Consider the following 114,365-nt stretch of genomic DNA (forward strand, 5'->3'; position numbering starts at 1 on the left):
TACGGCGTGGAGCGCGTCGTCCGCGACGCCTTCGCCCGCGCCCAGGCCCGCCCGCGCAAGAAGCTCACGCTGGTCCACAAGAACAACGTGCTGACCTTCGCCGGGCACCTGTGGACGAACGTCTTCAACCGGGTGGCCGAGGAGTTCCCCGAGGTCACCACCGACTACATCCACGTCGACGCGGCGACGATCTACCTCGTCACCGACCCCGGCCGCTTCGACGTCATCGTCACCGACAACCTCTTCGGCGACATCATCACCGACCTCGCCGCGGCCGTCTCCGGCGGCATCGGCGTGGCCGCCTCCGGCAACATCAACCCCAGCCGCGAGTTCCCGTCCATGTTCGAGCCGGTCCACGGCTCGGCCCCGGACATCGCCGGCCAGGGCAAGGCCGACCCCACCGCCACCGTCCTGTCCGTCGCCCTGCTGCTGCGCCACCTGGGCTACGACACGGAGGCCGACCGCATCGACGCCGCGGTCACCGCCGACCTCACCGAGCGCACCGGCACGCCGGCCCGCTCCACCGCCGAGATCGGCGACGCGCTCGCCGTACGCGTAGCCGGCTGACCCGCCGCGCTTCGCCCAAGCCGCCGGGTCGCGACACCGCGCCCGGCGGCTTTCGTCATGTCCCCGCCGGGTGCCACCATCAAGCCCGGGCCGCTCCACCCCGGTACCGTCCCCCGCCGCTCTCCGCGCGATAATCGAACGCGGAGCCGCGATATGAGGGAATGCTCGGACGTCCAAGCACCGACGACGAGCGGTACAGGCGTGAGCGCGGCCCGTCACTACAACCGGTGAAGGACAACCACTGATGACGACGCCCACGATCGAGCTCAAGCCGTCCGCCAGTCCGCTCGCCGCCGCGGAGCGCGAGGCGATCCTGGCCAACCCCGGCTTCGGCCGCCACTTCACCGACCACATGGTGACGATCAAGTGGACCGAGGGCCGCGGCTGGCACGAGGCCCAGCTCGTCCCGTACGGCCCGATCTCCCTGGACCCCTCCACTCACGTCCTGCACTACGGCCAGGAGATCTTCGAGGGCCTGAAGGCCTACCGGCAGCCCGACGGCTCGGTGGCGCTGTTCCGCCCCGAGGCCAACGCCCGCCGCTTCCGCGGCTCCGCCCGCCGGATGGCCATGGCCGAGCTGCCCGAGGAGCTGTTCATCGCGGCGCTGGACGCGCTGCTCACCCAGGACGCCGACTGGGTCCCGCCGCACGGCGGCGAGGCGTCCCTGTACCTGCGGCCGTTCATGTTCGCCACGGAGGCCGCGCTCGGCGTCCACCCGGCGAACGAGTACCTGTTCATGCTGATCGCCTCGCCGTCCGGCGCCTACTTCGCCGGCGGCGTCAAGCCCGTCACGATCTGGGTCTCCGAGGACCACGTCCGCGCCGTCCCGGGCGGCACCGGCGACGCCAAGACCGGCGGCAACTACGCCGCGTCGCTGCTGCCGCAGGCCGAGGCCGCCGCGCACGGCTGCGACCAGGTCGTCTACCTCGACGCGGTGACCCGCACCAAGGTCGAGGAGAGCGGCAGCATGAACGTCGCGTTCGTCTACGGCGACCGGATCGTCACCCCGTCGCTCACCGGCTCCATCCTGGAGGGCATCACCCGCGACTCGCTCCTCCAGGTCGCCCGCGACCTCGGCTACACCGCCGAGGAGGGCGTGGTCACCCTGGAGCAGTGGCGCGCGGACGCCGCGTCGGGCGCCCTCACCGAGGTCTTCGCGTGCGGCACCGCCGCGGTGGTCACCCCGATCGGCCACGTCAAGACCAAGACGGACGCCTGGTCCCACGGCGACGGCACGCCGGGCCCGGTGACGCGGCGGCTGCGCGAGGCGCTGCTCGGCATCCAGCGCGGCATGACCGAGGACAAGCACGGCTGGATGCACCGGGTCGGTTAAGCGCCCGGCCGCCTGCCCGGCCGAAAGTGCCCCGCAGGGGCGCGCGGTTCCCCGCGCGTTCCTGCGGGGCACTTCGCTTTAGAGCGACGTTCGATGTGGCATGGGGCGCGTGCGATGTGGTCTGGGCCGCGTTACCCGGTCAATCCTTCGGTTTCCCGGATTCTGCGTTTAGAGTGTTGCTCTAACCTGTGGAGGACAAGGAGGTGCCGCGCCGTGCGACTGACTCCCACGGAACGCGACCGGCTGCTGCTCTTCGGCGCCGCCGAGCTGGCCCGGGCCCGCCGGGCGCGCGGTCTGAGGCTGAACGTGCCGGAGGCCACCGCGCTGATCGCGGACACCGTCTGCGAGGCGGCCCGGGACGGCCGGCGGCTCGCCGAGGCCATCGAGGCCGCCCGGTCGGTGCTCGGCCCCGGCGACGTGCTGCCGGGCGTCGCCGACGTCGTCACCGAGGTGATGGTCGAGGCCGTCTTCGACGACGGCTCCCGGCTCGCGGTCGTCTCCGACCCGATCGGCGGCGGCCTGGGCGAGGACGCACCCGGCGCGCTGCTCCCGGGCCCCCCGCACGCCGACCCCGCGCCCGCCGTCCGGCTCCGCGTCACCAACACCGCGACCGTGCCCGTCTCCGTCACCTCGCACTTCCACTTCTTCGAGGCCAACCCGCGGCTCGACTTCGACCGCGGCGCGGCCTACGGCATGCGGCTCGCCGTGCCCGCCGGCTCCTCGGTCCGCTTCGGTCCGGGCGAGAGCGAGGAGGTCGGTCTGGTGCCGATCGGCGGCGAGCGGGTCGCGATCGGCTTCGCCGGCCTGGTGGACGGGCCGCTGGACGCACCCGGCGCCCGGCAAGAGGCCCTGCGCCGTGCCGCCGCCTGCGGCTACCTGGGAGTGACACCGGAAAAGCCGGCAGGCCCGGAAGGCCCGGCGGGCCCGGGAGGCCCGGCGGGCCCGGGAGGCCCGGCGGGCCCGGGAGGCCCGGCGGGCCCGGGAGGCCCGGCAGGCCCGGGAGACCCGGGAGACCCGGCGGGCCCGGGAGACCCGGCGGGCCCGGGAGGCCCGGCGGGCCCGGGAGGCCCGGCGGGCCCGGCAGGCCCGGGAGGCCCGGGAGGCCCGGCAGGACCGGCAGGCCCGGAAGAGCCGGCAGGCCCGACCGGACCGGCAGGCCCGGCAGGCCCGGGAGACCCGGCGGGCCCGGCAGGCCCGGCAGCACCGGCAGGCCCGGAAGAACCGGAAGAACCGGAAGAACCGGAAGAACCGGCAGGCCCGGAAGGAGACGAGGAACGATGAGCCGCTCCAAGGGGCGCGAGGTGAGCCGGTCGGTCCACGTCGACCCGCACGCCTACGCGGCCACCCACGGCCCGCGCGCCGGCGACCGCGTCCGTCTCGGCGACTCGGGGCTGACGGTCCGGGTCGAGTCCGACGCCCAGAAGTACGGCGACGAGTTCCTGGCCGGCTTCGGCAAGACCGCCCGCGACGGACTGCACCTGAAGGCCGCCGCCGTCCGGGACACCTGTGACGTCGTGATCAGCAACGTCGTCGTGATCGACGCCGTCCAGGGCATCCGCAAGGTGTCCATCGGCATCCGCGAGGGACGCATCGCTGCCATCGGACGGGCCGGCAACCCGGACACCCTGGACGGCGTGGACGTCGTCGTCGGCACCGGCACCTCCATCGTCTCCGGCGAGGGTCTGATCGCCACCGCAGGCGCCGTCGACACCCATGTCCACCTGCTGTCGCCGCGCATCATGGAGGCGTCCCTCGCCTCCGGGGTGACCACGATCATCGGCCAGGAGTTCGGCCCGGTCTGGGGCGTCGGCGTCAACTCGCCCTGGGCGCTGCGCCACGCCTTCAACGCCTTCGACGCCTGGCCGGTCAACATCGGCTTCCTGGGCCGGGGTTCGTCCTCGGACCCGGCGCCGCTGATCGAGGCGCTGGCCGAGGGCGGGGCGAGCGGCTTCAAGGTGCACGAGGACATGGGCGCCCACACCCGCGCCCTGGACACCGCGCTCCGGGTCGCCGAGGAGCACGACGTCCAGGTCGCCCTGCACAGCGACGGGCTGAACGAGTGCCTGTCGGTCGAGGACACCCTGCGCGTGCTGGAGGGCCGGACTATCCACGCCTTCCACATCGAGGGCTGCGGCGGCGGACACGTGCCGAACGTGCTGAAGATGGCCGGCGTCCCGAACGTCATCGGCTCCTCCACCAACCCCACCCTGCCCTTCGGCCGGGACGCGGTCGCCGAGCACTACGGCATGATCGTCTCCGTCCACGACCTCAAGCCCGACCTGCCCGGCGACGCGGCGATGGCCCGCGACCGCATCCGGGCCGGCACCATGGGCGCCGAGGACGTGCTGCACGACCTGGGCGCGATCGGCATCACCTCCTCCGACGCCCAGGGCATGGGCCGGGCCGGCGAGACGGTCCGCCGGACGTTCGCCATGGCCGGCAAGATGAAGGCCGAACTGGGCCCGCTGGAGGGCGACGGCGAGGGCGACGACAACGCCCGGGTGCTGCGCTACATCGCCAAGCTGACCATCAACCCGGCCATCGCGCACGGCCTCGCCCACGAGGTCGGCTCGATCGAGCCCGGCAAGCTGGCCGACATCGTGCTGTGGCGCCCGGAGTACTTCGGCGCCAAGCCGCAGCTCGTGCTGAAGGCGGGCTTCCCGGCGTACGGCGTGGTCGGCGACCCGAACGCGGCCACCGACACCTGCGAACCCCTCGTCCTCGGACCGCAGTTCGGGGCGTACGGCGCCACGGCCGCCGACCTCTCGGTCGCGTTCGTCGCGCGGGCCGCCGCCGAGCAGGGCGGCGACGCGCTGCCCACCCGCCGGCGCCGGGTCGCGGTGCGCGGCACCCGGGGCATCGGCCCCGCCGACCTGCGGCTGAACGCCCGTACCGGAGCGGTCGACGTGGACCAGCGCACCGGCCTGGTCACCCTCGACGGCGACCCGGTCAGCTCCGCGCCCGCCGACTCCGTCTCCCTCAACCGCCTCTACTTCCTCTAAGGACCCGCCGCATGACCACCCCCGCCGCCGACGGCTTCCGCATGCCCGCCGAGTGGACCCCGCACGAGCGCACCTGGATGGCGTGGCCGGGCCCCAACCCCACCTTCGAGGACCCTCAGGACCTGGCCGCCGCCCGTGCCGCCTGGGCGTCCGTGGCCCGCGCGGTCCGCCGCTTCGAACCGGTCACCGTGGTGTGCGGTCCCGGTCAGTCCGCCGGGGCGCGGGCCCTGCTCGGCCCCGGCGTGGAGACCGTGGAGCACGAGCTCGACGACGCCTGGATGCGGGACATCGGCCCGACCTTCCTGACCGACGGCCGGGGCCGGCTGGCCGCCGTCGACTGGACGTTCAACGGCTGGGGCGCCCAGCACTGGGCCCGCTGGGAGCACGACGCGAAGATCGGCGCGTTCGTCGCCGGACGCGCGGACGCGCGGACGTACGCCTCGGAGCTGGTCAACGAGGGCGGCGCGCTCCACGTCGACGGCGAGGGCACCGTCCTGCTCACCGAGACCGTGCAGCTCGGCCCCGAGCGCAACCCGCACTGGTCGAAGGCGGAGGTCGAGGCGGAGATCCACGCCCACCTCGGCACGAGCAAGGCGATCTGGCTGCCGCGCGGCCTGACCGGCGACTACCCGCCCCACGGCTTCGGCACCCTCGGCCACGTCGACATCGTGGCCGCCTTCGCCCGCCCCGGTGTCGTCGTCGCCCACCACCAGCCGGACCCGGCGCACCCCGACCACGAGGTCACCCGGGAGGTCATCGGCCTGCTCAGGTCGGCGACCGACGCCCGGGGCCGCGCGCTGGAGGTCGTCGAGGTGCCCGCCCCGACCGCCCTGGAGGCCGACGGCCACTGGGCCGACTACTCCTACATCAACCACTACCTCTGCAACGGCGGCGTGGTGCTGTGCGGCTTCGACGACCCGCGTGACGAGATCGCCGCCGGGATCTTCCGCCGCCTCTTCCCGGAGCGGACGGTGACCCTGGTGGACGCCCGTACGATCTTCTCCGGTGGCGGTGGCATCCACTGCATCACCCAGCAGCAGCCGAGGGTCTGACACACACGGGAGCAGCAGATGGCCGGTGCGGGCCGGGCGCGCAGGAACGCGCCGCCGCGCGAGGAGGTCCTCGCGACCGCCATGAGCATGATCGCCGAACGCGGTCTGGAGAAGCTCACCATGGCGGGGCTGGGCCGCGAGGTCGGCATGAGCAGCGGCCATCTGCTGTACTACTTCGGCTCCAAGGACGAGCTGCTGCTGCGCACCCTGGAGTGGAGCGAGGGCCGGCTCGGCGCCGAGCGGGCCCGGCTGCTCACCGGCCCGGGAACGGCCCGGGAACGCCTGGCGGCCTACGTCGACCTGTACGTCCCGGACGGCCACCGCGATCCGCACTGGACGCTCTGGCTGGAGGTCTGGAACCGCTCGCAGAACGCCGACGCGGCCGCGCGCGAGCGGCAGGCCGCGATCGAGGGGGCCTGGCACCGCGATCTGGTCGCGCTGATCGCCGAGGGCGTCTCGCGCGGCGAGTTCCGCCCGGTCGACGCGGACCGCTTCGCCACGCGGCTGCGCGCGCTGCTGGACGGGTTCTCCATCCACGTGGCCATCGGGCTGCGCGGCACCGACCGGGACCACGTGCTCGGACATGTGCGGGAGTTCGTCGAGGAGGCGTTGCCGGCGGTGCCGCCGGGCAGGTAAGGGCCCATGGGACGTCACCACTGGAAGAAGATCTGGGTCGGTTCGGCGGGGAACATGGTCGAGTGGTTCGACTGGTTCGTCTACGCCAGCTTCGCCACCTATTTCGCCGGCGCGTTCTTCCCGAGCGGCAACCCCACCGCGCAGCTCATGAACACCGCCGGCATCTTCGCCGTCGGTTTCTTCATGCGCCCGGTGGGCGGCTGGCTGCTGGGCCGGGTCGGCGACCGCAAGGGCCGCAAGGCGGCCCTCACCCTGACCGTCACGCTCATGTCGGCCTCGGCTCTCCTCATCGCCGTCGCCCCCACCTACGGCGTCGCCGGCTACGGCGGCGCGCTCGTCCTGCTCGTCGCCCGGCTGCTCCAGGGTCTGTCCGTGGGCGGCGAGTACGCGGCCAGCGCCACCTATCTCACCGAGGCGTCGGACCCCGCCCGGCGCGGCTTCGCCTCCAGCTTCCAGTACGTGTCCATGACGGCCGGCCAGATCGCGGGCCTGGGCCTGCAGATCATCCTCCAGCGGACCATGTCCGACGAGGCCCTGCACAGCTACGGCTGGCGCATCCCGTTCATCGTGGGCGCGCTCGGCGCGGCGGTCGTCTTCTACCTGCGCCGCACCATGCTGGAGACCGAGGTGTACGCGGAGGACACCTCGGGCGCGGCCGAGCGCGGCACGCTGCGCGCCCTGTGGCGGCACCGGCGGGAGGCGTTCCTGGTGATCGCCCTGACCATGGGCGGCACGGTGGCGTACTACACGTACACCACCTATCTCACCAAGTACCTGTCCAACTCGGCGGGCCTGTCCAAGCAGACGGCGACCCTGGTCTCCTTCACCGCGCTGATCGTCTTCGCCTGCCTCCAGCCGCTCGCGGGCGCCCTGTCCGACCGCGTCGGCCGCCGTCCGCTGCTGATCACCTTCGCGGTCGGCTCCACCTTCCTGACGGTGCCGGTCATGACGCTGCTGCGGCACGCGGACGGCTACTGGTCCGCCCTCGGCCTCGCCCTGCTCGCGCTGGTCGTGGTCACCGGCTACACCTCGATCAACGCCTGTGTGAAGGCGGAGCTGTTCCCGACCGGCATCCGCGCGCTGGGCGTGGCCCTGCCGTACGCCCTCGCCAACGCCCTGTTCGGCGGCACCGCCGAGTACGTCGCGCTGTGGTTCAAGAAGGCCGGCATGGAGTCCGGCTTCTACTGGTATGTGGCCGCCTGCGCCGCCGTCTCCCTGGTCGTGTACGTCACGATGCGCGAGACCAAGGACCTGGACCTGGCCCGGGTCAGCGCCGCCGAGGACTCCGGGGAGTCCAGCCTGACGCCCGCATCCTGAGACGGGCGGTGAGCCGGGGGCGGGGCTGTGCCAGACTGCCCCCGTGTTCTCGCTCGCCATGATTATCGGCAGCAGGCGCGCCGGTCCGCAGTGACCACCTCGTACAACCACGTGCGGGTGGCCACCGTCGTCCTCGACCCGCGCGCAGACCTCTCGCACCCGCGAGGGGTTTTTTCGTTTTACGGCCCCACCTTCGGCCGGGAGCGGAGCGCGCGGGAGTATTGGGGGGACGGTGGAACCGGTCATTCCGGTAAGACCGAAGATTCACAACAGGAGTCCTGAGACATGACCGAGACGGCCACCAGCGAGCGCGACGACTCGTTCCACGTCTTCGACACGACGCTGCGCGACGGCGCGCAGCGCGAGGGCATCAACCTCACCGTCGCGGACAAGCTCGCCATCGCCCGGCACCTGGACGACTTCGGCGTCGGCTTCATCGAGGGCGGCTGGCCCGGCGCGAACCCGCGGGACACCGAGTTCTTCGCCCGCGCCCGCGAGGAGATCGACTTCCGGCACGCCGAGCTGGTCGCCTTCGGCGCCACCCGCCGCGCCGGCGCGAAGGCCGCCGAGGACCCGCAGGTCAGGGCGCTGCTGGAGTCCGGTGCCCCGGTCATCACCCTGGTCGCCAAGTCGCACGACCGGCATGTGGAGCTGGCGCTGCGCACCACGCTGGACGAGAACCTGGAGATGGTCCGCGACACCGTGTCGTACCTGAAGGACCAGGGCCGCCGGGTCTTCGTGGACTGCGAGCACTTCTTCGACGGCCACCGCGCCAACCCGCGCTACGCCGAGGCCGTCGTCCGCACCGCCGCCGAGGCCGGCGCCGACGTCGTGGTGCTGTGCGACACCAACGGCGGCATGCTGCCCGCCGAGGTCCACGCGACCGTCGCCGCCGTCCTGGCCGCCACCGGCGCCCGGCTCGGCATCCACGCCCAGGACGACACCGGCTGCGCGGTCGCCAACACCCTGGCCGCCGTGGACGCGGGCGCCACCCACGTGCAGTGCACGGCCAACGGCTACGGCGAGCGCGTCGGCAACGCCAACCTGTTCCCGGTGGTCGCGGCGCTGGAGCTGAAGTACGGCAGGAAGGTGCTGCCGGACGGCAAGCTGCGCGAGACCACCCGCATCTCGCACGCCGTCGCCGAGGTCGTCAACCTCACCCCGTCCACGCACCAGCCGTACGTGGGCGTCTCCGCCTTCGCGCACAAGGCCGGGCTGCACGCCTCCGCCATCAAGGTCGACCCGGACCTGTACCAGCACATCGACCCCGAACTCGTCGGCAACACCATGCGCATGCTGGTCTCCGACATGGCGGGCCGCGCCTCGGTGGAGCTGAAGGGCAAGGAGCTGGGCATCGACCTGGGCGGCGACCGGGAGCTGGTCGGCCGGGTGGTCGAGCGGGTCAAGGAGCGGGAGCTCAAGGGCTACACCTACGAGGCCGCCGACGCCTCCTTCGAGCTGCTGCTGCGCGCCGAGGTCCAGGGCCGTCCGCTCAGGTACTTCGACGTCGAGTCCTGGCGGGCCATCGTGGAGGACCGTCCCGACGGCACCCACGCCAACGAGGCCACGGTCAAGCTGTGGGCCAAGAGCGAGCGGATCGTCGCCACCGCCGAGGGCAACGGCCCGGTCAACGCGCTCGACCGCGCGCTGCGCGTGGCGCTGGAGAAGATCTACCCGCAGCTCGCCCGGCTGGAGCTGGTCGACTACAAGGTCCGCATCCTGGAGGGCAAGCACGGCACGTCCTCCACCACCCGGGTGCTGATCTCCACCTCGGACGGCTCGGGCGAGTGGGCGACGGTCGGTGTGGCGGAGAACGTCATCGCCGCCTCCTGGCAGGCCCTGGAGGACGCCTACACCTACGGCCTGCTCCGGGCGGGCGTGGAGCCGCCCGAGTAGCCGTCCGGCGGCTCAGACGGGCGTGGAGGCCGCCCGAGTAGCCGTCCGGCCGCTCAAGTGGGCGCCCTGAGCCGCTGTACAGCCGTGCGGCGGGCCGCTCAGGCGGGCGGGGCGGCCCGCCCACGGCCGGCCGGCCGCTCAGGGCGCCCGCCAGATGTTGTCGAAGGCGACGTTCTCGATGCGGCGCCGCTCGCGCACGGCCCCCAGTTCGGTGACCGCGTCGCCGACCGCGAGCAGCACGGTGACGACGGCCTCGTCCTCGGGGGCCGTCCCGGGCGGCCGGCCGGCGCCGATGCCCAGGGTGTCCGCGAGCCCGGTGAGGACCGGGTCGCGGGACTCCCAGCGGTCGGTCGCGTGGCGCCGGGCGGAGGTGTCGGCGTGCACGGCGTCGCCGCCCCGCACCGGCCACCAGTGCCGGCGCCTGCCGGTGATCTGCCCGGCGCCCTCCAGGACGTCGTGGTAGGCCACGGCCAGTCCTTCGCCGCGCCGCCACAGCCAGTCCTCGACGCTCTCGTACGGCTCCTCGCGGACCAGCCTCGCGCCGGCCTCGTCCAGCATCCGGTCACCCGTGGTCAGCACCGGTCCCGGCACGATGCGCTCGCCCTCCAGGGTGAGCGCGCGCACCCCGAGCAGGTCGATCAGCTCCGCGCCGGCCAGCGCCAGCGACAGATCGCCCTGCTCGACGGGGTGCTCGCCGGGCACGTCCAGGCTCACGAGGAAGAGATCCTGCGGTGTCGTCATGGTCACCACCATGGTCCGCGGGTGCCCGTTCGGCGACACGGCACACCGGGCATCGCCGCCGCGGCCCCCGTGTGTCGCATGACCGCCCTACCGTCTCACCGCAGGGTCCACTTCTGGTTGGCGGCTCCGGTGCAGGTCCAGATCTGGGCGCGGGCGCCGTTCGCCGGGGAGTTGTCGGTGACGTCGAGGCACTTGCCGGCCGCCGTGTTCACCACGTCACCGGTGGCCGCGTCGTACGACCACTGCTGCGCACCGGTCCCGTTGCAGTCGTACAACTGCGTCTTCGCCCCGTCCGCCGTCGAACCGCCCGTCACGTCCAGGCACTTGCCGAGCACCCGGACGGTGCCGTCGGTGCCCACGGTCCACTGCTGGGCCGCGCTGCCGTTGCAGTCGTAGAGCTGCGCCGCCGTGCCGTTGGCGGCGGAACCGCCCGCCGCGTCCAGGCACTTGCCGGCCAGTCCGGTGAACGCGCCGGTGCGGGCGCCGCCGCCGGACTGGGTGCCGGACCAGGTGAAGGTCGCCGAGGTCCTCGCGGGCAGCGTGTACGTGGCGTGCTGGGAGCCCCAGTCGAGGGTGACCGTCCGGGCGGCGGAGGAGCCGTTGTAGGCGATGAGCGCCTTGCCGCCGTCCGGGTTGCGCCAGGCCACGTTGGGCACCGTGGCGGAGGCGGTGGAGGCGATCCGCTGGGCGCCGGGCCGGACGAACTTGGTCAGGTGGCCCATGTCGTAGTACTCGACGGTGTAGTCCACGGTCCCGCTCGCGCCGTCGCCGTTGTGCACGGTGACCAGGCCGGTGCAGGTGCCGCAGCCGCCGTAGTGCGGGCCCATGTTCTGGTCGACGGCCAGCGACCACTTGGTCACCGACTTCGCCCAGTTGCGGGTGTAGTCGATGATGTTCGCCATGTCCTCGTGCTGCTGGTCGGCGATCCAGGTGCCGCCGGAGTGCTCGGTGCCGAAGGCGTCCAGCCCCGGGTACTGGTTGTGCACGGACGTCTGCTTGGCGATGTCGCCGCCGTAGCCGTGCCAGGCGATGCCGCCGAAGTTGGGGTGGTTGCGGACGGCCGGGTCGTCCACGGTCTGGGCGGCGTAGGAGTCGTAGACGTCCCAGTTCCAGTCGTGGGCGAGCACCTTGGTGCTCAGGCCGGCCGCCTGGAGCTTGGGCAGCAGCTCGTTCTTGGTGAAGTAGGCGAGGCCGCTGGCGTTCCAGCTCATCGACGGGTAGCCGGAGCAGCAGGTCGGCTCGTTCTGCGGGGTGACGTACCGGACGTCGATGCCCTGGTCCTTGTAGGCCTGGAGGTACTTGACGAAGTAGGAGGCGTACGCCCCGTAGTCCTCCGCCTTCAGCCAGCCGCCGTTGAGCGAGCCGCTGTCCTTCATCCAGGCCGGTGCCGTCCACGGCGAGGCCATCACGGTCAGGGACGGGTTGAGCTGGAGCGCCTGCCGGGTCAGCGGGACCACGTCGGCCAGGTCGTGCGCCAGGGAGAACCTCGCCAGCGACGGGTCGCTCTGGCCGGCCGGCACGTCGTCGTAGGTGTAGCCGTAGCGGGCCAGGTCGGAGGCGCCCATCGGGTTGCGCAGGAACGACAGGCCGATGCCGTCGGTGGGGGAGAACAGCTTGCGCAGGGTGGCGTCCCGGGTCGCCGGGGACAGCGCCCCGCTGCTGTTCAGCAGCCAGGCCGCGGTGTCCGTGAAGGACGCGCCGCCGCCGGTGAAGGTCTGGTAGCGGGTGTTCTCGTCCACGCTGATGTGCTCGCCGCCGCCGCCCGTCCCGGACTGGAAGGCGAACGGCGTCTGCGGCTGCAGGCCGCGCACGACGTGCCGGCCGGCGGAGTCGTCGGTGGTGGTGAGCCAGGCGGTGACCTGCTCACCGGTGGCGTGCGCGGGAGGTACGGCCAGGGTGAGGCCGGCGGCGGAGAGCAGTCCGGCGAGGAGCAGCCGGACCGCGCGGGGGGTTCTCCTCATGGTGCGTCGCCCTTCCTGTCGGCTCAGGCGAGCTGACGGGTCGTCTTGACGGGAATGTGCACCCCTAGTTAACTCACGGCGTGAGCTAAGCCATGAGTGAAACATGAGAGCCGAGGGAAGGTCCATGCGCAGAACCGCCCTGCTCGCCTCCGCCGCGCTCCTCGCCGGTCTGCTGCCCTGGGCGGCGACCGCGCGAGCCGCCGACACACCGGCGCCCGTCGCCGTCGACCGCTTCGAAGGCGAGGTCCCCTTCGCCGCCCAGCCCGCCGAGGGCATCTTCACCTGGGGCGGGGACACCGACGACCGGCCCGCGCTCCGCCTCGCCGACCGCGCCGACGCGCCCGAGGGCGCCAAGGTGCTCGCCGGGAGCTACGACATCAGCGGCTACGGCGGCTTCACCCACGACTACGCCGCCGCCGCGCCCGCCCACGACTGGTCCGGCCGCCGGGGCATCCGCTTCTGGTGGGACGGCCGGAACAACGGCCGGAAGATCACCTTCGAGATCAAGGACGGCGGCGCCCACGGCGAGGCGTCCGAGCTGTGGAACGCCTCCTTCACCGACGACTTCACCGGCTGGAAGCAGATAGAACTGCCCTTCACGGACTTCGCGTACCGCACCGACTACCAGCCCGTCGGCGGCATCGACCACGTCCTCGGCCTCACCGCCATGTGGGGCTACTCCGTCACCCTCCCGCCCGGCGCCAAGGGCGACTTCGCCATGGACGGCGTGGAGCTGTACGGCACGGCCGACCCGGCGCTGCGCGCCTCCGTCACCACGGACGCGGCCGTCTACCCGGTGCGGGAGGGCGGCACGGCCAAGGTGAAGGTCACCGTCGCCACCACCGGCGACCAGCCGCTCGCCGATCCGGTGACCGTCGCCTACGCCACGGCGGACGGCACCGCCACCGCCGGCGCCGACTACACGCCCGTGACCGGCACCCTCACCTTCCCGGCCGGCACCGCCTCCGGCACCGCGCGGACCGTCGAGGTGCCCACCCGCCGGGACAAGGCCGCCGAACCCGCCGAGACCGTCCCGCTGAAGCTGACGGTCACCGGCGCCAAGGCGCCCGCCGAGACCCCGCAGGTCGTCATCGACGCCCACGGACTGCCGTACCTGGACGCCCGGCTGCCGGTCCGCAAGCGGGTCGCCGACCTGCTGGGCCGGATGTCCCTGGCGGAGAAGGCCGGCCAGATGACCCAGGCCGAGCGCGGCGCCGTGGGCCAGGGCGCCGACGTCACCGGCTACGCCCTCGGCTCCCTGCTGTCCGGCGGCGGCTCGACCCCCACGCCCAACACCCCCGAGGCGTGGGCGCGGATGATCGACGGCTTCCAGCTCCGCGCGCAGGCCACCCGCTTCCAGATACCGCTGGTCTACGGCGTCGACGCGGTGCACGGCCACAACAACCTCGTCGGTGCCACGATCCTGCCGCACAACATCGGCATCGGCGCCGCCCGCGATCCGCACCTCGCCTACGAGACCGGCGCGGTGACGGCCGCCGAGGTCCGCGCCACCGGCGTCCCCTGGGACTTCGCGCCCTGTCTGTGCGTGAGCCGCGACGAACGCTGGGGCCGCTCGTACGAGTCCTACGGCGAGGACCCGGCGCTCGTGCAGGCCATGGAGCCGGTGATCCAGGGTCTCCAGGGCCGCGCCGACGGCTCCGACCTGGACCGCGCCGACAAGGTGCTCGCCACCGCCAAGCACTTCGTGGCCGACGGCGGCACCGCGTACGGCTCCTCCACCACGGGCGGCTACACCATCGACCAGGGCGTCACCAAGGTCACCCGCGAGCAGTTGGAGGACATCCACCTCGCGCCGTACCGGCAGGCCGTCGAGCGGGGCATCGGCACGGTCATGCCGTCGTACTCCTCGCTGGACATCACCGGTGACGGCCAGGGTGCCGTGAAGATGCACGCGCGCGGCGACATGATCGACGGCGTGCTCAAGGGCCGCCTGGGCTTCGACGGCTTCGTGATCAGCGACTACAACGCCCTCGACCAGCTCCCCGGCGACTACGCCGCACACGTCCGCACGGTCGTCAACGCGGGCGTGGACATGGCGATGGTGCCCAGTTCGTACAAGGAGTTCGCCACCGATCTCGTCGCCGAGGTGCGGGCGGGCCGGATCAGCGAGCAGCGGATCGACGACGCCGTCGCCCGCATCCTGACCCAGAAGTTCCGCCTGGGCCTCTTCGAGCACCCGTACGCCGACACCCGCGGCGCCGCCGCCATCGGCTCGCCGGCCCACCGCGCGGTCGCCCGCCGGGCCGCCGCCGAGTCGCAGGTGCTGCTGAAGAACGCGGGCGGGGTGCTGCCGCTGAAGAAGAGCGAGAAGGTGTACGTCGCCGGGTCCAACGCCGACGACATCGGCAACCAGACCGGCGGCTGGACCGTCACCTGGCAGGGCTCCTCCGGGAACATCGTGCCCGGCACCACCATCCTCCAGGGCATGCGCCGGGCGGGCGGGAACGTCACCTACTCGAAGGACGCCTCCGCCCCGACCGACGGCTACGACGTGGGGGTGGTCGTCGTCGGCGAGACCCCGTACGCCGAGGGCGCCGGCGATGTCGGCAACGGCCACGACCTGGCCCTGTCCGCCGCCGACCAGGCCGCCGTGGACAAGGTCTGCGCGGCGATGAGGTGCGCGGTGCTGATCGTCTCCGGCCGCCCGCAGCTCATCGGCGACCGGCTGGACCGGATCGACGCGCTGGTCGCCTCCTGGCTGCCCGGCACCGAGGGCGACGGCGTCGCCGACGTCCTCTACGGCAGGCGCGCCTTCACCGGCCGGCTCCCGGTCACCTGGCCGAAGTCCGAGGCGCAGCTCCCGGTCAACGTGGGCGACACGGCGTACGACCCGCAGTTCCCGTACGGCTGGGGCCTGACCACCCTCGCCCCGGCGCCTAAGGGCGACGCGGCCACCCTGCGCGGCCTCGCCGTCCGGGCGGCGGCGGCCGAGCGGCACGGGGACGGACGGACCGGACGCGCGCTGGTGGCCCGGGCCCGGCTGCTGGTCCAGCAGAAGGCGGCCGGCCACCTCACCGAGGCGGTCTCCCGGCCCTTCGCCGACGCCGACCACCTGCTGCTGACCGGACGGTACGGAAAGGCGGTGGAGAAGCTGGCGGCGGCCTACCGGGCGGCCTGACCCGGACGCCGCACGACCGACCGCTTCCGGGAGGCTTCGGGTAGGTTCGAGACATGAAGGCCGTGTCGCGGAACCGAAGCCTCCCCGCACTGCTGCTGGCCGTGCTGGTCCTGGTGCTGACGACCACGTTCGCACCCGGGGCCGGTGCGGCCACCGGCGTCTCCGAGATCGCCCGTGCCCTGCGGGCGAACCCGGTCTACGTCGACCCGGCCGCCCGGGACCAGCTCTCGGCGGCCGACGCCGACACCCTCGGCCGGCGGATCAAGGACGCCGGGAAACCCGTGTTCATCGCGGTCCTCCCGGCGGGCTACCGCACCGCGAACCTCTTCTCCGACCTGCGCGCCGCGACCGGCGTCACCGGTCTGTACGGCATCCGCCTCGGCGACCGCTTCGACGCCCGCGCCGACTCCTCCGTCCTGTCGCCCACGGCCCGGCGCAATCTGGTCGCGAGCGTCCAGGGCGAGGACGCCAAGGCCCAGCTCGCCGACTTCACCGACCGCGCCCTGGCCAACATGGGCGGCCGTGCCCCGAAGAGCTGGGGCGGCTCGGCCGGGAACGACGGCGTGTCCGGCACGGCCCTGATCACGACGGCCGCGGTCCTGGTGGCCGCGGGCGCGGGCGCGTACGCGCTGGTGCGGCGCGGCCGGCGGCGGCGCGAGCAGGAGCAGCGGGCCGCCCTGGACCGGCTGCGGGTGGTCGTGGACGAGGACATCACCGCGTTCGGCGAGGAGCTGGACCGCCTGGACTTCCAGCCCGCGGAACCGGGCGCGGACGACGCCCAGCGCGCCGACTACGAGCACGCGCTCGACGCCTACGACACCGCCAAGCAGCGCATGGCCGCCGCACAGCGCCCGGAGGACGTGCGCCCGGTCACCGAGGCGCTGGAGGACGGCCGCTTCTCCCTCGCCCGGCTCGCCGCCCGCCGGGAGGGGCGCCCGCTGCCGGAGCGCCGCCCGCCGTGCTTCTTCGACCCCCGCCACGGCCCGTCCGTCACCGACGCCACCTGGACCCCGCCGGGCGGGGCCGACCGCCGGGTCCCGGTCTGCGCCGCCGACGCCGCCCGGCTGGCCGACGGGCGCGATCCCGTGGTCCGCGAGGTCGACACCGACTACGGCCGCCGCCCGTACTGGGACGCGGGCCCGGCCTACGGCCCCTGGGCGGGCGGCTACTTCGGCGGCGGCCTGCTGCCCGGCCTCCTCGTCGGCACCATGCTCGGCGGCCTGATGGCGGGCCCCGCCTACGCCGCGGACTACGGCACCGGGTACGGCGACTTCGGCGACTACGGCGCGGGCGGCTACCAGGGCGGAGACGTCTCCGGCACCGACTTCGACCCCGGAGACTTCGGGGGCGGCTTCGGTGACGGAGGCGGCTTCGACGGCGGCGGCGGAGGGGACTTCGGCGGGGGCGGCGGCGACTTCGGCGGAGGCTACTGAGCCCTAGACGCCCTTGAGGAACTCGCTCCAGGTGCCGGGAGAGAGGGTGAGGACGGGGCCGGCCGGGATCTTGGAGTCGCGGATGTGGACGGCGGCGGGGTGCGCGGCTACCTCGACGCAGTTGCCACCTTCGTCGCTGCTGTAGCTGGACTTGCGCCAATCGCAAGCGACTTCAAGGCAGTCGCCGCCCTGGCTGCCGCTGTAGCTGGACTTGAACCATGCCAGTGCTGCGGTGTTCATGACTCTCCTAGCAGTCCCTTCAGGAGGCGCACGCTCTCGTCGGGTGAGAGGGCCTGGGACCGCAGCATTCCATACTGGAGGTGATAGTCGCTGACCTCATCGGGATCATCGACGAGAAAACTGGCGCGCTGCACCTCCAGGTAGATCAGGCGCTCGTACTCGGGCGTCTCCAGCAGCACCATCGGACCGTCGAGACAAGCGTGGGGTGTCCGGCTCTCGGGCATGATCTGGAAACTCATGTGGACGGGCTCGGTGTACTCCAGGATCTGCCGGATCTGCGCCCGCATCACCTCCGGCCCGCCGACATCCCGCCGCAGGATGCTCTCCTCCAGCACGAAGTGCCCCACCGGCGGTCGTTCCCGCTGCCAGATCAACTGCCGTTCCATACGAGCGTTGACCCACTGCTCGGCTGTCTCGCTGCCGATCGCTGGATAGCGGTAGTCGAAGACCGCACGGCAGTACTCGGGTGTCTGAAGGAGTCCTGGAACCACCAGGCTCTGGTACGAGAGGACGCTTACCGCTTCCTGCTCGTGATCCACCAGCCCCTGCGCGAACTGCACGATCCGGTCCCGGACCGGCAGCTTCGCCACCACCACCGTTAACGCCCCGCCTGTACCCAGCAGTTCATCGAACTGCTCGGCGCGGTCCGGCTGGAGGGCCAGCCTCCCCTGCTCGATCGACCTGACCGTGTCGACGGAGATGCTGGCCAGCTCCGCCAACTGTTCCTGCGTGAGACGCGCCTTCTTCCTGTAGTGCGCCACGAGCGCACCCACCGCGTACCACGAACCGACTTTCTTGGGCCTCGATGCCGCGTGCATGGCCGTTCCTTTCCCCCGAACGCACGCCGATCCGTCGTAGTGGACTCGTAGCAATGAGAACTACGACCTCACTCACTGACCCACTGTAGTGACACACAGTGACACTCGCCTCGTGAACGCACAGACTCAGCACTCCCACGCCCGCCAGGTCTTCTGCCGCCGTGACCGCAGGTCGGTACGGTTCGCACGGGAGTTCGCCCGGCGGACGCTGGCCGAGTGGGCCGCCACCGAGCGCGGCGACGACGTATTGCTCTGCGTGAGCGAGCTGACGACCAACGCCGTGCTGCACGGCGTCCCCGCCGGCCGGGGTTTCCTGCTCCGCCTGGCCCGGCACGCCGACGGCGTCCTGCGGGTGGAGGTGCACGACAGCGGTCCCGGCGAGGTCCGCGTCCCGGAGCCGTCCACGGTGGCGGAGCACGGCCGGGGGCTGCTCCTCGTCGCCGCGCTGGCGGACAAGTGGGGCGTGGGGGAACGCGATCCGGGCAAGATCGTGTGGTGCGAGTTCGGCTAGGCCCGGTCGTGTCCGCCCTCTGGCGCGGCCCCCGGCCCCTCGGGCACCATCTGCCTGCACCACCTGCACAGCCGCCCCCCGCGAAACCACGGCCCACCGCAGGAAGGTCCCCATGAAGCCGTTCACGCTGCGCTCGCTCGTCACCGCGCTCGCCCTCGTGGCCGCGCCCGGTATCGCCGTCCTCGGCACGGCGACCGACGCGTTCGCCGTCACGAAGATCAGCCACGCGACCGCCACGTCGATGTTCCGCCAGGCCGGCATCACCTGGTCGTCGTCCGGCAACTGCTCGGACCGCAACAACTCCACCTGTACGTCGTTCGAGCAGCTCAACCTGGCCACCGCCCAGGGCGCCCAGACCCTCAAGAGCGCCAGCGGCTGCGCCCTCAACATCACCGGCGGCACCGAGACCGGCCACGCCTCCGGCACCTACTCGCACTGGAACGGCTACAAACTGGACTACGGCAAGAACACGTGCGTGACGTCGTACGTCAAGAACACCTTCACCTACATCGGTCTGCGCGGCGACGGCGCCCCGCAGTACCAGTCCGGGTCCGGCAACATCTACGCCGACGAGGGCAGCCACTGGGACGTCCTCTACTACAACTGCGGCGGCTGCTGAGCCGGGGGCGGGGCGGTGACCGGGGCCCTGGGTCCGACCCGACGCGCGCTGCTGCTGGCCGCCGCCCTCGCCGCCGCCCCCGCGCACGGCGCGCGGGCGGCCGGCGAGGACCCGTACGAGACGCTGCGCCGGCGCTGGCTCGGCATCGCGCTCGGCACCGGCTACGACCCGGCCGCCGAGCCGTACGCCTCCCGGCTCGCCGGACTCGGGCAGCGGTCCCGGGAGTTCCAGGCGGCCATGGCCCCGGCCCCGGCCTCCCTCTGGCCCGGCCACCCCTTCGACCCGCCGTCCGGCATCACCTTCAGCTACGGCCGCCTGTGGACCATGACCCAGGCGTACGCGCAGCCCGGCACCGGCGTCACCGGCGACCCCGCGCTGCTCACCGCCGTACTGCGCGGCCTTGACCACCTCTCCGCCACCGTCTACCACCCCGCCACCACCCGCTACGGCAACTGGTGGGAGTGGCAGATCGGCAGCCCGCGCCTCCTGCTGGACATCACGGCCGCGCTGTACGAGCAGGCGGGCCCGGACCGGATCGCGGCGGCCTGCGCGGCCGTCGACCACTTCATTCCGGACACCCTGCTCACCGACTACTCCGGCACCTCCACCGGCGCCAACCGCGTCGACCTGTGCCGCTCGGTCGCCCTGCGCGGCATCCTCGGCCGCAGCCCGGAGAAGACCGCCCTCGCCCGCGACGCCCTCTCGCCCGTCTTCCCGTACGTCACCGAGGGCGACGGGCTCTACGCCGACGGCTCCTTCGTCCAGCACACCTGGGTCGCCTACTCGGGCACCTACGGCCAGGTCCTGCTCGACGGCCTCGGCCGGCTGTTCGCGCTGCTCGCCGGATCGCCGTGGGAGATCACCGACCCCGCCCGGCAGCACGTCCTCGACAGCGTGGAGCGCGCCTACGCGCCGCTGATCCACGACGGACTGGTCATGGACTGCGTCAACGGCCGCGCCATCAGCCGGGGTTACCTGCGCTCCGACGACCAGCAGGTGCTGCGCAGCGACCACTACCACGGGCAGGCCCTGATCGCCGCCCTCGCCCTGCTCGCGGCCGGCGCGAGCGAGGGCGAACGGCGGCGCTGGCACGGCATGATCAAGGGCTGGATCGAACGGGACACCGTGGTACCGATGCTGACGTCCCGTCAGTTCGGCGTCGCCGACCTGGCGCGGCTGCACGCCGTCGCCGCCTCGCCGGTCCCCGCCGCGCCCGAGCCCCCCGGCCACCGCCTCTTCCCGGCCATGGACCGCGCCGTCCACCGCACGCCCCGCTTCACCGCGGCCCTGGCCATGGCCGGTGACCGCATCGCCCACTACGAGTGCGGCAACGGCGAGAATCCGCGCGGCTGGCACACCGGCTCCGGAATGCTGTACTGGTGGCCGTCCGGGAGCAGCGACCAGTACACCGACTGGTACTGGCCCACCGTCGACTGGTACCGGCTGCCCGGCACCACCGTGTCGACTCTCCCGCTCGCCGACCGGGCCGGCGGCGAGTGGGGCGCCCCCCGGCCGGACGTCCGCTGGGTCGGCGGCACCACCGACGGCACCTACGCGGCCGTCGGCCAGCACCTCAAGGGCCTCGGCTCCACCCTCCAGGCCCGCAAGTCCTGGTTCTTCCTCGACGACGCCGTGGTCTGCCTCGGCGCCGGGATCACCTCCACCGACGGCTTCCCGGCCGTGACGGTCGTGGACAACCGCAACCTCGGCGAGAACGGCACGCAGACCTTCGCGCGCGGCCCGGGATGGGCGCACCTGGAGGGACACGGCGGCTGGCTCCTGCCGCACGGCGGCGACCTGCGCACCCTGCGCGAGGACCGCACCGGCGCCTGGTCCGACATCAACACCACCAGCAGCACCGAGCGGCGCACCCGGCGCTGGCAGACCCTCTGGCTCGACCACGGCACCGACCCGCGGGACGCCCGCTACACCTACGTCCTGCTGCCCGGCGCCGGCCGCGCCGAGACCGCCGCCCGCGCCGCCGGCCCGCACTGGCTGACCGTCCTCGCCAACGACACCACCGCCCAGGCCGTCGCCGTCCCCCGGCTGGGCCTGAGGGCGTACACCTTCTGGGGGACCGGTACGGTAGGAGACCTCACCGTCTCGGCCGGCGCGAGCGTGCTCGTCGTCCGCCGGGGCCGTACGGCGAGTCTGCGCGTGAGCGAGCCACCCCGCACCGGCGTCCCGCTGGAGCTGGTCTGGGACCATCCGGTGCGCGCGGTCACCCGGGCCGGCGACGGCGTCCAGGTGCTCTCGGCGGGCCGCCGTCTGAGGCTCCGTGTCACTCCGGGGATGGCATGCGCCACCCACGAATGTGAGGTGGTCCTCGGCTGACCGCCTTGTGGCTTCCCTACAAAAGGATGCCCGTCTGAGCAGTCGGAACGCCTGCATCGCCTGATGGTTCTGTTCACTGGCACCAGGAAAACGGGCCGGAGACTGTACAGAGTCGACGGCTCGCTTTTCTTCGTGTCCTTCGTAAGGTCGCTACATGACCGTTTTGGAAGAGACGACGGGTGAGCCGACGGGCGAGCCGACGGACGCGCGCGGACGGGTCGCCGAACTGCACGAGATCCGCGCCCGGGCCGTGGCCGGCCCGAGCGAGAAGGCGACCGAGGCGCAGCACGCCAAGGGCAAGCTGACGGCGCGCGAGCGGATCGAGCTGCTCCTCGACCCCGGGTCCTTCCAGGAGGTCGAGCAGCTCCGCCGGCACCGGGCGACCGGGTTCGGCCTGGAGGCCAAGAAGCCGTACACCGACGGTGTCATCACCGGCTGGGGCACGGTGGAGGGCCGCACGGTCTTCGTCTACGCCCATGACTTCCGGATCTTCGGCGGCGCGCTGGGCGAGGCCCACGCCACCAAGATCCACAAGATCATGGACATGGCCATCGCGGCCGGCGCGCCGCTGGTCTCCCTGAACGACGGCGCCGGCGCCCGTATCCAGGAGGGCGTCTCCGCCCTCGCCGGCTACGGCGGCATCTTCCAGCGCAACACCAAGGCCAGCGGTGTCATCCCGCAGATCTCGGTGATGCTCGGCCCGTGCGCGGGCGGCGCGGCCTACAGCCCCGCCCTCACCGACTTCGTCTTCATGGTCCGCGAGACCTCGCAGATGTTCATCACCGGCCCCGACGTGGTCAAGGCCGTGACCGGCGAGGAGATCACGCAGAACGGCCTCGGCGGCGCCGACGTGCACGCCGAGACCTCCGGCGTCTGCCACTTCGCCTACGACGACGAGGAGACGTGCATCGCCGAGGTGCGCTACCTCCTGTCGCTGCTGCCGCAGAACAACCGCGAGAACCCGCCGCGGGCGGACTCCTCCGACCCGGTGGAGCGCCGCTCGGACGTCCTCCTCGATCTGGTCCCGGCCGACGGCAACCGGCCCTACGACATGGCCAAGGTCATCGAGGAGATCGTCGACGACGGCGAGTACCTGGAGGTCCACGAGCGCTGGGCGCGCAACATCATCTGCGCCCTCGCCCGGCTCGACGGCCAGGTCGTCGGCATCATCGCCAACCAGCCGCAGGTCCTGGCGGGCGTCCTGGACATCGAGGCGTCCGAAAAAGCTGCACGCTTTGTCCAGATGTGCGACGCTTTCAACATCCCGATCGTCACCTTCCTGGACGTCCCCGGGTTCCTCCCGGGCGTCGACCAGGAGCACGGCGGAATCATCCGCCACGGCGCGAAGCTCCTGTACGCCTACTGCAACGCGACCGTGCCGAGGATCTCCCTCATCCTGCGCAAGGCGTACGGAGGTGCCTACATCGTCATGGACTCCCAGTCGATCGGCGCCGACCTCACCTACGCCTGGCCGACGAACGAGATCGCCGTGATGGGCGCGGAGGGCGCGGCCAACGTCATCTTCCGCCGGCAGATCGCCGCCGCCCAGGACCCCGAGGCCATGCGGCAGAAGATGGTCAAGGAGTACAAGGCCGAGCTGATGCACCCGTACTACGCGGCCGAGCGGGGCCTCGTCGACGACGTCATCGACCCCGCCGAGACCCGCGAGGTGCTGGTGAAGTCCCTGGCGATGCTGCACTCCAAGCACGCCGACCTGCCCTCGCGCAAGCACGGCAACCCCCCGCAGTAACCCAGCGGACACCTCTCTCCCGGAGACTGACACCCATGAGCACTCCTGACATCCGCGTCGAGAAGGGCCACGCCGAGCCCGAGGAGGTCGCCGCCATCACCGCGATCCTCATGGCCCGCGTCGCCGCCCAGCCGTCCACGACCCCGGTCCACCGCGGCCGCCCCCGGGCCGGCTGGCGCCGCCTGGAGCGCGAGGGCGGCTTCCGCGCCCCGCACAGCTGGCACTGACGTCCCGAGCGCGTCCCACGGCCCCGCCACTCCTCCGGGAGTTGCGGGGCCGCGGCATGCCCGCGCCCTCTTCCGGCGCGACTCTGCGGACCTTGGGTCAGCCGTCCCGGCGTCCCCCGTCCCGCTTCCGCGCCCACGCGGCCAGGGGCACGGACACGGTGGCCAGGCAGAGGGCCGGCCACAGGGACGTCAGGCGCAGGCCGGGGGTCCACAGGGACAGCAGGACGGCCGTCAGGAAGACCGTCAGCCAGCCCAGGACCAGCCTGCCGCGCAGCCGGGCCCGCAGCGGGAACAGCAGGGCCGAGGAGACCAGCGCGCTCGGCGCCAGCAGCACCGCCGCCCAGACCAGCGCCGGCCAGCCGTCGATCTCGATCACGTTCAGCACGTTCATCCCCGTAGACATGACGAAAGGGCTCCTGTCACTCAAAAAAGAGTCACAGGAGCCCTCACGGGTTGCCTGACCGGCGGTGTTACCGCAGCCGTGCCATCAGGGCGTGTTCGACGAGGGTGATGAGGGCGCTCTTGGCGTCGGCGCGGTGGCGGGCGTCGGTGGTGATGATGGGGGTGTCGGGGCCGATCTGGAGTGCTTCGCGGACTTCGTCGGGGCTGTAGGGCTGTTGTCCGTCGAAGCCGTTGAGGGCGATGACGAAGGGCAGGCCGGAGTTCTCGAAGTAGTCGACGGCGGGGAAGCAGTCGGCGAGGCGGCGGGTGTCGACGAGGACGATGGCGCCGATGGCGCCGCGGACGAGGTCGTCCCACATGAACCAGAAGCGGTCCTGTCCGGGGGTGCCGAACAGGTAGAGGATGAGGTCCTGGTCCAGGGTGATGCGGCCGAAGTCCATGGCCACCGTGGTGGTGGTCTTGTCCCCGGTGTGGGTGAGGTCGTCGATGCCGGCGGACGCGGACGTCATGACGGCCTCTGTGCGCAGCGGGTTGATCTCCGAGACGGCGCCGACGAACGTGGTCTTGCCCACGCCGAAGCCGCCCGCCACCACGATCTTCGCGGAGGTGGTGGAGCGGGAAGGACCGCCGCTAGAGCTTGCGAAGTCCACTGAGCACCCTTTCGAGCAGTGTCACGTCTGGCTGGCCACCGGCGTTCTCGTCGCCGCCGGGCTGATGGATGGCGACCAGGCCCGCCTCCGCCAAGTCGGCGACGAGGATCCTGGCCACGCCGAGGGGGATCGTCAGCAGGGCCGAGATCTCGGCCACCGACTTGATCTCCCGGCACAGATTGCAGATCCGCTGATGCTCGGGCAGCTGGCCCTGCATCTGGTGCGGAGCAGCGGTGGTGTGCACCAGCGCCTCGATGGCGAGCTGGTAGCGCGGGCGGGTCCGGCCGCCGGTCATGGCGTACGGACGCACCAGGGGGTTGTTCGCCGCCGCCGGGGCCGGCTCGGGACGGCGCTGCGGCTGCACCGGCTGGATGCGCGGGGCCGGCGGCTGGTCGTACGGGGACGGGCCGGGGCCCTGCGGCTGGTCGTACGGCGACGGGCCGGGGCCCTGCGGGACGTAGGGCTGACGGTGGCCGGGGGTGGAGGGGTAGCCGTACCGGTTCGCCGAACCGTCACCCTGGCCCTGTCCGGGGCCGTACGACCAGTTGCCCGTAGACGATCCGCCTGGGGGTGTTGCCACTTTCTCCTCCTCCGACTGCGCCGGGCCCCCATCCCTGGGGTGCCGCGTCCCGAAACCTTACGGTGCCGGGACACGCATACGCATCGTCCGATTACTAGTTGAGAAGGCTGCCCTGGAGCTCCGCGCGGAGATCCGGGGTGAGAACCGTGCCCGCGCGGTCCACCAGCAGGGCCATCTCGTACCCGATGAGGCCGATGTCCGCCTCCGGGTGGGCCAGGACGGCGAGCGACGAACCGTCGGAGATGGACATGATGAAGAGAAATCCTCGCTCCATCTCCACAACCGTCTGGTTCACGCTGCCGCCCTCGAAGATGCGCGAGGCACCCGCGGTCAGCGAGGTCAGACCGGAGGCGACGGCCGCGAGCTGGTCGGCACGGTCGCGGGGAAAGCCTTCGGACATCGCCAGAAGGAGTCCGTCGGCGGAGACCACCACCGTGTGGGACACCCCCGGGGTGTTGTCCACGAAGTTGGTGATCAACCAGTTCAGGTTCTGTGCCGCCTGGCTCATCGGGCTCACACTAACGCTCCTGGTTGTAGGTGCTGTCAGGACCGAAGCCCTGGCCGTTCGTTTCACTGCCTGCGCTGCGTCCGCGCTGGACGCCCCGGCGCAGGTTGCTCAGCCTGCCCCGGACGTCCTCCGGGGCGCGGGAGACCTGGGGGCCGCCCTGGGGGGTGGATTCGGCGGAACCCTCGACCAGGTTGGCCTTGGGCACCCGCTTCGGCAGGCCGGAGGCGGTGACCCCGCCCGCCTTGGGCTTGCGGAGCTGCGCGGCCTGCTGCCACCGTTCGTCGTTCGCCGTGCGCCAGCCGCTGTCGCCGCCGGCGTCCGGTGCGTCGCCCGGTGCCGGGGCCGGCCCGTCCTGCCGCGCGCGCGGCGTGCCGTTCGGGCTTCCGGCGTCGGGGGAGCCGCTCGCGGGGGCACCGCGGCGGGGCAGCCCGGCGTCGGTCAGCTCGTGGGCGGCGGGAGATGCCGTTCCCGGACGGTCGAAGCCTACGCGGTCCGGCTCGCTCACGTCACCGGCCTGCGGCGATCCCGTCTCCGGAGCGTACGGGGCCGGATAGCCGTTGCGGTAGCCGTCCTGCTGCGGCCAGTCGTCCTGGTAGGAGGGCGTCCGGGCGGGCTCCGCGTACGGGGCCCCGGACTCGCCGTAGCCGCCGGCCGGGGAGAAGCCCTCGTGCTGCGACGCCTCACCGTCCGGCGCGTAGTACCGCTCGTCGTACGACTGCTCGTAGGACGGCTCGTACGCCGTGGAGTGCTGCTGCTCCTCGTACGCCGGCGCCCCGTACGCCTGCTGCGGCTGCTCGCCGTACGCCTGCTGCTGCTCCTGGTACGGCTGCTGCGGCTGCTCGCCGTAAGGTTCCTGCTCGCCGTAGGGCTGCTGCTCCGGGAAGGCGTGCTGCCCGGTGAAGGGGTCCTGGTAGCCGGCCGGGGCCTCGGCGGACTCCTGCCGGGGCGCCTCGGACTGCTGTCCGTGGCCCTGGGCCTCCAGCGCGGCACGGCGCTCCTCGCGCAGCCGCGTCCGGCCGACCGGGTCGAGATCCCGGGCGTCGTCGGGGACCTCGTTGTACCGGCTGTCGTCGAAGCCCAGTTCGGCGGCGGTGCGCTGCTGCGGCTGCTGCTGCCGGCCGAAGTCCTCACCCTGGAACTGCTGCTCCGGGATGATCTGCGAGACCGTGAACTCCTCGCGGTCCAGCGGCATCTCGCCGCCGCCGCCGTGCGTGATCGCGTCGGGGAGCATGACCAGCGAGGTCGTGCCGGCCTGCTCGCCCGAGGGGCGGAGCTGGACCCGGATGCCGTGCCGGTCGGACAGCCGGCCGACCACGAACAGGCCCATGCGCTGGGAGATGGCGGCGTCCACGGTCGGCGGGTTGGCCAGCTTGTGGTTGATGTCCGCGAAGTCCTCGGCGGTCAGACCGATGCCCTTGTCGTGGATCTCGACCATGACGCGGCCGTCGGGCAGCCGGGTCGCCGTCACCTTGACCTTGGTCTGCGGCGAGGAGAACGTGGTGGCGTTCTCCAGCAGCTCGGCCAGCAGGTGCACGAGGTCGGTGACCGCGCGGCCGTGGATCTCGGCCTCCGGTACGCCGGACAGCTCGATGCGCTCGTACTGCTCCACCTCGGAGGAGGCGGCGCGCAGCACGTCGACCAGCGGCACCGGCTGGTCCCAGCGGCGGCCGGGCTCCTCGCCGGCGAGGACCAGCAGGTTCTCGCCGTTGCGGCGCATACGGGTGGCCAGGTGGTCCAGCCGGAAGAGGTTCTCGAGCTGGTCCGGGTCGGCCTCGTTGTTCTCCAGGTCGGTGATCAGGGTGAGCTGGCCCTCGATCAGCGACTGGTTGCGGCGCGAGAGGTTGGTGAAGATCGCGTTGATGTTGCCCCGCAGCAGGGCCTGCTCGGAGGCGAGCCGGACGGCCTCGCGGTGGACCTGGTCGAAGGCGCGGGCGACCTCGCCGATCTCGTCCTTGGTGGTGATCGGGATCGGCGTGACCCGGGTGTCGACCCGGCCGGGATCGGTGCGCGAGAGCTGGTCGACCAGCATCGGCAGGCGCTGCTCGGCGACGTTGAAGGCGGCGTTGCGCAGCCGGCGCATCGAGCGGCTCATCTGCCGGGCCACCAGCCCGGCCAGCAGGAACGCGGCGAGCAGGGCGATGACGACCACGGCACCGGTGATGAAGGCGGAGGTCTTGGCGTTGTCGGCGATGTCCGACGCCTCGTTCACCGCCTTGTCGGCCATGTCCGCCTCGATCTGGCGGTAGGCCTTGTACTTCAGGGTGTTGACCGCCCACCAGTTCTCGGCGGTGACGCCCTTGCCGGCCAGCGCGGCCCGGCTGGCGGCGCTGGTGTCCGGCATGGTGGCCAGCGCCGTGACCATGCCGGTGTCCCCGGCCGGCGGGGCGACGTACTGCGGGTTCTCCGCCTTAGCCTTGCGGGCCAGCGCGGCCGCGTCCGCCTCGATCTTTGTCTTGGCGTCCTTCAGCTTCTGCGCGTCCGCCTCGGTGCCGCCGCCCTTGTACTCCTCCAGCGCGATGCGCTCCAGATAGGCGTACGAGGACAGGGAGATCTGCTGGGTGGTGAGGTTCGGTGCGTCCGGACCGGGCTTGACCAGCAGGTGCGTGCCGATCGACCGCTCCAGCGACAGCGCCGCCTTGGTCAGCGAGATCGCGTAGACGGTACGGCCGTAGGAGGTGATGTTTCCGGTGCCGAGACCCAGTTCGTTGGCGAACTCCATCAGCGGGTGGGCGACGGTGACGTAGCCCTCCTCCGTCTGCACGCCCGTCATCCGGGAGGTGTACGCCGACTGCCGCAGCTGGGCCAGCGAGGGCTCGTCCTCGTGGAACAGCTTCAGCCGGCGGTTGAGGCCGGGCTCGTCCGGCATGCTCGCGGCCGCCTGGTCGAAGGCGTCGGCGGCCTGGTCCGTGGCCTTGCGGGCGGCGTCGACGGTCTGTTTGCCCGCCGCGTCCTTCTTGTTCAGCAGCAGCGGTGCCGCGGTGACGTCCCGCTCGTTCTCCAGGGCGTCGGCGTAGGCGAGGGCGGCGCGCACCAGTCGCGCGGTGTTCTCCGCGTCCCGGGCCTGCTGCCAGGTGTCGATCGAGCTCTTCACCTGGAAGCCGCCCATGACGAGGCCGACCGCCACGGGTATGAGGAGGATGGCGTTCAGCCGGGTGGGCACCCGCCAGTTGCGCGGCGAGAAGCGGCCGCCGGCCGAGGAAGTGGCCGTCGGCTCCGCACCGGGAACGGGGGTGGGCGCCGCAGCGCGCGGCGGCGGGGTGAAGTTGCCCCGTGCCGACGGCTCGGGACCGTTCTTGCTTCGCCTCACTCGACCAACAACCTCTCGGCGGTCGGCACCTACGTCGTGCCGCAGTCTCTCAGAGCCCGGTTCGCCATAGACCACTACGGAGTACGTCTTCGACCCATGGGCAGTTCAGGCATTCCAGCACGTGGACCAGCGCACTTCCAAACAGTGGAGGCCCGGTGACGGAGCGCTTGTAAACGCGAGATAAAACGGTCATATAGAGCGAGCCTTGCCAAAAGGCGGGACGAACGTGCGCGCAGCGGCACCGGACGACCGCGTCGCGTGGCGATCACCGGCGATTCCTCTGCCGAACTGTTATGAACACCGGAGCCGACCGTGTCAAAGGCCACAGCCGGCTCCGGAACCGGTACGGCAACTGCCCTGCCGTCTGTCGTACTTGAGTGCTACTTCAAGCGTGCCATCAGGGCGTGTTCGACGAGGGTGATGAGGGCGCTCTTGGCGTCGGCGCGGTGGCGGGCGTCGGTGGTGATGATGGGGGTGTCGGGGCCGATCTGGAGTGCTTCGCGGACTTCGTCGGGGGAGTAGGGCTGTTGTCCGTCGAAGCCGTTGAGGGCGATGACGAAGGGCAGGCCGGAGTTCTCGAAGTAGTCGACGGCGGGGAAGCAGTCGGCGAGGCGGCGGGTGTCGACGAGGACGATGGCGCCGATGGCGCCGCGGACGAGGTCGTCCCACATGAACCAGAAGCGGTCCTGTCCGGGGGTGCCGAACAGGTAGAGGATGAGGTCCTGGTCCAGGGTGATGCGGCCGAAGTCCATGGCCACCGTGGTGGTGGTCTTGTCCCCGGTGTGGGTGAGGTCGTCGATGCCGGCGGACGCGGACGTCATGACGGCCTCTGTGCGCAGCGGGTTGATCTCCGAGACGGCGCCGACGAACGTGGTCTTGCCCACGCCGAAGCCGCCCGCCACCACGATCTTCGCGGAGGTGGTGGCCCGGCCCGCGTCAGAGCTTGCGAAGTCCACTGAGCACCCTTTCGAGCAGCGTCACGTCCGGAGCGCCGCCGTTGTTCTCGTCGCCACCAGGCTGGTGGATGGCGACCAGGCCGGCCTCGGCGAGGTCGGCCACCAGGATCCGGGCCACACCGAGCGGCATGGCCAGCAGCGCGGAGACCTCCGCGACCGACTTGACCTCGCGGCACAGGTGGCAGATCCGCTGATGCTCCGGGAGCAGTCCCATGAGCGCTGCCGGGTCGGCCGTGGTGCTGATCAGCGCCTCGATGGCGAGCTGGTAGCGGGGCCGGGTCCGGCCGCCGGTCATGGCGTACGGACGCACCAGCGGCTGGTCGCCCTCGTCCCCGTACGGTTCCGCGTACGGATCATGATGGGAGATGGGCGGGGTCATGGATCCTCCGGGCGGGACAGCAAGTCGGTCAGTCAAGCCGTCTGACGGGGCCGGTGGGGGGATTGTGGCGGCCGGACGGTGTTTTTGTGAGGTGGGTGGTGCCGGGGCCGGTCAGTGAAGCAGACTGCCTTGGAGTTCGGCGCGCAGGTCCGGGGTGAGTACCGCACCCGCGCGGTCGACGAGCAGTGCCATCTCGTAGCCGACGAGACCGATGTCGCACTCGGGGTGGGCCAGGACCGCGAGGGACGACCCGTCCGAGACGGACATCAGGAACAGGAACCCGCGTTCCATCTCGACGACCGTCTGCGCCACGGTGCCGCCCTCGAAGATCCGGGACGCCCCGGCCGTCAGCGAGGTCAGGCCGGACGCGACCGCCGCCAACTGGTCGGCGCGGTCCCGCGGGAAGCCTTCGGACATCGCCAGCAGAAGGCCGTCGGCGGAGACCACCACTGTGTGGGACACCCCGGGGGTGTTGTCCACGAAGTTGGTGATCAACCAGTTCAGGTTCTGTGCCGCCTGGCTCATCGGACTCAACTAACGCTCCTGCTGGTGAGTGGGGCTCGGGAAGCTGCCGGTCTGGCCGCTGCCGGCCTGACGGCCCTGAGCGATGCCCCGACGGAGATTGGTCAGCCGGCCGCGTACGTCGTCAGGCGCACGCGAGACCTGCGGACCGCTTTGGTGCTGTTGCTGCTGGGCCGTGCCCGGTACGAGGTTCGCCCGGGGCACCCGGCGCGGCAGGCCGGAGGTGGTGATCCCGCCCGCCGCGGGCTGCCGGACCCGCTCGGCCTGCCGGACGAGTTCGTCGTTCGGCGAGGTGCGCCAGGAACCGGTGCCCGGCGCGGACCGCTGCGGAGCGGACGCGGACTGCTGCGGTGACGCGGACGCGCCCTCCTGCTGCCCGTTCTCCCGCTCCTGCTGCTGGTGGAACCAGTTGGTCTCCAGCGTGTCGTACAGCGGGGTACGGCCGTCGCCCGGACCGCTGGCCGGCGGCAGGGCCCATGCGTCACCCTGCGCCCGGCCCTCGTCGGGCCGCTGCGCGGCACCGCGGTGGTCGGGCTCCGGGTGGACCGGACGCTGCTGCGGGGCCGGGGGGCGCGGGGCGCCGAACTCGTCCCGGCCGGCCGGCTGCGGACGCTCGAACTGCCCGGTGTGGCCGGGGTTGTTCCGGGCGGGCAGGGCGTGCTGGCCGGTGGAGCCGCCGTCGTAACCGCCGTCGTACGCCTGCGGGGCCTGCGGGGCCGGGAACTGGCCGGTGTGCTGCGCGCCGCCGTCCGGCCGGCCGTTGGCCGGTGCGCTGCCGAACACATCGGAACGGACGAACGGGTCGGAGCCGCCCTGCCGGGCGTCGGGCCCGTCGAACCGGCCCTGCTGCGGGTCGGCGTCGGGGCGCGGGTACTGGCCGGTCTGCTGCGGGCTGTCGGGCCGCGCGAACGGGTCCGTCTGCCGGGCGTTGTCCGGACGGGCGTACTGACCGGTCTGCTGGGCGTCGTCCGGGCGGCCGTACTGGCCCTGCTCCGGGTCGGCGTCGGGGCGCGGGTACTGGCCGGTCTGCTGCGGGCTGTCGGGCCGTGCGAACGGGTCCGTCTGCCGGGCGTCGTCCGGACGGGCGTACTGGCCGGTCTGCTGGGCGTCGTCCAGGTGCGGGAACTGGCCCGTCCGCGGGGCGGAGCCGTCCGCGCCGGGCAGCTCCGCGCGCGGGAACGCGCCCGTCGCCGGTCCCTGGGCGTCGATCCGGGGCATCTCCGCGGTCGCGCCCGGACCCTGCCGGTCGTCGACGCGCGGCAGGTGCGCGGTCTGCGCCGGGTCCTGCTCGTCATGGCCGCGCGGCGTGTCCAGCGAGGCGCGGGACACCGGGGCCGGGCCGCCGGCCCAGTCCGGGGTGCGCGACTGCGGGGCACCGCCGGGCAGTTCGGCCCGCGGGCCGCCGCGCGGCGGAAGCTGGGGCCGGCGGCCCTGCTCCGCGGGCGCACCGGGCCGCTTCCGGCCGCCGCCGCCGAAGAGGTCCTGCTGCGGGCCGCCGGGGCGCGCGGCCTGCAAGCCCTGCGGGGCGCCGGGCGCCTGGCCGCCGAAGCCGCCCGCGCCGGACCCGGCCGTCGTCCGGCCGCCCTGCTGCGGGGCACCGCCGGGACCGCCCTGGGGACCGCGCGCTCCGCCCGGCGCACCGGGACGGCCGCCCTGGCCCGTGCCGGGCAGCGCCCGGGAGCCCGGGGCGGAACCGACCTGGCCGCGCGGGCCAGGCCCGCCGCCGAGCAGACCGCCGCCGGCCGGGGCACCGCCCTGGCCGCCGTTCTGCCGCCGGGCCGCGGCCGCGCCCGCGGCGGCCTGCGCGGCGGCCGGACCACCGGACACGGACCCGCCGGGCTTGCCCGGAACGGGCTTCTTGCCGCCCTGGGCCACGTCCACGGGCAGCATGACCAGCGCGGTCGTGCCACCGGAGTCGGACGGGCGGAGCTGGATGCGGATGCCGTGGCGCTGCGACAGCCGGCCGACCACGAACAGACCCATGCGGCGCGAGACCGACACGTCCACGGTGGGCGGCGAGGCGAGCCGCTCGTTGATCGCCGCGAGGTCCTCGGGGGAGAGGCCGATACCGGTGTCGTGGATCTCGATGAGCACCCGGCCGTCGGGCAGCGCGTGACCGGTGACCTTGACCTTGGTCTGCGGCGAGGAGAACGACGTCGCGTTCTCCAGCAGCTCGGCGAGCAGGTGCACGAGGTCGTTGACGACCCGGCCGGCGACCTCGGTGGTGGGCACCGAGGCCAGCTCGATGCGCTCGTACTGCTCCACCTCGGAGGCGGCGGCACGCAGCACGTCGACCAGCGGGACCGGCCGCGTCCACCGGCGGCCGGGCTCCTCACCGGCGAGGACGAGCAGGTTCTCGCCGTTACGGCGCATACGGGTGGCGAGGTGGTCCAGCTTGAACAGGGAGGAGAGCTGGTCCGGGTCGGCCTCGCGGGACTCCAGCTCGGAGATCAGCGAGAGCTGGCGCTGGATCAGACCCTGGGAGCGGCGCGAGAGGTTGGTGAACATCGCGTTGACGTTGCCCCGCAGCAGGGCCTGCTCGGCGGCCAGGCGGACCGCCTCGCGGTGCACGTCGTCGAAGGCCGCGGCCACCTGGCCGATCTCGTCCCGGGAGTGCACACCGACCGACTCCACGGAGGTGTCGACGTCCTGCGGGTCGGACTCGGAGAGCTGCTTGACCAGCTCGGGCAGCCGGTCCTGGGCGACCTTGGTCGCGGTCTCCTGGAGCCGGCGCAGCGAGCGGATCATGGAGCGGGCCACGACGAACGCGCCGACCAGCGAGACACCGAGCACGAGCAGGATCAGCGCACCGGAGATGATGGCGTCACGCTGGGTGGCGCTCTTCAGCTCGCGGGCCTTCTGCTCCATCTCCTCCAGGAGCGTGTGCTCGATCTTCTTCATCTGCTCGATCTTGGTCGAGCTGTCGTCCACCCAGTCCTTGTAGGACCGCGCCGGAAGCTGCTGGAGACCGTCCGGGGACTCGAAGGACCGCTTGGCGTAGGTGTCGGCGGACTCGATCGTCGGGTTGCCCTCGTCGATCGGCCGCAGCAGTTCCTCGGCGTCGTGGTCCGCGTAGATCTTGCGGAAGATCGCCAGCTCGGAGTTCTCGCTCTCGTACGCCGACTGGCCGTAGAGACGGTCGTTCTCCGTCAGGTCGCCCTTGGTGGCGGGCGTCGGGGGCAGCGCCGCGGCGATCATGGCGCGCTGCACGGACGCGTACTCCTTGGCGGTGGAGAACGCCGCCAGGGCACGGGTACGGGAGATCATCTCCGGGTTGCTGGACGCCTCGGCCATGTCCTGGGACAGACCGATGAGCTGGGTGATGAGCCGGTGGTACGACTCGACCGTCTGCGAGGCGTTCTGCTTCGAGCCGTACGCCTTCTGGCGGATCTTGGCGAGGTCGTCGAGCTGGTTGGCGAGGCCGACGAGCGCGTCCCGCACGCCCTGGAGGTTGCCGTTCTTGCTCGCCGCGTCGATCTCCTCGGAAGCGTCGAGGAAGTTGTCGCGGGCCCGGTCGCTCTTCTGCTGGTACGCCTTGATCTGGTAGTCGTTCGTCTTCAGGCCGCCGTGGGCCAGCGGGCCGGCGGACTGGTCACGCTCGTCCTGGAGCGCCATGGCCAGCTCGGTGGCCTGCTTGGTCATCTCCGTCAGCAGCTTCATGTTGTCGAGCTGCTGGATGTCGTTCATGTTCTCGTTGATGCGCAGCGCGCCCAGCGAGGTGGCCGCGACCACGGGCAGCGCGAGCAGCGAGACCAGGCGGGTGGAGATGCGCCAGTTGCGCAGGTGCAGCCGGGAGCCGGGGCCGGTGGGTCCCTGCACGGGCTTGACCGTGGGCGTGGGGGTGCCCGCGGGGGTCGCCGTGCCGGACGCCGAGGAGGCCGCCGCGCCCGGACGTCCGCCCCGGTCGCCGCCGTCGCCGGCCGGGGCCTGGCCCGGCTTCTGGGCGTGCTGGGGCGAGGAGCCGACGGCCTTGGGGCCAGTCCCGCCCTGCGGCTCCGGCTCCGCCGAAGCGCTGCCATCCCTCTTGAAACGTCCCTGCACTAGCGTCGCAACCTCTGGACCAGGCACCCCTCCGCGTGAACGGAGGGACACGGTGTCGGCGTTGTGGAGAGCGCCCTGAATGCGCCCCCCGGTGGTCTTGAGTGACCGGCGCTGGTTCCCCCTATCTCGCCGCCGCTCGGCGCGGTGTCGCGCTCGCTGTGCGCCGGCTCGATCCTGCGGCGGTCCGTGAGATTCCAGCACAGTGCCGGATCTCCAACAAGGGCAGTGGGCCGAGCTGTGACCTACGTGACGGGGTGTGAGGGGCGGACTACCAGCCGTGGAACCGGTTTCGGCCAATAACGGGCATACCTTGGCGAGTCGTCGGCCGGTGCCTGGTGTCCCAGTCGCCATGATCAGGAGCGGAATGATGGCTTCAGTAGGTCAATGTCCGTTTCGTTAAGGCCGGTTGGCGGCCGGAATTGACCGGTTTGCCGGTGAGTTCGTGAGCAAACTCACAGGGATCGCGGGGGCAGTTGGCGGCTTCGTCGGGGAATCGGATGTTTAGCCTGACGCTTTACACGAGGGACGACTCTGCCAACCCCACTCGACCAGAGGCCACAGGACGACAACGGTGAAGACGACGATGATGTTCCACAAGATAGCCAACCCGCGACGCACGACCCTGGCGCACCTCAAGGACGCCGGCGAGCTGCACACGCCCCCGGTTCCGGAGCACACCGCCGACCTCCCGGCCCAGACGGCCAACCCCCGGCGCACCATCCTGATGGAGATCCCGGCCGGCGCGGGCGCCCCGGCCGGCGAGTGACCGACGGCTCCACCGGGCGCGGCGGACGGGACGGCACGAGCGTCCCCCCGGCCGCGCCCTCGTCGTATCCGGCCGCGCCGGTCTCCCTCCCCGGTTCCCTTCATTCCCTTCATTCCCCTCATTCCCTTCATTCCCTCCCGGCCCGCCCCTGACCCGCCTCTGACCTGCGGCGACACCCCGGCAGCGGAGAAGCGCGTATAGCTCCGATAACCTGGGGCGTCAATACGCCGGTTCTCAGTGAGGGGCGCAGGAATCCCGTGCGCATCGCCAGGTTCTCCATCGACGGGAACGTAGCCTTCGGCGCGGTCGAGGGCGACAAGCAGGACGAACTCGTCCTCGACATCATCAAGGGCATCCCGTTCGCGGACCACGAGCTGTCCGGCACCAAGGTGCCGCTGAGCAAGGTCAGGCTGCTGCCGCCGGTCCTCCCCAACAAGGTCGTCGCGTTCGGCCGCAACTACGCCGAGCACGCGCGCGAGCTGGGCAACGAGGTGCCCGAGGCGCCGTTCGCCTTCTTCAAGCCGTCCACCTCGGTGATCGGCCCCGGCGACGCCATCCAGTACCCCGCGTTCACCCGGGAACTGCACCACGAGGCCGAGCTGGCCGTCGTCATCGGCCGGATGTGCCGCGAGGTCCCGCGCGACCGCGTCAAGGACGTCATCCTCGGCTACACCTGCGCCAACGACGTCACCGCCCGCGACGTGCAGCGGCGCGAGAAGCAGTGGGCCCGCGCCAAGGGCTTCGACAGCTCATGTCCGCTCGGCCCCTGGGTGGAGACGGACCTCGACCTGGAGCGCGCGAACGACCTGACCATCCAGCTCACCGTCAACGGCGAACAGCGCCAGCTCGGCCGGACGAGCGAGATGATTCACCCCATCGAGGACCTGATCGTCAACATCTCGGAGGCCATGACCCTGCTCCCCGGCGACGTCATCCTCACCGGCACCCCCGCGGGGGTCGGCCCCCTCGGCGTCGGCGACGAGGTCGCCGTCACCATCGAAGGCATCGGCACTCTCACCAACAAGGTTGTCAAGCGTGGCTAGCGCACCCTCCCCCCAGCTCTCGACCCCGCTCGGGCAGGGGGTACCCCCCCGCGTCCGTTTCTGTCCCTCGCCCACCGGCAACCCGCACGTGGGCCTGGTGCGCACCGCCCTGTTCAACTGGGCGTTCGCCCGGCACCACCGGGGCACCCTGGTCTTCCGCATCGAGGACACCGACGCCGCCCGCGACTCGGAGGAGTCCTACCAGCAGCTCCTCGACGCGATGCGCTGGCTCGGCTTCGACTGGGACGAGGGCCCCGAGGTCGGCGGCCCGCACGCGCCGTACCGCCAGTCGCAGCGCATGGACCTCTACGCCGACGTGGCGCGCAAGCTGCTGGACGGCGGCTACGCCTACCACTGCTACTGCTCCCAGGAGGAGCTGGACAGCCGCCGCGAGGCCGCCCGCGCCGCCGGCCGGCCCTCCGGCTACGACGGCCACTGCCGCGAGCTGACCGCCGCGCAGGTCGAGGAGTACCGCGCCCAGGGCCGCCAGCCGATCGTCCGCTTCCGCATGCCGGACGAGACGATCACCTTCACCGACCTGGTCCGCGGCGAGCTGACCTTCACCCCGGAGAACGTGCCCGACTACGGCATCGTCCGGGCCAACGGCGCCCCGCTGTACACGCTGGTCAACCCGGTGGACGACGCCCTGATGGAGATCACCCACGTGCTGCGCGGCGAGGACCTGCTGTCCTCCACCCCGCGGCAGATCGCCCTCTACAAGGCGCTGACCGAGCTGGGCATCGCCAAGGGGACCCCCGCCTTCGGCCACCTGCCGTACGTGATGGGCGAGGGCAACAAGAAGCTCTCCAAGCGCGACCCGCAGGCCTCCCTCAACCTCTACCGCGAGCAGGGCTTCCTGCCCGAGGGCCTGCTCAACTACCTGTCGCTGCTCGGCTGGTCGCTCTCCGCCGACCAGGACATCTTCACGGTGGAGGAGATGGTCGCGGCCTTCGAGATCTCCGACGTGAACCCCAACCCGGCCCGTTTCGACCTCAAGAAGTGCGAGGCGATCAACGGCGACCACATCCGTATGCTGACGGTGGAGGACTTCACCGAGCGCTGCCGTCCGTGGCTGCGGGCGCCGTTCGCCCCGTGGGCGCCGGAGGACTTCGACGAGGCCCGGTGGCAGGCCGTCGCCCCGCACGCCCAGACCCGGCTGAAGGTGCTCTCCGAGATCACCGCCAACGTCGACTTCCTGTTCCTCCCGGAGCCGGTCTTCGACGAGGCCTCGTGGACCAAGGCGATGAAGGAGGGCTCCGACGCCCTGCTGCGCACGGCCCGCGAGAAGCTCCAGGCCGCGGACTGGACCTCGGCCGAGTCGCTGAAGGAAGCCGTCCTGGCCGCCGGCGAGGCGCACGGTCTGAAGCTGGGCAAGGCCCAGGCGCCGGTCCGGGTGGCCGTCACCGGCCGCACCGTCGGCCTGCCGCTCTTCGAGTCCCTGGAGATCCTGGGCAAGGACAAGACGCTGGCCCGCATCGACGCGGCCCTGGCGAAGCTGACCGCCTGACCGCCCGACCGGCCCGTACGCGCGGGGCGGCACCCGGACCCCCGGGCGCCGCCCCGCACGCGTTCCCGCACCCCGCACGCGTTCCCGCGCCCCGCGCGCGTTCCCGCGCCCCGCGCGCGTTCCCGCGCCCCGCGCGCGTTCCCGCGCCCCGCGCGCGTTCCCGCGCCCCGCGCGCACCGGCCGCGCCGGGGCCTGCACGGGGCCGGTCCCGCGGCGGTACCGTCGGGGCATGACGATCAGAGCCGTGGTCTGGGACGTCGACGACACCCTCTTCGACTACACGACCGCCGACCGGGCGGGTATGCACGCCCATCTGCTGGCCGAGGGGCTGCTCGCCGCGCACGGCGGCGTGGAGCGGGCCCTGCCGCGCTGGCGGGAGATCACGGACGCCCAGTGGGCCCGGTTCGCCGCCGGCGAGGTGGACTTCGTCACACAGCGCCGCGACCGGATCCGCGTCTTCCTGGGCCGGGAGCTGGCCGACGAGGAGGCCGACGCCTGGTTCGCGCGCTATCTGGTCCACTACGAGGCCGCCTGGAGCCTGTTCCCGGACGTCCTGCCCGCCCTGGACGCCCTCGCGGCCGGCTACCGGCATGCCGTGCTGTCCAACTCCAGCCTCGTCGTCCAGGAGCGCAAGCTGCGCGCCCTCGGCCTGCACGACCGTTTCGAGACCGTCCTGTGCGCCGCCGAGCTGGGCGTCTCCAAGCCGGCGGCCGGCGCCTTCCTGGCGGCCTGCGAGGCGCTGGACCTGCCCCCGCACGAGGTGGCCTACGTCGGCGACCACCCGGAGATCGACGGGCGGGGCGCCGCCGAGGCCGGGCTGCTGTCCGTGTGGATCGACCGCGGGACGGTCCCGGCGCGGGCCGCCGGACAGGCCCTCGCGCACCGGATCGCGAGCCTCGCCGAACTCCCGGCGCTCGTCCGCGCGGATACCCGTTTTGGAGCCCCGTCCACCTTCGGGTAATGTTCTTTCTGCGCCGAGGGGCGCGGGCCGGAAGGCCGAAGCCCCGAGGAGCGAACTAGAACGAGAACCCCGCAGGGGGATTGAGTTCCAGTGGCCTATGGTGTAATTGGCAGCACGACTGATTCTGGTTCAGTTAGTCTTGGTTCGAGTCCAGGTAGGCCAGCTCGCAGAGCTCATCTGCAAAGCCCCCGTTGTGTAGCGGCCTAGCACGCTGCCCTCTCAAGGCAGTAGCGCCGGTTCGAATCCGGTCGGGGGTACGGATCTCGATCATGTCGGGATCGCTAGGGCCCCCGTTGTGTAGCGGCCTAGCACGCCGCCCTCTCAAGGCGGTAGCGCCGGTTCGAATCCGGTCGGGGGTACTGACTGGTCTAAACCATCATTGGTCTATGGTGTAATTGGCAGCACGACTGATTCTGGTTCAGTTAGTCTTGGTTCGAGTCCAGGTAGACCAGCTCGGATCTGCGGAAACGCAAGATCCTCGCCCCCGTTGTGTAGCGGCCTAGCACGCCGCCCTCTCAAGGCGGTAGCGCCGGTTCGAATCCGGTCGGGGGTACGTGCATACGGAAGCCTCTCAGTTATCTGGGAGGCTTCCGTCGTCTCGGATGCGCCAGCGGTCATCAGGTGGGGAGCCTCGATGACGCACGTGGCAGGGGCAGGGGGGGTGCGTGGCCGACTTTCAGGGCGTGGCCGGAGTGCGCGCGGCGGAAGCCAAGGCGCTGGCTGACTCGGGTCACTACCTCGGAGCCGTCTACTTGGCCGGCTACGTGGTCGAGTGTCGCTTGAAGACCTACTTGCAACTCAGCGGTATCCGCTTTCCACGGGGCGGCAGCGAGGGGCACAACCTGCGAGGGTTGTGGCGGTCCGCCGAGTTCCCGCCACCGCGCGGCCATGCCGGCCTGTTCATCGCCCACTGGGGTACGGAACTGCGCTACGAGACCCGTTTGCCCGCCGAGGTGGACCCGAAAGACCTGCTCAAGGGCGGAAGGGAGCTGGCAAGCTGGGTGGCGACGCGTATCCGGCAGGCGAGCTCCCGACGAGGGACCGCCGGTCGTAGGTGGAACGAATCAGGAAGGCCGATGTGATGTCCGACCATGACTCCACTGAGAAGATCACGGCAGCCGTACGAGAGGTTGTTCCGTCGGCAGTGGTTCACGTGGTCCGTGACGCCGGAGGTCTCCTGGTGCGCGCCGAGAGTGACGGCTTCGGCCCGTGGACACCCGACGAGCGGAAGGCCAGGGTGGAGGCACAGCTCGACGGTGATGTGGTGCGCGAGGTGCACACCTGGGAACTGATCACGTCGGCGGAAGCCGAGTGGTACGGCGACTTGGGCCACACTGATGCCGATGATCGCGTGCCACACTGGACGTCCGCTCTGGAGCGCGCCCAGGATGCGAACCGCGCCCTGTCCACCGTGACCTTCGCCAGCGATCTGGACGAGGACCTCGACTCCGCGCCGGTCGTCACCTTCTACAGCCTGAAGGGCGGAGTCGGGCGCAGCACGGCACTGGTGTCGGTAGCGCGCCGTCTGAGCAGCGATCACGGGCTCACCGTCGTCTGCATCGACATGGACCTGGAGGCGCCCGGTCTCGACTCTCTCTTCGGGATCGAGAGCCAGGTCGACACCGACCAAGGCGTGGTGTCGGCTCTGCTGCACTACGAGTTCGGGGAACAGGGATCGGTGCTCAAGCACCTCATCCCGGTGGACGACGCGGGACGGTTGTACTGCATGCCCGCCGGCCGGATCGACAGTTCCTACGCCGCGCAGTTGCGGTCGCTTGAACCGGAGATCTGGTACCGGGAGCGGACCAACGCTCTGCATCGCCTCATCGACGAAGTACGTGAATCCAACCTGGGGCCCGATGTCATCCTGATCGACTCGCGCACCGGTGTGAGCCCTGTCGCCGCTCCTCTGCTGTTCGACGTGTCGGACATGGCGGTGATCTGCTTTCATCCGCATGCGCAAGCCCGGGCAGGCACCGAAATGCTGACCAAGGCCCTCTTGGGTGCCACCACGCGGCGCAGCACCGCCGACCGCGTCCTGACGCCCGAGCCGCGTTTCGTCGTGTCGCCGATGCCGCCCGGCATCAGCGCGACGCGCCTGGCCGAACGCGCCAAATCCTGGGTCGAGACGTGGACGGCGACCGCAGGCTCCCAGCGGCAAGATGCGCAGGCGCTGTCGGCCGAAGAGATCACGCACATGGTCCCGTACAACGCCGAGGTGGCTTTCGCCGACACGGTGAGCCCCTCCGGCAGTCGGCTGACCCCCTACGCACGTATCGCCGACTGGATCGTCCAGATCGTGCCCGAGCCCACGCCCACGCTGGCCATCCAGAACCAGACCTCCGCCAGCAAGGCCGAGGCGCTGCGGCAGCTGTCGTTCTCCACGGGTACGGCCGAGATCCTAGATCACGACGAGTTCTTGCAGGACTACGTCGTGACACGCCAGGTCAACGAGACGGCCGCCCCGGACGTGCCTTTGATCCTGGGCCGGAAAGGCACGGGCAAGACGGCCCTGTTCCGGTGGCTGGCGGCTGGAAAACTGGTCGGCTGGGAACCGGTGCTGGTGACGACGCCGAACCAGTACAAGGATCGCCCGGCCTGGTCCTTCGGGCCGGACAACTACGCGGCTGTCGGTGGTGCACTCGAACAGCGAGGTCTGGACTGGGGTTCCTTCTGGCAGGTGCTCATGGCTCTTGCCATCTACCGGTCCTACGCCCCGGCCTTGGAACACGGGGCTCCGCACCCGGCTCTCGCTGAACTGGGGGACGGTGACTTCGCGGTGACGCAGGCGGTCTTCGACGTTCTCGACGACCCCATGGGCCCGCTTCGGTGCGGAGACTGGCTGCGTCGTGTGGACGTCAACGGCGACCAGGGCCTCCTCCTGCTCTTCGACGGCCTGGACACGGCTTTCGGTCACTCGCCGGTTCAACGCTCGCGCAGGTCGGCCGCCATCGCCGGGCTGCTCACGAAGCAGGCAGACCTCGCGTCCCGCCTGCACAGGATTCGTCTCAAGGTTTTCGTAAGGCAGGACATCTGGCAGGGGCTGCGCTTCGAGAACAAGAGCCACTTCTTCGGTCTGTCCCGCCGTCTTCAGTGGGAGGACCGGGAGGACTACTTCAAGGTCGTGCTCAAGCGTGCCGTACGCGCCTCCGCCTTCGCGGATGTACTGGCTGTGCTCGATCCCGCTCTGTCCACGACGGAGGTGGCGGCCTGGAGCCCTGAACAGGTGGTCGTCGCCTGGAGTGCCCTGGTGGGCGAGCGCATGCGAGGCGAGCGCACGGCTTTCACGGCCAACTGGGTCTGGAACCGGCTCGCGGACGGCAACGGGGACCATTCGCCGCGTGCCCTGCTACAGCTCTTCGCGGCCGCGCTGGACTGGGAGAGGGCGGAGGAGAAGCGCAGTGGTTACGACCGTTCCGTTCTCCGGCCACGCAGTCTCGCACTCAGCCTGGAGAGCGTGAGCGACAAGGCTCTGTCCGCCCTGCTCGACGAGGAGTTCCAGGAGCTCAGGGAGATGGCCGAGGCCTTGCGGGAGTACGGCCGGACGCCCGTCAGCGAGGATGCCCTGGGTGACATGGAGGAAGACCTCGTCGTGCTGGCTCAGGAGGCGGGACTGCTGGAGGCCCTCGACGGCGATGGGTCGGAGCGGTTGTTCAAGGTTCCGGATCTGTACCGGTGGGCACTTGGTGTGACCCGTCGCGGGCCGATGTAGGGGCTCGCGGCAGCGGCACGGGCGAGAAACAACGGGCCGGACACGTGCGCGGTGAGGGCGGAAGCAGCCCTCACTCGAAGCCGTACCGCCGGGCCGACTCCTCCTCCTGGGCCAGCCGGCGCAGCGCCTGGAGCATCGGCTCGGTCAGCACGGCGCCGAGCACGGCCGTCTCCGCCTTCTCCGCCTCCGTGCGGTGCGTCTCCACGAAGTCCAGGTCGAGCCGGGCCGCCTCGTGCATCAACCGGGCGTACGAGGCGAGCAGTTCGGTGTCCCAGGCGTAGCCGATCCGGCGCAGCGCGGCGATCGCCACCACCAGCGAGCGGTAGGCGGGGGAGATCGTGGTCAGCAACTTCGCGCGGGACCACTCCAGCCGGTCCAGCAGCGCGTCCGCCTCCCGGTGCGCCGCCCGGACGAACTCGTCGTCCTCGTCCGGCTCCGGGATCTGCGGCAGCGCCCACAGGGCCGCGCCGAGCCGGAGGGTGCGGCCGAGGGAGTCGTCGTCCACGTGCCCCAGCACCTCGCGGACCGTCGCCACCGGCAGCCGGCCGACCTGGATCATCGCGCGTACCAGACGGAGCCGGCGCAGGTGCTCCTCGTCGTACTCCGCGGTCGTCGCGTTGACCTGGCGGCCCGGCGGCAGCAGGCCCTCGCGCAGGTAGTACTTGATCGTCGCGGCGGACACCCCGCTGCGTCTGCTGAGTTCGGCGAGCCGCATCCCTTGCGTCCCTTCTCGGATAGCGGCACTATCCAAGCATCGGTCGTTGGATAGCGCTGCTCACCGATAAGGAGGGAACCCATGGTGTCCCGTACGACCGCCGACGCGCGGGGCGAGGTCGTCGTCCTGCTGATCGGCATGCGCGTCAACCGTTTCCGGGCCGTCCACCTGTGGCTGCCCGTGCTGATCGCGATGATCCGCATGCTGCGGGAGCTGGAGCGCGACCCCGCCCGGGGCCTGCGCGCCAAGGTTCTGCTGACGGCCTCGCCGCGGACGTACTACGCCGTGCAGTACTGGGAGTCGAAGGAGAAGCTGTACGCCTACGCGACCGCGCCGGACGCCCTGCACCACCGGGCCTGGGCCCTGGTCAACCGCAAGGAGCGGCAGGGCGGGCTGCGCGGACAGGTCGGAATCTGGCACGAGACGTACGTCGTGCCGGAGGGCTCGTACGAGGCGGTCTACGGCGACATGCCGGCGTTCGGGCTGGCGGCGGCGCACGGACAGGTGCCGCTCGCCGCGCGGGGCCGGTACGCGAAGGACCGGTTCGCCCACCGCTCGGGAACGGACACGCGCCTCTAGAGACGGCTGGCCGCGGACGGACCCGTACCGGGGGAGGGTCCGCCGCGGCATCGAGACAGGTTCCTTCCCGGCGGGGCCGTCCGCGCGGGCGGGGCCGGCCGTGCGCTCAGGGCCCGCCCTCCGTCGATGCCGGTGGTGGCGCCCGGAGGGGCCGGGCGCACGGGCGGGGGCGGGCCTCCGGCGGGGCCGGTGGGGGGCGTGCGGGGTGACGGTTCGGTCGGGCGCGCGGCCGGCCCCCGGTGGTCAGCCCGAGCGGCGTAGGGCCTCGGAGAGGCGGGTGGCCGCGTCGATGACCGCCTGGGCGTGCATCCTGCCCGGGTGGCGGGTCAGCCGCTCGATGGGACCGGAGACGGACACGGCGGCCACCACGCGGTTGGAGGGACCGCGCACGGGCGCGGAGACGGACGCGACCCCCGGTTCGCGTTCGCCGATGGACTGGGCCCAGCCCCGCCGCCGTACGCCCGACAGCGCCGTCGCCGTGAAGCGGGCGCCCTGGAGGCCCCGGTGCAGCCGCTCGGGCTCCTCCCAGGCCATCAGGATCTGCGCCGAGGAGCCCGCCTTCATCGTCAGCGTGGAGCCGACCGGCACGGTGTCCCGCAGCCCGGAGAGACGTTCCGCCGCGGCCACGCAGATCCGCATCTCGCCCTGGCGGCGGTAGAGCTGCGCGCTCTCGCCGGTGACATCACGGAGGTGGGTGAGCACGGGGCCCGCCGTCGCCAGCAGGCGGTCCTCGCCCGCCGCGGCCGCCAGCTCCGCCAGGCGCGGGCCGAGGATGAACCGGCCCTGCATGTCGCGTGCCACCATGCGGTGGTGTTCCAGGGCCACGGCCAGGCGGTGGGCCGTGGGTCGTGCCAGTCCGGTGGCTCCGACCAGACCCGCGAGGGTGGCCGGACCGGACTCCAGGGCGCTCAGGACGAGGGCCGCCTTGTCCAGAACGCCCACGCCGCTACTGTTGTCCATGCAACGATACTCACGTCTCACTCTGTGAAACGCAAGTTCAATTTTCCGTGGAACGCGCCACCCTGGAATCACACGACGGCCCGACGACCAGCGGGCCCGGCGGTGGACGCCCGGAATCACGACGTTCAGGGGCCCCAGGCAGGGCAGCCACCGCCCCTCAAGATCTCTAGTTGGGTCGGTGGACGCTTGCCGGCCGGAGGGAAAGCGATGGGTAGGACACTCGCGGAGAAGGTCTGGGACGACCATGTCGTCCGGCGCGCCGAGGGCGAGCCCGACCTCCTCTACATCGATCTGCACCTGCTGCACGAGGTGACCAGCCCCCAGGCCTTCGACGGGCTGCGCAAGAGCGGGCGGAAGGTGCGCCGTCTCGACCTGACCATCGCCACCGAGGACCACAACACCCCGACCCTCGACATCGACAAGCCCATCGCGGACCCGGTCTCCCGCGCCCAGCTCGAGACCCTGCGCAAGAACTGCGCCGAGTTCGGCGTGCGGCTGCACCCGCTGGGCGACATCGAGCAGGGCGTCGTGCACGTCGTCGGCCCCCAGCTGGGCCTGACCCAGCCCGGCACCACCGTCGTCTGCGGCGACTCTCACACCTCCACGCACGGCGCCTTCGGCGCGCTGGCGTTCGGCATCGGCACCTCCCAGGTCGAGCACGTGCTGGCCACCCAGACGCTGCCGATGGCCCGCCCCAAGACCATGGCGATCACCGTCGAGGGCGAGCTGCCCGACGGCGTCACCGCCAAGGACCTGATCCTGGCGATCATCGCGCGGATCGGCACCGGCGGCGGCCAGGGCTACGTCCTGGAGTACCGCGGCCCCGCCATCGAGAAGCTCTCGATGGAGGCCCGGATGACCATCTGCAACATGTCGATCGAGGCCGGCGCCCGCGCGGGCATGATCGCCCCGGACGAGACGACCTTCGCCTACCTCCAGGGCCGCCCGCACGCCCCCGAGGGCGCCGACTGGGACGCGGCCGTCGCGTACTGGAAGACCCTGCGCACCGACGACGACGCCGTCTTCGACGCCGAGGTCGTCATCGACGCCACGGAGCTGTCGCCGTTCGTCACCTGGGGCACCAACCCCGGCCAGGGCGCGCCGCTTTCGGCGTCCGTCCCCGACCCGGCTTCGTACGAAGACGCTTCGGAGCGCCTGTCCGCCGAAAAGGCCCTGGAGTACATGGGGTTGGCGGCCGGACAGCCGCTGCGCAGCATCAGCGTGGACACCGTCTTCGTAGGCTCGTGCACCAACGGCCGCATCGAGGACCTGCGCGCCGCCGCGGACATCCTGCGGGACCGCAAAGTCGCCGACGGCGTACGGATGCTGGTCGTGCCGGGCTCCGCGCGGGTCGGTCTCCAGGCCGTCTCCGAGGGCCTGGACGTGGTCTTCAAGGAGGCCGGCGCCGAGTGGCGGCACGCGGGCTGCTCGATGTGCCTCGGCATGAACCCCGACCAGCTCGCCCCGGGCGAGCGCTCCGCCTCCACCTCCAACCGCAACTTCGAGGGCCGGCAGGGCAAGGGCGGCCGTACGCACCTGGTGTCGCCGCAGGTCGCGGCGGCCACCGCCGTCCTGGGCCACCTGGCCTCCCCGGCCGACCTGACCGACGTCCCCGCTGGAGTCCGATAACCATGGAAGCCTTCACCACCCACACCGGCCGGGCCGTCCCGCTGCGCCGCAGCAATGTGGACACCGACCAGATCATCCCCGCCCACTGGCTCAAGAAGGTCACCCGCGACGGCTTCGAGGACGGGCTGTTCGAGGCCTGGCGCAAGGACCCGGAGTTCATCCTCAACCGGCCCGAGCGGCAGGGCGCCACGGTCCTGGTCGCCGGCCCCGACTTCGGCACCGGCTCCTCCCGTGAGCACGCCGTCTGGGCGCTGCAGAACTACGGCTTCAAGACCGTGATCTCCTCCCGCTTCGCCGACATCTTCCGCGGCAACTCGCTGAAGAACGGCCTGCTCACGGTGGTGCTGGAGCAGCGCACCGTGGACGCGCTGTGGGAGCTGACCGAGCAGGACCCCACGGTCGAGGTCACCGTGGACCTCCAGACCCGTGAGGTGCGCGCCCCGGGCATCACCGCCTCCTTCGAGCTGGACGAGAACGCCCGCTGGCGGCTGCTGAACGGCCTGGACGACATCTCCCTCACGCTCCGGAACGAGGCGGACATCGCCGCCTACGAGTCCGGGCGCCCCGCCTACAAGCCGCGGACGCTCCCGGTCTGATCCGGCCGCCGGCCGGACCCGCGAGGGTCGGGTTTCGGCCACCCCAACACTCCGTCTGTACCCCCGATCGCCACGATTGGGGGTACAGCCATGTCTGCCCCCGGACGGACCTGCGGTGATCTCCTCGCAGAGGCAACTCCCCACGTTAAAAAGGCCGTTGGCTGGGTAGGTGAGTAGTGCGTTCCGACCCTCCGCAAGTGCCTGGAAGGCCATTTGAGGCGGCAGTTACCACCCTGCGCAGGCGACAACTCGCCCCAGATGGCACAATCTGTGCATGGGACACGACGGCCAACTCCAGCTCTATACGGCGGTCGCGAACCAGCTCAAGGAAGCGCACTCCAAAGTGCGCGCACTGCAAGTCCCGGAGGGCGTACGGATGGCGCTGACCCGGAAGCTGCTGGTCATTACGGCCGCGGCCAAGCACGACCTCGCCGACGCGGCAAGGCGGCTCGACCGGTTCACGGCGGACCTCGACGCGGGTCGGATCCCCGGAGAGGACCACTGAACCGTCCGGTGCGGCCGAGTCCGTTGCGGCACAAGGGTGATAAGCCCGTTTCGTGTTTGATTTGCGGTATATATCTGCCTAACGTGCGAAAACGCTTGAACACTTTCGTTCTGGCAATGTCTCCGAAGGGGAAGACGTGAACAAGGCGCAGCTCGTGGAAGCGATTGCCGACAAGTTGGGGGGCCGCCAGCAGGCCGCCGACGCTGTCGATCATGTCCTGGACGCCATCGTCCGCGCGGTCGTCGCGGGCGAGCGGGTCTCGGTCACCGGCTTCGGGTCCTTCGAGAAGGTGGACCGCCCCGCCCGTTACGCCCGCAACCCGCAGACCGGCGAGCGGGTTCGGGTCAAGAAGACCTCCGTGCCGCGCTTCCGCGCCGGTCAGGGCTTCAAGGACCTGGTGAGCGGCTCCAAGAAGCTGCCGAAGGGCGGCGAGGTCGCCGTGAAGAAGGCGCCGAAGGGCAGCCTGTCCGGCCCGCCGCCCACCATCGCCAAGGCCGTCGGCAAGAAGGCCGCCGCCAAGAAGACGGCGGGTGCGGCGAAGAAGACCACGGCGAAGAAGGCGCCCGCCAAGAAGACCACGGCCGCCGCCGCCGCGAAGCAGACCCAGGCCCCGGCGAAGAAGGCACCCGCCAAGAAGGCCCCGGCGCAGAAGGCCACCGCCAAGACCACCGCGGCCAAGAAGACCACCGCCAAGAAGGCCCCGGCGCAGAAGGTCACCGCGAAGAAGGCCCCGGCCAAGAAGTCGACGGCCCGCAAGACCACGGCCAAGAAGACGACCGCCCGCAAGGCGACGTCGTAAGGCCGCCAGGCACTCACGCGCCGGGCCGGACTCCCGTGGGGAGCCCGGCCCGCGGCGTGTGCGGGGACGGTTACAGGGTGTGCAGGGTGACGAGGGTGACCCGGGCGGCCTCGCCCTCGCCCTCGGTCTCGATCCGCACCCGCTGCCCGGGACGCAGCAGCAGCAGACCGCCGGCGTCGAACGCGGCGGCGCCGAACGGCACCGGGGTGCCGTCGTCGAGCAGCACCTGACCGCTGCGGGTCTGCGGGTCGTACGTGTACGCGGTCGCCTGCATGACGGCCAGCGTAGTGCCTCCCGCTGCACCCCGCCGGGCCCGCTCAGGGGCGCCCGCTCCCGTCACGGCCCCGGAATCAGCAGCCCCGCCGAGACCTTCGCCGTATACGGTCCGACGCCCAGCGCCAGCGCGGCGCGCAAGTCGTCCCCGGTGTCCACGTCCTGCCGTACCGAACCGACGCCCGCCGGCGAGAGTTCCCTCGCGCCCGACGCCCGGTGCCGGATACGGGAATCGGCGCCGAACGCGGGCCGCAGGGCCTGATCGCCGGCCGCCGTCAGTAAAGTCGTGCCCACTTCCGCGGCGTCCGGGAGAAATGCGCGCGGGAATTGCGCGGCCGAGTCCAGCACCCGGAACAGTTCGGTGGCGCGCAGTGCCGGCAGATCGGCGTTCAGGGCCGCCACCGCGGCGCCGGGACGGCCCTGGCGCACGGCCGCCGCGCCATGGGCCAGGGCGGCGTTCAGACCGGCGCCCGGAACGTCCGGGACGATCCGCGCGCCGAGCGCCGCCAGCTCCCGGCCGGCGAGTTCGTCGTCCGTGACGACCACCACATCCGACACCGCCGCGCAGGCCAGCGCCGCCGCCACGGTGTCCTGCGCGAACGCCAGCGCCAGAGCCGGGCGCACCCCGTCGTCCGCGGTGTCCGCCAGCCTGCTCTTCGCCCGGGCCAGGGGCTTCAGGGGGATGACCAAGGTCCACTGCACCGGCGTACCGTCCCTCTCTTGTCGCGTTCATTGTCCCCCGGGCCATCCGGTCCGACGGGAGGCGGGGCGTACGGTGTTCTCGACAGACCGGCGGCCCGGGGCCAGACTTGTGCGGCCCCCGCCGGGGTGGCAGTCCTAGAGGAAGGTGTCCTTGTGCCCCGCCGCAGAATCGGCTTCTGGTACCGCTTCGCCGCGGTGATCTGCAAACCACTGCTGGTGGTTCTGATCAAGCGGGACTGGCGTGGAATGGAGCACATTCCGGCCGAGGGCGGATTTATCACCGTGGTGAACCACAATTCCCACGTGGACCCCTTCGCATACGCGCACTATCAGTACAACACCGGACGGGTTCCGCGATTCCTGGCGAAGAGCGGGCTTTTCAAGAAAGGATTCGTCGGCGCCGCCATGCGCGGCACCGGACAGATCCCCGTCTACCGCGAGTCCACGGACGCGCTCAGCGCCTTCCGGGCCGCCATCGACGCCGTGCAGCGCGGCGAGTGCGTCGCCTTCTACCCCGAGGGCACCCTCACCCGCGACCCGGACGGCTGGCCCATGACCGGCAAGACCGGCGCCGCCCGGGTCGCCCTGGAGACCAGGTGCCCGGTCGTCCCGGTCGCCCAGTGGGGCGCCAACGAACTGCTGCCGCCGTACGCCAGGAAGCCGGACCTCTTCCCGCGCAAGACCCACCGCGTGCTGGCCGGCCCGCCGGTGGACCTCTCCCGTTTCTACGGCCGGGAGATGACCCCGGACGTGCTGAGGGAGGCCACCGAGGTCATCATGGCGGCCATCACCCGCCTGCTGGAGGAGATCCGGGGCGAGAAGGCGCCCGACGAGCCGTACGACCCGCGCCGGGAACGGATCGAGCAGCGGCGCCGCACCCAGGCGCAGGCGCGGGCCCAGGCCCGGGCACGGGAACAGGCGCGGACCCAGGCCAGGCAAGCGGAAGGGCAGAGCAAGTGAGCGAGCCTGTGCGGGCGGCCGTCATGGGCACCGGATCGTGGGGCACCGCCTTCGGCATGGTGCTCGCCGACGCCGGCTGCGACGTGACCCTGTGGGCCCGCCGGCCGGAGCTGGCCGAGGCGGTCAACTCCACCCGGACCAACCCCGACTACCTGCCCGGCGTGGCCCTCCCGGAGAACCTGCGCGCCACCGCCGACGCGGCCACGGCGCTGCGGGACGCGGACTTCACCGTGCTCGCCGTCCCCTCCCAGACGCTGCGCGCCAACCTCGCCGGCTGGGCCCCGCTGCTCGCGCCGGACACCGTCCTCGTCTCCCTGATGAAGGGCGTCGAACTCGGCTCCACCATGCGCATGAGCGAGGTCGTCGAGGACGTCGCCAAGGTCGGCGCCGACCGCATCGCGGTGGTCACCGGACCCAACCTGGCCCGCGAGATCGCCGCCCGCATGCCCGCGGCGGCCGTGGTGGCCTGCACCGACGAACAGGTCGCCCGGCGGCTCCAGACCGCGTGCCACACGCCGTACTTCCGGCCGTACACCAACACCGACGTGGTCGGCTGCGAACTCGGCGGCGCGGTCAAGAACGTCATCGGGCTCGCCGTCGGCATCGCCGACGGCATGGGGCTCGGCGACAACGCCAAGGGCTCGCTCATCACGCGCGGCCTCGCCGAGACCACCCGGCTCGGCCTCGCGATGGGCGCCGACCCGCTGACCTTCTCCGGACTCGCGGGCCTGGGCGACCTGGTGGCCACCTGCTCCTCGCCGCTGTCGCGCAACCACACCTTCGGCACCAACCTCGGCAAGGGCATGACCCTGGCGGAGACCATCGCGGTGACCCGGCAGACCGCCGAGGGCGTCAAGTCCTGCGAGTCCGTGCTCGATCTGGCCCGCCGGCACGGCGTCGACATGCCCCTCACCGAGACGGTCGTCGGCATCGTGCACGAGGGCAAGTCGCCGGTCGCCGCGGTCAAGGAGCTGATGGCGCGCAGCGCCAAGCCCGAACGGCGCTGACCGGCCCGCCCGGGCCCGCCAGGGGGCCGTCCGCGACGCTGCGCGACCATCCGTGCGACGCTGAGCGACGGCCCCGCAGCGCGCGCTGACTTGCCGCCTGCCTCCGGGTACTCTCAACCCGATATGAGCACCGAGAACCTTCCCCAGAGCCCCGAGCAGCCGTCGCGCAAGCCGCGCGTGGCCGTCGTGTTCGGCGGACGCAGCTCCGAACACGGCATCTCCGTGGTCACCGCCGGCGCCGTCCTCAAGGCCATCGACCGGACGAAGTACGACGTCCTGCCGATCGGCATCACCACGGACGGCCGCTGGGCCCTGACGGCCGACGAGCCGGAGCGGATGGCCATCACCGACCGCCGCACGCCCAGCGTGGACCAGCTCGCGGAGTCCCACGACGGTGCCGTGGTGCTCCCCGTCGACCCCACCAGCCGCGAGGTCGTCTACAGCGAGCCCGGCTCGGTGCCCAAGGCGCTCGGCGAGGTCGACGTGGTCTTCCCGGTGCTCCACGGCCCCTACGGCGAGGACGGCACCCTCCAGGGCCTGCTGGAGCTGTCCGGCGTGCCGTACGTGGGCTCGGGCGTGCTCGCCTCGGCCGTCGGCCAGGACAAGGAGTACATGAAGCGGGTGCTCGCCTCCTTCGGGCTCAAGGTCGGCCCGTACCTGGTGATCCGGCCCCGCGAGTGGCAGCGCGACGAGTCCGCCGCCCGCAAGCGGATCGTCGACTTCGCGGGCGAGCACGGCTGGCCGCTGTTCGTGAAGCCGGCGCGCGCGGGCTCCTCCATCGGCATCACCAAGGTCGACGGCCTCGCCGGACTGGACGAGGCGATCGCCGAGGCCCAGCGCCACGACCCGAAGATCCTGGTCGAGGCCGCCCTGCGGGGCCGCGAGATCGAGTGCGGCGTCCTGGAGTTCGAGGACGGCCCGCGCGCCTCCGTGCCGGCCGAGATCCCGCCGCCGGACGCGCACGCGTACTACGACTTCGAGGCCAAGTACATCGACTCCACGCCCGGTGTCGTCCCGGCCCCGCTGACCGCGCAGGAGACCGCCGAGGTGCGCCGGCTCGCGGTCGAGGCGTTCGAGGCGGCCTCCTGCGAGGGCCTGGTCCGCGCCGACTTCTTCCTCACCGAGGACGGCGAGTTCGTGATCAACGAGATCAACACCATGCCCGGCTTCACGCCGATCTCGATGTACCCGCAGATGTGGCAGGCGGCCGGGGTCGCCTACCCCGAGCTGATCGACCGCCTGGTGCAGTCGGCGCTGAACCGGCCGACCGGGCTGCGCTGACCGCCCGCCGGTCAGTGCCGCATGGAGGCGAGCCCCTCGGGGATCGCCTTCTGCACGGCCGGCGCCAGGTCCTGCAGCACCTGCGTGCTGTCGTCCGCCCCGGACAGCTCCTTGTCCAGCGTCACCTGCACATACGCGCGGCGTCCGGACGTGGTGAACCGCCACGTCCCGTCGTCCTGCTTCTCCATCAGCCAGTCGACGTCGCCGACCCCGCCGCCGATGGCGTCCGGGTCCTCGCCCCGGGCCACCTTCGGATCGACCATCTTCGGCGGCCGGACGATGCCGCAGCGCAGTATGATCGCCGGGCTTCCCCAGCCCGCCGTGTAGGCGGACCGGGGCTCGGGGTCCCGGCGGGCCCGCCCGTCCACCTTGCGGGGCAGCACCTTCGCCAGGTCCCGGCAGAGCGGGGCGGTTCTCGCGTCGGGGGTGGGTACCGGCACGGTGTCGCCGTGGTCCGCCGCGGAGCAGCCGGCGACCGCGAGGAGCAGCGCCGGCGCGAGCAGGCCGAGAGGCCGGTGACGGAAGATGTTCACCGGCCAAGCGTAGACGGGGGCTACAGATGCACGACCGGGCAGGTCAGGGTGCGCGTGATGCCGTCCACTTGCTGGACCTTGGCGACCACCATGCGGCCGAGTTCGTCGACCGTCTCGGCCTGGGCGCGCACGATCACGTCGTACGGACCCGTCACGTCCTCGGCCTGGAGCACTCCAGGGAGCTTGCCGATCGTGTCGGCGACGGTCGACGCCTTGCCGACCTCCGTCTGGATCAGGATGTACGCCTGTACCACGGAACCTCCAGGGCGGCCACGAGGATCATGTGGGGGAAAGGAACGCCACGGTATCGCGTCGCCGCCGCCCGCGGGGAGACCCGCGGGACGCGGGCTTGCGCGCCCGGGTCCGGGCACGGCGGACATTGACGGTCACCTGGACCGTACGGACGGTCGTCACGTCCGCGCCGGCGGCCGGCGCGACCACGACGACGGACACCTCGACCGTATCGGGGACACTGAAGACGCGCGACCGGGCACGGCACGGGAGAGAAGGGGAGCCAAGGCACATGAAGGGCACTGTCGGTGAGCTAGGGGAGTTCGGGCTCATCAGGGAGCTGACCTCCCGTCTCACCACCACCGCGGCGGTCCGGGTCGGCCCCGGAGACGACGCCGCCGTGGTGGCCGCGCCCGACCGCCGGGTGGTGGCGAGCACCGACATCCTGCTGGAGGGCCGGCACTTCCGCCGCGACTGGTCCACGGCCTACGACGTCGGCCGCAAGGCCGCCGCGCAGAACCTCGCCGACATCGCCGCGATGGGCGCGGTGCCGACCGCGCTGCTGCTCGGCCTGGTCGTCCCGGCCGAACTGCCCGTCGCCTGGCCCACCGAGCTGATGGACGGCCTGCGCGACGAGTGCCAGGTCGCCGGCGCCTCGGTGGTCGGCGGCGACGTCGTACGCGGCGACACGATCATGGTGTCGATCACCGCGCTCGGCGATCTGCGCAACCACGAGCCGGTCACCCGCGCGGGCGCCCAGCCCGGCGACCTCGTCGCCGTCACCGGCTGGCTCGGCTGGTCCGCGGCCGGGTACGCGGTGCTCTCCCGCGGCTTCCGCTCGCCGCGCGCCTTCGTGGAGGCCCACCGGCGCCCGGAGCCGCCGTACCACGCCGGGCCGGCCGCCGCCGCGCTCGGCGCCACCGCGATGTGCGACGTGAGCGACGGCCTGATCGCCGACCTCGGGCACATCGCCGAGTCCAGCAAGGTCCGCATCGACATCCGGTCCGCCGCGATCGACATCCCGACCCAGATGCACGACATCGGCCAGGCCGTCGGCGTCGACGCGCTCCAGTGGGTGCTGACCGGGGGAGAGGACCACGCGATCGTGGCCACCTTCCCGCCGGACGTGAAGCTGCCGGCCCGCTGGAAGGTCATCGGCGAGGTCCTCAACCCCTCCGCGCTGCCCCAGGTGACGGTCGACGGGGCGCCCTGGACCAGCAAGGGCGGCTGGGACCACTTCGGGGACATCGAGTCGTGATCCCCCGGGTGCTCACGGTGGCGGGCTCGGACTCCGGCGGCGGCGCCGGCGTCCAGGCCGACCTGAAGACGATGCTCGCGCTCGGCGTGCACGGCATGAGCGTGCTCACCGCGGTGACCGCGCAGAACTCCCTGGGCGTCCAGGGCGCCTGGGAACTCCCGGTGGCGGCGGTCCGGGCGCAGTACCGCAGCGTCGTGGACGACATCGGCGTGCAGGCCGTGAAGACCGGCATGCTGGCCTCCGCGGAACTGGTCGAGGAGGTCGCCGACCTGATCGCCGGCACGGACGCGCCGGCCGTGGTGGACCCGGTGGGCGTCTCCAAGCACGGCGACGCGCTGCTGGCCGCCTCCGCCCTGGACGCCGTACGCACCAGGCTGCTGCCGGCGGCGACCGTCGCCACCCCGAACCTCGACGAGGTGACCCAGCTCACCGGGGTGCGCGTGCGCGGCGAGGACGACCTGCGGCGGGCCGCGGCGGCCGTGCTGGCGTACGGGCCGCGCTGGGTGCTGGTCAAGGGCGGACACCTGTCCGGGGACGCCGTGGACCTGCTCACCGACGGCAGCGCGGAGTACCTGCTGCGCGCGCCCCGCTACGACAACCGGCACACCCACGGCACCGGCTGCACCCTCGCCTCCGCGATCGCCTGCGGCCTGGCCCGGGGCCGGTCCGTGCCGGAGGCGGTCACGGCGGCCAAGGAGTACGTCACCGGGGCGATCGCCGCCGGGTTCGCCCTCGGCGCCGGCATCGGCCCGGTGGACCACGGCTGGGCGCTGCGCCGGGACCCGTCCTGACGGCACGGCAAAAAGCCGGCCCACCTCTCGGTGGACCGGCTCAGTGCAGCGAACCAGCAGGCAGTGGCCGCGCGCTCAGCTGTAGCGTCAGCGCGAGACCTTGCCGGCCTTGATGCACGAGGTGCAAGCGTTCACGCGCTTCGGCGTCCCGCCGACCACGGTACGCACACGCTGGATGTTCGGGTTCCAGCGGCGGGGCGTACGGCGGTGCGAGTGCGAGATGTTGTTGCCGAAGCCCGGCCCCTTGCCGCAGACGTCGCAGTTGGCAGCCACGGGTCACTCCAAAGACTTCAGATGCACTTACGGTTGATCCCGGCATGCCGGGATCAAGAACCCACGAATGGGATCTGAGTGGCGGTGCCAGGGGAATGGCCCGATCGGATCGGGCAACCGGAGCAGCATACAACGACTGCGTCCGTTCAACGAAACTACCATGTCGGCCCAGGTCCCCGCCCCGGCCCGCTTCCGGAAGCCACCGGTCCGGGGTCTACGCTGCGTCCACGTCCAGCCAGCTCAGGGAGGCGCAGGTGGCGCAGGTGCCGCAGACATTCCTCGACGCTCCCGCGGTGCGCACCTGGTGCGGTCTGGCGCTGAGGGAACTGGGCCGGGCCCGCGAGGAGATCGACGCGATCAACGTCTATCCGGTGGCGGACGGCGACACCGGGACGAACCTGTACCTGACCGTGGAGTCGGCGGCGACGGCCGTGGAGGCGGTGTTCGCCGGGTACGGCACCGGCGGCGCGGAGCCCTCCCTCGCGGACGCGGTGCGCGCGATGGCCCACGGGGCGCTCATCGGGGCCCGGGGCAACTCCGGGACGATCCTCGCGCAGCTGCTGCGCGGGATGGCGCAGGTGCTCGCCGCGTCCGGTGACGCCTCCCGCGCCGACGGCCCGGGGCTGCGGCTGGCCCTGCGCCGGGCCGCCGACTCCGCCCGGCAGGCCGTGGCCCACCCGGTCGAGGGCACCGTGCTCACCGTCGCCTCGGCCGCCGCCGACGCCGCCGGGACGGCCGACGGCGACTGCCGGACGGTCGCGCGGGCCGCCTACGAGGGCGCGCGGACGGCCCTGGCGGCGACACCGGACCAGCTGACCGTGCTGCGGCGGGCCGGCGTGGTCGACGCGGGCGGCCGGGGGCTGGTGGCGGTGCTCGGGGCGCTGGTGGAGGCGTGCACGGGAGAGGCGGTGGGCCCCGCTCCGTCCCGGGGCGGGAGCGCCGGGCACGCGCGCGTGCCGGAGCTGTCCGCCGCCGGGCCGGAGGACACCGGCGCCGGAGGGACCCGCGCCGAGGCGGCCCACGGCCTGGCGGAAGCCGACGTAGCCGGGTCCGACTGCGCCGGGGCGGCCGGGACCGGCGGGCCCGCCTTCGAGGTGATCTACCTGCTGGAGGCCGGCGACGCGGCCGTGGCCCGGCTGCGCGCCCGGCTCGACGCCCTGGGCGACTCGCTGGTCGTGGTCGGCGGCGACGGCCTGTGGAACGTCCATGTGCACGTCGACGACGCCGGCGCCGCCGTGGAGGCCGGGGTGGAGGCGGGACGGCCGTACCGGATCAGGATCACGCACTTCGGGCACGGCGACGCGCACACCGGCCGCGAGCGCCCGCCCCGCGAACGCGCCCAGCGCGCGGTCGTCGCCGTCGTACCCGGCGAGGGCCTGGCCGGGCTGTACGCCGAGGCCGGCGCGACCACCGTCCTCGCCCGCCCCGGCGAGCCGCCGGCCAGCGGAGAGCTGGTGCAGGCGCTACGGCGGGCCCACGCCCGCGAGGTGGTGCTGCTGCCCAACGACGCCGAACTGCGCCACACGGCCGCCGCGGCGGCCGAGCAGGCCCGCACCGAGGGCATCCGGGTGGCCCTGATCCCGACCCGCTCGGCGGTCCAGGGCATCGCCGCGCTCGCCGTGCACGAGCCGGGGCGCCGGTTCGACGAGGACGTGGTCCAGATGACCTCGGCGGCGGGCGCCACCCGGTACGGCGAGGTCGTCGTCGCCGAGCACCAGTCCTGGACGACGGCCGGCATCTGCCAGGCCGGGGACGTCCTCGGGCTGATCGACGGAGACGTGGCGGTGATCGGCGCGGACGTCACCGCCACCGCCCGCACCGTCCTGGACCGCATGCTCCAGGCCGGCGGCGAACTGGTCACGCTGGTCGTCGGCGAGGAGGCACCGGACGGCGTCGCCGGGCATCTGGAGGCCCGGGTGCGGGATTCCTACCTGGCGGTGGACACGGTGGTGTACCACGGCGGCCGCCAGGGAGCGCTGCTGCTCGTCGGCGTGGAGTGAGCGCGCGGCGCTCCCGCCCGCACGCTCACTCCCGCAGCCCGTCCCCCGCGTCCGCCGCCCCCTCTCGCGCCGCCTCCAGCATCTGGACGGCCTCCTCCCGCCGCGCCCGCACCGTCTCGTCCCCGTCGCCGGCGTCCGCGTAGGCCGCGAGCACCGCCCGCGCGCGTGCCTCCGCCCGCGCCGGACGCCCGAGGTCGGCCTCCAGCCAGCCCGCGCCCAGCTCCGCGCCGGTACGGCTGTGCAGCCCGGCCGCGCCGAGCCCGGCGAACACCGCCGCGGCCCGGGTCATCTGCTCCAGCGCCGCCTCGAACGCGGCCCGGATCGCCGCGTCCTCGGCCTCCTCGGACGCCGAGCGGGCCAGCAGCTCGGCGAACTGCCGGTGGGTGCCGCCGAGTTCCTCGGCCAGCTCCGCGCGGTCCGCCTCCGGCGCCGCCGTGAGCGCCGTCTCGCACTCGCGCACCGCCGCCGCCATCAGCGTCCGCGCGGGTGCCGCGCCGGCCTCGCCGCCCAGCGCCAGCCAGGCGCGGGCGCGCAGCGAGCGGACCAGGAACGGCGCGTTGCCGAGCGCGCGCCACAGCTCGCCCGCCCGCGCGTACGCCCGGTCCGCCTCCACGGTCAGGCCGGCCTGGCCCAGCGACTCGGCGGCGAGATGGGCGAGCGTGGCGTGGTCCTGCTTCTCGGGCCAGTGCCGGGCCAGCTCGGCGGCCTGGAGCCGCTGTTCGGCGGCGGCCCGGTGGTCGCCCAGCTCGCCCAGGCAGTCCCCGAGCCACCAGCGGGCCTGGACGACCGCGCCGTCGCCGTGCGTGCCGGCGTCCAGGTCGGCCAGCGCGGAGTCCAGCACCTCGGCGGCCTCGGCGTACCGGCCCCGGCGCAGCAGGAAACCGCCGAGCTGCTGGCGGGCCCAGGCACCCAGCGTGCCGCCCTCGCCGGCCTCGTCGGCCCAGTGGGCGGCCTCCCACGCGTGCTCGGCCGCCTCGCCGGGCTGGTCCAGGGCGCCGAGCACCTCGGCGAGCTGGAGATGCAGCTGGGCCCGCCCGACCGGCTCCACGTACGGCCCGCCGTGCGCCAGCGCCGCCCGCAGCGCCCGCTCGGCGCCGTCCAGGTCACCGGCCTGGTGGGCGAGGGCGGCCACCTGCACCCGGTACTCGACCGCGAACCACGGCAGCCCGGCGGCGACGTAGGCGTCGGCGGACCGCCGGAACAGCTCCGCCGCCCGCCTGGCGTCCCCGGTGAGCCCGGCCAGCTCGGCGAGCATCCCGTGCGCCTCGGCGGCCCGCGCCGCCAGCCGCACGTCCTCGTGCCCCCGTCCCCCGACGAGCGCCAGCACCTCCCGCACCGCGGCCTCGGCCTCCGCCACGGCCCGCCCGGCGTCCAGGCCGCCCGCGCCGGCCGTCGGCCCGCCCTCCTCGCCCGGCGTCCCGGCGGCCTGGTGCACCCGGCGCATCAGGATCCGGGCCCGGCTCATCACCACCGACGCGGTCTGCCGCACTCCGGTGCCCTCGTCGGCGTACAGCGCGAGCGCCTCGTCGTACAGGTCCGTGACCTGGGCCAGGGCCGCGTCGACGGCACCCGACAGCGCGCGGACGTACGCGCCGCGCGCACGGGCCGCGAGGGCCTCGCCGGGGTCGCCCGCCTCCGCGTACAGCCGTGCCGCCCGCTCGAACAGGGCGAGCCCCTCCGGACCGCGGGCCATCGCCTCGTGGTCGGCGATCTCCGCGCGGTCGCGCGGTTCGAGACCGGTGTCCCCGGCGGCCCGGGCGACCGCCGCCCAGGCCTCCAGCGCGTGCGGCCGCAGGCCCTCCGACTGCCGCCGCGCCTCGGCGAGCAGGGCCGGCAGACCGGGCTCCCCGGGACCGTCGTCCGCCGCCACGGGCGCGGGTGCGGGCGCGGGCACGGGGGCCGGCGCGGTCCGTGCCGCCCGTACGCCCAGCGGCAGCCGCTCCGCCAGCGGGCGCTGGTCCATCCGCGCGCGGACCCGGTCGCCGACGGCCCGGGTGCCGTTGCGGCGGTCGAACCGCTCGGCGAGGCCGGTCGCCTCCGCGCGGGCGTGCGCCGCCAGCTCCCCCGCGGTCCAGGTCCGCCCGGCCGGCCCCGGCACCCGCTGCCCGCCGAGCCCCAGCGCGGTCAGCCGGTCCATCAGCAGGGCCACCACGGCCAGGAACTCCAGCCGGCTGCGCGGATCCCCGGTGTCCGTGAAGTACGCCGGCCGCTCGGCCAGCAACTCCAGGGCGCGCGCCTCGTTGCCGGTCAGCGCGCAGAACTCCACGTGCTCGGCGTACGCGCCGCGCATGCTCTCCATCGGGCGGACCAGCCGGAAGCCGCGCAGGTGGTGCGCGCGGGCCTCGTCCAGGCGGCCCAGCCGCAGCAGCGGCGCCAGCGAGGAGGCCAGCACGGAGTGCGGCTCGTGCGCGCAGGCGAACTCGCCCTCCAGCACCGGCTGCCACAGCCGCAGCGCCTGGGCGTCCCGGCCGCACCGGACCTGCCAGACGCCCTGCCCGTGCAGCTCGCAGGCGTGGCAGTCGGCCATCTCGTCCCGGTCGGCTGCCAGCCACGCGGCGTACGCCCGCTCCGCGCGCGGCAGGTCGCCGATGTGCGCGGCCACGCTGAACTCGGCGCTGCGCACGGCCCGTTCGGAGTGCCCGGCGAGCCGGTAGCGGTGCTCCATCTCGCCGAGCCACTTCTCGATCGAGGACAGCGGGATGTGCGGCTGGTCCAGCATGCCCGCCGACATCCACTTGAAGACCCAGTGCAGCGTGTGCGTCTCGTACGCGTCGAAGACCTCCGGCCGTTCGTCCCACAGGCGCAGCAGCCGCGCGAACGGGACGAACATCCGGTCCTTCTCGGAGCTGTAGTTGTAGACCTTCAGCTGGTGTCCGAGCGCCTCGACCACGGCGAGCGGGACGTCCAGCCGCTCGGCCTCGGCGAGCAACTGCTCCGCGCGCGCGTTGCGGGCCGGGCCCTCCGGCCGCTCGGCGTTCTCCGCCAGCGCCCGGCGCAGCGCGTCGATGTCCGTGATCTCACTCATCTTCCGTCCCCCTCCCCGTGGGTCGCCCAGGCGAGCAGCCCCATGAACGCCCGGTTGAGCAGCGCCGAGTCGGCGGGCCGCAGCGGGCGCTGCGCCCGCAGCAGCGCCTGCCCGTACAGCGACTCGGTCGCGGTGCCGATCAGCTCCGGATCGCCGAGCGAACCGATCCGCCGGACCAGCGGGTTGAGCTGGTTCAGTACCAGACGCGCGCGCGGGGCGCTGCCGCGCAGCGAGCCCAGGATGCCCGCCCACAGGTCGTCGGCCCGCTCCTCGGCCGCCGCGCGGGCCTGCTCGTGCCGGGTGCCCCGGTCGTCCAGGTGCAGCGCGGGCACGGCCGGCGGGTGGAAGGCACGCAGGACGACGTCGCAGCCCAGCGGCTCCAGCCGGTCGCGCGCGACGGCCAGGAACCCGGCCAGCGCCAGCTCCTCGGCCGGGTCGACGGTGTCCAGGTGCGCGGTCACGGTGTCCGCGTCCAGCTCGGCGACCACCGTGCCCGGCCGCACCCGCGGCAGCGCCTCGACCAGCTCGCTGTCGTAGGTGTAGCCGCCGTTGACCACGCCGACGCCCTGCGCCGAGGCGATCGGCGCGACCTGCCGGTACTCCTCGACCGTCCGCGTGAAGTGCACCACCGGGTGCCGCCGCGCGAACTCCTCCAGCGAGAGCTGCCCGTCGGTCGTCTCGAACGGCAGCCAGGGCAGCATCGTGCGCAGCATCTCCGCGTCGTGCCGGGCGAGCGACTTCACGCCCAGGTGGTGCACGGCGAGGAACGCCGACAGCCGCTCCGGGTCACCGGCCGCGAGCCCCGACAGCCAGGACCGGATCCGGCCGCCGAGCGCCTCCCGGACGGCGGCCAGGGTCTCGTCCTCGTACAGCGCCTCGCGGGAGGCGGTGGGGCGCAGGCTGTCGGTGTCCAGGACGCAGCGCACGAAGAACGCCCAGTCCGGCAGGAGCTGTTCGGCCCGCTCGGTGAGCAGCATGCCCTTCAGGTGCACGCGGTGGGTCGCCCGCTGCGCCGGGCTGACCGCCGACGGCAGCACGTACGCCATCCCGCGGATCCCGGCCAGCGGCACGTCCAGGTCGATCGCGTCCAGCGGGGCGAAGCCGAACAGCTCCTGGCAGTGCCGGGCCAGCGCCGCCCGGCGGGCGCCCGGAGATGGATAGGCGCGGTCCCAGGGCGCGGGCCGCTCGGTGACCGGCTCGTCGCCGACCCGGACGTCGTACGGCAGCAGGGAGCCGAAGTCCCGGGCCAGCGCGCGCACCCGGGCGGGCGCCAGCCACTCGGCCGCGCCGGCCCGCGCCGTCAGGTACACGGTCGTGCCCGGCTCGGGCCGCGCCGAGGCGGGCAGCGTGCGCACGGTGTACGACCCGTCGTCCCGGGCCGTCCACTCCACCGGCGGGGCGCCGGGCGTACGGGCGCTGCGGCTGACCACCCGGATGCGCTCGGCGACCACGAAGCAGGCGAGCAGGCCGATGCCGAACTGGCCGAGGAAGTCCGAGCGGGCCTCGTGCAGGCCGTCGGCCCGCTTGGAGCTGCGGCCGATGGTGGCCAGCAGGCCGTGCACCTCCGGCTCGGTGAGGCCGACACCGGTGTCCTCCACCCGCAGCCCGCCGTCCACCGCGTGCAGCCGGACCCGCGCCGGGGCGTCCGGTTCGCCGGCCCGCCGGGCGGTGATGGCGTCCACGGCGTTCTGCAGCAGCTCGCGCAGATAGACCCGGGGGCTGGAGTACAGGTGATGGGAGAGCAGGTCCACCAGACCGCGCAGGTCGACCTGGAAGGTATGGGGCTGGTGGGGCGGCTGGGGCGGCTGGGATGCCTGTGAGGTCTGGGAGTCCATCGTCACTGCGCCGGCAGAGGGGGAGCGCGTGCGGCGCGGGGTCGGGCGGTCCCGGCGGGGCGGTGACCGCGAAGGATGGCCGGAGCCGGTCATCCTAGGGCCGCACCAGCCCGTCTGACCAGGAGTTTCCCTGATGTTTACAGCGTCACGGCGGGAACCGTCCGGCGGCGGGTCCACAAACCGCCAGGGCGGCGGCTACGGCATTGTCAGTGCCGTGGTGTGCAATGGATCTCGTGCCCGCACTGCAAGAACCGCTCAAGAAGGTGCTCGGCCCCGCCACCGCGAAGGTGATGGCCGAGCACCTCGGCCTGCACACCGTCGGCGACCTCCTGCACCACTACCCGCGCAGATACGAGGAGCGCGGCCAGCTCACCCACCTCGCCGACCTGCCCATGGACGAGCACGTCACGGTGGTCGCCCAGGTCGCCGACGCCCGCCTGCACACGTTCGCCTCCGCCAAGGCCCCGCGCGGCAAGGGCCAGCGCCTGGAGGTCACGATCACCGACGGCAGCGGCCGGCTCCAGCTCGTCTTCTTCGGCGCGGGCGTGCACAAACCCCACAAGGAGCTGCTGCCGGGCACCCGCGCGCTGTTCGCCGGCAAGGTCTCCGTCTTCAACCGCCGCCTCCAGCTCGCCCACCCGGCGTACGAACTGCTGCGCGGTGACGGCGAGGAGACCGTCGAGACCTGGGCCGGCGCGCTGATCCCGCTGTATCCGGCGACCGCCAAACTGGAGTCCTGGAAGATCGGCAAAGCGGTCCAGACGGTGCTGCCCAGCGCCCAGGAGGCCGTCGACCCGCTCCCGGAGTCGCTGCGCGCCGGCCGCGGCCTGGTGTCCCTGCCCGAGGCCCTGCTCAAGATCCACCGGCCGCACACCAAGGCCGACATCGCCGACGCGCGCGCCCGCCTGAAGTGGGACGAGGCGTTCGTGCTCCAGGTCGCCCTGGCCCGCCGCCGGCACGCCGACACCCAGCTCGCCGCCGTGCCCCGCGTGCCCCGCCCGGACGGCCTGCTCACGGCCTTCGACGACCGCCTCCCCTTCACCCTCACCGACGGCCAGCGCAAGGTTTCCCAGGAGATCTTCGACGACCTCGCCACCGCCCACCCGATGCACCGCCTGCTCCAGGGCGAGGTCGGCAGCGGCAAGACCCTCGTCGCCCTGCGCGCCATGCTCGCCGTGGTCGACGCGGGCGGACAGGCGGCCCTGCTGGCGCCCACCGAGGTCCTCGCCCAGCAGCACCACCGCTCCATCACGGAGATGATGGGCGACCTGGCCGAGAAGAACATGCTGGGCGGCGCCGAGCACGCCACGAAGGTGGTGCTGCTCACCGGCTCGACGGGCACGGCGGCCCGCCGCCAGGCGCTGCTCGACCTGGCCACCGGCGAGGCCGGTGTCGTCATCGGCACCCACGCCCTGATCGAGGACAAGGTGCTCTTCCACGACCTCGGCCTGGTCGTGGTCGACGAACAGCACCGCTTCGGCGTGGAACAGCGCGACGCCCTGCGCGGCAAGGGCAAGCAGCCGCCGCACCTGCTCGTCATGACGGCCACGCCCATCCCGCGCACGGTCGCCATGACGGTCTTCGGCGACCTGGAGACCTCGGTCCTGGACCAGCTCCCGGTCGGCCGCTCGCCGATCGCCAGCCATGTCGTCCCGGCCGCCGACAAGCCCCACTTCCTGGCCCGCGCCTGGGAGCGGGTCCGCGAGGAGGTCGCGGCCGGCCACCAGGCGTACGTGGTCTGCCCGCGGATCGGGGACGAGGAGGACGACCCGAAGAAGGCGGGCAGGAAGAAGCCCGCAGCGGACGAGGCGGACCGGCGCCCGCCGCTGGCCGTGCTCGACGTGGCCGCCGAACTGGGCCGCGGGCCCCTGAAGGGCCTGAAGGTGGAGGTCCTGCACGGCCGGATGCACCCGGACGACAAGGACGCCGTGATGCGCCGCTTCGCGGCCGGCGAGACGGACGTCCTGGTCGCCACCACCGTCATCGAGGTCGGCGTCAACGTCCCGAACGCCACGGCCATGGTCATCATGGACGCGGACCGCTTCGGCGTCTCCCAGCTCCACCAGCTCCGCGGCCGGGTCGGCCGCGGCTCCGCGCCGGGCCTGTGCCTGCTGGTCACCGAGGCGCCCGAGGCCGCTCCGGCCCGCCAGCGGCTGAGCGCGGTCGCCGCCACCCTGGACGGCTTCGAGCTGTCCCGCATCGACCTCGAACAGCGCCGCGAGGGCGACGTCCTCGGCCAGGCCCAGTCCGGCGCCCGCTCCAGCCTGCGGGTGCTGGCGGTCATCGAGGACGAGGAGGTCATCGCCCAGGCCCGCGAGGAGGCGGCGGCGGTGGTCGCGGGCGACCCGGAACTGACCGGCCTGCCGGGCCTGCGCACGGCCCTGGACGCCCTGCTGGACGAGGAGAGGGAGCAGTATCTGGAGAAGGGGTGAGGGAGACTCCTAGGGGCTCTGGGGCGCGGGGAACCGCGCGACCGGCCACACTGAACCCGAAGACGCTCACCAGCAAGGACCGAAGATGACCCGCGTGATCGCCGGCGCAGCCGGCGGACGTCGCCTCGCCGTCCCGCCCGGCACCGGCACCCGCCCCACCTCCGACCGCGCCCGCGAAGGTCTCTTCTCCACCTGGCAGTCCCTGCTGGGCGGCCCGCTGGCCGGCGAGCGCGTCCTCGACCTCTACGCCGGCTCGGGTGCCGTGGGCCTGGAGGCCCTGTCCCGGGGCGCGGGCCACACCCTCCTGGTCGAGGCGGACGCCAGAGCCGCGCGGACCGTCCGGGAGAACGTCAGGAACCTGGGCCTGCCCGGCGCGGAGGTCAGAGCGGGCAAAGCGGAACAAGTCATCCGGACCGCACCGCCCGCCGAGCCGTACGACCTGGTCTTCCTCGACCCGCCGTACGCCGTCTCCGACGACGATCTTCGGGAGATCCTGCTCACACTCCGCTCGGAACGCTGGCTAGCCGACGGCGCCCTCGTCACCGTGGAGCGCAGCACCAGAGGCGGCGAATTCCGCTGGCCGGACGGCTTCGAGGCGATCAGGTCCCGTCGCTACGGCGAGGGAACGTTTTGGTACGGTCGCGCCGCCTCTACGTGCGAAGACGCACGATGACCGGACCGGAGAGCGAGGGATCACAAGTGCGCCGCGCCGTCTGTCCCGGGTCGTTCGACCCGATCACCAACGGACATCTCGACATCATCGCCCGAGCCTCCCGTCTCTACGACGAGGTGTACGTCGCGGTGATGATCAACAAGTCCAAGAAGGGCCTGTTCGACATCGACGAGCGGATCGAGCTGATCCGCGAGGTCACGTCCGCGTACGCCAACGTCCGCGTCGAGGCGTTCCACGGCCTCCTCGTGGACTTCTGCAAGCAGCGCGAGATCCCCGCCATCGTCAAGGGCCTGCGCGCCGTCAGCGACTTCGACTACGAACTCCAGATGGCCCAGATGAACAACGGCCTCACCGGCGTCGAGACGCTGTTCGTGCCCACCAACCCCACCTACAGCTTCCTCTCCTCCTCGCTCGTCAAGGAGGTCGCGGCCTGGGGCGGCGACGTCTCGCACCTGGTGCCCGCCCCGGTCCTCCAGGCGCTGAACCAACGCCTCGCCAAGGGCTGATGGGGCTACAGTCGTCCCGTCCGTTGCCCATCCGGCCGTAGAGAGTGGCGAGCACAGGTGGACGTGCAGAAGAAGCTGGACGAGATCGTCTCCGCGGTCTCCGGCGCCCGGTCCATGCCCATGTCGGCGTCGTGCGTGATCAACCGCGCCGAACTGCTCGCGCTGCTCGAAGAGGTGCGTCAGGCGCTGCCCGGTTCCCTCGCCCAGGCGCGGGAGCTGATCGGCGACCGCGAGCAGATGGTCGAGCAGGCCCGGCAGGAGGCCGAGCGGATCATCGAGAGCGCGCACGCCGAGCGCGGCTCGCTGATCTCCGGCACCGAGATCGCCCGCCGTTCCCAGGCCGAGGCCGACCGGATCCTCGCCGAGGCCCGCAAGGAGGCCGAGGAGATCCGCGCCGAGGCCGACGACTACGTCGACTCCAAGCTGGCCAACTTCGAGGTCGTCCTCACCAAGACCCTGGGCTCGGTCGGCCGGGGCCGCGAGAAGCTGCTCGGCACGGGCCCCGGCCTGGACGAGGCGGGCTACGCGGACGAGGACGCCCCCGAGCGCAGTCACGACCCGGAGACCCTGCGCCGCGACGCCGACGCCTACGTGGACGCCAAGCTGGGCGCCTTCGAGGCGGTCCTCGCCAAGACCCTGGAGGCCGTCGGCCGGGGCCGGCAGAAGCTGCACGGCCGGATCGCCACCGACGACCTCGGCGCGCTCGCCGACGACACCACCACCTACCAGCACTCCAGCGACGCCGACTACCTCGCCGACCTCGCGGCCCTCGCCGACAGCGACCGCGCCGGCCGGCAGCCCGAGCGGCCCGCGCTGGACCGGCCCGCCTACGCGCCGCAGCCCGCCTACGCGCCCGCCGCCGGCTACGACCCGCCGGCCGGCGCCGTCCCGCAGCAGCCGGACCCGTACGGGGGCTATCCCCGGCAGCCGGAGTACGCCGCGCCGCAGGACCCGTACGGCTACCAGCAGGCCGACCCCTACGCCTACCAGGGCTACGACCCCCAGCAGCCCGCCTACGACCCCCGGCAGGCCGCGCACCAGCCGCAGCCCCACGGCCAGGCGCCCGCGCAGGCCCCGGCCCGGCAGGACTACGCCCTGGACGAGACCAGCCTCTTCGACACCGGCATGATCAGCGCGGAGCAGATGCGGGCGTACGAGGAGGGCCGGGGACGGTAGCCGGGAGCCCGATTGGGCGCTGAGCGAAAGGTCCAGTATCCTGGCTCTTCGGTCGCGCGTATGTCCGCGATCAGCGCTGCCCGCACCACCGAGGGGCGGCGTCCCTCCGAGTTCGCAGATCGAAAGCAGGAATGGCTCCCAACGCCCGCCTCGACCACCGCAACCCCCTCGTGATCGACACGCACGAGCTGGGCCGGCGTCCTGGCGCGCTGCAGCGCCTGACCCGCGAGATCGACGCTCCCCGGGATCTCGGCATCCAGGGAGTCATCGGAGTGCCGGAAGGCACCCCGCTGGAACTCGACCTCCGCCTGGAGTCGGTCTTGGAAGGGGTGCTTGTCACAGGCACCGCCCGTGCCACGGCCGAGGGGGAGTGCGTAAGGTGTCTGGAGCCGGTCGGGCTGGAGCTCGAAGCGGACTTCCAGGAGATGTTCTCGTACCCTGACGCCGACGACCGGGGCCGCGTGATCGCGGAACCGGGCGACGACGCCGAGGACGACGAGGGCAGGCTCTTCATCGAGGACGGTCTGATCGACCTCGAGCCTGTGCTGCGTGATGCGGTGGTGCTCGCACTGCCGATGCAGCCGGTGTGCCAGGACGACTGTCCGGGCCTGTGCTCCGAATGCGGAGTGCGGCTCGCGGACGACCCGGACCACCACCATGACGCCGTCGACATCCGTTGGGCGGCTTTGCAGGGACTCGCCGGCTCCACGAAGGACGGCGAGAAGGACGAGATGAGCGGCGCCGAAGCGGGCGTCGACGAGAAGCAGGAGAAGTAGCCGTGGCTGTTCCGAAGCGGAAGATGTCGCGCAGCAACACGCGCCACCGCCGGTCGCAGTGGAAGGCTGCGGTCCCCACCCTGGTTGCGTGCGAGCGCTGCCACGAGCCCAAGCAGCAGCACATCGCGTGCCCGTCTTGCGGCACCTACAACAAGCGCCAGGTCCTCGAAGTCTGAGTGGCTGGTGAGAGGCCCGATGACTGACGCGAAAGCAGCTAGTCCCCGCCAGCGCGGGGGTAGTCCGCAGGCCTCGTCCCACACGCTTCTGGAAGGGCGGCTCGGCTACCAGCTCGAGTCCGCCCTTCTGGTGCGTGCGCTGACCCACCGTTCCTACGCGTACGAGAACGGCGGTCTGCCGACGAACGAGCGGCTGGAGTTCCTCGGGGACTCCGTGCTCGGCCTCGTCGTCACGGACACGCTGTACCGCACCCACCCCGACCTGCCCGAAGGCCAGCTGGCCAAGTTGCGGGCCGCGGTGGTCAACTCGCGTGCGCTGGCGGAGGTCGGCCGTGGCCTGGACCTGGGCGCCTTCATCCGGCTCGGCCGGGGTGAAGAGGGCACGGGCGGCCGGGACAAGGCGTCCATCCTCGCCGACACCCTCGAAGCGGTGATCGGCGCGGTCTATCTCGACCAGGGCCTCGACGCGGCCTCCGAACTGGTGCACCGCCTGTTCGACCCGCTGATCGAGAAGTCCTCCAACCTCGGAGCCGGCCTGGACTGGAAGACCTCCCTCCAGGAGCTCACCGCGATGGAGGGACTCGGCGTGCCCGAGTACCTGGTCACGGAGACCGGCCCCGACCACGAGAAGACCTTCACTGCTGCCGCCCGCGTCGGAGGCGTCTCGTACGGCACCGGCACCGGCCGCAGCAAGAAGGAGGCGGAGCAGCAGGCCGCCGAGTCCGCCTGGCGGTCCATCCGGGCCGCGGCGGACGAGCGCGCCCACGTGGCGAAAGAGCCTGTGAAGGAGACGGCCGACGCGGCCGTCAGGGACGGCGACACGTCGTCCGCCACCGCCTGACCCGCAGTATCCGAGCGCCCGCTCCGGCCGTCCACGCCGGCGCGGGCGCTCACCTCATCCACCGGTCCGTACGGTTCTCACGGGGGTCCCGATGCCCGAGCTGCCCGAGGTCGAGGTCGTCCGGCGCGGCCTGGAGCGCTGGGTCGCGCACCGGACCGTCGCCGCGACCGAGGTGCTGCACCCGCGCGCCGTCCGCCGGCACCTCGCCGGACCCGACGACTTCGCGCACCGGCTGGAGGGCCACCACATCGGCACCCCGCGGCGGCGCGGCAAGTACCTGTGGCTGCCGCTGGAGGAGACCGGCCAGGCGGTCCTCGCCCACCTCGGCATGAGCGGCCAGCTCCTGGTCCAGCCGCACGACGCGCCGGACGAGAAGCACCTGCGCATCCGCGTCCGGTTCGCCGACGCGCTCGGCACCGAACTGCGCTTCGTCGACCAGCGCACCTTCGGCGGGCTGTCGCTGCACGACACCACCGACGACGGCCTGCCCGACGTCATCGCCCACATCGCCCGCGACCCGCTGGACCCGCTCTTCGACGACGAGGCCTTCCACCAGGCACTGCGCCGCAAGCGGACCACGATCAAGCGGGCCCTGCTGGACCAGTCGCTGATCAGCGGCGTCGGCAACATCTACGCCGACGAGGCGCTGTGGCGCTCCCGCGTCCACTACGAACGCCCGACGGCCCACTTCACCCGCCCGGCCACGACGGAACTCCTCGGCCACGTCCGGGACGTGATGAACGCGGCCCTCGCCGTCGGCGGCACCAGCTTCGACAGCCTGTACGTCAACGTCAACGGCGAGTCGGGCTACTTCGACCGCTCGCTGGACGCGTACGGCCGCGAGGGGCTGCCCTGCAAGCGCTGCGGCACACCCCTGCGCCGCCGGCCCTGGATGAACCGCTCCAGCTACTTCTGCCCGAAGTGTCAGAGGGCGCCGCGCGTCTCGTCGTAGCGCGCGCGGGCCGCGAGGACGTCGTCCATCGCGCCCTCCACACAGTGGATGAGCGACAGCAGCCGCTCGGCGACCCGGTGGCCCAGCGGCGTCAGTTCGTAGTCCACGCGCGGCGGGTTCGTCGGCTGCGCCTCGCGGTGCACCAGCCCGTCGCGCTCCAGCGCGTGCAGCGTCTGGGACAGCATCTTCTCGCTCACCCCGTCCACCCGCCGGCGCAGTTCGTTGAAGCGCAGCGAGCCCTCGTGGAGCGCGCCGAGCGTCAGTCCGCCCCAGCGGCCCGTGACGTGCTCGAGCGTGCCGCGCGACGGGCAGGCCTTGGCGAAGACGTTGTACGCGAGGTCGTCGTGGTCCTGGGTGATGGCGGTCATACCCCGAGGATACGCCTCCACAGCGCTGACCGCAGGGTTGCACTAACTTCTGGTTAGTGCTTTCCTTTGGTCATCGCCAGTGAGTGACACGCCTTCAAGGAGCCCCGTATGACCACGCCCGTGGTGTCCATCGCCTACCACTCCGGTTACGGCCACACCGCCGTCCTCGCCGAGGCCGTCCGCGCCGGTGCCGCCGACGCGGGTGCCGACGTGCGGCTGATCAAGGTGGACGAGATCACCGACGAACAGTGGGAGGCGCTGGACCGCTCCGACGCGATCGTCTTCGGCTCGCCCACCTACATGGGCACCGCCTCCGGTGCCTTCCACGTGTTCGCGGAGGCGACCTCCAAGCGCTGGTTCGGCCAGGACTGGCGGGACAAGCTGGCCGCCGGCTTCACCAACTCCGCCTCCAAGAGCGGCGACAAGCTGCACACCCTGCAGTTCTTCCAGACGCTCGCCGCCCAGCACGGCATGCACTGGGTCAACCTCGGCCTGCTCCCCGGCTGGAACAGCACCACCGCCTCCGAGAACGACCTCAACCGCCTCGGCTTCTTCGCCGGCGCCGCCGCCCAGTCCCCGAGCGACCAGGGGCCCGAGGGCGTCCACAAGGCGGACATGGCCACCGCCGAACACCTGGGCCGCCGGGTGGCGGAGACGACGCGGACCTTCCTCCTCGGCCGCACCGCCGCCTGACGGCCGCACCGCACGGGCCGCGCGCGGGCGCCCCGCGCCGGACGGCGGTCTCAGGACCCGTCGGACGGCGGTCTCTGGTCTCAGGACCCGAAGTCCACGGTCCACCACGGCCCGCCCGGACCGAAGTGGACACCGGCGCCGACCGTCTGGAAGCCGCAGTTCAGGATGTTGGCGCGATCGGCGGCACTGTTCATCCAGGCCGTCACCGCGGCCGCCGCGCCGGCCTGGCCGCGGGCCGTGTTCTCGCCGCCCAGGCCGGTGATGCCGGCCTGGGCCGCCCGGTCCCACGGCGTGCGGCCGTCCGGGTCGATGTGACCGAAGAAGTTCCGCGCGGCCATGTCGTCGCTGAACGCCTCGGCCAGCCCGGTCAGCGCGGAGTTCGCCGCGAGCGGGGTGCAGCCGGCCTTCGCCCGCTCGCCGTTGACCAGCTTCAGCATCTCGGCCTCGGCGGCGGCCTCCCGCGACACCGTCACGGGCCCGGAGCTGGGCACCGGCGCCTTGGTGGCCGTACGGGACGGGGTGGGCTTCGGGGCGGGGGCGGCCGTATGGGACGGGGTCGGCTTGGGCTTGGCGGGGGTGGCCTTCGGCTTCGTGGGAGTGGGCTTCGGCTTGGCCGGGGTGGGCTTCGGCTTCGGGGTGGGAGCGGAGGCGGAGGGCTTGGCGGGGGTGGGTCTCGGCTCGGCCGGAGTCGCCTTCGGCATGGCAGGGGTGGGCTTCGGCTTGGCCGGGGTGGGCTTCGGACCGCTCGGGCTCGTCTTCGATCCACCCGGGGCCGTCCCCGAACCGCCCGGCGTGCTCCTCGCGGGCGCGGGCGTCTGCGTGGCCGTCGCCGTCTTCGGCGGGGCGGCGGCCGGCTTCGAGGCGGAGGGAGAAGGGGAGGAGGCGGACGGAGAAGGGGACAGGGAGGCGGACGGGCTCGCGGAGTCGGTGGGGGTCGCGGTGCCGCCCTGGGCGGAGCCCGCGGTGGAGCCGCCGATACGGGGTTCCGCGCCGCCCGAGGTGCCGCCCTGCTCGCTCGCCGTGTTGCCCGGGGATGCGACGGCCGTCGTCTGCTCGCCGCCGGTGGTGTGCGTGCCGCCGCCGAGCTGATAGTGCTCCAGACCCGGCACCACGGCGGGCACCACACCGGTGACCGTCGCGACCGTGCCCAGGGTGACGGCCACGGTCAGCCCGAGCAGACCCGCGCGCACCGGCCGTGCGGCCCCGCTTCGACGCTCCCGGGCGGAGACCGGTCCGTCAGCCGGACCGGCCGCGGGTGCGGCCGGCGCCTGGCCGTCGTCCGGCGTCTCGTCTGATGCGTCGTCCGGCGTGTCGTCCGACGCGAAGAGGTACGCCTGCGCCTTCGCGGTGGCCTCGGCGTACGCCTCCGGGTCCGGGCCGGGCGCGACACCCAAGGGGACGGTGCGCGGACCGTCACTGCCGGTGCTCGTGCCGGTGCTCGTGCTCGTGCCGGTGCCCTGGCCGGTGTGCCGGCCGGCGTCGGCGGCCGTGGCGCGGCCCGTGGCGGCGCGGCCGGCGGCGGAGCGTCGGTGGCGTCCCATGTCCTTGCCCTCTTCCTCGTGCATGCGGCCGGCCGGCGTGGCCCCCCTTGATCAACCCGGCCCAACCCGACTCACTCGATCGAGTGAGTTTCCCGCTGCGGTTCACCGCTTCCGGACCGTACCCGATGAAGCGCCGGGGCGATGTGTCCCGAATGACACCGGCCGGTTAGGTTGCAGCCATGAGCGAGGACGTACGACTGGTCGCCTGGGTGCGCGGACGCGTGCAGGGCGTGGGTTTCCGCTGGTTCACGCGGGCCAAGGCGCTGGAGATCGGCGGATTGAGTGGTTTTGCTCTCAATACGGCCGACGGTCGGGTCCAGGTGGTCGCGGAGGGGTCACAGGAGGGGTGCGAGAGGCTGCTGAGCTGGCTCCAGGGTGGCGACACGCCCGGGCGCGTGGACGGTGTGACCGAGATCTGGGACACACCGCGCGGCGGCTACGACGGCTTCGCCATCCGCTGATCCGGCCCCCAGGGCCCTCCGCGGCGGCGGCCTCCACGGCGCCGAGGTCGCGTGCCGGAGTGGAAACGCCCAGGTGGTTGCCAATCCGGGCGGGTCATGGCAGGCTCCGCTGGTACTGCTGGCCGCCGCGCCCCGAGGGGCCCGGGCAGGCGCCGCACCGCCGTGTTCCCGGCCGTGCGCCCCGGTTCGCCCCCGATACAGGGCGTGATCGTGTTGACCGTCAAACTTTTTGGTGAGACGCTGAAAGCCCCGCGCACCTTAGCTGTTTGGCATGGAACAACAGCAGAGCACCACCCCGTGCCAAGCACCGCGGGTGCGAATCCCTCACGACCCAACCGCATCGGTCGGTCACTCATTGTGGAGGACCATCCATCATGGCAAAGGCGCTTCTCGGTTACGTCGGCGGCTCCGACCCTCGACTCCTCGCCGAGATGCGACGGCTGCAACAGCGCGTTCAGGACCTGGAGTCCGAGCTGGTCCGGATCCAGGCGGAGAACCAAGCGCTGACGGCTGCCGCCTCTCAGGACAGGATCATGGAGAGCATCGACGCACACCAGGCGGAGCCTGCGCTCACCTGATCACTGCCAACGCTCCACAACAGCAGACACAGCGATCGGGCTGTCCGTATCAACCGCTCAGTTGATCGGACGACTGCGATCCAGTCGTCAGAGTTGCAAGGGACGCTTCGGCGTCCCTTCGTTCTTTCCCCCCGGCATCCTTTCACCTTCTTCATCATCTGGTGTGCCCTGCGTGCCTGGTGACGAAACCGCGCGGCCACCAGGGTTCGTGGAGCGGGGCATCGGCGGCGGGTAAAGTCCGGCGGCGTGCACCTCAAGGCCCTGACCCTGCGTGGTTTCAAGTCCTTCGCCTCGGCGACCACGCTCCGCTTCGAACCGGGCATCACATGTGTCGTCGGCCCGAACGGCTCGGGCAAGTCCAATGTCGTGGACGCGCTCAGCTGGGTCATGGGCGAGCAGGGTGCCAAGTCGCTGCGCGGCGGCAAGATGGAGGACGTCATCTTCGCCGGCACCACCGGCCGCCCGCCGCTCGGCCGCGCCGAGGTGTCCCTGACCATCGACAACTCCGACGGGGCCCTGCCCATCGAGTACGCCGAGGTCACCCTCACGCGGATCATGTTCCGCAACGGCGGCAGCGAGTACCAGATCAACGGCGACACCTGCCGTCTGCTGGACATCCAGGAACTCCTCTCCGACTCCGGCATCGGCCGCGAGATGCACGTCATCGTCGGCCAGGGCCAGCTCGACTCCGTCCTGCACGCCGACCCCATGGGCCGCCGCGCCTTCATCGAGGAGGCGGCCGGAGTCCTCAAGCACCGCAGGCGCAAGGAAAAGGCGCTGCGCAAGCTGGACGCGATGCAGGCCAACCTCGCGCGCGTGCAGGACCTCACCGGCGAACTGCGCCGCCAGCTCAAACCGCTGGGCCGGCAGGCGGCGGTCGCCCGCCGGGCCGCCGTCATCCAGGCCGACCTCCGCGACGCCCGGCTGCGGCTCCTGGCCGACGACCTCGTACGGCTGCGCGAAGCCCTCCGGGCCGAGATCGCCGACGAGGCGGCCCTGAAGGAGCGCAAGGAGAGCGCCGAGCAGGCACTGAAGCAGGCCCTGCACCGCGAGGCCCGGCTGGAGGACGAGGTGCGCCGGCTCAGCCCGCGCCTGGCGCGCGCCCAGCAGACCTGGTACGAGCTGTCCCAGCTCGCCGAGCGGGTCCGCGGCACGGTCTCGCTGGCCGACGCCCGGCTCAAGAGCGCCACCTCCGCCCCGCCCGAGGAACGGCGCGGCCGGGACCCCGAGGACCTGGAGCGCGAGGCCGCCCGCGTCCGCGAGCAGGAGGCCGAGCTGGAAGCCGCGCTGGAGGCGGCCCGGCGGGCCCTGGACGACACCGTCGCCCACCGCGCGGAACTGGAGCGCGAGCTGTCCGCCGAGGACCGCCGGCTGAAGGACGCCGCCCGGGCCATCGCCGACCGCCGGGAGGGCCTGGCCCGGCTGTCCGGGCAGGCCGCCGCGGCCCGCTCGCGCGCCGCCTCCGCCCAGGCGGAGATCGACCGGCTGGCCACCGCCCGCGACGAGGCCCGGCAGCGGGCGGAGCAGGCGCAGGAGGAGTACGAGACCCTGCGGGCCGAGGTCGACGGCCTGGACGCCGGCGACGCCGACCTGGCCGGACAACACGAGGCCGCCAAGCGGCGGCTCGCCGATGCCGAGGCCGCCCTCGGCGCGGCCCGCGAGGCGGCCGGCGCCGCCGAACGCCGGCGCGCCGCCACCCAGGCCCGGCACGAGACGCTGTCGCTGGGCCTGCGCCGCAAGGACGGCACCGGGATACTGCTCGGCGCCCGGGACCGGCTCACCGGAGTCCTCGGCCCGGCGGCGGAGCTGCTGACGGTCACCCCGGGCTACGAGATCCCCGTGGCGGCGGCCTTCGGCGCGGCGGCCGACGCCCTCGCCGTGACGAGCCCCGCGGCGGCGGCCGAGGCGATCACCCTTCTGCGCAAACAGGACGGCGGCCGGGCGACCCTGCTCCTGGCGGATGCTCCCGAACCACCCCGGGAGGGCGCGGAGGAAGGCGGCGACGCGGCAGCCGCCCGCCCGCCCGGCGCCCCTCTCTTCGCCGCCGGTCTCGTCCGCGGTCCCGCCGGCCTCCTGCCCGCCGTACGCCGGCTGCTGGCGGACATCGTCGTGGTGGACACCCTGAAGGACGCCGAGGCCCTGGTCTACGCCCGTCCAGAGCTGACCGCCGTCACCGCCGAGGGCGACCTGCTCGGCGCGCACCTCGCGCACGGCGGCTCCGCCGGCGCGCCCAGCCTGCTGGAGGTCCGGGCCGCCGTGGACGAGGCCGCCGCCGAGCTGGCCGGGCTGGCGGTCCGCTGCACCGCGCTGGCCGAGGAGGAGCGGACCGCGGCGCAGCGCCGCGCCGAGGCCGCGGCGCTCGTCGAGGAGCTGGGCGAACGGCGCCGCGCCGCCGACCGCGAGAAGTCGGCCGTCGCCCAGCAGATCGGGCGGCTCGCCGGACAGGCACGGGCCGCCGCCGGCGAGGCCGAGCGGTCCGCCGCGGCGGCGGCGCGTGCCCAGGAGGCGCTGGACAGGGCCGTACAGGAGGCCGAGGAGCTGGCCGAGCGGCTGGCCGTGGCCGAGGAGGCGCCGGTGGACGAGGAGCCGGACACCTCGGTGCGGGACCGGCTCGCCGCCGACGGGGCCAACGCCCGGCAGACCGAGATGGAGGCCCGGCTCCAGGTCCGTACGCACGAGGAGCGGGTCAAGGGGCTCGCCGGCCGCGCCGACGCGCTCGACCGGGCGGCCCGCGCCGAACGCGAGGCCCGCGCCCGCGCCGAGCAGCGCCGGGCCCGGCTGCGGCACGAGGCGGCCGTGGCCGGGGCCGTCGCCTCCGGCGCCCGGCAGCTGCTCGCGCACGTGGAGGTGTCGCTCGGCCGCGCCGAACGCGAGCGCGCCGCCGCCGAGGCCGCCAAGGCGCGGGGCGAGCGGGAGCTGACCGCCGCGCGGACGGCCGGCCGTGAACTGAAGGCAGAACTCGACAAGTTGACTGATTCGGTTCACCGCGGCGAGGTACTAGGAGCAGAGAAGCGGCTGCGCATCGAGCAGCTCGAGACCAAGGCGCTGGAGGAACTGGGTGTCGAACCGGAGGGGCTGGTGGCGGAGTACGGTCCGCACCGGCTCGTGCCGCCCTCGCCCCCCGCCGAGGGCGAGCGGCTGCCGGACGACCCGGAGGACCCGCGCCACCAGCCCCGTCCCTTCGACCGCGCCGGGCAGGAGAAACGGCTCAGGGCCGCCGAGCGGGCGTACCAGCAGCTCGGCAAGGTCAATCCGCTGGCGCTGGAGGAGTTCGCCGCGCTGGAGGAGCGCCACCAGTTCCTCAGCGAGCAGCTTGAGGACCTGAAGAAGACCCGCGCCGACCTGCTCCAGGTGGTGAAGGAGGTCGACGAGCGCGTGGAGCAGGTGTTCTCCGAGGCCTACCGGGACACCGCCCGCGAGTTCGAGGGCGTCTTCGGCCGGCTGTTCCCCGGCGGCGAGGGCCGTCTCGTGCTGACCGACCCGGACGACATGCTCACCACGGGTGTGGACGTGGAGGCGCGTCCGCCGGGCAAGAAGGTCAAACGGCTCTCCCTGCTCTCGGGCGGCGAGCGCTCGCTGACGGCGGTGGCGCTGCTGGTGTCGATCTTCAAGGCCCGGCCGAGTCCGTTCTACGTCATGGACGAGGTCGAGGCCGCGCTCGACGACACCAACCTCCAGCGGCTGATCGGGATCATGCGGGAGCTCCAGGAGACCTCGCAGCTCATTGTGATCACGCACCAGAAGCGCACCATGGAGGTGGCGGACGCGCTCTACGGCGTGTCCATGCAGGGCGACGGCGTGTCCAAGGTCATCTCCCAGCGGCTGCGCTAGCGCCTTTTACGCGTCCCCTACAAGATCATCTGACTCGGTGTTCAGTTCTTGAACGCAGATCGTTAAGTCGTATCTGAAAACTCACAGTCGTTGAACTATTGACTTCGAAACTTGAAGGCATAGTCTCTGCAACGTTGCTTTTACCTTCAGGTGTAAGCGGCGCCTCCGTATGCGCCACTGGAGACCTGGAAGGGCTCGCCCCCACCCGGCAGCGTTGCCGTGGCCCGAGGAGTTACACCGTGACCAGCACAGCGCAGGCACCTCAGTCAGGAGCCAGAACGGCTCACCCCGAACATCTCGGGCACGTCATCTTCATCGCGGCGGCTGCCGCCATGGGCGGCTTCCTCTTCGGCTACGACAGCTCCGTGATCAACGGCGCCGTCGAGGCCATCCGCGGCCGTTACGACGTCGGCTCCGCGGCCCTCGCCCAGGTGATCGCGATCGCGCTGATCGGCTGTGCCATCGGCGCCGCCACCGCCGGCCGGATAGCCGACCGGATCGGCCGTATCCGCTGCATGCAGATCGCCGCGGCCCTGTTCACCATCAGCGCCGTCGGCTCCGCGCTGCCCTTCGCGCTGTGGGACCTCGCCTTCTGGCGCATCGTCGGCGGCTTCGCCATCGGCATGGCCTCCGTCATCGGCCCGGCCTACATCGCCGAGGTCGCCCCGCCCGCCTACCGCGGCCGGCTCGGCTCCTTCCAGCAGGCCGCGATCGTCGTCGGCATCGCCGTCTCCCAGCTCGTGAACTGGGGCCTGCTCAACGCCGCCGGCGGCGACCAGCGCGGCAAGCTGATGGGCCTGGAGGCCTGGCAGGTCATGCTCGGCGTGATGGTCGTCCCGGCCGTCCTCTACGGCATGCTGTCCTTCGCGATCCCCGAGTCCCCGCGCTTCCTGCTCTCCGTCGGCAAGCGTGAGCGCGCCCGCGCGATCCTCGCCGAGGTCGAGGGCAAGGAAGTCGACCTCGACGCCCGCGTCGCCGAGATCGAGCACGCGATGAAGAGCGAGCACAAGTCCAGCTTCAAGGACCTGCTCGGCGGCTCCTTCTTCTTCAAGCCGATCGTCTGGATCGGTATCGGCCTGTCGGTCTTCCAGCAGTTCGTCGGCATCAACGTCGCGTTCTACTACTCCTCGACGCTGTGGCAGTCGGTCGGCGTCGACCCGACGGACTCGTTCTTCTACTCCTTCACGACCTCGATCATCAACATCGTCGGCACCGTGATCGCGATGATCTTCGTGGACCGCGTCGGCCGCAAACCGCTGGCCCTCATCGGCTCCGTCGGCATGGTCGTCGGCCTGGCGCTGGAGGCGTGGGCCTTCAGCTACCACCTGGTCGACGGCAAGCTGCCGGCCACCCAGGGCTGGGTGGCCCTGATCGCCGCCCACATCTTCGTCCTCTTCTTCGCCCTGTCCTGGGGCGTGGTGGTCTGGGTCTTCCTCGGCGAGATGTTCCCGAACAGGATCCGCGCCGCCGCCCTCGGTGTCGCCGCCTGCGCGCAGTGGATCGCCAACTGGGCCATCACGGCCAGCTTCCCGTCGCTGGCCGACTGGAACCTGTCCGGCACGTACGTGATCTACACCGTGTTCGCCGCGCTCTCCATCCCGTTCGTCCTGAAGTACGTCAAGGAGACGAAGGGCAAGTCCCTGGAGGAGATGGGCTGACCCGCACGACGCGGCTCCCCGAACTCGGGGAGAAGGGCCAAGTCCCCGCTGCCCCTCTCCTCGTACCCTCCGCCGCCCCCGGCCCGGCCACTGCCCGGACCGGGGGCGGCGGTGTTGTACCCGGCCCAACGGGCCCGCCGCGATCTCGGCCCACGCCCACCCCCGCCCGCGGCCCCGCGGCCGCCCACCGACTACGGCACCGGGCGCGCACCGCCGTCGGCTACGCCGGGGTTGGGGGAGGGGCGGTGGTGGAGTTCCGGTGTCTGGTGCCCGGTGCCGTGCTGCGGAGGCGTCCGGCCGTTAGGGGCCTGGTCCCGGCTTGCTGCGGTGGCTGTCCGCCGTACTCGACTCGTGGCGGGTTCGGGAGCCGGGTGTCTGACACCTGATGCCGTACTCGCGGAGGCGTCCGGCCGTCGAGGGTCCGCCGTACTCGGCTCGCGGCCGGTGTGGTGGCGGGGTTCCAGGGGCCGGTGTCTGGTGCCGTGCTGTGGGGCCGCGGGGGCGGGTGCCGGTCCGGAGTTACCGGGGCGGCCTCGGTGCACGACCGGCCGGGGCGATCGGCGTGGGTTCCCGGCGCCGGTGCCGCCCTCACGGACCTGGGGACCGTCTGACCATTCCCATCTGCCGCGCGACGCCATTCACGCCCGCGGTGACCCCAGATCCGAGTAGGTCCAGTACGAGCGCCTGAGGCCGGCACGCCAGAGCACGCCGCGGCCCGGGAGGCGCCGCCCGCGGCTCTCACGAGGCGGGTGCTCGCCGCACAGGCGGCGCGGCCCCGGCGGCCGACGGGACCGGTGCCCGGCCCCCGCCTTGCCGCCCGCAGACACCGATTCGAGCGCGGTGCGGCGGCGGGTACCCGCCCGGCCCGGGTGCCGTGCCCGGTGAACCCGTCGAAGGCCGCTGCCCGCTGGTGAGCCGGTCGCGTCACCGCCGGGTGGCGTGGGGCAGGGCGTAGTGGTGGCCGAGCCCGGTCGCCCGGTGCGGTGCCGGGTGCGTCGGCGGCGTCTCGGCGGCCGGCGGCGGCGTGCAGCTCCCGGTGCCGTGCCCGGTGAACCGGTCGAAGGCCGTTGCCCATCGGTGGGCCGGTCGTGTCACTGCCGGGTGGCGTCGGGCAGGGCCTAGTGCTGGGCGAGCCCGGTCGCCCGGCCGGTCGCGGCGGGCGGTCAGCGCCGGCACCGTCCGGCCGGGCCGGGGCACCGGTCGTACCGGCGCCACGCGCCGCTGGGCAGAGTGCAGTCCTCGGGGTGGTGGGGAGTTTGGCCGCCCGGCCGGTCGCGGCGGGCGGTCAGCCCTGGCACCGTTCGGCCGGGGTCGTGGAACCGGTCGTACCGCCGCCACGCGCCGCCACGCGCCGCCACGCGCCGCCGGGCAGGGCGTGTGGGGGCCGAGGCTGGCCGATCGCGGCGGGCGGTCAGCGCCGGCGCCGTCCGGCCGGGGCTGGGGAGCATGTCGTATCGCCGCCACGCGCCGCCGGGCAGGAGTAGTCCTCGGGGCGGTGGGGAGTTGGGCCGCCCGGCCGCCCGGCCAGTCGCGGCGGGCGATCAGCGTGGGTCCCGTTCGGCCGGGGCGGGCAGCCGGCCGCGTCGCTGCCGCCACGCGCCGCCAGGTAGGGCGTGGGTCTCGGGGGCGTCGTGGACTGCCTGGGTGTGCGGCGTCCCCCTCCGGTGTGGCTCGGTGGAGGGGGACGGCAGGGGTGGTCCAGGTCAGACGCCGGCGGGCGCCGGGCGGTCCGCGGGGTCGGCGGCCGGGGCCGGTGTGACCGCCGGCTTGGGCAGCACCAGGTACAGCACGCCCGAGATCACGATGGTCGCGACCCAGCCGAGGCCATACTCGCCGATCACGTTGTTCGTCGCCAGCGGGCCGGTGAACCAGTCGGACGTGGTGAACATCAGCCCCGCCACCAGACCGGCGGCCCAGGCGGCCACGGCCGCGGGGGAGAAGCCGCCGCGGTACCAGTAGGCGCTGGTGCGCGTGGTGTCGGCCATGGCCCGGCCGTCGTACTCCGTGCGCCGCAGCATGTCCGCGCCGAACACGCCCACCCACGCCGAGAAGGCGACCGCCAGCAGCGACAGGAAGGCGATGAAGGAGCCCATGAAGCTGGTGGCCACGAGCATCAGCACGCCGCCGAAGGCCAGCGAGATCACCGCGTTGACCGAGACCGCCCAGTGCCGCGGCACCTTGAAGCCGAGCGTCTGCGCGGTGAAGCCCGCCGAGTACATCGACATCGAGTTGATCAGCAGCATGCCGATGAGCGCGATGAACAGGTACGGCACCGCGATCCACGTCGGCAGGATCTCGCCCAGGAACGACACAGGGTCGCTCGCCGAGGCCAGGTCCGGCGTGGAGACCGCCATCACCGCGCCCATCAGCACCATCGGCAGCACGACGACACCGGCGCCGCCCACCGCCGTACCCACGATCGTCTTCGAGGACGCCGTACGCGGCAGGTAGCGGGTGAAGTCCGGCGCGGTCGGGATCCAGCTGACACCGCCCGCCGCGATCATGCCGATGCCGGTGATCACCGCGGCCGTCGACCCGGCGCTGTGGTCCAGCACCTCGGACCAGTCGGTGTTCGCCACCAGATAGCCCAGCACCAGCACCGAGAAGAGCCCGAAGAGGTAGGTCGCGTACTTGTTGCACTTCTGCACGGCGTTGATGCCGAGCCCGGAGATCGCGAACGTCGCGACCACGAACACCAGCAGCGTCACCATGTCCAGCACGCTGTTCGCCTTGATGCCGAACAGGATGTCCAGGATGGTGAGCAGCGCGTACGCGCCGGTCACCGCGTTGATCGTCTCCCAGCCCCAGCGCGCGACCCAGATCAGCGAACCGGGCAGCAGATTGCCGCGCTGTCCGAAGACCGCGCGCGACAGCGCCATGCCGGGCGCGCCGCCCCGCTTGCCCGCGATGCCGATCAGACCGACGAGGCCGTACGACACGACCGGCGCGGCCACGGCGACGACCAGGGCCTGCCAGATGTCGAGGTGATACGCCACGACCAGGCTCGCGCCCATGGTCAGCAGCAGCACGCTGATGTTGGCGCCGACCCACGTGGGGAACAGCTCGCGGGCGCGCCCGGTGCGCTCGTGGTCGGGGACCTGCTCGATGCCGCGGGTCTCGAGAGCGCCTTCGGTCTCGACGGATGTGCTCATGAAAGAGGTGCCAGACATGGGGGGACAGGGGGACGTGGGGACTCTACGCGCGTGGACAGACGTGCCACCATCGTACTTTGCTCCGAGTCCTCGCCTTACGTGGCGTTTGTCTCTCAGAGGAAGCCACAAACGGGCCCCCGGCGGACCCCATGGCCGATACTGGTCGGGTTATGGAAACCGTCATCCTTGCTGTAGTCATCGCCGTGGTCGTGCTCGGCGCGCTCGGCGGGCTGATCGTGGGCAGCCGGCGCCGGAAGCCGCTGCCCCCGCCGCCCCCGAAGGCGCCCGACATCACCGCGCCCCCGGCCGAGCCGCATGTCGGCGACGAGGCCGAGACGCCGCGCGACGAACCGCGCCGGACGATCGAGGAGGTGGATCTCCCTGGCGGCCCCGCACCGGTCGTCGTAGAGGAGCCCCCCGTTGTCGAGGCTCCCGAGATCGAGATCCCGGAGCCCACCGCAGGCCGGCTGATCCGGCTGCGCGCCCGCCTGTCCCGCTCGCAGAACGCCCTGGGCAAGGGCCTGCTCACGCTGCTGTCCCGCGAGCACCTCGACGAGGACACCTGGGAGGAGGTCGAGGACACGCTGCTCACCGCCGACGTCGGCGTGCAGCCCACCCAGGAACTGGTCGAGCGCCTGCGCGAACGCGTCCGGGTGCTCGGCACCCGCACCCCGGAGGAGCTGCGGGCCCTGCTCCGCGAGGAACTCCTCCACCTGGTCGGCACCGACGTCGACCGCGCGGTGCGCACCGAGCCCGAGGGCCGCAAGCCCGGCATCGTGATGGTCGTCGGCGTCAACGGCACCGGCAAGACCACCACCACCGGCAAGCTGGCCCGGGTCCTGGTGGCCGACGGCCGCAGCGTCGTGCTGGGCGCCGCCGACACCTTCCGGGCCGCCGCCGCCGACCAGCTCCAGACCTGGGGCGAGCGCGTCGGCGCCCACACCGTGCGCGGCCCCGAGGCCGGCGATCCCGCCTCCGTGGCGTTCGACGCGGTGAAGGAGGGCAAGGAGATGGGGGTCGACGTGGTCCTCATCGACACCGCCGGGCGGCTGCACACCAAGACCGGCCTCATGGACGAGCTGGGCAAGGTCAAGCGCGTGGTCGAGAAGCACGCGCCGCTGGACGAGGTGCTGCTCGTCCTGGACGCCACCACCGGTCAGAACGGCCTGGTGCAGGCCCGTGTCTTCGCCGAGGTCGTGGACATCACCGGCATCGTGCTGACCAAGCTGGACGGTACGGCGAAGGGCGGCATCGTGATCGCGGTCCAGCGCGAGCTGGGCGTGCCGGTGAAGCTGATCGGACTCGGCGAGGGCGCGGACGACCTCGCGCCGTTCGAACCGGAGGCGTTCGTGGACGCCCTGATCGGCGACTGACCGGACCCGCTGACCGGACCCGCCGGCCGGACACCGGAAAAGCGCCCGCCCCCTCGCATCCGAGGCGGCGGGCGCTTTCGTGTCACGGCGCTTCGCGCGCGGCGGCCCGCTTCCCGCACGCACCACGCCTCTCCCCTACGGCGCCCACCCCGACCGCAGCGGCCGTCCGGCCGTCCCGCCGACGTCACCGGCCCCGCGCCGCCGTCCGGTCAACGGCCCCCGGCGCCCGCCCCCGGCCGCTCAGTCCCGGCTGCGGGACCGGTGGGCCACGTACGCCAGGGTGCCCAGCAGCAGCCGGGCCGGCGGCGGCCGGGTCGCCGAGTCCAGCGCGGGCGGGCGCAGCCAGCGCACCGGGCCCAGGCCGCCCCGGTCGGACGGTGGCGCGGTGAGGTACGCGCCGGGGCCGAGGCCGCGCAGGTCCAGCGCGGCCGGGTCGTCCCAGCCCATGCGGTAGAGCAGCCGGGGCAGCTCGGCGGCGGCGCCGGGGGCGACGAAGAAGTGGACGCGGCCGTCCGGGCCGGCGGTGACCGGACCGAGCGGCAGACCCATCCGCTCCAGCCGGACCAGGGCGCGGCGGCCGGCCGTCTCCGAGACCTCGACGGCGTCGAACGCCTGGCCGGCCGGCAGCATCACCGAGGCGCCCGGGAACTCGGACCAGACCTTGCTCACCTCGTCCAGCGTGGCCCCGGCCGGGACCGCCGGCGCGAACTCCAGCGGATGCGCGCCCGGCTCCGGGCAGCCGGCGCGCCCGCACGAGCAGACGCCCCCGGCGGCCCGCGCCCCCGGCAGCACGTCCCAGCCCCACAGCCCGGTGAACTCGGCGACGGCGGTGACCTCCGCCGCCCGCCCGCGCCGGCGCGTGCCGGAACGGATCTCGCGGATGCCGCCGATCGTGAAGCCCATGCCCCCTCCAACGGGTCGTGCGCGCCGGTGGTTACGACACGGAACGAGACGGAAGCGGAACGTAACGCTACGGCTCCGCCTGCCCGAGTGGCCCGTGATCAAGGCGGCGCCTTGAAGCGTTCGGGGTGGCACATCCGGAACCGTGCGCCCCTGTATGCCTCAGTCCGCCGACGTCCGCTCGCTCTCTGTCAAGTCAATCGCGCCTGGCTGGTCGTGAGTTCATTCGAAGGGGTGGCGAATGGTGGCGTTTCCGTGATGCAGGTGGTTGATGGGTAATCGTGGGGTTACTCTGAGTGTGCGAGTCCTGGGGGTGCGTGCACCCGTGGGTATGCCGGAGGCAAGCCGCCGGCGCGTTCGAAGGGTGAGAACCGGCGGACGGAAGGCCGTAGGCACCGGCATGCTGATAGGGCTTGGGTACCGGCGGCAGCGCACAGGCGACAAGTGGTCTCAGAAATGGGGGCGTTCCAGTGGGCGGCAACGGCGGAGGCGGGACGAACGCTGACAAGCGCCCCAACGAGCTGCTCGGCTCGTGGTTCGTGCGCAGCGGCTGGTCCAAGGGTGAGCTGGCCCGCCAAGTCAACCGCCGGGCACGCCAGTTGGGTGCCCACCACATCTCCACCGACACCTCGCGGGTGCGCCGCTGGCTGGACGGGGAGAACCCGCGCGAACCGATCCCGCGCATCCTCTCGGAGCTGTTCTCGGAGCGCTTCGGCTGCGTGGTCTCCATCGAGGACCTCGGTCTGCGCGCCGCCCGCCAGCCGCCCGCCGCCTCCGGGGTCGACCTGCCGTGGACCGGCCCGCAGACCGTCGCCCTGCTCGGCGAGTTCTCCCGCAGCGACCTGATGCTCGCCCGGCGCGGCTTCCTCGGCGCCTCGCTCGCCCTGTCCGCCGGCCCCTCGCTCATCGAGCCCATGCAGCGCTGGCTCGTGCCCGCCCAGGCCGCCGCGGCCCAGGCCGGGCCCGAGCCCGCGCCGGACCCGCGCAGGCCCGGCCGGCTGTCCGGGCCCGAGCTGGACCTGCTGGAGTCCACCACGCGGATGTTCCGCCTGTGGGACGCCCAGTGCGGCGGCGGACTGCGCCGCAAGGCGGTCGTCGGCCAGCTGCACGAGGTCACCGACCTGCTCCAGGAACCCCAGCCCGGGGCCACCACCCGCAAGCTGTTCCAGATCGCCGCCGAACTGGCCGAACTGGCCGGCTGGATGTCGTACGACGTCGGTCTCCAGCCCACCGCCCAGAAGTACTTCGTGCTCGCCCTGCACGCGGCCAAGGAAGCCGGCGACAAGCCGCTCGGGTCGTACGTCCTGTCCAGCATGAGCCGCCAGATGATCCACCTCGGCCGGCCCGAGGACGCCCTGGAGCTGATCCACCTCGCCCAGTACGGCAGCCGTGACTGCGCGAGCCCGCGCACCCAGTCCATGCTGTATGCGATGGAGGCCCGCGCGTACGCCAACATGGGCCAGCCCGCCAAGACCAAACGCGCCGTCCGCATGGCCGAGGACACCTTCGCCGAGGCCGGTGAGTGGGACGAGCCGGACCCCGACTGGATCCGCTTCTTCTCCGAGGCCGAGCTGTACGGCGAGACCTCCCATTCCTTCCGCGACCTCGCCTATGTCGCCGGCCGCAGCCCCACCTACGCCTCCCTGGCCGAGCCGCTGATGCGGCGGTCCGTGGAGCTGTTCGCCAAGGACGGCGACCACCAGCGGTCGTACGCGCTCAACCTGGTCGGCATGGCCACCGTGCACCTGCTCCAGCGCGAGCCCGAGTGCGGCACGCAGTGCGTCTCGCAGGCCATGGAGGTCGCCAAGAGGGTCCGTTCCGAGCGGGTGAACACCCGTATCCGCAAGACGGTCGACACGGCCGTGCGGGACTACGGCGACCTCGCCGTCGTAGCCGATCTCTCCGACAAGCTGGCCGTCGAACTGCCGGAGGCCGCCGAGGCGAGCTGATCCGGCACCACCCCGAACCCCGGCCGCGGCCGGGCCTCCCGAACTGCCCGACTCGGCTCCCCCATGCCAGGTCATCGAGAGGCCCGCCGCGGCCGGCCTGTTCCCCGCCGCGGGCATCGTCCGCGCGAGGTTGCGCCACGATAACGATCGCGCGACCCGGTATCCGGCGCTTCACCGACGCGTAACACGCAGGACGCCTTCGTCACCCGGGCGAAACAACGAGGGGCCTCCACCGAAACCGCGCTGCGTCAGTCTCGTGGCGCATAACCGGCCACCCCTCACCCCGACCGGACCGCTCACGCACCGCCCGCACGGGGCCGTACCAACCGACGAGGAGACGCCGATGGCACCAGCCATCATGCTTGCGGCGGACACACCCAGACTGTCGTCCGCCAACACCGGCTTCATGCTCATCTGCTCCGCCCTGGTGATGCTCATGACCCCGGGCCTGGCCTTCTTCTACGGAGGCATGGTCCGCGTCAAGAGCACCCTGAACATGCTGATGATGAGCTTCATCAGCCTCGGGATCGTCACGATCCTGTGGGTGCTCTACGGCTTCTCCCTCGCCTTCGGCAGCGGCAACAGCCTCCTCGGCTACAACGCCCACTGGATCGGCCTCAGCGACATCGGCCTCACCGAACTCTGGGACGGCTACACCATCCCGGTCTTCGTCTTCATGGTCTTCCAGCTGATGTTCGCGATCATCACCCCGGCCCTGATCAGCGGCGCCCTCGCCGACCGGGTGAAGTTCTCCGCCTGGGCGCTCTTCGTCGCCCTGTGGGTCACCGTCGTCTACGTCCCGGTCGCCCACTGGGTGTGGGGCGCCGACGGCTGGGCCTACAAGCTGGGCGTGATCGACTTCGCGGGCGGCACGGCGGTCCACATCAACGCCGGCGCCGCGGCGCTCGGCGTCATCCTCGTCATCGGCAAGCGCGTCGGCTTCAAGCGGGACCCGATGCGCCCGCACAGCCTCCCGCTCGTCATGCTCGGCGCCGGTCTGCTCTGGTTCGGCTGGTTCGGCTTCAACGCCGGCTCCTGGCTCGGCAACGACGACGGCGTGGGCGCGCTGATGTTCGTCAACACCCAGGTCGCCACCGCCGCCGCCATGCTGGCCTGGCTCGCCTACGAGAAGATCCGGCACGGCGCGTGCACCACGCTGGGCGCCGCCTCCGGAGCGGTCGCCGGCCTGGTCGCCATCACCCCGTCCGGCGGCGCGGTCTCCCCGCTCGGCGCCATCGCCGTCGGCGCCATAGCCGGCGTCGCCTGCGCCGCGGCCGTCGGCCTGAAGTTCCGCTTCGGCTACGACGACTCCCTCGACGTCGTCGGCGTCCACATGGTCGGCGGCATCCTCGGCTCCCTGCTCATCGGCTTCTTCGCCACCGGCAAGGGCCAGTCCGCGGCCACCGGCGTCTTCTACGGCGACCACTCCTTCACCCAGCTGTGGAAGCAGTGCGCGGGCGTCTTCGCCGTCCTCGCCTACTCGCTGGTCGTCTCCGCCGTCCTCGCCTTCCTCCTCGACAGGACCCTCGGCATGCGGGTCGCCGAGGACGAGGAGATCTCCGGTATCGACCAGGCCCAGCACGCCGAGACCGCATACGACTTCAGCGGCGCCGGCGGCGGCGTCGTCACGACCGCCGCGCAGGCCCCGGCCGCCGTGCAGACCAGGAAGGTGGACGCGTGAAGCTCATCACCGCCGTCGTCAAGCCCCACCGGCTCGACGAGATCAAGGAGGCCCTCCAGGCCTTCGGCGTCCACGGACTGACCGTGACCGAGGCCAGCGGCTACGGCCGCCAGCGCGGCCACACCGAGGTCTACCGTGGTGCCGAGTACACCGTCGACCTCGTCCCCAAGATCCGCGTCGAGGTGCTGGCCGAGGACGACGACGCCGAGCAGCTGATCGAGGTCATCGTGAAGGCGGCCCGGACCGGGAAGATCGGAGACGGCAAGGTGTGGTCCCTGCCGGTGGAGACCGCCGTACGGGTCCGCACCGGCGAGCGCGGTCCGGACGCGCTCTGAGCCGTAGCAACAGAACAGGAGTCGCCGGGTGACGGGTACGGATGGGCACACAGGGACGCAGGACTCGGGACCCGGCGGCTACGCGGCGGCGCGGCTGCGCCTCCTCACCGAGGAGGCGCGGTCCGGGCCGCCGCGCCGTGCCGCCCTCGCCGGGCTGACCGACGACTGGCTCGCGGGACTGTTCGGCGCGGCGGCGGGGGAGCGGACGGCGGCGCAACGCTCCGGGCGGCAGGACGGCGGAGGGCGGCGGAGCGGCCCCGCCGGCGTCTCGCTCGTCGCCGTCGGCGGCTACGGCCGCGGGGAACTCTCCCCGCGCAGCGACCTCGACCTGGTCCTGCTGCACGACGGCTCCGACCCCGCCGCGGTCGCCGCCCTCGCCGACCGGCTCTGGTACCCGGTCTGGGACCTCGGCATCTCCCTCGACCACTCCGTCCGCACCCCCGCCGAGGCCCGCAAGACGGCCGCCGAGGACCTGAAGGTCCACCTCGGCCTCCTGGACGCCCGCCACCTCGCCGGCGACCTCGGCCTCACCGCCGGGCTGCGCACCGCCGTCCTCGCCGACTGGCGCAACCAGGCCCCCAGGCGCCTGCCCGAACTCCGCGACCTGTGCGCCGAGCGCGCCGCCCGCCAGGGCGAACTGCAGTACCTGCTGGAACCCGACCTGAAGGAGGCCCGCGGCGGCCTCCGCGACGCCACCGCCCTGCGCGCCGTCGCCGCCTCCTGGCTCGCCGACGCCCCGCGCGAGGGCCTGGCCGACGCCCGCCGCCGGCTGCTCGACGTCCGCGACGCCCTGCACCTGGCCACCGGCCGCGCCACCGACCGGCTCGCCCTCCAGGAACAGGACCAGGTGGCCGCCGCCCTTGGCCTGCTCGACGCCGACATCCTGCTGCGGCAGGTCTACGAAGCGGCGCGCGTGATCGCGTACGCCAGCGACGTCACCTGGCGCGAAGTGGGGCGCGTCCTGCGCTCGCGCGCCGTCCGGCCGCGGCTGCGCGCCATGCTCGGCGGCGGCAAACCCGTGACGGAACGCTCCCCGCTGGCCGAGGGCGTCGTCGAACAGGACGGCGAGGTGGTGCTCGCCCGCGCCGCGCGCCCCGAACGCGACCCGGTGCTCCCGCTGCGCGCCGCGGCCGCCGCCGCACAGGCCGGCCTCCCGCTCTCCCTGCACGCCGTACGGCGCATGGCCGCCACCGTGCGCCCGCTGCCCACGCCCTGGCCCGCCGAGGCCCGGGAACAGCTCGTCACCCTGCTCGGCTCCGGCGCCCCCACCATCGAGGTCTGGGAAGCCCTGGAGGCCGAGGGACTGATCAGCCGCCTCCTGCCCGACTGGGAACGGGTCCGCTGCCGGCCCCAGCGCAACGCCGTCCACCTCTGGACGGTCGACCGGCACCTGATCGAGACCGCCGTGCGCGCCTCCGAACTCGCCCGCCGCGTCAGCCGCCCCGACCTGCTCCTGGTCGCAGCCCTGCTGCACGACATCGGCAAGGGCTGGCCCGGCGACCACTCGGTGGCCGGCGAGATCATCGCCCGGGACGTCGCCGCGCGCATCGGCTTCGACCGCGCCGACGTCACCGTCGTCGCCACGCTGGTCCGCCACCACCTCCTCCTCGTCGAGACGGCCACCCGCCGCGACCTGGACGACCCGGCCACCGTCCGCGCGGTCGCCGAAGCCGTCGGCGGCCAGAGCACCCTGGAACTGCTGCACGCCCTCACCGAGGCCGACGCCCTCGCCACCGGCCCCGCCGCCTGGTCCTCCTGGCGCGGCTCCCTCGTCGCCGACCTCGTCCGCCGCGTCCGCGCCGTCCTCACCGGCGACGCGCCCGGGGAACCCGAGCCCGCCGCGCCCACCGCCGAGCAGGAGCGCCTCGCCATCGAGGCCTTCCGCACCGGCGGCCCCGTCCTCGCGCTGCGCGCCCAGACCGAACCCGCGGCCGGCGCGGAACAGCCCGGCGACCCGGAACCGCTCGGCGTCGAACTCCTCATCGCCGTACCCGACCAGCCGGGCGTCCTGCCCGCCGTGGCCGGCGTCCTCGCCGTGCACCGCCTCACCGTCCGCACCGCGGAGCTGCGCGCCGTGCCGCTGCCCGAGGACGTGGACGACGACGGCGCGATCCTCCTGCTGAACTGGCGGGTCGCCGCCGAGTACGGCTCCCTGCCCCAGGCCGCCCGGCTGCGCACCGACCTCGTGCGCGCCCTGGACGGCTCCCTGGACATCGCCGGACGGCTCGCCGAACGGGACGCGGCCTACCCGCGCCGCCGCGGCTGGACCGCCCCGCCGCCCCGCGTCACGGTGGCCCCGGCCGCCTCCCGCCACGCCACGGTGATCGAGGTCCGCGCCCAGGACGCGCCGGGCCTGCTCCACCGCATCGGCACGGCCCTGGACAAGGCGGGCGTGCGGGTGCGGAGCATGCACGTGTCGACCCTGGGCTCCAACGCGGTCGACGCCTTCTACGTCACGACGGGCACGGGCGCCCCCCTGCCCACCGGGGACGCGGGCACCTTGGCGGGCGCGCTGGAGGAGACGCTGCGGGCGTGACGCCCGGGCCCCGGCCGCCGCCGGCCCGCTGTGGTCCCGGCGGTCGCCGGGGCGGGACCCGTCCGCCGAATGCGGCGGGCGGGAACCGTCGCCTTGCCGGGCCGGATACCCTGGAAGACGCTCAGACCGCCCCCGACTCCGAGGACCGAAGCCGCCGTGTTCGATACTCTCTCCGACCGCCTCAGCGCGACTTTCAAAAACCTCCGCGGGAAAGGCCGGCTGAGCGAAGCGGACATCGACGCCACGGCGCGCGAGATCCGCATCGCGCTTCTCGAGGCCGACGTCGCCCTGCCCGTGGTCCGCACGTTCATCAAGAACGTCAAGGAGCGGTGCCTCGGCGTCGAGGTCTCCAAGGCCCTCAACCCCGGCCAGCAGGTCCTCAAGATCGTCAACGACGAGCTGGTCACCATCCTCGGCGGCGAGACCCGCCGGCTCCGCTTCGCCAAGCAGCCGCCCACCGTGATCATGCTGGCCGGTCTCCAGGGCGCCGGCAAGACCACCCTCGCGGGCAAGCTGGGCAAGTGGCTCAAGGAGCAGGGCCACTCCCCGCTGCTGGTCGCCTGCGACCTCCAGCGCCCGAACGCGGTCAACCAGCTCAGCGTCGTCGCCGAGCGCGCCGGCGTCGCGGTGTACGCGCCGGAGCCGGGCAACGGCGTCGGCGACCCGGTCAAGGTCGCCAAGGACTCCATCGACTTCGCGAAGTCCAAGGTCCACGACATCGTGATCGTGGACACCGCCGGCCGCCTCGGCATCGACGCCGAGATGATGCAGCAGGCCGCGGACATCCGCGACGCGGTCTCGCCGGACGAGATCCTCTTCGTCGTCGACGCCATGATCGGCCAGGACGCCGTCAACACGGCCGAGGCGTTCCGTGACGGCGTCGGCTTCGACGGCGTGGTGCTCTCCAAGCTGGACGGCGACGCCCGCGGTGGTGCCGCCCTGTCCATCCGGCAGATCACCGGCAAGCCGATCATGTTCGCGTCGAACGGCGAGAAGCTGGACGAGTTCGACGCGTTCCACCCGGACCGGATGGCCTCCCGCATCCTCGACATGGGTGACCTGCTCACCCTGATCGAGCAGGCGGAGAAGACGTTCAGCCAGGAAGAGGCCCAGAAGATGGCCTCGAAGCTGGCGTCCAAGAAGGGCCAGGACTTCACCCTGGACGACTTCCTGTCCCAGATGGAACAGGTCAGGAAGATGGGCAGCATCAGCAAGCTGCTCGGCATGCTCCCGGGCATGGGCCAGATCAAGGACCAGATCGCCAACCTGGACGAGCGGGACGTCGACCGCACCGCCGCGATCATCAAGTCGATGACCCCGGCCGAGCGGCAGGACCCGACGATCATCAACGGCTCCCGCCGCGCCCGTATCGCGCGGGGTTCCGGTGTCGAGGTCAGCGCGGTGAAGAACCTGGTCGACCGGTTCTTCGAGGCCCGCAAGATGATGTCGCGCATGGCGCAGGGCGGCGGTATGCCGGGCATGCCGGGGATCCCGGGCATGGGCGGCGGGCCCGGCCGGCAGAAGAAGCAGCAGAAGAAGGCCAAGGGCAAGCAGCGCTCCGGCAACCCGATGAAGCGCAGGCAGCAGGAGCTGGAGGAGGCCCAGCGCCGCGAGGCCGCCGCCGCGCAGGGCGGGAACGCCTTCGGGCTGCCGCAGCAGGGCGCCCAGGACTTCGAGCTGCCGGACGAGTTCAAGAAGTTCATGGGCTGACCCGGTCCGTACACCGCGGGGGGCGCTCTTCCACCGGAAGGGCGCCCCCTGCGCATGCCGGTGCCGGAGCCGTGTCGTACCGTCCCCGTATGACCAACCCTGCTCCGCCGCGCAAGTCGCCGGACCAGCCATGGCGTACCGAGGGCGCCCCGGAGGAGCCGCCGCAGCCGCCGCCCGGCGGGGGCAGGATGCGGGGCGGCTGGTGGCGGCTGGTCCTCACCGCGCTGGTCGTGTACCTGATCGCGAACCTGGTGCTGTCGTACGTCGACCAGGCCAACGAGCCGACGATCTCGTACACCGAGTTCAGCAGGCAGGTGAACGACGGCAACGTCGCCAAGATCTACGCCAAGGGCGACTCCATCCAGGGCCAGCTCAAGAAGGAGCGGAACAGCCCCGGGGGCGGCGGCGCCTACACCAAGTTCAACACCGAGCGGCCGTCCTTCGCGCACGACGACCTGTGGGCCAGCCTGACCAGGAACAAGGTCACGGTCACCGCCGAACCGGTCGTCCAGCACCGCAGCTTCCTGTCGAACCTGCTGATCTCGCTGGCGCCGATGCTGCTGCTGATCGCCGTGTGGGTGTTCATCGCGCGCCGGATGAGAGCGGGGCTCGGCGGAGCGGGCGGCATGCTCGGCCGCAAGGCGCCGCCGAAGCCGGTGGAGCTGGTGCCGGGGCAGAAGCGCACCACGTTCGCCGATGTGGCCGGCATCGACGAGGTCGAGGGCGAACTGAACGACGTCGTGGACTTCCTGAAGAACCCCGACGCCTACCGCCGGATGGGCGCCAAGATGCCGCGCGGTGTGCTGCTCGCGGGTCCGCCCGGCACCGGCAAGACGCTGCTGGCGCGGGCCGTGGCCGGGGAGGCGGGCGTGCCGTTCTTCTCCGCCTCGGCCTCCGAGTTCATCGAGATGATCGTGGGCGTGGGCGCCTCCCGGGTGCGGGAGCTGTTCGCGGAGGCCCGCAAGGTGGCGCCGTCGATCATTTTCATCGACGAGATCGACACCATCGGGCGGGCGCGCGGCGGCGGCGCGTCGATGGGCGGGCACGACGAGCGCGAGCAGACGCTGAACCAGATCCTCACCGAGATGGACGGCTTCTCCGGTGCGGAGGGCGTCATCGTGATCGCGGCGACCAACCGCGCCGACATCCTCGATCCGGCGCTGACCCGTCCCGGCCGTTTCGACCGGGTGGTGCAGGTCTCGCCGCCGGACCGCGGCGGGCGCCAGGCCATCCTGGAGATCCACACCCGGGAGATCCCGCTCGCGGACGACGTCGACCTCGCGCAGGTGGCCCGTACGACGCCGGGCATGACGGGCGCGGAGCTGGCGAACCTCGCCAACGAGGCCGCGCTGCTCGCGGTCAAGCGGAAGCAGTCGCAGGTGACGCGGTCCGACCTGTCCGACGCGCTGGAGAAGGTCCAGCTGGGCGCGGAGCGTCCGCTCGTGATGCCGGAGGAGGAGCGCCGGCGCACCGCGTACCACGAGGGCGGGCACGCCCTGCTGGGCATGCTGCAGCCCGGCGCCGACCCGGTCCGCAAGATCACGATCGTGCCGCGCGGCCGGGCGCTGGGCGTCACGCTGTCCACTCCGGAGTCGGACAAGTACGCGTACACCGAGGAGTATCTGCGCGGCCGGATCATCGGCGCGCTGGGCGGCATGGCGGCCGAGCAGGTGGTCTACGGCGAGATCACCACGGGTTCCGAGAGCGACCTGGAGCAGGTCACCCGCCTGGCCCGGGGCATGGTGTCGCGCTGGGGCATGAGCGAGCGGGTGGGCCGGCTGTCCGCGCTGCCGAACGACGCCCAGCAGGCGTACGGCCTCGCCGCGGCCCCGGGGACCCTGGACGTGATCGACGCCGAGATGCGCCGCGTCGTGGACGAGTGCTACGCGGAGGCGTGCCGCAAGCTGCGCGACCACCGGGCCCAGCTCGACGCGCTCGCCCACGCCCTGCTGGAGAACGAGACGCTGGAGGAGGCGGACGCGTACCGGGTCGCCGGCATCACCCGCCTGTCCAAGGACGCCGAGAGCTAGGACCTCGATCCCTGCCCGATCCCGGCGAGAGAGCCTAGGGAACCCGGGCGATCAGGTAGCGGAAGACGTTCGGCATCCACACGGTGCCGTCCGGACGCAGGTGCGGGTGCAGGGCCTCGGTCAGCTCCTTGCCGACCTGCTGGGCGTCGCCCGCCTCGATCGCCGCGTCGAACAGGCCGGTCGACAGCAGTCCGCGTACGGCGCTGTCGAGGCCGGCGTAGCCGAACGGGCAGGCGACCCGGCCCGAGCCGTCCGGTCGCAGCCCGGCCCGCGCGGCGGCCTCCTCCAGGTCGTCGCGCCGGGCGGCCCGCCAGCCGGGGGCGCCGGGCGGCGTACCGGCGAGACCGGCGGCCGCGCGCAGCACCGAGGAGGTCGCGCAGCGCTCGGGCGGACCCCAGCCGGCCAGCACGACGGCGGCCCCGGGCGCCGCCAGCGGCAGCACTCCGGCGAGCAGCGCGCCGAGCCCCTCGGGGTCGTCCGCGTGGCCGCCGACCGGTTCGAAGACGGTCACCAGGGTGTACGGGTCCGCCCGGGTGGCGGTCGAGGGCGCGGGCGGTGCGCCGAGGAGTCCGGGCGTGGTCCGCGCCCGCCCGCCGCCGGCGGGTCCGCGGCCGCGGGGCGCGTCCGGCGCCAGGCGCTCGCGCGCGAGGGCCAGCCGTTCGGGCGAGGCGGAGTCGACTCCGGTGACGGCGGCGCCCCGCGCGGCCGCCATCAGCAGGGCGAGCCCGGAACCGCAGCGCAGGCCGAGCAGCCGGCTGGCGGGGCCCACGTCGAGCCGGTCGTACACGGCTTCGTAGAGCGGCACCAGCATCCGTTCCTGGATCTCGGACCAGTCACGCGCGCGTGCGCCCGGGTCCACGCCGGACGCGGAGGCCGTGGGGGACACGTGCTGCCGCACGAGCGTAGGTGTCATAGAAGCGCCCCAATCCGCCGACGGTTCGTCGCCGCGCCCGGTTGCGTGGCCCCCGTGCCGTGCGCGCGCCCTTGCACCTATGCCAGGTAACTCCCGGCTGGCGGTGCCGTCCAGGGGTTGTGGCGCCCGGCTTGGGCCGCGGACACGGGAGTGGCGAGAATTCACCTGCCGGCAATCTGCGCGGCCGTACGGTGGGCGCACACGGGGACGGGGCGGTGGCGGGGGGCCGGACGGCACCCGGTAACCTCACGCGGACCGGCGGCGCCGGCCTGGACGGGACGACGGGCCGAGAGCGGCCGAAACACCCCTTGCGCATGGGCCGGTCATCGTCACCGGGGCGCTCGCCACGGGACGCGCGGCGGGGCCTACGCACCAGCTTGGGCGGAGCTGCGCGCCTTCTGGGCAGATCAGCGCACCCGCCCTCGTCAGGGCACATCAGCGGCAACTGACGGGTACGTGCAAATTATTTGAGATGCCCCGGAATAGGAACACGGAGGTACCTCCGCTCGTTGTGATTACGTGAGCACGACACAGACACCACCTGTTCTCGCCGCAGAGCTGGCGCAGGCGTGGGCCGACATTCAGCGGTACCACCCCGAGCTGCCCGACCTTGCCGCACCAGAGTCCCTGATCGGGGAGTCGTCGTCCGCGTGCGGGCACGAGCTCTCCTTCGAGCGACTGCTCCACGAAGCAGTCCACGGCATCGCCGCCGCCCGGGGCGTCCGTGACACCTCCCGGGCCGGCCGCTACCACAACCGCCGTTTCCTCGCGATCGCCGAGGAACTGGGCCTGGACCACTCCGAGGAGCCGCACCCGAGCAGCGGTTTCTCGCTGGTCACGCTCAATCCCGAGGCGAAGCGGCGCTACCGCCCGACCATCGACCGGCTCCAGCGCGCGCTGAAGGCCCACACCGTGGCCACCTCGTCCGACACCTCGCGCACCTTCCGCGGCCCGGCCGCCCGGCACGGCTCCTCCGGGGGCGGCGTGCGGGTCAAGGCGGTGTGCGACTGCGGGCGCAACGTCCGCGTCGTGCCGTCGGTCCTGGCCCAGGCACCCATCGTCTGCGGCGGCTGCGGCAAGCCCTTCCGGATCCCGGACGTCGTGGGAGCGGCCTAGGCCTGCCCGGCGCTTCCCCTCCGCCCCGAAGGGCCGGACAAACCCCGGGCGCGGCCGGCGGCCCCGGCACCGGACGGCGCACCCGACGTGACCTCACCTCCACGCCGGGTGCCCCGCCGGCCTGCCCGGGGCGCCCGCCCGGCGCCCCCGGCCGGAAGCGGGGCGCGGGTGTGGCAGAATGGCTAGCTGTACTCGACAGCCGCACAGGACCCCTCTCTCCTCCGGCTGACGCGTCCATCGGGCACTCGGGTACCGCAACCCCACGCGGCGTCTCGCCGTGCCCAACCACGTCAAATCCAGGAGAACCCACTCCAGTGGCAGTCAAGATCAAGCTGAAGCGTCTGGGCAAGATCCGTTCGCCTCACTACCGCATCGTCGTCGCCGACTCCCGTACCCGCCGTGACGGCCGGGCCATCGAGGAGATCGGCAAGTACCACCCGACCTACCACCCGTCGGTCATCGAGGTGGACGCCGAGCGGGTGGCGTACTGGCTGGGTGTCGGCGCGCAGCCGACCGAGCCCGTGCTCGCCATCCTGAAGAAGACCGGCGACTGGCAGAAGTTCAAGGGCGAGCCGGCCCCCGCGCCGCTGCTCACCGCCGAGCCCAAGCCGGCCCGTCCGTCGTTCGAGGCTCTCGGCGGCGACGACGAGGGCAAGGGTGAGGCCATCACCCAGAAGAAGAAGGCCGAGAAGAAGGACGAGGCGGCTGCTGAGTCCTCTGAGTCGACCGAGGCCTGAGCAGCATGCTCGAAGAGGCGCTTGAGCACCTCGTGAAGGGCATCGTCGACAACCCTGACGATGTGCAGGTCGCCTCGCGTGATCTGCGCCGCGGACGCGTGCTGGAGGTCCGGGTGCACCCGGACGACCTCGGCAAGGTGATCGGCCGCAACGGCCGGACCGCGCGCGCTCTGCGTACCGTCGTGGGCGCCATCGGCGGCCGCGGTGTCCGCGTCGACCTGGTCGATGTGGACCACGTCCGCTGACGCTTCATCGCAACCGGCTCGGGCCGGGGAGGGCCACTGGGCCGTCCCCGGCCCGCAGTCGTATGACAGGAGATTTGTACAGGTGCAGCTGGTAGTCGCACGGATCGGCCGTGCCCATGGCGTCAAGGGCGAGGTCACCGTCGAGGTACGTACCGACGAGCCGGAGCTGAGGCTGGGCCCCGGCGCCGTACTCGCCACCGATCCCGCCGCCGCGGGACCGCTGACCATCGAGACCGGGCGGGTGCACAGCGGCCGTCTGCTGTTGCGCTTCGCGGGCGTCACCGACCGCACCGGCGCCGAGGCCCTGCGCAACACCCTGCTGATCGCGGAGGTGGACCCGGAGGAACTGCCGGAGGGCGAGGACGAGTACTACGACCATCAGCTCGTCGACCTCGACGTGGTCACCGCGGACGGCACGGAGGTCGGCCGGATCACCGAGATCTCCCACCTGCCCACGCAGGACCTGTTCATCGTGGAGCGCCCGGACGGCAGCGAGGTGCTGATCCCCTTCGTGGAGGAGATCGTCGCCGAGATCGACCTGGAGGAGCAGCGGGCCGTCATCACGCCCCCGCCGGGCCTGATCGACGACCGCGCCGAGATCGCGTCCACCCGGGACGCCGGGGACGAGGCGTGATGCGTCTCGACGTCGTCACCATCTTCCCCGAGTACCTGGAACCGCTGAACGTCTCCCTCGTCGGCAAGGCACGCGCGCGCGGACAGCTCGACGTCCACGTGCACGACCTGCGCGGATGGACGTACGACCGGCACAACACGGTCGACGACACCCCGTACGGCGGCGGCCCCGGCATGGTGATGAAGACCGGCCCCTGGGGCGACGCCCTGGACACCGTCCTCGCCGACGGCTACGAGACCGGCGCACGGACCCCCGCGCTGATCGTGCCCACGCCCAGCGGCCGGCCCTTCACCCAGGAACTCGCCGTCGAGCTGTCCGAACGCCCCTGGCTGATCTTCACACCGGCCCGCTACGAGGGCATCGACCGGCGCGTCGTGGACGAGTACGCCCAGCGGATGCCGGTCTACGAGGTCTCCATCGGCGACTACGTCCTCGCCGGCGGCGAGGCGGCCGTCCTGGTCGTCACAGAGGCCGTCGCCCGGCTGCTGCCCGGCGTCCTCGGCAACGCCGAGTCCCACCGCGACGACTCCTTCGCGCCCGGCGCGATGGCCGGCCTCCTCGAAGGGCCCGTCTACACCAAGCCGCCCGTCTGGCGCGGCCGGGACATCCCCGAGGTGCTGCTCAGCGGCCACCACGGGAAGATCGCCCGCTGGCGCCGCGACGAGGCCCTGCGGCGTACGACGGCCCACCGGCCCGACCTGATCGAGCGCTGCGACCCGAAGACCTTCGACAAGAAGGACCGCGAGATGCTCTCCATCCTGGGCTGGGAACCGGACCCGGACGGCGAGCCGTACGGCCGATTTTGGCGTCGGGCCGAGGGCGTGGAAGAATAGGCCGCTGCTGTGCGCCGTCCGGCGTGCGCCCCTGCCACAGGGGGACACGACGCCCGCCCCGATCCGCACGGCACTCCTCCTGGAACCCCTAGTTTCCGTTGATGACCTGTGGCATCAGCGAGGAAAGCAGACGAAATGTCCCACCTGCTCGACACCGTCGACTCCGCGTCGCTGCGCAGCGACGTCCCGGCCTTCCGCCCGGGTGACACCGTCAACGTCCACGTGCGCGTCATCGAGGGCAACCGCTCCCGTGTGCAGCAGTTCAAGGGCGTGGTGATTCGCCGCCAGGGCTCCGGCGTCCGCGAGACCTTCACGGTCCGCAAGGTCTCGTTCTCCGTCGGCGTCGAGCGCACCTTCCCGGTGCACACCCCGATCGTCGAGAAGATCGAGCTGGTCACCCGCGGTGACGTGCGCCGCGCCAAGCTGTACTACCTCCGTGATCTGCGCGGCAAGGCCGCGAAGATCAAGGAGAAGCGCGACAGCTGACGCTTGTCCCTCGGTCACAGCGGAGCCGGATAGCATCTGGCCCCGATGGACACCGAAGCACAGCAGACGGAACGCGACCGCTCCTCCCCTCCCGGTTCCCCGGGGGCGGAGAGACGGTCGCGTTTCGCGTGGGCGGCCCGGGCCGCCCACTGGCTCCCGGGCGGCCGGATCACCCTCTGTGTGCTCACCGGCCTGACGTTCCTGCTGCTCCTGAACGCCTTCGTGGCGCAGCCGTTCGAGATCCCGAGCGGATCCATGGAGCAGGGCTTGAGGATCGGCGACCGCATCCTCGTCAACAAGGTGGCGTACCGTTTCGGTGCCCCGCCGCGCCGCGGTGACGTGATCGTGTTCGACGGCACCGGGTACTTCGGGGACGCCGACTACGTCAAGCGGGTGGTCGGGGTGGGCGGAGACCATGTGACGTGCTGCGACACGAGGGGGAGGATCGAGGTGAACGGCCGGCCGGTGGACGAGACCGCGTTCCTCTACCCCGGGGACAGCGCCTCCAGCGTGCCCTTCGACGTCGTCGTGCCGCCGGGCCGCCTGTTCGTCCTCGGCGACCACCGCGACGACTCCAGCGACTCCCGCGACCACCTCGGCTCGCCCGGCGGCGGCATGATCCCCGTCGGGGACGTCATCGGCCGCGCCGACTGGATCATCTGGCCGTACCCCCACTGGACGCGGCTGACCCGGCCGTCCGCCTACGCGCGCGTGCCCGCCGCGGCGGAGGGCGCGCATGGGTAGCCGCGGCAAGCCGCGCGGGGTGCCCGCCGGACCGGCCGGCAACCTGCTGCCCACCGGGGCCCGCCGCGCCCCCGCGCCCGGCGGCGGCCGCACGCGCGCGGAGCGCCGCAGGCTCCAGCGCAAGGTCAAGCGCAAGCGCAGACGTTCCGCCGTCCGGGAGATCCCCCTGCTGGTCGGGGTCGCCGTCCTCATCGCGCTCGTCCTGAAGACGTTCCTGGTCCAGGCGTTCGTGATCCCGTCCGGGTCCATGGAGCAGACCATCCGGATCGGCGACCGGGTGCTGGTCGACAAGCTCACGCCCTGGTTCGGCTCCGAACCGCGGCGCGGGGACGTCGTCGTCTTCCACGACCCGGGCGGCTGGCTCCAGGACGAGCAGACCGCCGGGAAGTCCGCTCCCGTCGTCGTCAAGCAGCTCAAAGAAGGGCTCAGCTTCATCGGGCTGCTGCCGTCCGACAACGAGAAGGACCTGATCAAGCGGGTCATCGGAGTCGGCGGCGACCACGTCAGATGCTGTGACGCCCGGGGCCGCGTCACCGTCAACGGCGTGCCCCTCACCGAGGGCGGCTACCTCTACCCGGGCGACGTCCCCTCCGCCCAGCCCTTCGACGTCACCGTGCCCAAGGGCCGGCTGTGGGTGATGGGCGACCACCGGGGCAACTCCGCGGACTCCCGCTTCCACCAGGACACGCCTTACGGCGGCACGGTCTCCGTGGACTCGGTCGTCGGCCGGGCCATGGTCATCGGCTGGCCGGTCGGCCACTGGACGCGCCTGGAGGAACCTAAAACCTTTGCAAGCGTCACCGACTCGGCGCCGGGGACGGCCGCCGTTTCCCGGCCGTCGCATAGGGTTGCCCCCGAGAACCGGAACGGAATGACCCAGCTCCCGACCCCTGCGGAACTCCCGCTCGTTATGGGAGTGGTGGGCCTGCGCCGAGTCTGGGGCAGGCGGCGGCACGGAGTGAGGAGTTGGCGTGGGGGATGTGGCGGTTGGCGCACGGTCGGGACACGACGGCGAGGAGAACCGCGGGCACCCCGTGGCCCCGGACGGTCCCGTACCGGACGGCGGCATGACCTCCCGCAGCGACGGGACGGCGGGTGACGAGGGCGCCCCGCAGGACGAGCGGCCCGGCGCCGCGGACACGGACGAGGGGACGCGCCGGCCGAAGAAGCCGCGGTCCTTCTGGAAGGAACTGCCGATCCTGATCGGCATCGCGCTGGTCCTGGCGCTGCTGATCAAGACGTTCCTGGTGCAGGCGTTCTCGATCCCGTCCGACTCGATGCAGAACACCCTCCAGCAGGGCGACCGCGTCCTGGTCGACAAGCTCACCCCCTGGTTCGGCTCCAAGCCCGAGCGCGGCGAGGTCGTCGTCTTCCACGACCCCGACGAATGGCTGGCGGGCGAGCCGACCCCGACGCCGAACCCGGTGCAGAAGTTCCTCAGCTGGATCGGCCTGATGCCCTCGGCGGAGGAGAAGGACCTGATCAAGCGGGTGATCGGAGTCGGCGGCGACACGGTCGAGTGCAAGAACAGCGGCCCGCTGAAGGTCAACGGCAAGGCGCTGAACGAGCCGTACGTCTACCCCGGCAACACGCCGTGCAGCGTGGACGACCAGGGCGGCCAGTTCAAGGTCAAGGTGCCCAAGGGCTTCATCTGGGTGATGGGCGACCACCGCCAGAACTCCCGTGACTCCCGCTACAACCAGTCCGACGTGAACCACGGCATGGTCCCGGTCGAGAAGGTCGTCGGCCGCGCGATCGTCAAGGCGTGGCCGGTCAACCGCTGGGGCACCCTGCCGGTCCCGGACACCTTCGACCAGCCCGGCCTCGACGAGCAGACCTCCGCCGCCGCGTCCCTGCCGGTGGCCCCGCAGGGCGTGGCCGTCGCCGCGGTGCTGCCGGTGGTGGTGTGGCGGCGCCGGCGCACGGCCCGCGCGGGCGCCGGGAAGCAGTAGACCCGCCCGCCGCCGCCCCGGCCGCGGGGCGAGGGCTCCCGCGCGCGACGAGCCGCTGGCGGGGGCCGCGGAAGAGGGGCTGCCCCCGCTCGGTACCGCCGGGTAGGGTGCGGGTCCATGGGTGGCGAGAGCATGACGCGTACGGCCCCGCACGGCGGCGGCACCGGCACGGCACCGGCCGGCGGCGGCCGGCTCGGGCAGCGGATCTCCGGACTGGCCGTGGCGCTGGGCCTGGTGCTGTTCCTGGGCGGCTTCGCCTGGGGAGCGGTGGTCTACCGGCCGTACACCGTGCCCACCGCCTCCATGTCGCCCACCATCGGCGTCGGCGACCGGGTGCTGGCCCAGCGAGTCGACGGCGACGAGGTGCGCCGCGGTGACGTGGTCGTCTTCGAGGACCGGGACTGGGTCAGCGACGCCAAGGTGGTCAAGCGGGTGGTCGCCGTGGGCGGGGACACCGTCTCCTGCTGCGCCGACGGCAGGCTGACCGTCAACGGCAAGCGGATCGAGGAGCCGTACCTGCCCGCGGACAGCCTGGCCGGGAACAGGAAGTTCGCCGCGGTGACCGTCCCGGAGGGCCGGCTGTTCCTCCTCGGCGACGAACGCCAGAACTCCCTGGACTCCACCGCCCACCTCACCGACGCGGCCCAGGGCACCGTCTCCCGGGATGCCGTCTCCGCCCGCGTGGACGCCGTCGTCTGGCCCTGGAAGGGCGGGCTCCAGCGCCCCACCGGCTTCGAGACGCTCGGCGCGCTCTCCCGGCCGGGCCCGCTGCGCACCATCGAGCTGCTGATCCTGGCCGGCGCGGTCCTGGTCCTCGGCGGCGGCGCCTACGGTCCGGTCGCCGCCCGCCTCGGCCGCTCCCGCACCGCCACGACCCGCCCGGAGGCGGCCGGTGCCCGCTGAGCCGGGGGACGAGGTCTTCGAAGGCGGGGGCCCGGGCGGCCCGGGCGCCGGTGTGCGCAAGGTGGCCCGGGTGGTCCTGCTCGACCCCGCGGACCGCATCCTGCTGCTGCACGGCCACGAGCCCGACGACCCCTCCGACGACTGGTGGTTCACGCCCGGGGGCGGCCTGGAGGGCGCCGAGACACGCGAGGAGGCGGCGCTGCGCGAACTCGCCGAGGAGACCGGCATCACCGATGTCGAACTGGGCCCGGTGCTCTGGCGGCGGCGGTGCTCGTTCCCGTTCGCGGGCCGCCGCTGGGACCAGGACGAGTGGTACTACCTGGCCCGTACGAGCCAGACGGCGACCACGGCCACGGGACTGACGGAGCTGGAACGGCGCAGCGTCGTCGGAGCGCGCTGGTGGACGTGTCGGGAACTGGCCCGGGCACGTGAGACGGTGTACCCGACCAGACTCGCCGGGCTGCTGCGCACGCTGCTCGTCGAAGGTCCCCCCGCCAGACCCGTGACCCTTGACACGGAAATCGTCTGAGGGCCCCCAGGACTGGCGCACAATGGTGGGATCGCACGGCTGAAGGGGAACATGCCATGAGCGCCGAGGACCTCGAGAAGTACGAGACCGAGATGGAGCTGAAGCTCTACCGGGAGTACCGAGATGTCGTCGGTCTGTTCAAATACGTGATCGAGACCGAGCGGCGTTTCTATCTCACCAACGACTACGAGATGCAGGTGCACTCGGTGCAGGGCGAGGTCTTCTTCGAGGTGACGATGGCCGACGCCTGGGTCTGGGACATGTACCGGCCGGCTCGCTTCGTCAAGCAGGTCCGCGTCCTCACGTTCAAGGACGTGAACATCGAGGAGCTGAACAAGAGCGATCTGGAGCTGCCGGGCGGCTGATGACGTGCGGTTCCGTGGCCGGTGACCTGCGGTTCCGTGGGCCGCCCGGGGTGGTTTCACCCGCCCGGGTGAGGCAGTTCTCCACAACCGCCGGGTAGTCCACGAAGATCAACTTCGCGGGCCGGGATGCGTGACGGTGGGCGCCGGAGGTGGTGCCGACATGAACGCACGAGAGGCAATCGGCAAGTACGGCGAGGACCTGGCCGCGCGCCGGCTCGCCGAGACCGGCCTGACGATCCTGGAGCGCAACTGGCGCGGCGGACGGGCCGGCGAGATCGACATCGTCGCGCGGGACGGCGACACACTGGTCGTCTGCGAGGTGAAGACCCGCACGGGCGGGGCGTACGAGCATCCGATGGCCGCGCTGACCCCGGAGAAGGCGGCCCGGCTCCGCGCTCTCGCCGAGCACTGGATCCAGGCCCACGGCGGAGCCCCGCCGGGCGGTGTCCGCATCGACTTCGTCGGCGTCCTGCTGCCCCGCCGGGGCGCCCCGTCCGTCGAGCACGCGCGGGGGGTGGTCTGAATGGCCTTCGCCCGTACGTGCTCGGTGGCGCTGGTCGGCGTCGAGGGCGTGGTCGTCGAGGTCCAGGCCGACCTGGAACCGGGAGTCGCCGCGTTCACCCTGGTCGGCCTCCCGGACAAGAGCCTGACGGAGAGCCGCGACCGGGTGCGCGCCGCGGTGGTGAACTCGGGCGCGGCCTGGCCGGCCAGGAAACTCACCGTCGGACTCAGCCCGGCGTCGGTGCCCAAGAGCGGCAGCGGCTTCGACCTGGCCGTCGCCGCCGCCGTCCTCGGCGCGGCCGAACGCGTCGATCCGCGCGTGCTCGCCGACATCGTCATGATCGGGGAACTGGGCCTCGACGGCCGGGTCCGCCCGGTCCGCGGCATCCTGCCGGCGGTCCTCGCCGCGGCGGACGCGGGGTACGAGCAGGTGGTCGTGCCCGAGTGCGCCGCCGCCGAGGCGTCGCTGGTCCCCGGTGTCTCCGTGCTCGGCATCCGCAGCCTGCGGCAGCTCATCGCGGTCCTGGCCGAGGAGCCCGTCCCCGAGGAGGAACCCGACGAACAGGGCCGCCCCGATCCCCTCCTCGCCGGACTGCGGGTCCCGGGCACGGGCGCCGCCACCGGCATGCACAGCACCGGCGCGGCACAGCACGACCACGGTCACGACCTGGCGGACGTGGTGGGACAGACCTCCGCCCGCACGGCCGTGGAGGTGGCCGCCGCGGGCGGGCACCACCTGTTCCTGGAAGGACCGCCCGGCGCGGGCAAGACCATGCTCGCCGAACGCCTCCCCGCCGTCCTGCCCCGGCTCACCCGGCAGGAGTCGCTGGAGGTCACGGCGGTGCACTCGGTCGCCGGGCTGCTGCCGCCGGGCAAACCGCTCGTCGACACCGCTCCCTACTGCGCCCCGCACCACTCGGCCACGATGCAGTCGCTCGTCGGCGGCGGCCCCGGCATCGCCCGGCCCGGCGCGGTCTCCCTGGCCCACCGGGGCGTGCTGTTCCTGGACGAGGCGCCCGAGTTCCACGGCCAGACCCTGGACGCCCTGCGGCAGCCCCTGGAGTCGGGGCACGTGGTGATCGCGCGCAGCGCCGGCGTGGTCCGGTTCCCGGCGCGGTTCCTGATGGTCCTCGCGGCCAACCCGTGCCCCTGCGGGCGCTTCTCGCCGCGCGACGCGCTGTGCGAGTGCCCGCCCTCGGCGATCCGCCGCTACCAGTCCCGGCTGTCCGGCCCGCTGCTCGACCGGGTCGACCTGCGGGTGGAGGTCGACCCGGTCACCCGGGCCCAGCTCACCGCGCCGGGCGCCCGGGGCGAGTCCACGGCGGCCGTCGCCGGCCGGGTGCGCCAGGCCCGGGAGCGGGCGGCGGCCCGCCTCGCCGGCACGCCGTGGCGCACCAACAGCGAGGTGCCCGGCCGCGAACTGCGCAGCCGGTACGTGGCCGCCGCCGGGGCGATGGACGAGGCCGAACGCGGTCTGGAGCGGGGCGTGCTCACCGCCCGCGGCATCGACCGGGTCCTGCGCGTCGCCTGGACGGTCGCCGACCTCGTCGGACACGACCGCCCGGACGCGACGGACGTCGCCCTGGCACTGCAACTGCGCACCGGCGTCCCCCGAGGGGTGCCGATGGCCCTCGGGGCGCTGACATGACCGGCCCGGGGGAGCCGGACGGTGAACGGCTCGGGCGGGTCTTCCTCGGCCGGGTGACCGAGCCCGGAGATGAGGTCGCGGGGCGCTGGGTGCGCGAGTTCGGGGTGCGGGAGGTGGTGCGGCGGCTGCGGTGCGGCGGCACCGCCCTGCCGGGGGCGAGCCCCACCCGGTGGGCGGGCCTGGTCGCACGGGCCGGGCGGGCCGCGCCGGAACGGGACCTGGCCGAGGCCCACGCCGTGGACGCGCGGTTCGTGTGCCCGGGAGACGGGGAGTGGCCCGGGCAGCTCGACGACCTCGGGGACGCCCGGCCGCTCGGGCTGTGGGTGCGCGGCCGGCCCAGCCTCAGGATGTGGGCGCTGCGCTCGGTCGCCGTGGTGGGCGCCCGCGCCTGCACCGCCTACGGCAGCCATGCCGCCGCCACTCTCGCCGCCGCCCTCGCCGAGCACGGCTGGGTCGTGGTCTCCGGCGGCGCCTACGGCATCGACGGCGCCGCCCACCGGGGCGCCCTCGCCGCCCGCGGCGCCACCGTCGCCGTCCTCGCCTGCGGCGTCGACCAGCCCTACCCGCGCGGCCACGCCGCCCTCATCGGCCGCATCGCGCACCAGGGCCTGGTCGTGGGCGAACTGCCACCGGGAGATCACCCGACGCCCAGCCGGTTCATCCTCCGCAACCGGGTGATCGCCGCGCTCACCCGGGGCACCGTCGTCGTGGAGGCCGCCCGCCGCAGCGGCTCGCTGGCCACCGCGCGGGCCGCGCAGCGCCTGGGCCGGTTCACCATGGGCGTGCCCGGCCCGGTCACCAGCGCCCTGTCCGCGGGCGTGCACGACCTGCTGCGCGGGGAGGCCACCCTGGTCACCGACGCCCCGGAGGTCATCGAACTCGTCGGCGGCATCGGCGACCTCGCACCGGCCCACCGGGGCCCCGTCCTCCCGCGCGACCTGCTCCACCCGGACGCCCGTTGCGTCCTCGCCGCCCTGCCCGGCGACCACGCGGCCTCCGCCGAGGAGATCGCCCTCGGCGCGCGCACCACCCCGGAGGACGCGATCGCGAGACTGTACGAACTGCGGGCACTGGGTTATGTCGAACGACACGGCGATGGCTGGAAGTTGACACGCCAGGCGGTGATCTCGGTCCGGGACGGCCGCCACCCTCGCTGACCGACCGTGTTCGGCCGTCCGGGGGAACACCCGACGCCCTTGGGGTTTCCCGGAGTTGGCGCCCCCGGCCGGTCACGGAGAGCGAGCCGGCGTACGCGGTCACCCGCCCGGCGCGAGCCACCCGCGCAGGGGTGGAGCCGTCCTGTTCGCACACCGCGACTCCTTAGTCACGCTACGCTCACAAAATGCGGTGACGCAGACCGCGGCAACCCGACACCAGAACGACACCTCACCCAGTCAGCCCCTTCCGCCCACGATCCCCCCTCCCGCACTTTTCGCAGCACTTCACGGCAGAACGGCACAAGGCGACGAATGCCCCAGCACACCTCCGGGTCCGACCGGGCGGCGATCCCCCCAGCCGCCCGCGACGGTGGCAGCGTGCGACCGCCCGCTCCCTCGACGCTCGACGAGCTGTGGCGGTCGTACAAGGCGACGGGGGACGAGCGGCTGCGGGAGCAGCTGATCCTGCACTACTCGCCGCTGGTCAAGTACGTCGCGGGCCGGGTGAGCGTCGGGCTGCCGCCCAATGTGGAGCAGGCCGACTTCGTCTCCTCGGGGGTGTTCGGGCTGATCGACGCGATCGAGAAGTTCGACATCGACCGGGAGATCAAGTTCGAGACGTACGCGATCACCCGGATCCGGGGCGCGATGATCGACGAACTGCGCGCGCTGGACTGGATCCCGCGTTCGGTGCGGCAGAAGGCGCGGAACGTCGAGCGCGCCTACGCCACCCTGGAGGCGCGGCTGCGGCGCACCCCGACGGAGGGCGAGGTCGCCGCCGAGCTGGGCATGGAGGTCGACGAACTACACGCCGTGTTCAGCCAGTTGTCGCTGGCCAACGTGGTCGCCCTGGAGGAGCTGCTGCACGTCGGCGGCGAGGGCGGGGACCGGCTCAGCCTGATGGACACGCTGGAGGACACCGCCGCCGACAACCCGGTGGAGGTGGCCGAGGACCGGGAGCTGCGGCGGTTTCTGGCCAGGGCGATCAACACGCTGCCCGAGCGGGAGAAGACCGTGGTCACCCTGTACTACTACGAGGGCCTCACCCTCGCCGAGATCGGCAACGTCCTCGGCGTCACCGAGAGCCGGGTGAGCCAGATCCACACCAAGTCGGTCCTCCAGCTCCGGGCCAAGCTGGCCGGCTTCGGCCGCTGAAGCCCGCGCCCCGGCCGGAGGGCGGGTCCGTACAGTGGTCGCCGTGCCAAGGATTCGAGCGGCCTCCGTGGCCGAACACCGGTCGATGCAGCGAGCCGCCCTGCTGGACGCGGCTCGGACCCTGCTGTCGGAGGGCGGGACGGAGGCGCTGACCTTCCCCGCGCTGGCCGAGCGGACGGGCCTGGCGCGGTCGTCCGTGTACGAGTACTTCGGGTCACGGGCCGCGGTGGTCGAGGAGCTGTGCGCGGTCGACTTCCCGGTGTGGGCGGCCGAGGTCGCGGCGGCGATGGAGCGTGCCGGCTCCGCCGAGGGCAAGGTCGAGGCGTATGTGCGACGGCAGCTCGCGCTGGTCGGGGACCGGCGGCACCGGGCGGTGGTGGCCATCTCCGCGAGCGAGCTGGACGCTGGCGCGCGGGAGAAGATCCGGGCCGCCCACGGAGAGCTGGTCGCGATGATCGTCGAGGCGCTGGGCGGGCTGGGGCACGAGCAGCCCCGGCTGGCGGCGATGCTGGTGCAGGGCATCGTGGACGCGGCGGTGCGCAGGATCGAACGGGGCGTCGCGGAGGACCCGGCGGCGGTCACGGACGCGGCGGTGGCCCTGGCCCTGCGCGGCGTAACGGGCTGAGCCCCGCCGGTGCCGCCCGGTGCCGCCCGGTGGTGCCCGGGCGGGTTACGGCGGGGGTGGGATCGGTAGCAGTCTCGACGGGCCTCCGCCGAGCAGCCAGGGTGGGAGCAGTGACAAGGGGTTCAGGTAGGTCTCGCCCCGCAGCAGGCCCCAGTGGACGCAGGACGCCGGTCCGCAGTGTGACCGGTGTGCACCGTCCGGTTCCCGTGACCCGTTCGGCTCCACCGTGCCCACCACTTCGCCCGCCCGCACCTCGTCCCCGCGGCGGACCGAGGCCCGTACCGGCTCGTACGTCGTCCGCAGGTCCGTGCCCGCCACGGACACCGACACCACACCGCGGCCCGCCACCCGCCCCGCGAACGTCACCCGGCCGGCCGCCACCGCCCGCACCGGGGCCCCGGCCGGTGCCGCGAGGTCCACTCCCCGGTGCCCCGCCGCGTACACCGTCGCCGGCGGTTCCCAGCCCCGCAGGACCGGCGGCCGGGTGCCCACCGGCCAGCCGCGGGCGACGGCCGGCACCGGGCCCGGCGGCGGTGGCGCGGGCGCCGGCAGCGGGGCCGGCGGGGTGTCCGCGCGGGCCGGCGGGGTGAGCGGGGCGGTCGCCGTCATCAGCAGCAGGGCCGTACAGATCATCGCGTGGCGCATGCCGTACACCGTCCCGCACCCGCGCCGGTCGGGGCCGGCGCCTGTGGACTACTCGCCGGTTGTGGACGGTGCCGTCACCCGGCGCCCCGTCGGTCCCGTACACTTCTTCTGGCGATCCGGGTCACCGGGTCGACTTCGCACGCCCCGGTACGGCGACCGGCAACGGTGTCGTACCAGCGCCCCTCGGTCCTTAGCGGCACGGCGCAACGCGGGCGTCAGGCGCGACCGCCGTCCGGCGGACGCGGCACAACCGAGAACACCAAGGAGAAACGGCCATGGCCGTCGTCACGATGCGGGAGCTGCTGGAGAGCGGCGTCCACTTCGGTCACCAGACCCGTCGCTGGAACCCGAAGATGAAGCGCTTCATCTTCACCGAGCGCAACGGCATCTACATCATCGACCTGCTCCAGTCGCTGTCGTACATCGACCGCGCCTACGAGTTCGTCAAGGAGACCGTCGCCCACGGCGGCACGGTCATGTTCGTCGGCACGAAGAAGCAGGCGCAGGAGGCCATCGCCGAGCAGGCCACCCGCGTCGGCATGCCGTACGTCAACCAGCGCTGGCTGGGCGGCATGCTCACCAACTTCTCGACCGTCTACAAGCGTCTGCAGCGCCTCAAGGAGCTCGAGCAGATCGACTTCGAGGACGTCGCGGCCTCCGGTCTGACCAAGAAGGAGCTGCTGGTCCTCTCCCGCGAGAAGGCCAAGCTGGAGAAGACCCTCGGCGGTATCCGCGAGATGCAGAAGGTGCCCAGCGCCGTCTGGATCGTGGACACCAAGAAGGAGCACATCGCCGTCGGTGAGGCCCGGAAGCTGAACATCCCGGTCGTCGCGATCCTCGACACCAACTGCGACCCCGACGAGGTCGACTACAAGATCCCGGGCAACGACGACGCGATCCGCTCCGTCACCCTGCTCACCCGTGTGATCGCCGACGCCGTCGCCGAGGGCCTCATCTCCCGTTCCGGCGTGGCCGCCGGTGACAAGGGCGAGAAGGCCGCGGGCGAGCCGCTCGCCGAGTGGGAGCGCGACCTGCTCGAGGGTGAGAAGAAGGCCGAGGAGACCCCGGCCGCCGAGGCCGCTCCGGCCGAGGACGCCACTCCGGCCGAGGCCGCTGCCCCGGCTGAGGAGGCCGCTCCGGCCGAGGCCGCTGCCCCGGCCGAGGGCGAGCAGGCCGCCGCGGAGGGCGAGCAGGCCTGACGCCGGTCCGTCAGCGTTCGACGGCGGGGGCGGTACCTCACCCGGTAGCCCCTCGGGCGCGGTGAAGTCCGCCCCCGCCGTTCACCCGTAGGCCGGCACGGTGTACGCGGTCCGCGACTGCACGCGGGTCGCGGCCGTGCGGACCTAAACCAGACTTCGAGAAAGACTCACAGACTCATGGCGAACTACACCGCCGCCGACGTCAAGAAGCTCCGTGAGCTCACCGGCGCCGGCATGATGGACTGCAAGAAGGCGCTGGACGAGGCCGAGGGCAACGTCGAGAAGGCCGTCGAGGCGCTGCGCATCAAGGGCCAGAAGGGCGTCGCCAAGCGCGAGGGCCGCTCCGCCGAGAACGGCGCCGTGGTCTCCGTCATCGCCGGCGACAACTCCTCCGGTGTCCTGGTCGAGCTGAAGTGCGAGACGGACTTCGTCGCCAAGGGTGAGAAGTTCCAGGCCGTGGCCAACGCCATCGCCGAGCACGCCGCCAAGACGAACCCGGCCGACATCGCGGCCCTGCTGGCCTCCGAGATCGAGCCCGGCAAGACCGTCCAGGCGTACGTGGACGAGGCCAACGCCAACCTCGGCGAGAAGATCGTCCTGGACCGCTTCGCGCAGTTCGCCGACGGCTACGTCACGGCCTACATGCACCGCACCATGCCCGACCTGCCCCCGCAGATCGGTGTCCTGGTCGAGTTCGACAAGCCGAACGCCGAGGTCGCCAAGGGCATCGCCCAGCACATCGCCGCCTTCGCGCCGAAGTACCTCTCCAAGGACGAGATCCCGGCCGACGTCGTCGAGTCCGAGCGCCGTATCGCCGAGGAGACCACCCGCGCCGAGGGCAAGCCCGAGGCCGCGATCGCCAAGATCGTCGAGGGTCGGCTGAACGGCTTCTTCAAGGACGCCACGCTGCTCGGCCAGCCGTACGCGCTGGACAACAAGAAGTCGGTCCAGAAGGTTCTGGACGAGGCCGGTGTCACCCTGAAGCGCTTCTCGCGCATCAAGGTCGGCATCTGAGTCCGTACCGCGATCGACGCGCGACCCCCGGAGAAATCCCCGAGGAATTCCCGGTAGGGTCGACCGCAGTCGTCCGTCCACACCGCCACACCCCGGCGTGCGGCGGACGGCAGCAGATCTGACGAGGAGGCCATTGCCGCGCATGGGAGCGAAAAGCGACCCCATCGGCAATGGCCTTCTTCGTATGTGCAACACGTGAAAGAGGCGGGATCCCCCATGACCACCAAGGCCCAGAAGAGCGACGACGGCAAAGTACCCGGCCGGTTTCTGCTGAAGCTGTCCGGAGAGGCCTTCTCCGGCGGCGGGGGCCTGGGCGTCGACCCTGACGTGGTGCACAAGATCGCCCGTGAGATCGCGGCCGTCGTGCGCGACGGAGCGCAGGTCGCGGTCGTCATCGGCGGCGGCAACTTCTTCCGCGGCGCCGAACTCCAGCAGCGCGGTATGGACCGCGCCCGCTCCGACTACATGGGCATGCTCGGCACCGTGATGAACTGCCTCGCCCTCCAGGACTTCCTGGAGAAGGAGGGCATCCAGTCCCGGGTGCAGACCGCCATCACCATGGGCCAGGTCGCCGAGCCGTACATCCCGCTGCGCGCCGTGCGCCACCTGGAGAAGGGCCGCGTGGTCATCTTCGGCGCCGGTATGGGCATGCCGTACTTCTCCACCGACACCACCGCCGCCCAGCGCGCCCTGGAGATCGACGCCGAGGCGCTCCTCATGGGCAAGAACGGCGTCGACGGGGTCTACGACTCCGACCCCAAGACCAACCCCGACGCCGTCAAGTTCGACGCGCTCGGCTACGGCGAGGTCATCACCCGCGACCTCAAGGTCGCCGACGCCACCGCCGTCACGCTGTGCCGTGACAACAAGCTTCCGATCCTCGTCTTCGAACTCCTCGCGGAGGGCAATATCGCCCGCGCCGTCAAGGGTGAGAAGATCGGCACGCTGGTGGGTGACCAGAGCAGCCGGGACTGACCGGCACGCTCCCGTCGTCCGGGGAACGCCACCTGTCCGGGGGACGGACGGGACGCGCCCTGGCCGGGGGATGGACAATGTCCTGCCGGTCGGGAACCGTGCAGGAAGAAGACGCGACGCAGCCGGCCGCCGCCCCGCGGGGAACCGCAGCCGGGCCTTACTCAAGACACGCAGGAGCAAGTGGTGATCGAAGAGACCCTCCTCGAAGCCGAGGAGAAGATGGAGAAGGCCGTCGTGGTCGCCAAGGAGGACTTCGCCGCGATCCGCACCGGCCGTGCGCACCCGGCGATGTTCAACAAGATCGTGGCCGACTACTACGGTGCCCCGACGCCGATCAACCAGCTGGCCTCGTTCTCCGTGCCGGAGCCGCGCATGGCGGTCGTGACGCCGTTCGACAAGACCGCGCTGCGCAACATCGAGCAGGCCATCCGCGACTCCGACCTGGGCGTCAACCCCAGCAACGACGGCAACATCATCCGGGTGGTGTTCCCCGAGCTGACCGAGGAGCGGCGCCGGGAGTACATCAAGGTCGCCAAGGCCAAGGGCGAGGACGCGAAGGTGTCCATCCGCTCCGTGCGCCGCAAGGCCAAGGACGCCATCGACAAGCTGGTCAAGGACGGCGAGATCGGTGAGGACGAGGGCCGCCGTGCGGAGAAGGAACTCGACGACCTGACGGCGAAGTACGTCGCCCAGGTGGACGAGCTCCTCAAGCACAAGGAAGCGGAGCTGCTCGAAGTCTGATGAGCGACTCTTCCTGGGGGGCGCCGCCGCCGGCGGGGCAGGCCGGTTACTGGGGGTC

General features: G+C 72.5%; 101 protein-coding genes, 5 tRNA genes and 1 pseudogene (2 of these 107 cut by a window edge). 79 read left to right on the plus strand and 28 right to left on the minus strand.

Annotation, left to right across the window (positions count from 1 at the left end):
- From ACH4OA_RS21375 to cimA, 8 genes and pseudogenes are all read left to right on the plus strand, one after another.
- Positions 1-567, plus strand: partial view of a 3-isopropylmalate dehydrogenase gene (locus tag ACH4OA_RS21375; protein ID WP_365874720.1) — the 3' portion only. The gene continues 477 nt to the left of window position 1, outside the view; the window shows 567 of its 1,044 coding nt (coding positions 478-1,044); its start codon lies off the left edge, out of view; its stop codon occupies positions 565-567.
- 244 nt (positions 568-811) lie between these two features.
- The gene (locus ACH4OA_RS21380; RefSeq protein WP_397948817.1) at positions 812-1,900 is read left to right on the plus strand and encodes a branched-chain amino acid aminotransferase; all 1,089 of its coding nucleotides are present in this window, start codon (positions 812-814) and stop codon (positions 1,898-1,900) included.
- 213 nt (positions 1,901-2,113) lie between these two features.
- Positions 2,114-2,785, plus strand: a pseudogene (ureA, locus tag ACH4OA_RS21385) (urease subunit gamma); the annotation flags it as partial.
- Positions 2,786-3,177: 392 nt separating this feature from the next.
- Entirely contained in the window at positions 3,178-4,902 is a 1,725-nt protein-coding gene (locus ACH4OA_RS21390; RefSeq protein WP_397970189.1) for an urease subunit alpha, read from the plus strand.
- 11 nt (positions 4,903-4,913) lie between these two features.
- A complete protein-coding gene (locus ACH4OA_RS21395) occupies positions 4,914-5,954 on the plus strand; it encodes an agmatine/peptidylarginine deiminase (RefSeq protein ID WP_397943035.1) in 1,041 nt (346 codons plus the stop codon).
- Positions 5,955-5,972: 18 nt separating this feature from the next.
- Positions 5,973-6,590: a TetR/AcrR family transcriptional regulator gene (locus tag ACH4OA_RS21400; protein WP_397970191.1), complete on the plus strand. Its 618-nt coding sequence runs from the start codon at positions 5,973-5,975 to the stop codon at positions 6,588-6,590.
- Between the two features lie 6 nt (positions 6,591-6,596).
- On the plus strand, positions 6,597-7,907 hold the full coding sequence (locus ACH4OA_RS21405; protein ID WP_397943038.1) for an MFS transporter: 1,311 nt from the start codon (positions 6,597-6,599) through the stop codon (positions 7,905-7,907).
- A gap of 285 nt (positions 7,908-8,192) precedes the next feature.
- Positions 8,193-9,803 carry a citramalate synthase gene (gene cimA, locus ACH4OA_RS21410; RefSeq protein WP_397970193.1) on the plus strand — a complete coding sequence of 537 codons (1,611 nt, stop codon included), beginning with the start codon at positions 8,193-8,195 and terminating at the stop codon, positions 9,801-9,803.
- Positions 9,804-9,941: 138 nt separating this feature from the next.
- On the opposite strand, the gene ACH4OA_RS21415 is transcribed toward cimA, so the two are convergent.
- Together ACH4OA_RS21415 and ACH4OA_RS21420 are read right to left on the minus strand one after the other, a co-directional pair.
- Positions 9,942-10,544, minus strand: coding sequence for a GPP34 family phosphoprotein (locus ACH4OA_RS21415; RefSeq protein ID WP_397970195.1), 603 nt, complete (start codon positions 10,542-10,544; stop codon positions 9,942-9,944).
- 95 nt (positions 10,545-10,639) lie between these two features.
- Entirely contained in the window at positions 10,640-12,505 is a 1,866-nt protein-coding gene (locus tag ACH4OA_RS21420; protein WP_397970197.1) for a ricin-type beta-trefoil lectin domain protein, read from the minus strand.
- Positions 12,506-12,629: 124 nt separating this feature from the next.
- Here ACH4OA_RS21420 and ACH4OA_RS21425 point away from each other — a divergent pair, with 124 nt between their 5' ends.
- The gene (locus tag ACH4OA_RS21425; RefSeq protein ID WP_397970199.1) at positions 12,630-15,644 is read left to right on the plus strand and encodes a glycoside hydrolase family 3 protein; all 3,015 of its coding nucleotides are present in this window, start codon (positions 12,630-12,632) and stop codon (positions 15,642-15,644) included.
- 53 nt (positions 15,645-15,697) lie between these two features.
- Positions 15,698-17,077 carry a hypothetical protein gene (locus ACH4OA_RS21430; RefSeq protein ID WP_397970201.1) on the plus strand — a complete coding sequence of 460 codons (1,380 nt, stop codon included), beginning with the start codon at positions 15,698-15,700 and terminating at the stop codon, positions 17,075-17,077.
- A gap of 3 nt (positions 17,078-17,080) precedes the next feature.
- On the opposite strand, the gene ACH4OA_RS21435 is transcribed toward ACH4OA_RS21430, so the two are convergent.
- Together ACH4OA_RS21435 and ACH4OA_RS21440 are read right to left on the minus strand one after the other, a co-directional pair.
- Positions 17,081-17,317, minus strand: a complete 237-nt coding sequence (locus ACH4OA_RS21435) for a DUF397 domain-containing protein (protein WP_397970203.1) — start codon at positions 17,315-17,317, stop codon at positions 17,081-17,083.
- Complete coding sequence (locus ACH4OA_RS21440; protein ID WP_397970205.1) at positions 17,314-18,135, minus strand: Scr1 family TA system antitoxin-like transcriptional regulator; 822 nt, start codon at positions 18,133-18,135, stop codon at positions 17,314-17,316. Before ACH4OA_RS21440 ends, ACH4OA_RS21435 begins: the two co-directional genes overlap by 4 nt.
- 112 nt (positions 18,136-18,247) lie before the next feature.
- Between ACH4OA_RS21440 and ACH4OA_RS21445 the strand changes: the two genes are divergently transcribed.
- From ACH4OA_RS21445 to ACH4OA_RS21465, 5 genes are all read left to right on the plus strand, one after another.
- Entirely contained in the window at positions 18,248-18,646 is a 399-nt protein-coding gene (locus ACH4OA_RS21445) for an ATP-binding protein (protein WP_397943052.1), read from the plus strand.
- Between the two features lie 112 nt (positions 18,647-18,758).
- Positions 18,759-19,265 carry a hypothetical protein gene (locus ACH4OA_RS21450; RefSeq protein WP_397943054.1) on the plus strand — a complete coding sequence of 169 codons (507 nt, stop codon included), beginning with the start codon at positions 18,759-18,761 and terminating at the stop codon, positions 19,263-19,265.
- A 15-nt stretch (positions 19,266-19,280) separates the two neighbouring features.
- Complete coding sequence (locus ACH4OA_RS21455; RefSeq protein ID WP_397970207.1) at positions 19,281-21,599, plus strand: polysaccharide lyase 8 family protein; 2,319 nt, start codon at positions 19,281-19,283, stop codon at positions 21,597-21,599.
- 154 nt (positions 21,600-21,753) lie between these two features.
- The gene (locus ACH4OA_RS21460; protein WP_397943057.1) at positions 21,754-23,349 is read left to right on the plus strand and encodes an acyl-CoA carboxylase subunit beta; all 1,596 of its coding nucleotides are present in this window, start codon (positions 21,754-21,756) and stop codon (positions 23,347-23,349) included.
- A gap of 35 nt (positions 23,350-23,384) precedes the next feature.
- Positions 23,385-23,576 (plus strand): acyl-CoA carboxylase subunit epsilon, encoded by a 192-nt coding sequence (locus ACH4OA_RS21465; protein ID WP_397970209.1) that lies wholly within the window; start codon positions 23,385-23,387, stop codon positions 23,574-23,576.
- A gap of 97 nt (positions 23,577-23,673) precedes the next feature.
- Here the strand turns inward: ACH4OA_RS21465 and ACH4OA_RS21470 are convergent, their stop codons facing one another.
- From ACH4OA_RS21470 to ACH4OA_RS21510, 9 genes are all read right to left on the minus strand, one after another.
- Positions 23,674-23,979, minus strand: a complete 306-nt coding sequence (locus tag ACH4OA_RS21470; protein WP_397943061.1) for a hypothetical protein — start codon at positions 23,977-23,979, stop codon at positions 23,674-23,676.
- A 67-nt stretch (positions 23,980-24,046) separates the two neighbouring features.
- Positions 24,047-24,628, minus strand: coding sequence for an ATP/GTP-binding protein (locus ACH4OA_RS21475; RefSeq protein ID WP_093769009.1), 582 nt, complete (start codon positions 24,626-24,628; stop codon positions 24,047-24,049).
- Positions 24,609-25,208, minus strand: a complete 600-nt coding sequence (locus tag ACH4OA_RS21480) for a DUF742 domain-containing protein (protein ID WP_397944647.1) — start codon at positions 25,206-25,208, stop codon at positions 24,609-24,611. Before ACH4OA_RS21480 ends, ACH4OA_RS21475 begins: the two co-directional genes overlap by 20 nt.
- A 94-nt stretch (positions 25,209-25,302) precedes the next feature.
- Positions 25,303-25,716: a roadblock/LC7 domain-containing protein gene (locus ACH4OA_RS21485; protein ID WP_004983065.1), complete on the minus strand. Its 414-nt coding sequence runs from the start codon at positions 25,714-25,716 to the stop codon at positions 25,303-25,305.
- A gap of 10 nt (positions 25,717-25,726) precedes the next feature.
- Positions 25,727-29,023, minus strand: a complete 3,297-nt coding sequence (locus ACH4OA_RS21490; protein WP_397970211.1) for a nitrate- and nitrite sensing domain-containing protein — start codon at positions 29,021-29,023, stop codon at positions 25,727-25,729.
- Between the two features lie 380 nt (positions 29,024-29,403).
- Positions 29,404-29,979 (minus strand): ATP/GTP-binding protein, encoded by a 576-nt coding sequence (locus tag ACH4OA_RS21495; protein ID WP_181793988.1) that lies wholly within the window; start codon positions 29,977-29,979, stop codon positions 29,404-29,406.
- The gene (locus ACH4OA_RS21500; protein WP_397940369.1) at positions 29,960-30,358 is read right to left on the minus strand and encodes a DUF742 domain-containing protein; all 399 of its coding nucleotides are present in this window, start codon (positions 30,356-30,358) and stop codon (positions 29,960-29,962) included. The genes ACH4OA_RS21495 and ACH4OA_RS21500 overlap by 20 nt, the downstream gene beginning before the upstream one ends.
- A gap of 111 nt (positions 30,359-30,469) precedes the next feature.
- A complete protein-coding gene (locus ACH4OA_RS21505) occupies positions 30,470-30,883 on the minus strand; it encodes a roadblock/LC7 domain-containing protein (RefSeq protein ID WP_023546525.1) in 414 nt (137 codons plus the stop codon).
- A 9-nt stretch (positions 30,884-30,892) separates the two neighbouring features.
- On the minus strand, positions 30,893-34,921 hold the full coding sequence (locus ACH4OA_RS21510) for a nitrate- and nitrite sensing domain-containing protein (protein WP_397940371.1): 4,029 nt from the start codon (positions 34,919-34,921) through the stop codon (positions 30,893-30,895).
- A 571-nt stretch (positions 34,922-35,492) separates the two neighbouring features.
- Here ACH4OA_RS21510 and ACH4OA_RS21515 point away from each other — a divergent pair.
- The 11 genes from ACH4OA_RS21515 (at position 35,493) to ACH4OA_RS21565 (ending at position 42,910) form a co-directional block, all read left to right on the plus strand.
- Entirely contained in the window at positions 35,493-35,687 is a 195-nt protein-coding gene (locus ACH4OA_RS21515) for a hypothetical protein (protein WP_397940373.1), read from the plus strand.
- 257 nt (positions 35,688-35,944) lie between these two features.
- Positions 35,945-36,730, plus strand: coding sequence for a fumarylacetoacetate hydrolase family protein (locus ACH4OA_RS21520; protein ID WP_365880280.1), 786 nt, complete (start codon positions 35,945-35,947; stop codon positions 36,728-36,730).
- Positions 36,723-38,237, plus strand: a complete 1,515-nt coding sequence (gene gltX / locus ACH4OA_RS21525) for a glutamate--tRNA ligase (protein ID WP_397970213.1) — start codon at positions 36,723-36,725, stop codon at positions 38,235-38,237. The genes ACH4OA_RS21520 and gltX overlap by 8 nt, the downstream gene beginning before the upstream one ends.
- Positions 38,238-38,466: 229 nt before the next feature.
- Complete coding sequence (locus tag ACH4OA_RS21530) at positions 38,467-39,198, plus strand: HAD family hydrolase (protein WP_397970214.1); 732 nt, start codon at positions 38,467-38,469, stop codon at positions 39,196-39,198.
- 91 nt (positions 39,199-39,289) lie between these two features.
- Positions 39,290-39,361 (plus strand) — tRNA-Gln (locus tag ACH4OA_RS21535).
- A 21-nt stretch (positions 39,362-39,382) separates the two neighbouring features.
- A tRNA-Glu gene (locus ACH4OA_RS21540) sits at positions 39,383-39,455 on the plus strand.
- A 29-nt stretch (positions 39,456-39,484) separates the two neighbouring features.
- A tRNA-Glu gene (locus ACH4OA_RS21545) sits at positions 39,485-39,557 on the plus strand.
- 21 nt (positions 39,558-39,578) lie between these two features.
- Positions 39,579-39,650: transfer RNA gene (locus ACH4OA_RS21550), tRNA-Gln, on the plus strand.
- A gap of 28 nt (positions 39,651-39,678) precedes the next feature.
- A tRNA-Glu gene (locus tag ACH4OA_RS21555) sits at positions 39,679-39,751 on the plus strand.
- Between the two features lie 112 nt (positions 39,752-39,863).
- Positions 39,864-40,280 (plus strand): hypothetical protein, encoded by a 417-nt coding sequence (locus ACH4OA_RS21560; protein ID WP_397970216.1) that lies wholly within the window; start codon positions 39,864-39,866, stop codon positions 40,278-40,280.
- Positions 40,280-42,910 (plus strand): tyrosine-protein kinase family protein, encoded by a 2,631-nt coding sequence (locus tag ACH4OA_RS21565; protein ID WP_397970218.1) that lies wholly within the window; start codon positions 40,280-40,282, stop codon positions 42,908-42,910. The genes ACH4OA_RS21560 and ACH4OA_RS21565 overlap by 1 nt, the downstream gene beginning before the upstream one ends.
- Positions 42,911-42,980: 70 nt before the next feature.
- On the opposite strand, the gene ACH4OA_RS21570 is transcribed toward ACH4OA_RS21565, so the two are convergent.
- Positions 42,981-43,625 carry a MerR family transcriptional regulator gene (locus ACH4OA_RS21570; protein WP_397970220.1) on the minus strand — a complete coding sequence of 215 codons (645 nt, stop codon included), beginning with the start codon at positions 43,623-43,625 and terminating at the stop codon, positions 42,981-42,983.
- 81 nt (positions 43,626-43,706) lie between these two features.
- Here ACH4OA_RS21570 and ACH4OA_RS21575 point away from each other — a divergent pair, with 81 nt between their 5' ends.
- The gene (locus tag ACH4OA_RS21575; RefSeq protein WP_397970222.1) at positions 43,707-44,204 is read left to right on the plus strand and encodes a DUF4188 domain-containing protein; all 498 of its coding nucleotides are present in this window, start codon (positions 43,707-43,709) and stop codon (positions 44,202-44,204) included.
- A 243-nt stretch (positions 44,205-44,447) separates the two neighbouring features.
- Here ACH4OA_RS21575 and ndgR read toward each other — a convergent pair whose 3' ends face one another.
- Positions 44,448-45,164 carry an IclR family transcriptional regulator NdgR gene (gene ndgR, locus ACH4OA_RS21580; RefSeq protein ID WP_397948660.1) on the minus strand — a complete coding sequence of 239 codons (717 nt, stop codon included), beginning with the start codon at positions 45,162-45,164 and terminating at the stop codon, positions 44,448-44,450.
- A 207-nt stretch (positions 45,165-45,371) separates the two neighbouring features.
- Here ndgR and leuC point away from each other — a divergent pair, with 207 nt between their 5' ends.
- The 4 genes from leuC (at position 45,372) to ACH4OA_RS21600 (ending at position 48,693) form a co-directional block, all read left to right on the plus strand.
- Positions 45,372-46,793, plus strand: a complete 1,422-nt coding sequence (leuC, locus tag ACH4OA_RS21585; RefSeq protein WP_397940382.1) for a 3-isopropylmalate dehydratase large subunit — start codon at positions 45,372-45,374, stop codon at positions 46,791-46,793.
- Positions 46,794-46,795: 2 nt separating this feature from the next.
- The gene (gene leuD / locus ACH4OA_RS21590) at positions 46,796-47,389 is read left to right on the plus strand and encodes a 3-isopropylmalate dehydratase small subunit (RefSeq protein ID WP_365883000.1); all 594 of its coding nucleotides are present in this window, start codon (positions 46,796-46,798) and stop codon (positions 47,387-47,389) included.
- A 274-nt stretch (positions 47,390-47,663) separates the two neighbouring features.
- The gene (locus ACH4OA_RS21595) at positions 47,664-47,894 is read left to right on the plus strand and encodes a hypothetical protein (RefSeq protein ID WP_365882999.1); all 231 of its coding nucleotides are present in this window, start codon (positions 47,664-47,666) and stop codon (positions 47,892-47,894) included.
- 136 nt (positions 47,895-48,030) lie between these two features.
- Positions 48,031-48,693: an HU family DNA-binding protein gene (locus ACH4OA_RS21600; protein ID WP_397940385.1), complete on the plus strand. Its 663-nt coding sequence runs from the start codon at positions 48,031-48,033 to the stop codon at positions 48,691-48,693.
- A 70-nt stretch (positions 48,694-48,763) separates the two neighbouring features.
- Here the strand turns inward: ACH4OA_RS21600 and ACH4OA_RS21605 are convergent, their stop codons facing one another.
- Positions 48,764-48,967, minus strand: coding sequence for a hypothetical protein (locus tag ACH4OA_RS21605; protein WP_365882997.1), 204 nt, complete (start codon positions 48,965-48,967; stop codon positions 48,764-48,766).
- A gap of 62 nt (positions 48,968-49,029) precedes the next feature.
- On the minus strand, positions 49,030-49,668 hold the full coding sequence (gene cofC / locus ACH4OA_RS21610; RefSeq protein ID WP_397940387.1) for a 2-phospho-L-lactate guanylyltransferase: 639 nt from the start codon (positions 49,666-49,668) through the stop codon (positions 49,030-49,032).
- 153 nt (positions 49,669-49,821) lie between these two features.
- Here cofC and ACH4OA_RS21615 point away from each other — a divergent pair, with 153 nt between their 5' ends.
- The 3 genes from ACH4OA_RS21615 (at position 49,822) to ACH4OA_RS21625 (ending at position 52,916) form a co-directional block, all read left to right on the plus strand.
- Complete coding sequence (locus tag ACH4OA_RS21615; protein ID WP_397948659.1) at positions 49,822-50,628, plus strand: lysophospholipid acyltransferase family protein; 807 nt, start codon at positions 49,822-49,824, stop codon at positions 50,626-50,628.
- Complete coding sequence (locus ACH4OA_RS21620) at positions 50,625-51,635, plus strand: NAD(P)H-dependent glycerol-3-phosphate dehydrogenase (protein ID WP_397970224.1); 1,011 nt, start codon at positions 50,625-50,627, stop codon at positions 51,633-51,635. Before ACH4OA_RS21615 ends, ACH4OA_RS21620 begins: the two co-directional genes overlap by 4 nt.
- A 123-nt stretch (positions 51,636-51,758) precedes the next feature.
- Positions 51,759-52,916, plus strand: a complete 1,158-nt coding sequence (locus ACH4OA_RS21625) for a D-alanine--D-alanine ligase family protein (RefSeq protein WP_397940393.1) — start codon at positions 51,759-51,761, stop codon at positions 52,914-52,916.
- An 11-nt stretch (positions 52,917-52,927) separates the two neighbouring features.
- Here ACH4OA_RS21625 and ACH4OA_RS21630 read toward each other — a convergent pair whose 3' ends face one another.
- Positions 52,928-53,449 carry a DUF3515 domain-containing protein gene (locus ACH4OA_RS21630; RefSeq protein WP_397940395.1) on the minus strand — a complete coding sequence of 174 codons (522 nt, stop codon included), beginning with the start codon at positions 53,447-53,449 and terminating at the stop codon, positions 52,928-52,930.
- Positions 53,450-53,469: 20 nt separating this feature from the next.
- Complete coding sequence (locus ACH4OA_RS21635; RefSeq protein WP_365883330.1) at positions 53,470-53,703, minus strand: Lrp/AsnC ligand binding domain-containing protein; 234 nt, start codon at positions 53,701-53,703, stop codon at positions 53,470-53,472.
- A 269-nt stretch (positions 53,704-53,972) separates the two neighbouring features.
- Between ACH4OA_RS21635 and ACH4OA_RS21640 the strand changes: the two genes are divergently transcribed.
- Complete coding sequence (locus tag ACH4OA_RS21640) at positions 53,973-54,938, plus strand: thiamine-phosphate kinase (RefSeq protein ID WP_365883334.1); 966 nt, start codon at positions 53,973-53,975, stop codon at positions 54,936-54,938.
- The gene (thiD, locus tag ACH4OA_RS21645) at positions 54,935-55,729 is read left to right on the plus strand and encodes a bifunctional hydroxymethylpyrimidine kinase/phosphomethylpyrimidine kinase (RefSeq protein ID WP_397940397.1); all 795 of its coding nucleotides are present in this window, start codon (positions 54,935-54,937) and stop codon (positions 55,727-55,729) included. Before ACH4OA_RS21640 ends, thiD begins: the two co-directional genes overlap by 4 nt.
- An 87-nt stretch (positions 55,730-55,816) precedes the next feature.
- Here thiD and rpmB read toward each other — a convergent pair whose 3' ends face one another.
- Complete coding sequence (gene rpmB, locus ACH4OA_RS21650; RefSeq protein ID WP_004924906.1) at positions 55,817-56,002, minus strand: 50S ribosomal protein L28; 186 nt, start codon at positions 56,000-56,002, stop codon at positions 55,817-55,819.
- Between the two features lie 254 nt (positions 56,003-56,256).
- On the opposite strand from rpmB, the gene ACH4OA_RS21655 reads away from it, so the two are divergent.
- Positions 56,257-58,002, plus strand: coding sequence for a DAK2 domain-containing protein (locus ACH4OA_RS21655; protein WP_397970225.1), 1,746 nt, complete (start codon positions 56,257-56,259; stop codon positions 58,000-58,002).
- A 25-nt stretch (positions 58,003-58,027) separates the two neighbouring features.
- On the opposite strand, the gene ACH4OA_RS21660 is transcribed toward ACH4OA_RS21655, so the two are convergent.
- On the minus strand, positions 58,028-61,027 hold the full coding sequence (locus tag ACH4OA_RS21660) for a tetratricopeptide repeat protein (RefSeq protein ID WP_397970227.1): 3,000 nt from the start codon (positions 61,025-61,027) through the stop codon (positions 58,028-58,030).
- Positions 61,024-62,862, minus strand: coding sequence for an HSP90 family protein (locus ACH4OA_RS21665; RefSeq protein WP_397970229.1), 1,839 nt, complete (start codon positions 62,860-62,862; stop codon positions 61,024-61,026). The genes ACH4OA_RS21660 and ACH4OA_RS21665 overlap by 4 nt, the downstream gene beginning before the upstream one ends.
- 224 nt (positions 62,863-63,086) lie before the next feature.
- Here ACH4OA_RS21665 and recG point away from each other — a divergent pair, with 224 nt between their 5' ends.
- The 8 genes from recG (at position 63,087) to mutM (ending at position 70,394) form a co-directional block, all read left to right on the plus strand.
- On the plus strand, positions 63,087-65,294 hold the full coding sequence (gene recG, locus ACH4OA_RS21670) for an ATP-dependent DNA helicase RecG (RefSeq protein WP_397970230.1): 2,208 nt from the start codon (positions 63,087-63,089) through the stop codon (positions 65,292-65,294).
- An 85-nt stretch (positions 65,295-65,379) separates the two neighbouring features.
- Positions 65,380-65,967, plus strand: a complete 588-nt coding sequence (rsmD, locus tag ACH4OA_RS21675; RefSeq protein ID WP_365883959.1) for a 16S rRNA (guanine(966)-N(2))-methyltransferase RsmD — start codon at positions 65,380-65,382, stop codon at positions 65,965-65,967.
- A gap of 26 nt (positions 65,968-65,993) precedes the next feature.
- Positions 65,994-66,473 (plus strand): pantetheine-phosphate adenylyltransferase, encoded by a 480-nt coding sequence (gene coaD, locus ACH4OA_RS21680; protein WP_365883960.1) that lies wholly within the window; start codon positions 65,994-65,996, stop codon positions 66,471-66,473.
- A 57-nt stretch (positions 66,474-66,530) separates the two neighbouring features.
- On the plus strand, positions 66,531-67,649 hold the full coding sequence (locus ACH4OA_RS21685) for a cell division initiation protein (protein WP_397970232.1): 1,119 nt from the start codon (positions 66,531-66,533) through the stop codon (positions 67,647-67,649).
- 131 nt (positions 67,650-67,780) lie between these two features.
- Positions 67,781-68,425 (plus strand): YceD family protein, encoded by a 645-nt coding sequence (locus ACH4OA_RS21690; protein WP_397940406.1) that lies wholly within the window; start codon positions 67,781-67,783, stop codon positions 68,423-68,425.
- 2 nt (positions 68,426-68,427) lie between these two features.
- Positions 68,428-68,601, plus strand: a complete 174-nt coding sequence (gene rpmF, locus ACH4OA_RS21695; protein WP_003951102.1) for a 50S ribosomal protein L32 — start codon at positions 68,428-68,430, stop codon at positions 68,599-68,601.
- 19 nt (positions 68,602-68,620) lie between these two features.
- Positions 68,621-69,442 carry a ribonuclease III gene (gene rnc, locus ACH4OA_RS21700; RefSeq protein WP_397940407.1) on the plus strand — a complete coding sequence of 274 codons (822 nt, stop codon included), beginning with the start codon at positions 68,621-68,623 and terminating at the stop codon, positions 69,440-69,442.
- Positions 69,443-69,533: 91 nt separating this feature from the next.
- Entirely contained in the window at positions 69,534-70,394 is an 861-nt protein-coding gene (gene mutM, locus ACH4OA_RS21705; RefSeq protein WP_397970234.1) for a bifunctional DNA-formamidopyrimidine glycosylase/DNA-(apurinic or apyrimidinic site) lyase, read from the plus strand.
- On the opposite strand, the gene ACH4OA_RS21710 is transcribed toward mutM, so the two are convergent.
- Complete coding sequence (locus tag ACH4OA_RS21710) at positions 70,367-70,762, minus strand: helix-turn-helix domain-containing protein (protein ID WP_365880959.1); 396 nt, start codon at positions 70,760-70,762, stop codon at positions 70,367-70,369. The two genes, mutM and ACH4OA_RS21710, sit on opposite strands and share 28 nt — an antisense overlap.
- A 108-nt stretch (positions 70,763-70,870) precedes the next feature.
- Here ACH4OA_RS21710 and ACH4OA_RS21715 point away from each other — a divergent pair, with 108 nt between their 5' ends.
- Entirely contained in the window at positions 70,871-71,455 is a 585-nt protein-coding gene (locus tag ACH4OA_RS21715; protein WP_365880961.1) for a flavodoxin family protein, read from the plus strand.
- Positions 71,456-71,535: 80 nt separating this feature from the next.
- Here ACH4OA_RS21715 and ACH4OA_RS21720 read toward each other — a convergent pair whose 3' ends face one another.
- Positions 71,536-72,996 carry a CAP domain-containing protein gene (locus ACH4OA_RS21720; protein ID WP_397970236.1) on the minus strand — a complete coding sequence of 487 codons (1,461 nt, stop codon included), beginning with the start codon at positions 72,994-72,996 and terminating at the stop codon, positions 71,536-71,538.
- A gap of 179 nt (positions 72,997-73,175) precedes the next feature.
- Here ACH4OA_RS21720 and ACH4OA_RS21725 point away from each other — a divergent pair, with 179 nt between their 5' ends.
- The 4 genes from ACH4OA_RS21725 to ACH4OA_RS21740 all read left to right on the plus strand — a co-directional run bounded on the left by ACH4OA_RS21725 (position 73,176) and on the right by ACH4OA_RS21740 (position 79,524).
- Positions 73,176-73,457: an acylphosphatase gene (locus tag ACH4OA_RS21725; protein WP_397970237.1), complete on the plus strand. Its 282-nt coding sequence runs from the start codon at positions 73,176-73,178 to the stop codon at positions 73,455-73,457.
- 374 nt (positions 73,458-73,831) lie between these two features.
- Entirely contained in the window at positions 73,832-74,035 is a 204-nt protein-coding gene (locus ACH4OA_RS21730; RefSeq protein ID WP_365880967.1) for a hypothetical protein, read from the plus strand.
- A gap of 246 nt (positions 74,036-74,281) precedes the next feature.
- Complete coding sequence (smc, locus tag ACH4OA_RS21735; RefSeq protein ID WP_397970239.1) at positions 74,282-77,866, plus strand: chromosome segregation protein SMC; 3,585 nt, start codon at positions 74,282-74,284, stop codon at positions 77,864-77,866.
- 239 nt (positions 77,867-78,105) lie between these two features.
- Complete coding sequence (locus ACH4OA_RS21740) at positions 78,106-79,524, plus strand: sugar porter family MFS transporter (RefSeq protein WP_365880971.1); 1,419 nt, start codon at positions 78,106-78,108, stop codon at positions 79,522-79,524.
- Between the two features lie 1,703 nt (positions 79,525-81,227).
- On the opposite strand, the gene ACH4OA_RS21745 is transcribed toward ACH4OA_RS21740, so the two are convergent.
- Entirely contained in the window at positions 81,228-82,676 is a 1,449-nt protein-coding gene (locus tag ACH4OA_RS21745; RefSeq protein ID WP_365883679.1) for a cytosine permease, read from the minus strand.
- A 170-nt stretch (positions 82,677-82,846) separates the two neighbouring features.
- On the opposite strand from ACH4OA_RS21745, the gene ftsY reads away from it, so the two are divergent.
- Complete coding sequence (ftsY, locus tag ACH4OA_RS21750) at positions 82,847-84,049, plus strand: signal recognition particle-docking protein FtsY (RefSeq protein WP_365941725.1); 1,203 nt, start codon at positions 82,847-82,849, stop codon at positions 84,047-84,049.
- Between the two features lie 240 nt (positions 84,050-84,289).
- On the opposite strand, the gene ACH4OA_RS21755 is transcribed toward ftsY, so the two are convergent.
- On the minus strand, positions 84,290-84,952 hold the full coding sequence (locus tag ACH4OA_RS21755; RefSeq protein ID WP_397970240.1) for a bifunctional DNA primase/polymerase: 663 nt from the start codon (positions 84,950-84,952) through the stop codon (positions 84,290-84,292).
- Positions 84,953-85,419: 467 nt separating this feature from the next.
- Between ACH4OA_RS21755 and ACH4OA_RS21760 the strand changes: the two genes are divergently transcribed.
- From ACH4OA_RS21760 to ftsH, 6 genes are all read left to right on the plus strand, one after another.
- Positions 85,420-86,898, plus strand: coding sequence for a hypothetical protein (locus tag ACH4OA_RS21760; protein ID WP_397940413.1), 1,479 nt, complete (start codon positions 85,420-85,422; stop codon positions 86,896-86,898).
- Between the two features lie 343 nt (positions 86,899-87,241).
- A complete protein-coding gene (locus ACH4OA_RS21765; protein WP_365872017.1) occupies positions 87,242-88,579 on the plus strand; it encodes an ammonium transporter in 1,338 nt (445 codons plus the stop codon).
- Positions 88,576-88,914: a P-II family nitrogen regulator gene (locus ACH4OA_RS21770; RefSeq protein WP_171152440.1), complete on the plus strand. Its 339-nt coding sequence runs from the start codon at positions 88,576-88,578 to the stop codon at positions 88,912-88,914. The genes ACH4OA_RS21765 and ACH4OA_RS21770 overlap by 4 nt, the downstream gene beginning before the upstream one ends.
- Positions 88,915-88,942: 28 nt before the next feature.
- A complete protein-coding gene (locus ACH4OA_RS21775; RefSeq protein WP_397970242.1) occupies positions 88,943-91,450 on the plus strand; it encodes a [protein-PII] uridylyltransferase in 2,508 nt (835 codons plus the stop codon).
- Positions 91,451-91,606: 156 nt separating this feature from the next.
- Complete coding sequence (gene ffh, locus ACH4OA_RS21780; protein ID WP_365872021.1) at positions 91,607-93,160, plus strand: signal recognition particle protein; 1,554 nt, start codon at positions 91,607-91,609, stop codon at positions 93,158-93,160.
- An 89-nt stretch (positions 93,161-93,249) separates the two neighbouring features.
- The gene (gene ftsH, locus ACH4OA_RS21785) at positions 93,250-95,190 is read left to right on the plus strand and encodes an ATP-dependent zinc metalloprotease FtsH (protein ID WP_397940421.1); all 1,941 of its coding nucleotides are present in this window, start codon (positions 93,250-93,252) and stop codon (positions 95,188-95,190) included.
- 34 nt (positions 95,191-95,224) lie between these two features.
- Here ftsH and ACH4OA_RS21790 read toward each other — a convergent pair whose 3' ends face one another.
- On the minus strand, positions 95,225-96,103 hold the full coding sequence (locus ACH4OA_RS21790; protein ID WP_397970244.1) for a class I SAM-dependent methyltransferase: 879 nt from the start codon (positions 96,101-96,103) through the stop codon (positions 95,225-95,227).
- Positions 96,104-96,622: 519 nt separating this feature from the next.
- Here ACH4OA_RS21790 and ACH4OA_RS21795 point away from each other — a divergent pair.
- The 17 genes from ACH4OA_RS21795 to ACH4OA_RS21875 all read left to right on the plus strand — a co-directional run bounded on the left by ACH4OA_RS21795 (position 96,623) and on the right by ACH4OA_RS21875 (position 109,733).
- Positions 96,623-97,219, plus strand: a complete 597-nt coding sequence (locus tag ACH4OA_RS21795) for a hypothetical protein (protein WP_365872025.1) — start codon at positions 96,623-96,625, stop codon at positions 97,217-97,219.
- A 314-nt stretch (positions 97,220-97,533) separates the two neighbouring features.
- Positions 97,534-97,956: a 30S ribosomal protein S16 gene (gene rpsP / locus ACH4OA_RS21800; protein ID WP_365872027.1), complete on the plus strand. Its 423-nt coding sequence runs from the start codon at positions 97,534-97,536 to the stop codon at positions 97,954-97,956.
- A 5-nt stretch (positions 97,957-97,961) separates the two neighbouring features.
- Complete coding sequence (locus ACH4OA_RS21805) at positions 97,962-98,201, plus strand: RNA-binding protein (RefSeq protein WP_005479813.1); 240 nt, start codon at positions 97,962-97,964, stop codon at positions 98,199-98,201.
- Between the two features lie 82 nt (positions 98,202-98,283).
- Positions 98,284-98,835 carry a ribosome maturation factor RimM gene (rimM, locus tag ACH4OA_RS21810; protein ID WP_365872030.1) on the plus strand — a complete coding sequence of 184 codons (552 nt, stop codon included), beginning with the start codon at positions 98,284-98,286 and terminating at the stop codon, positions 98,833-98,835.
- Positions 98,835-99,668 (plus strand): tRNA (guanosine(37)-N1)-methyltransferase TrmD, encoded by an 834-nt coding sequence (gene trmD / locus ACH4OA_RS21815; RefSeq protein ID WP_397948636.1) that lies wholly within the window; start codon positions 98,835-98,837, stop codon positions 99,666-99,668. The genes rimM and trmD overlap by 1 nt, the downstream gene beginning before the upstream one ends.
- A gap of 135 nt (positions 99,669-99,803) precedes the next feature.
- Positions 99,804-100,154 carry a 50S ribosomal protein L19 gene (gene rplS / locus ACH4OA_RS21820; RefSeq protein WP_358921388.1) on the plus strand — a complete coding sequence of 117 codons (351 nt, stop codon included), beginning with the start codon at positions 99,804-99,806 and terminating at the stop codon, positions 100,152-100,154.
- Positions 100,155-100,199: 45 nt separating this feature from the next.
- The gene (lepB, locus tag ACH4OA_RS21825) at positions 100,200-100,898 is read left to right on the plus strand and encodes a signal peptidase I (protein ID WP_397970245.1); all 699 of its coding nucleotides are present in this window, start codon (positions 100,200-100,202) and stop codon (positions 100,896-100,898) included.
- On the plus strand, positions 100,891-101,997 hold the full coding sequence (lepB, locus tag ACH4OA_RS21830) for a signal peptidase I (RefSeq protein ID WP_397970247.1): 1,107 nt from the start codon (positions 100,891-100,893) through the stop codon (positions 101,995-101,997). Before lepB (ACH4OA_RS21825) ends, lepB (ACH4OA_RS21830) begins: the two co-directional genes overlap by 8 nt.
- Entirely contained in the window at positions 101,966-102,850 is an 885-nt protein-coding gene (gene lepB, locus ACH4OA_RS21835) for a signal peptidase I (protein ID WP_397940431.1), read from the plus strand. Before lepB (ACH4OA_RS21830) ends, lepB (ACH4OA_RS21835) begins: the two co-directional genes overlap by 32 nt.
- A 117-nt stretch (positions 102,851-102,967) precedes the next feature.
- Positions 102,968-103,753 (plus strand): signal peptidase I, encoded by a 786-nt coding sequence (lepB, locus tag ACH4OA_RS21840; protein ID WP_397970249.1) that lies wholly within the window; start codon positions 102,968-102,970, stop codon positions 103,751-103,753.
- Positions 103,743-104,282 carry an NUDIX hydrolase gene (locus tag ACH4OA_RS21845; RefSeq protein WP_397970252.1) on the plus strand — a complete coding sequence of 180 codons (540 nt, stop codon included), beginning with the start codon at positions 103,743-103,745 and terminating at the stop codon, positions 104,280-104,282. Before lepB (ACH4OA_RS21840) ends, ACH4OA_RS21845 begins: the two co-directional genes overlap by 11 nt.
- Positions 104,283-104,338: 56 nt before the next feature.
- Entirely contained in the window at positions 104,339-104,647 is a 309-nt protein-coding gene (locus ACH4OA_RS21850) for a DUF2469 domain-containing protein (RefSeq protein ID WP_014675276.1), read from the plus strand.
- 160 nt (positions 104,648-104,807) lie between these two features.
- Complete coding sequence (locus tag ACH4OA_RS21855; RefSeq protein WP_397940437.1) at positions 104,808-105,170, plus strand: YraN family protein; 363 nt, start codon at positions 104,808-104,810, stop codon at positions 105,168-105,170.
- Positions 105,171-106,796 (plus strand): YifB family Mg chelatase-like AAA ATPase, encoded by a 1,626-nt coding sequence (locus ACH4OA_RS21860; protein WP_397970255.1) that lies wholly within the window; start codon positions 105,171-105,173, stop codon positions 106,794-106,796.
- Positions 106,793-107,953: a DNA-processing protein DprA gene (gene dprA, locus ACH4OA_RS21865; RefSeq protein WP_397970257.1), complete on the plus strand. Its 1,161-nt coding sequence runs from the start codon at positions 106,793-106,795 to the stop codon at positions 107,951-107,953. Before ACH4OA_RS21860 ends, dprA begins: the two co-directional genes overlap by 4 nt.
- Positions 107,954-108,265: 312 nt before the next feature.
- Positions 108,266-109,108: an RNA polymerase sigma factor WhiG gene (whiG, locus tag ACH4OA_RS21870; protein WP_365872051.1), complete on the plus strand. Its 843-nt coding sequence runs from the start codon at positions 108,266-108,268 to the stop codon at positions 109,106-109,108.
- Positions 109,109-109,175: 67 nt separating this feature from the next.
- Positions 109,176-109,733 carry a helix-turn-helix domain-containing protein gene (locus tag ACH4OA_RS21875; protein ID WP_365872069.1) on the plus strand — a complete coding sequence of 186 codons (558 nt, stop codon included), beginning with the start codon at positions 109,176-109,178 and terminating at the stop codon, positions 109,731-109,733.
- Between the two features lie 45 nt (positions 109,734-109,778).
- Here the strand turns inward: ACH4OA_RS21875 and ACH4OA_RS21880 are convergent, their stop codons facing one another.
- Positions 109,779-110,378 carry a peptidoglycan DD-metalloendopeptidase family protein gene (locus ACH4OA_RS21880; protein ID WP_397970260.1) on the minus strand — a complete coding sequence of 200 codons (600 nt, stop codon included), beginning with the start codon at positions 110,376-110,378 and terminating at the stop codon, positions 109,779-109,781.
- 275 nt (positions 110,379-110,653) lie between these two features.
- On the opposite strand from ACH4OA_RS21880, the gene rpsB reads away from it, so the two are divergent.
- The 5 genes from rpsB to ACH4OA_RS21905 all read left to right on the plus strand — a co-directional run.
- Positions 110,654-111,577 (plus strand): 30S ribosomal protein S2, encoded by a 924-nt coding sequence (gene rpsB, locus ACH4OA_RS21885; RefSeq protein WP_397940443.1) that lies wholly within the window; start codon positions 110,654-110,656, stop codon positions 111,575-111,577.
- Positions 111,578-111,754: 177 nt separating this feature from the next.
- Complete coding sequence (gene tsf, locus ACH4OA_RS21890) at positions 111,755-112,591, plus strand: translation elongation factor Ts (RefSeq protein WP_365872057.1); 837 nt, start codon at positions 111,755-111,757, stop codon at positions 112,589-112,591.
- Between the two features lie 216 nt (positions 112,592-112,807).
- Positions 112,808-113,566 carry a UMP kinase gene (pyrH, locus tag ACH4OA_RS21895; RefSeq protein ID WP_365872059.1) on the plus strand — a complete coding sequence of 253 codons (759 nt, stop codon included), beginning with the start codon at positions 112,808-112,810 and terminating at the stop codon, positions 113,564-113,566.
- A gap of 183 nt (positions 113,567-113,749) precedes the next feature.
- Positions 113,750-114,307 carry a ribosome recycling factor gene (gene frr, locus ACH4OA_RS21900; protein WP_365872061.1) on the plus strand — a complete coding sequence of 186 codons (558 nt, stop codon included), beginning with the start codon at positions 113,750-113,752 and terminating at the stop codon, positions 114,305-114,307.
- Positions 114,307-114,365 carry the beginning of a phosphatidate cytidylyltransferase gene (locus ACH4OA_RS21905; RefSeq protein ID WP_397970263.1) on the plus strand. Its footprint extends 1,078 nt past the window's final position, so only the first 59 of its 1,137 coding nucleotides appear in the window; the start codon lies at positions 114,307-114,309; the stop codon falls past the right edge of the window. Before frr ends, ACH4OA_RS21905 begins: the two co-directional genes overlap by 1 nt.

The sequence above is a fragment of the Streptomyces sp. NPDC017095 genome, from assembly GCF_044332325.1.
Lineage (GTDB): Bacteria > Actinomycetota > Actinomycetes > Streptomycetales > Streptomycetaceae > Streptomyces.

What these genes read in the sequence shown, in the direction of transcription:
- ACH4OA_RS21380 (WP_397948817.1), top strand. Translation starts at nt 812, where the DNA reads ATGACGACGCCCACGATCGAGCTCAAGCCGTCCGCCAGTCCGCTCGCC.
- ACH4OA_RS21390 (WP_397970189.1), top strand. Translation starts at nt 3,178, where the DNA reads ATGAGCCGCTCCAAGGGGCGCGAGGTGAGCCGGTCGGTCCACGTCGAC.
- ACH4OA_RS21395 (WP_397943035.1), top strand. Translation starts at nt 4,914, where the DNA reads ATGACCACCCCCGCCGCCGACGGCTTCCGCATGCCCGCCGAGTGGACC.
- ACH4OA_RS21400 (WP_397970191.1), top strand. Translation starts at nt 5,973, where the DNA reads ATGGCCGGTGCGGGCCGGGCGCGCAGGAACGCGCCGCCGCGCGAGGAG.
- ACH4OA_RS21405 (WP_397943038.1), top strand. Translation starts at nt 6,597, where the DNA reads ATGGGACGTCACCACTGGAAGAAGATCTGGGTCGGTTCGGCGGGGAAC.
- cimA (WP_397970193.1), top strand. Translation starts at nt 8,193, where the DNA reads ATGACCGAGACGGCCACCAGCGAGCGCGACGACTCGTTCCACGTCTTC.
- ACH4OA_RS21415 (WP_397970195.1), bottom strand. Translation starts at nt 10,544, where the DNA reads ATGACGACACCGCAGGATCTCTTCCTCGTGAGCCTGGACGTGCCCGGC.
- ACH4OA_RS21420 (WP_397970197.1), bottom strand. Translation starts at nt 12,505, where the DNA reads ATGAGGAGAACCCCCCGCGCGGTCCGGCTGCTCCTCGCCGGACTGCTC.
- ACH4OA_RS21425 (WP_397970199.1), top strand. Translation starts at nt 12,630, where the DNA reads ATGCGCAGAACCGCCCTGCTCGCCTCCGCCGCGCTCCTCGCCGGTCTG.
- ACH4OA_RS21430 (WP_397970201.1), top strand. Translation starts at nt 15,698, where the DNA reads ATGAAGGCCGTGTCGCGGAACCGAAGCCTCCCCGCACTGCTGCTGGCC.
- ACH4OA_RS21435 (WP_397970203.1), bottom strand. Translation starts at nt 17,317, where the DNA reads ATGAACACCGCAGCACTGGCATGGTTCAAGTCCAGCTACAGCGGCAGC.
- ACH4OA_RS21440 (WP_397970205.1), bottom strand. Translation starts at nt 18,135, where the DNA reads ATGCACGCGGCATCGAGGCCCAAGAAAGTCGGTTCGTGGTACGCGGTG.
- ACH4OA_RS21450 (WP_397943054.1), top strand. Translation starts at nt 18,759, where the DNA reads ATGAAGCCGTTCACGCTGCGCTCGCTCGTCACCGCGCTCGCCCTCGTG.
- ACH4OA_RS21460 (WP_397943057.1), top strand. Translation starts at nt 21,754, where the DNA reads ATGACCGTTTTGGAAGAGACGACGGGTGAGCCGACGGGCGAGCCGACG.
- ACH4OA_RS21465 (WP_397970209.1), top strand. Translation starts at nt 23,385, where the DNA reads ATGAGCACTCCTGACATCCGCGTCGAGAAGGGCCACGCCGAGCCCGAG.
- ACH4OA_RS21470 (WP_397943061.1), bottom strand. Translation starts at nt 23,979, where the DNA reads ATGTCTACGGGGATGAACGTGCTGAACGTGATCGAGATCGACGGCTGG.
- ACH4OA_RS21485 (WP_004983065.1), bottom strand. Translation starts at nt 25,716, where the DNA reads ATGAGCCAGGCGGCACAGAACCTGAACTGGTTGATCACCAACTTCGTG.
- ACH4OA_RS21500 (WP_397940369.1), bottom strand. Translation starts at nt 30,358, where the DNA reads ATGACCCCGCCCATCTCCCATCATGATCCGTACGCGGAACCGTACGGG.
- ACH4OA_RS21505 (WP_023546525.1), bottom strand. Translation starts at nt 30,883, where the DNA reads ATGAGCCAGGCGGCACAGAACCTGAACTGGTTGATCACCAACTTCGTG.
- ACH4OA_RS21530 (WP_397970214.1), top strand. Translation starts at nt 38,467, where the DNA reads ATGACGATCAGAGCCGTGGTCTGGGACGTCGACGACACCCTCTTCGAC.
- ACH4OA_RS21565 (WP_397970218.1), top strand. Translation starts at nt 40,280, where the DNA reads ATGTCCGACCATGACTCCACTGAGAAGATCACGGCAGCCGTACGAGAG.
- ACH4OA_RS21570 (WP_397970220.1), bottom strand. Translation starts at nt 43,625, where the DNA reads ATGCGGCTCGCCGAACTCAGCAGACGCAGCGGGGTGTCCGCCGCGACG.
- ACH4OA_RS21575 (WP_397970222.1), top strand. Translation starts at nt 43,707, where the DNA reads ATGGTGTCCCGTACGACCGCCGACGCGCGGGGCGAGGTCGTCGTCCTG.
- ndgR (WP_397948660.1), bottom strand. Translation starts at nt 45,164, where the DNA reads ATGGACAACAGTAGCGGCGTGGGCGTTCTGGACAAGGCGGCCCTCGTC.
- leuC (WP_397940382.1), top strand. Translation starts at nt 45,372, where the DNA reads ATGGGTAGGACACTCGCGGAGAAGGTCTGGGACGACCATGTCGTCCGG.
- leuD (WP_365883000.1), top strand. Translation starts at nt 46,796, where the DNA reads ATGGAAGCCTTCACCACCCACACCGGCCGGGCCGTCCCGCTGCGCCGC.
- ACH4OA_RS21595 (WP_365882999.1), top strand. Translation starts at nt 47,664, where the DNA reads ATGGGACACGACGGCCAACTCCAGCTCTATACGGCGGTCGCGAACCAG.
- ACH4OA_RS21605 (WP_365882997.1), bottom strand. Translation starts at nt 48,967, where the DNA reads ATGCAGGCGACCGCGTACACGTACGACCCGCAGACCCGCAGCGGTCAG.
- ACH4OA_RS21625 (WP_397940393.1), top strand. Translation starts at nt 51,759, where the DNA reads ATGAGCACCGAGAACCTTCCCCAGAGCCCCGAGCAGCCGTCGCGCAAG.
- ACH4OA_RS21640 (WP_365883334.1), top strand. Translation starts at nt 53,973, where the DNA reads ATGAAGGGCACTGTCGGTGAGCTAGGGGAGTTCGGGCTCATCAGGGAG.
- ACH4OA_RS21660 (WP_397970227.1), bottom strand. Translation starts at nt 61,027, where the DNA reads ATGAGTGAGATCACGGACATCGACGCGCTGCGCCGGGCGCTGGCGGAG.
- ACH4OA_RS21665 (WP_397970229.1), bottom strand. Translation starts at nt 62,862, where the DNA reads ATGGACTCCCAGACCTCACAGGCATCCCAGCCGCCCCAGCCGCCCCAC.
- recG (WP_397970230.1), top strand. Translation starts at nt 63,087, where the DNA reads ATGGATCTCGTGCCCGCACTGCAAGAACCGCTCAAGAAGGTGCTCGGC.
- rsmD (WP_365883959.1), top strand. Translation starts at nt 65,380, where the DNA reads ATGACCCGCGTGATCGCCGGCGCAGCCGGCGGACGTCGCCTCGCCGTC.
- ACH4OA_RS21690 (WP_397940406.1), top strand. Translation starts at nt 67,781, where the DNA reads ATGGCTCCCAACGCCCGCCTCGACCACCGCAACCCCCTCGTGATCGAC.
- rnc (WP_397940407.1), top strand. Translation starts at nt 68,621, where the DNA reads ATGACTGACGCGAAAGCAGCTAGTCCCCGCCAGCGCGGGGGTAGTCCG.
- mutM (WP_397970234.1), top strand. Translation starts at nt 69,534, where the DNA reads ATGCCCGAGCTGCCCGAGGTCGAGGTCGTCCGGCGCGGCCTGGAGCGC.
- ACH4OA_RS21710 (WP_365880959.1), bottom strand. Translation starts at nt 70,762, where the DNA reads ATGACCGCCATCACCCAGGACCACGACGACCTCGCGTACAACGTCTTC.
- ACH4OA_RS21715 (WP_365880961.1), top strand. Translation starts at nt 70,871, where the DNA reads ATGACCACGCCCGTGGTGTCCATCGCCTACCACTCCGGTTACGGCCAC.
- ACH4OA_RS21720 (WP_397970236.1), bottom strand. Translation starts at nt 72,996, where the DNA reads ATGGGACGCCACCGACGCTCCGCCGCCGGCCGCGCCGCCACGGGCCGC.
- ACH4OA_RS21725 (WP_397970237.1), top strand. Translation starts at nt 73,176, where the DNA reads ATGAGCGAGGACGTACGACTGGTCGCCTGGGTGCGCGGACGCGTGCAG.
- ACH4OA_RS21730 (WP_365880967.1), top strand. Translation starts at nt 73,832, where the DNA reads ATGGCAAAGGCGCTTCTCGGTTACGTCGGCGGCTCCGACCCTCGACTC.
- ACH4OA_RS21745 (WP_365883679.1), bottom strand. Translation starts at nt 82,676, where the DNA reads ATGAGCACATCCGTCGAGACCGAAGGCGCTCTCGAGACCCGCGGCATC.
- ftsY (WP_365941725.1), top strand. Translation starts at nt 82,847, where the DNA reads ATGGAAACCGTCATCCTTGCTGTAGTCATCGCCGTGGTCGTGCTCGGC.
- ACH4OA_RS21755 (WP_397970240.1), bottom strand. Translation starts at nt 84,952, where the DNA reads ATGGGCTTCACGATCGGCGGCATCCGCGAGATCCGTTCCGGCACGCGC.
- ACH4OA_RS21765 (WP_365872017.1), top strand. Translation starts at nt 87,242, where the DNA reads ATGGCACCAGCCATCATGCTTGCGGCGGACACACCCAGACTGTCGTCC.
- ftsH (WP_397940421.1), top strand. Translation starts at nt 93,250, where the DNA reads ATGACCAACCCTGCTCCGCCGCGCAAGTCGCCGGACCAGCCATGGCGT.
- ACH4OA_RS21790 (WP_397970244.1), bottom strand. Translation starts at nt 96,103, where the DNA reads ATGACACCTACGCTCGTGCGGCAGCACGTGTCCCCCACGGCCTCCGCG.
- ACH4OA_RS21805 (WP_005479813.1), top strand. Translation starts at nt 97,962, where the DNA reads ATGCTCGAAGAGGCGCTTGAGCACCTCGTGAAGGGCATCGTCGACAAC.
- trmD (WP_397948636.1), top strand. Translation starts at nt 98,835, where the DNA reads ATGCGTCTCGACGTCGTCACCATCTTCCCCGAGTACCTGGAACCGCTG.
- rplS (WP_358921388.1), top strand. Translation starts at nt 99,804, where the DNA reads ATGTCCCACCTGCTCGACACCGTCGACTCCGCGTCGCTGCGCAGCGAC.
- lepB (WP_397970245.1), top strand. Translation starts at nt 100,200, where the DNA reads ATGGACACCGAAGCACAGCAGACGGAACGCGACCGCTCCTCCCCTCCC.
- lepB (WP_397970247.1), top strand. Translation starts at nt 100,891, where the DNA reads ATGGGTAGCCGCGGCAAGCCGCGCGGGGTGCCCGCCGGACCGGCCGGC.
- lepB (WP_397940431.1), top strand. Translation starts at nt 101,966, where the DNA reads ATGACCTCCCGCAGCGACGGGACGGCGGGTGACGAGGGCGCCCCGCAG.
- lepB (WP_397970249.1), top strand. Translation starts at nt 102,968, where the DNA reads ATGGGTGGCGAGAGCATGACGCGTACGGCCCCGCACGGCGGCGGCACC.
- ACH4OA_RS21850 (WP_014675276.1), top strand. Translation starts at nt 104,339, where the DNA reads ATGAGCGCCGAGGACCTCGAGAAGTACGAGACCGAGATGGAGCTGAAG.
- ACH4OA_RS21855 (WP_397940437.1), top strand. Translation starts at nt 104,808, where the DNA reads ATGAACGCACGAGAGGCAATCGGCAAGTACGGCGAGGACCTGGCCGCG.
- ACH4OA_RS21860 (WP_397970255.1), top strand. Translation starts at nt 105,171, where the DNA reads ATGGCCTTCGCCCGTACGTGCTCGGTGGCGCTGGTCGGCGTCGAGGGC.
- dprA (WP_397970257.1), top strand. Translation starts at nt 106,793, where the DNA reads ATGACCGGCCCGGGGGAGCCGGACGGTGAACGGCTCGGGCGGGTCTTC.
- whiG (WP_365872051.1), top strand. Translation starts at nt 108,266, where the DNA reads ATGCCCCAGCACACCTCCGGGTCCGACCGGGCGGCGATCCCCCCAGCC.
- ACH4OA_RS21880 (WP_397970260.1), bottom strand. Translation starts at nt 110,378, where the DNA reads ATGCGCCACGCGATGATCTGTACGGCCCTGCTGCTGATGACGGCGACC.
- rpsB (WP_397940443.1), top strand. Translation starts at nt 110,654, where the DNA reads ATGGCCGTCGTCACGATGCGGGAGCTGCTGGAGAGCGGCGTCCACTTC.
- tsf (WP_365872057.1), top strand. Translation starts at nt 111,755, where the DNA reads ATGGCGAACTACACCGCCGCCGACGTCAAGAAGCTCCGTGAGCTCACC.
- pyrH (WP_365872059.1), top strand. Translation starts at nt 112,808, where the DNA reads ATGACCACCAAGGCCCAGAAGAGCGACGACGGCAAAGTACCCGGCCGG.